Origin of the sequence: Sporosarcina sp. JAI121, from assembly GCF_013408665.1 — a bacterium.
GTDB lineage: Bacteria > Bacillota > Bacilli > Bacillales_A > Planococcaceae > Sporosarcina.
Map to the genome: position 1 here is coordinate 173,014 of NZ_JACCCL010000002.1, position 114,410 is coordinate 287,423.

Sequence of the window (114,410 nt, forward strand, 5' to 3'; positions counted from 1 at the left end):
TGTAGCATGAATCAGACGGAACTGCCAAAACGATCACTTGTATTTGATTTCAATGAGAAGGAATTTAAATCGCGCGATATGCTCGATCCCATCATCAATTTAACTTCTCCAATTGGTGGATTTTTGTTCCCTTGCTTCACGGACAACGCGGCAGATGTCAATCACATCTTGTATGCTGCCGGCAAAGCGAATAAGCCGGATTACCACTTCATCGAGAATGTGCTGGACGGCGAAGAGATTATGACTGCCGCGGATGATAAAGCCGTCTTTGAAGAAATCGTGAAAGAAATGGTTGGTAATGAGGTGAATACCAAAACACTTGCCAGTGTATATGATGAAATCAACAGTATGTTGGTTGTAGAAGAAGAGGAAGAAGGAGAAAGCCTTCCTATTTTGGATACTAAAGAAGTGGAGCGTGTGCTTAAGGCAAGTGGGGTGAAAGATGTGAGCGCGGAAAAAGTGGAAATGGCATTTCAGAAAGTAATCGATGACAAAACATATGAGATGAAGGCAAGTCATATCGTTCCAAGTTACACAACCAAGTCCATAAAGATTGAAACGAAAGTGGCAAATATTGCTATCAGCCCGCAAGACTTAAGGTATGTGAGGCAGGTCACTGTCAATGGAAAACGTTGCATATTGATTGAGGTGGAAGAAGATACGATGATTGAAGGGTTTACGCTACTTCCAGAAGAACTGTTGGAGTAGTTGTAACTATTGTAGGTGGACAATTTTGTATAATATAAAAAACGCAATGCGCTAATGGAATAACTTCCTTCCGAATCTATTCCATTAAAAAAACAACATGCAGAGGAAATCCTTTGCATGTTGTTTTTATTATCAATGCTTTACTTTTTAAGAGAATGCATCTTTCCTTTTTGATCCATGACTTCGATATGGGTTGCAGTGACGTGCATATCTTTGGCAAGGATATTCGAAAGTTTGCTAGTTTTCTGATCCAGCAGACTATATTTGAACAAACCTTTTTTATTAAAGTAGTACATCGTGGAGTGATCGAATGCTACGGATTTATTGTTTTGGTTGACTTTAATATGCTTCGGTGTGAACGCAACATCATCGAAAATGACCCGAGCTTCGAATCCGAATTCTACTTTCTTATCACTGCCATCCATAGCTGTGGAAATTAACACTAGCGGGTCATCTAACGGTATGTTTTCATCAAAAGTGTAATCGAAATAACGCACTTTGTTCTTTTCATTTGTGTAAAAGATTCGATCGTTCCAAATGTACATGTTTCGGAACGAAGAACCTGAAGGGTGGTTCATGAATTCAAAGTTTTGGCCATCTGTGTTTACTTTCATCAATCCATACGATGCTGGGAGTTCGCTCATTTCTCCGACAGAATGCCAGTAAGGGATATAAATATCTTCGTTATACACAATAAGCGGGAACCCGGTCAACATCAGGGTTTGAAAGTAATCTTCTTTCTTTATGTCTAAATTATTCAACAACTTATCTTTTTTACCCATTTTCAGATTTTCTTTAGTTAAATAATATCTAAAAAAATCTTTGTCACCAATCGTGTAAATAAAACCATTCTGTTCGACAGTTTTTCCTTTGTTGCTGACATATGAATGATATTTGCTTAATTTCATATTGTCATCCAATGCTCGAACAAGAAATGCCGAGAAGTGGGCACGGCTGACAGAATCTGACGGCATGTACTTTCCATTAGATCCGCCTGCAATCCGTTGCTTTGCAATGCCGTTAATGTCTTGATAAGCCCAATGAGCAGGCGAGACGTCAACAAAAGTAGCTTGCGTGTCCAATGGTAATTCAAATGAGCGGCGAAGAATCGCTGCCATTTGAGCGCGAGTTGTTGTTTCTCCTGGGCGCATAAAACCGTTGTCGCCGCGAAGAATTCCTTTTTCATGTACGGTTGCTAAAACTGCATAATAAGGTGATGTTTTGGCAACATCCTTAAATTGAACGGTCGTATTTACCGTCAAAGGGATATCCAATGCTTTGATGAGCATTTTAGCCGCTTGTGCTCTTGTGATGGGTTCATTTGGTTTGAATGTTCCGTCGGGATAGCCGCCGATGATGTGGTGGTTATACAAATAGTTAATTTCTTCATGTGCCCAGTGGTTTTTCACGTCGGGAAATTGGTTAACGGTAGCTTTTGCTTGAAAAGGCAGAGCTACAAATAGCAGGATTGCCATGGACAAAAATACTAGTTTGTTTTTCAAAATGTAAACCTCCTATGATCTTTCTTTATTCAAGTATACTATAAAGAGTTATTATTGGTATAATTCAGTGTGTGGAAAAGATCGTGATTTTTTGGCGCGCGGTCACCGATTCATCCTAGATAGCCTTGTAAGCCAAGAGTCCCGAAATGCAGTTATCTAAATTTACAAATAATTGTAATACACTAGGAGATTGTTATAATTAAGACAGAAAAGGTATGTAACTAGTCATTCTTTGGCTTGTTGTGACGCCTAAGTAGGAGCGCCTACATCCTTTCTGCAAATCTTAGAGAATAAGGATGATAAAAATGAGCAACAGAGAAAAGAAAACAGATGTTATCTTAATTGGTGCTGGAATAATGAGTGCGACTTTGGGAACGATGCTGAAAGAATTAGTGCCTGAATGGGACATAAAAGTGTTTGATAAGCTCGAAAATGCAGGGGAAGAAAGCTCTAACGAATGGAATAATGCAGGAACGGGGCATGCAGCACTGTGTGAGCTCAACTATACCAATGAAAAACAGGACGGATCCATAGATATTAGCAAAGCGATAAGTATTAATGAGCAGTTTCAGGTGTCCATGCAGTTTTGGTCGTATCTGGTAAATAGAAATCTGATACGTAATCCACAGGACTTTATCATGCAATTGCCCCATATGAGTATGGTACAAGGGGAACAAAATGTAACGTTTTTAAAGAAACGTTTTGAAGCGATGTCAAACAATCCTTTGTTCAAAGGGATGGAATTTTCCGATGACCCCGAAAAACTGTTGGAATGGATTCCGCTAATTATGCAGGGGCGTCCATCCGATGAAGCAATAGCGGCAACGAAAATCGACTCTGGTACAGATGTTAACTTTGGTGCGTTAACACGCATGTTATTTGATCATTTAAAAACTAAGAATGTCGAAATCAACTACAAACATAGCGTTGATAATATTACACGTGCGAACGATGGCTCATGGGAATTGAAAGTGAAGAATATCGATAGCGGTAATGTCGAACACCATACTGCAAAATTCGTCTTTATCGGAGGCGGTGGGGGAAGTCTGCATTTACTGCAAAAATCAGGTATTCCTGAAGGAAAACATATTGGAGGATTCCCGGTAAGCGGAATATTCATGGTGTGCAAAAATCCGGCCGTTGTTGCGCAGCATCATGCAAAAGTATACGGCAAAGCTAAGGTCGGAGCTCCTCCAATGTCTGTTCCGCATCTGGACACACGATTTATCGACGAAAAAAAATCATTATTATTTGGACCGTTTGCCGGCTTTTCACCAAAGTTCTTGAAAACAGGTTCAATGTTGGATTTAGTAACTTCCGTAAAACCGGATAATGTCCTAACTATGTTGGCGGCAGGCGCAAAAGAGATGTCATTGACAAAATACTTGATCCAACAAGTGATGTTATCGAAAGAACAGCGCATGGAAGAGTTACGGGAGTTCATCCCGAATGCTAAGAGCGAGGATTGGGATTTCGTAGTAGCTGGTCAACGTGTACAAGTTATCAAAGATACTGCTGAAGGCGGTAAAGGAACGCTTCAATTTGGTACCGAAGTCATTACTGCAGCTGATGGCTCGATTGCAGCGTTACTAGGCGCTTCTCCAGGCGCATCTACTGCCGTTCACGTTATGCTAGAAATACTTAATAAGTGCTTCCCGCAACATGCAAACGAATGGGAACAAAAAATCAAAGAAATGATTCCTTCTTATGGCGTGTCACTAATGGAAAATCCAGAGCTTCTGGACGAAATTCATACATCAACAGCAGAGACGCTTGGTCTAAGCGAAAGAGAGCTAGTCCATAATTAAGACCACACCATTACTTTAACGTTAAAAACATTATGAAAAAATAAAAAACACAGAAAATCCATTGACGGATTTTCTGTGTTTTTTGTCGTTCAAATAATTATCTTTAAGATCTTAAAGAAAAATAATAGTCGGAAACAGGTTCACGACGAAACATTCATGATTACTCAACCAATCACGTAGTTCGAAACTCATTGGTAATTTCAAGTAATAGTAATATATTATTTTATTATCATCCGTTTTTCTATTATAATATTCATAGGCATAACGTATGCTTAAGGACAGAAAAATAAAGGAGAATGAGTGAAATTCGAATCAATTGGAAGAAGCTACTTTTTCTTTTTGCTACTGTCTTCTTGGTGATTCAAATCATTGGCAGCTTCTTTTTCTATGAGTTGGCAGTCAAGCGGGGACCGAAGGAATACTTGCAGAATAATGCTGACTTGACAGTGTCGGACCAGGCAATGGACCTTTTTGTGAAGGGAGATTGGATTGACTGGGTGGCTACTCAAAAATTTGAACGCCTTACGTTAACATCGCGCGACGGACTGAAACTGTCCGGCTACTATTTGCCGGCATCCAAGCCGACAGAAAAATTGGTCATTTTAACACATGGCTATTTAGGCAATGCAAAGCAAATGGGGCTATTTGGACAGTATTATCATAATGATTTGGGTTACAACCTTTTCATGCCTGATGCACGAGGGCATGGAAAGAGCGGGGGTAATTATTACGGATTCGGCTGGCCAGATCGGCTCGATCTAATCGATTGGACAGAAGTTATGTTGAAGAAGCTTGGAACTGACACTGAAGTGGCCTACCATGGTCTATCGATGGGCGCAGCGACCGTCTTGATGGCTAGTGGTGAAGAAGGGCTTCCCCGTCAGGTCAAGGCCATTATAGCGGACAGCCCGTATGCGTCTGTCTATCAATTATTTGCGTATCAAATGAATCGGATGTTTCACCTGCCAGCACTTCCGTTGTTAGACAGTACTAGCGTGTTAACGAAAATCAGAGCCGGCTATTCATTCAAGGAAGCAAGTGCGTTGAAGGAAGTGGAGATGACGAATGTCCCAATTCTGTATATCCACGGGAAAGGCGATACGTTCGTTCCTACGGAAATGACCGAGGATTTGTATCGACATACATCTAGTGATGCAGAACTCTTTCTTGTCCCGAAGGCGAACCACGGTGAATCCTTTGCACTTGCCCAAGACAACTACAAAGAGAAAGTAGATTATTTTCTTGATCGTTATATAAAATAAAAAGGTACCCGGTTCTAAAACGATTTTGAATTGTTTTGGAGCAGGGTACCTTTTTTCGTTCTACTAGTTAACCGAAAACTTCCCATCCACCTCAACAGTTTCATAAATATTAATAAACGCGTCTTCATCATGCTTTCGGACAATGTTCTTAACATGAAGCGTTTCGTAACGTGTGACCACCATCATTAAAATGTCTTTCTTCTCTTGCGTATATCCACCGTACCCCTCTGTAATCGTAATGCCGCGATAGATGGATTCCAATAACTCATTGCGTATTAAATCGCCTTTTGTCGTGACAATCTGCATCGTCAATTTAACGTGATCCGTGAAGATTGTGTCGATCATTTTTCCTGTGATATAAATAGATAACAGGGTGTATAACGCGATTTCCCAGTCGAAGACAAACCCTGAAAGTAGCACAATTGCGCCATTCATCCCCGTGAGAAGAAGGCCGATACTAAATGAACTCGTACGCGAAACGATAATCGCAATAATATCCAAGCCGCCTGAAGTTCCTGAGTGTTTTAGGATAAGACCAACCCCTATACCACCAATCCCCCCGCCAAAAACCGTTGACAACAGGATATTATCTGTGACGGCAGCGACTGGTATCACGTATAAGAATGCCGAGAGTGACACGACGCAAACCATTGTGTTGATAGTGATCGTTTTTCCGAGTTTGTAGTAGCCTAGAATAATTAAAGGCAAGTTTAGGACTAGATTTAATAGACCGGTGTTAAATGGGGTGATTAACCCGAGTAAGATTGCGATGCCGCTAATTCCACTACTTAAAATTCCGAAAGGTACGAGAAAGCAGTTAAAAGCAAATGCAATAATGAGCGAACCTACAACGACAACTAAGTTTTTCATAAATAGTAATCTCCTTCCAGTGGTGGTGAATAAAAAAACTCGTCCCTAACAAAGGGACGAGTTTTTGCTCGCGATTCCACCCATATTCCGCAAGTTTCTAATTAAGAAACAAACGGCTCTCAGTCAACGTTTTACCATACGTTCTCCATGTAACGGTGGAAAACCGTCAAAGCCTACTAATTTTCAGCTTTGCATCTCGGAGATGATTTTCGGATAAGGGCTGTTCGTCGACTTTCACCAAGCGTCAACTCTCTAGAGAACAGGGTTCTTTACGTACTTTTTCTCGTTATTGACTTTAATTGTTAGATGTTAATTTAGCAGAGATAAATAGACGTGTCAATACGTGTTTACCTACCTTGCTATGAATTAATTACCTTTTTAAATAAAATCCTGCTTAAAAAGGTAGAAAGTATATGTTTTTTTGATCTTGAACAGTGTCTAGACTTCAGGCACCCGCACAATAAGTCGAATTTTGTTAATTAATCATACATACAACCCTGCTAGAAAAATTCCTAACGCCTCTTGATAGATTTCATCAAACTGGTCTAATGGAAGTGGATTTTTTCCTGAACCAAGTTCAACTGTGAATCCAGGTCTGCGCCATTCCTGAATAAACCAATCCTTATATCCAGCGTAGCTTTCAATTGTTTGAACAGGTTCGTATCCGCTGACCCTACTGAACTCGTTAACAAGAACTTCAGAGGCAGGGGGTTCAAGGTTCTCGTACCCCCAATAAATAACTTCTCCCTGTGTATGAAAAGCTAGTACTCTTGCAAAATCCCGTTTTCTTGTCAGGTCCGCAATCGCAATTGCTTCAGGTTCGGACAAAGGACTTTCACCTCCATAATCTCTGGGACCCGGATTCTTAGGATTACGGGCTCTTTCCAAATCCCAATTGGCAGGAAATTGATCATTCAGATCCACACCCCTTATATTGGCTTTCCACTCCGAGAAGTCCAAGCTACCATTATTCCATTCTACGACCTTGCTTCGCCATGGTTCTTTTGCAGGCGGACCATTTAACACCAAATTAACTCCGTCCGGGTTGACCATCGGAACAATGGATAATGTCGTTTGCTGGTAAAAAGGGAATGTGAAAAGACCGCGGATAGTATTTTGGTTCGTTACGGAAAGCAAATAATCATTTAAAAAGGTCAAAATGATAGGGGTAGTAATCCATTCATTCGCATGAAATGAACCATTATAGTGAACTCGTTTAGTTCCACTACCAACCACAATTTCTGGTATTTCTCGTCCTAAAACGGAATTTCCGATAGGAGGGGTTTGCAAAAATGGATAAACGGCTAGTAACCTTCTGATATCATTCATCATGATGTCGTAATCAAAATTTTGTTTCCCGTTTATAAGCCTCCAGGTAATCCTATGTGGAATTTTAATCATCTGTCCAACTTGCAAGCGGTTCGGTTCAAGATTAGGATTGACAAGAAGAAGTGTATACAAAGGAATATTTTGTCTTCGGGCAACCAACCATAAAGAATCTCCTGTTTGAATTTTATAATTGGAAGCAACAAATCCAGGAATTTGAATTTGCTGACCTACCGTAAGTATTTGCGGGTTGATGTTTCGATTGGAATCGATAATCAGTTGAAGAGGCATCTTGAATACCTGGCTGAAAAGCCAAAACGAATCTCCAGGTCTAACAAATACGTCCATGTCGTTCCTCCTATTAATTTAAAATACTCAGTAATTAGAGTATATGAAGTATTGAGGGGTTTATTAATGGACTCAAATGCAGTGCGAGGTACCTTTCCGTAACAAATGAAAATGGTGAAACAGGCATTGGGAGATGTTCCCTAATGCCTGTTTATGTGGATACGTATATTCTTTAAACCTTACTGATTTTCATAGGAAGTCATTTTATCCATATTACTCGCAATCAAAGCGATGATTGTGCTTGCCTCTTCTTTTGTGAAAATGAAGCTGCTTTCTTCTTTATGGAGCTCGTTGCCTTCTGACCGGAATCGCTTAACTCTTCGGAGAATGCCATCGCCAGTAGCACTGACTACGCCAAATTGGTGGGTTACTTCTATTTTGTCATCGATTTGGAAAGCGGTGATTTCGGGTGTTTCCCATTCGACCCTCATATCTTCAAACGAGTCCACATCTGCAATTTCACCCGTGTAAGGGTCTCTGTAATTGCCCGTTTCTAAAACGACCTCCTCGTCAAAGTCATCAGGATAATCATCGTTTATAAAATCATGGAAGATATCATGAACAGCGTCAATTACATCATCAGTGTCAGTAAGGATAATTCTTGTTGGTTGTTCGAATTCATAGTCAAAAGTTTCTACGTAAAACTCTATATTATGTGGATCGAAATGGAGCGTACAGAAGTAATCCCTTTCGTCGTCCTCCGTTTCGACAAAAAATTCGATACGTGGATGTTTGGCACTCTGGTCAATCGTCATATGACCAACTTGATCATATTGTTCGCAAATTGAATTCAGATGATCATGAAGCTCACTAGTTACTCTGTTAAACCATTCCATCGACATGCTGTAGCAGCCCCTTTAATTTTATTTCTCATTCAATCATATCTTTTCCTAATTCGTGTAATTTATTAATAAAAATTCAGGTTTCAGTACAGACCGCTAAAAAGTAGTGAAAACTGTAATTGCTTTTAACTGGTTAAATGACAATACCAACTGAGTGTTGTTTTATTTGCATAGACATCTTAGTATGACGAAAATGGCGGTTAACCATTGCGGCAAAGAGGCTCATCCGTACAATAGAGCATATAAAATAGGTGCCTGGTTCTAAAACAGTTTTGAATTGTTTTAGAACCTAGCACCTTATTTAATGTCCGTTTTATCAATCGCATTTCTTCATAATGAAACTCAGATGTCTTCCACTGTGTTTATCCTGCCGATAAGAGAAACCGTCCGGACTCATATATGTGCAGGTTTGATCAATCGTGATTTGCTCAGTCGGAATGCCTGCCAACTCACATTGCTTTTTCACAGTTTGCTGATTATCAATGTGATACTTACGGGTTTGATCATTGTAATACATAAAGTCATCCGCATAGCCAAGGTCTTTGAATTTTAAATAGACGTCTTCATCGACTTCAAACTTTTCTTGACTTAGCGCAGCACCAATTTGGACGTGGATATCACGCGGACTACAGTGTTCCACTTGTGTTAAATGCTTGAAAAGTTTCGATGTAATTTCTTTAACTGTGCCTTGCCATCCGGAATGGATTACGCCAATGAGGCCATTCACTTCATTGTAAAAAATCACAGGGACACAATCGGCAGTAAAGCTGCATAATAGCAGGTTCGGCTCATACGTATACAATGCGTCTGTATCGGCAATGGCGGTATCCATTCGTTCAGCGCCACGCCCTTTATCGTCAAGCGTTACCCTATGGAAATTGGCGCTATGTGTTTGATTGGAACAAACGAAGGTTTCAAGTCCGCAATGCAAGGAAGCAGCTAATTTCTTGCGATTCTCTACGACATTAGTAGGATTTTCACAGGCATGAATAGCCATGTTATTGCTTTCCGGTTCAGCTCCATCTTTCAAGGTCATTCCTGTTATGAATTTCTCATTGTTAACGTATATGTTTGTTTTCATTTCATCACCTTGTTTTACTATATCCTAGTGTATTACCGGTGTATAGGCGGGATAAGAGTGGTTTTTCCGGAGTGAGGCGGAGATATTTGAGGGATGAATACGGGAAGTGCCTGTCGCACATATGGTGGACAGGCACTGTTTTTAGCGCTTTCTTTTGTTTTTCTTACCATCCAAGTTTAGAAATTCACTTTCGCTGGCAAACTCAACATCGTTTTTCGGCTTTGTATCGTATTTAAGGGCATTCCGCTGTTTACCCTTATCTTTATTTCGATTTTTGTTTTCCTCTGACATACTATTCACCCTCCTTTTATAGAATGATTTCATCTTTTTTATTATGTCCAAGGATGGGAATATTATGTCGAATGAATTAGATTCCAAAATAGGCACACGCTTCATTGGCACACAATAAGGGAGAAAAAGGGGTTGTGACTGGAGCAAACATCAATAGAGTATACAGTTTTACTAGAACTTTAAAACTCGACAATGTTGCAGTTGTCCTTTTTCAAATTGGTTATGCCTCTCTAAGTTTTTGTACATTGCCAGACTGAATAACGGCACGTGGACGAACAGATTTATACCAGTGCCTGAATAGGATAAAAATTAGTAGCAGATCGATCGCATCACCGCCGTAATACATTAGCAGGGCACCCATTCTTGCCTGGTCTTCTGTAACGCCTTCCGGTGGGTATGCGTAGATGAATTTTGACAGGATTCCATGTCCTGCAAGGGCTAAGATGAAGACGACAGTTCTGTATGAAAAGCTTAAACGGTGGGAGACGGGGTCTATGTACAGTAAAGAAATCGTGAACAAATAGCCGGCTATGAAAACGTGGATGTGCACGACGACGTGGAGCAAAAGGTTTGCGTGCATAGCTGTATACAAAGCGGTTGTATAAAGGAGCCATAACCCACCAATGTTCAAGATTGAGGCAATGATAGGGTGAGTGAAGAAGCGAATCGGACGACTTTGTAACAGCCGGTTAAGCTTTCTTGCAGAGTGGACATTGAGTGTGCGGAACAGCAATGTCATGGGTGCAGCGAGTGCGACAAGAAGCGGAGCGAGCATGCCCAGAAGTAAGTGACCCACCATGTGTGTCGTGAAATCGGTATGAGATTGACGAGATAGTGGACCGACCACTGCGGCGGCTGCAAATAGCACACCTGTAACAAATGAAATTGTACGTATCCAAGGCCATTTACGAAGGCGCTTTTGCGGATTCGTTACTAAAACAGCTGCGATGTAAAATCCAATCGCTAGCAATGCCGGAATCCCAAAAAACAAATCGGTAAAGAGAAAGAAAGCATGATTGCCCGGTTCATGATGCATGGGAAAACACTCCTGTCCCATTACGGTGATCGCGTTTAGCTTGGATGATTAGGACAATGCCAACGATAATCATGATGGCTGCGGAAATATTCCATACAAGGTCATACGGTAAAATTGTTACATTGTATCGAATTTGGTGGATGCGCATGATCTTATGTTGGATTGTTCCGTCATAAAGTTGGAAAACCCCAGCACCAAGAAGTTTTCCTCCCCACCACATCTTATGCCACAGTGCATGACGCCGTCGGAGGTCGGCAACGAGGAATAGCCCACCGACGGTCGCAAACCAGCTAAATGCGTGAAATAGCCCATCAGAAACAAGACCGACCGCTACAGTCGATTTGTCGTAAAATTTATGCCAATGGAGCAGTTGGTGGAACAAGGTTTCGTCAAGAAAAGCAACAAATCCTAATCCGAACAGGATACCAGACCAAAGATTTCGGCGTGCAAACATTGCCCTATTCGTCAATTGCGCTTGCTTGTTCTGTATGGTATTCATATTCTTTACCTCCATCTGTACAAGTCAGTGTTTATCCAAGTATGGCCGCAAAGGGAGAATGGTAAACCGTAATGATAGTTGTTGGATGTCGGTTAGTAGATGAAGCAGGGAGATAAAGGGTAGGACGGTGTGTTGTAATCGACCATATATGCTTGCGCACCAATCAAAAAGCTTTGCTGACCGACCGTATATGTTGCGGCACCGATCAAAAAGCTTGGCTTACTAACCGTATATGTTGTCGAACTGACCATATAACCTGGATAGCCGCGGTAAGGGTTACATCTATCGTTGTAAAGTGTACTAGCTTTTTTATATAAACAGCAATCGCAGTAGTAATTAAATCTTTCATCTGAAAAAGCGTCCGCTAAAAAGGGACGCTTTATTTCTTCCCTCAAATAGCAGTCGAACTGATAGTTACATCGTTTAAATAGTACTAGTCATCATTAGAAGCCATTTGAAGCGTCGTACAGCGGATTTAGCTAAGTGTTATGGATTAATATTCCTTGGGGGGCGAAGGGCTATTAGAAGTGACGCTGTGAGGTCGGATTTCACGTATTAAGCTACAAGTACACATCTTTCTGGGGTGGGGACGTGTTGAATTTCTTCATCAGACATTCAACATGGAAGTTGTAATAGGTAAAAATATACTTTACTACACGGGGAACGATTACCGCTTCCGTCTGAAATAAGAAGAGGAAAGAGTGAAAAACACTTACCCTAAAACCTCCATTTTGAATGTATACATTATTAGTAACGTTGTGTACAAAAGTGTATACATTTGTACACAATAAAGTATACATGTTTACAAACTAGTACACATGCTTTACCTACAGTGGTATACGCTTATGTACACAAGTTTACAATCTAGTACACAATATTACAGTTGTGTGTTAAGTGCTTGATTAGGATTGACCTACCAACGAAATTCGGATAACATTTTAGTAGAAAGATATAGTATGGAAAGGATGATTCTTTTGACAGAAGCTCGCATTGCAGCAATTGACGTAGGAAACGATTCATTGAAAGCCATTTTTGGTAAGGTGGAAGCAGAACTTAATATACCAAACGTAATTGCACAAGATGTTGCAGATCGTCCGGTTATCGGTATTGAAGAATTAAATGAACAAAATCCTATGGATGGCATTCATATTCGTTTGCACTCCCCTACGTTAAAAGACAACAACGCTATTTATCGCGTTGGAAATCTTGCAACTAAAAGTGGTAGTTCGACTGAACTGGACCCGGGAAGCAACAAATCTGAAGAAGACCAAACCTTGGTGATGTTGTTCGCGGCATTAGCACTAGATGCAGCCCGTGATGAAAATAAGAGTAATTTTAAACGTAATAATAATGTAATCGAAGCTACGTATACACTAGGGACAGGACTTCCGCTAAGGGAAGTGAAAGAAGGGAAGGACGTTGGTTATCGTTCCCAATTGCTTGGCTCTGTTCACCAAGTGGAATTTTTAGTTACACCTAAATATCAAGGTATAAAAGTGAATATTAAATTTGATGAAGTGAAAATTTATCCGGAAGGCTTTGCTGCGTTTATCAATCTTGTGATGGATAATAACTTAAACATCATTAACAAGGAACTAATCGATAAACAAATCCTGATTCAAGATATCGGGGGATTATCTACGGATGTAGCGGTCATTAAAAACCGTAAAGTTGATGATGATAAAGCGCAAGGTTTCAATTTAGGCGTTTCAGAATCTCTGGATGCCATTCGGGAAGAGATTTATGCGAGACACGGTGTTGAGCTTGACAGCCGTTTGGATGTTGTGGAAATTATTACGAAGAAAAATGACCGTAATCACATCATGGTAAAAGGAAGCCGGACAAGCGTACATGACATTGTAGACCGGATTCTTCTGGATTTAGCGAAAAAACAATACCGTCATTTACGCAATATATGGCAAAGAAACTCTCAATCTGAGATTTGCTATTTCATCGGCGGAGGCTCTATTGTCCTTAAAGATTATCTTAAAGCCTTGAATAATAGCTTGGATGGTTACAACATCGATTTCTTTGAAGATGAAAAGGAAAGTGTATGGATGATGGCCAATGCATATTACAAATTAATTTCTGATTTTGCCAGAAAAAATCAAAAGGCGCAGCGAAAAGAAGATGAAAAGCTGGTTAAAACAAAATAGGGTGATATTTCATGAGTGAAACAGGATTGAAAAGGGGCCAGCCCATTACGTTTCGTCTTCCGTCTGATACATCTGATTACACATTAAGGCAGTTGCAGAAGTTGAAAGAAGTCGAAAAAAGAAACTTTTCCAGTAGAATTGCCGAATTCGTGATAGAAGGCGTCAATGATTCTCTATTGAAACATAGGGAAGCAATCACGGTTCCGCTGCCGAAAGGATTGACGAAAGCGCAACGTGATTGGTTGAAGCATGAACATTCCGAGGCATTATTGGGAAGTATCGTGTATCAGCTAATGGCTGATCCAATCCGAACAGCCTCGCTCTTTGCATCACTGAACAGCAATGCGATTAGTGTAGATGAAGCCTTATATCTGCAGGAAGAAACGGCTGCCACCGCAGAACCGGAAACAGAGAATCACTTGATAGACATCGATATGGATGATGGTTTGGATGACTTTGATTGGGAACAGATAAAAGAAACACAAAGCACTCCGGTCGAGGAAGAGGAAGAAGATCCGCTAGGTGACTTCCTTGCTCAAATGAATAAGTAGTAAACATTTTAGGCTATCTTTGCGGATAGCCTATTTTTAATGGATGAGATGAGTTATCTGAAAATACATGTTTTCTAAGTGAGATAGAAGGGAACGGACTTATAACCGAGATAACAGACTTGTAGTCAATATGAATGGAGGGCGGGTATGGAAAAAGTCATTTACATTGTTCGTCATTGCTCCGGAGAAGGACAGGCGCCGGATGCGGTATTGACTGCTGAAGGCATAGTGCAGGCGGGGCAACTTGCGGAGTTTTTTGATGGAATCGATGTCGATCGGATAATAACGAGCCCGTTTACACGTGCGCGTGAAACGGCCCGGCCAATAGCGAAAGTGAAGAATATTCATGTAGAGGTGGACAGCCGGCTCAAGGAGCGCGTGCTAAGTTCGAATGAATTCAAGGATTGGCTCATAAAGCTTGAGGACACTTTTTTTGATCTTCATCTGAAATACGAGGGTGGAGAGTCTTCACATGAGGCGATGTCACGGGTGTGTAATGTAATGGATGGATTGGGTGATGGTTCACGGACTGTGCTTGTGACGCACGGAAATTTAATGGCATTGTTGCTGAGGTGCTATGATGAACGGTTTGGATTTGATCAGTGGCAGTCACTGACGAATCCTGATGTCTATGTCATAAAGGTTATGGGTGAAAAATTGAATATGGAGCGGATATGGAATTCCGAAAAAACAAGCCATATGAATAAGAAGATAGTCTAGGGAATCGACCAACTTCTAGTTTTATGCAAACCTGACAACGAATTACGGGAAATAAACAACGCAACACATACGTCAAACAACACAACATTTTACATCAACTATGGTACACTGGCATCAAAGCTGAATATTTCAACAACCACTAGGGGAGCCTTTTTAAGGCTGAGACGTGCATGGATGCGCGGACCCTTGGAACCTGATCCGGATTATACCGGCGTAGGAAAGTGGGTGCGCCCTTTTATGATAATTCAAATGGCCAGCCGCTTTCTAACGTCACCGGGAAGCGGCTTTTTACTATCAAAAAGGGCGGGGAATAGAATGGTACACGTAGCGATGACGATTGCAGGATCAGATAGTGGCGGCGGGGCGGGAATTCAAGCGGACTTAAAGACATTCCAAGAACTTGGGGTGTTCGGAACTTCAGCATTGACGGCGGTGACGGCGCAAAATACGTTTGGGGTATCGGCGATACAGCCGATTGATGCAACTATTATTACAGCGCAAATACAGGCAGTTATGGATGACTTCGATGTCAAAGCGGTGAAGACAGGAATGTTGTTTTCAGCGGAGATTATCCAAGCGGTGGCGGATAAATTCCATTGGACCGAAATTCCGCTTATCATCGATCCGGTGATGATTGCGAAAGGAGGCGCTTCATTGCTGAAAGATGAAGCGGTTGAGGCGTTAAAGAACGTTCTCTTGCCTCTGGCGGCATTGGTGACCCCGAATATACCGGAGGCGGAAGTGCTTGCAGAAATGAAAATAAAAACCGATGCGGATATGGAAGAGGCGGCAAAACGTATGATAGCTTTGGGTGCCAAGGCTGTTCTTATTAAAGGGGGCCACCGTAAAGAAGCGCCCTATGCGCAAGATTTTTTCTTGGGAGCGGATGGGGAACGATTTTCGGTTCGTTCACCATGGATTGACACGAAAGATACACACGGAACGGGATGCACGTATTCTGCGGCGCTTACAGCGTTTTTGGCAAACGGGGAGACGGCAGCGAAGGCGGTTATTTCTGCAAAAGGTTTCATCCACGCGGCGATAGAAGATGGGCTTGAAATCGGCGGTGGGCACGGTCCTACGAATCACTGGGCATATGGGCGCCGTGCAAACAAAATGATGGAAGGGGTTGTTGTAAATGGATAAGCAGACAGTTAATCTATATTTCATTATGGGAACGAACACTACAGGAGGGAAGGATCCGCTTGCTGTACTTGAAAACGCGCTGAAAGGCGGTGTGACATGTTTCCAGTTACGTGAAAAAGGGCATGGTACTTTAACGGGTGATGACCTGAAAGCATTTGCGAATTCATGTAAGGAGTTGTGTGAACGATACAGTGTGCCGTTCATCGTCAATGATGATATTGACCTTGCGATTGAAATAGGTGCGGATGGTGTTCATATCGGGCAAGAAGATGGAAATATCTCAGAAGTGCGTGAAAAGGTCGGTCCAGACATGCTGATTGGTGTTTCGACTCATAATGTAACGGAAGCGATTGCGGCGGCTGATGCGGGAGCGGATTATATAGGTCTAGGTCCAGTTTACGAGACGCAGTCGAAAGATGATGCACAGCCCGTCATCGGTCTTGAAATGGTCAGTGAAGTCGCGGCATTGTTGCCGGGCTTACCAATTGTGGGCATCGGTGGTATTTCGGAACGTAAAGCGGGAGCGGTTATTAACGCAGGAGCTTCGGGGGTAGCGGTTATATCCGCGATTTCCGGCAATGAAAACTCCGAAGAGGCGGCAATCCGTATGAAAGGGGCAGTTCTTCTTTCGTTGACAGGTATAGAAATGTAATGTTTAGCTCCCTGCAAAATACACCACACTTCTGAGTAGGACGGAGGCGTGCGAATAATGAAGAAAAAGTTTGAAATACAAACCGTTTTGCATAAGCCGGATTTGATTTACTTCACATGGAATGATGTTGGAGGAACCTACAATGTTTATAAAGACGGAAATCATTTGTACGAAGGTACCGTTTCTGAATTCAGCGATGGTGATTTTAAGCGTGCGAAACTATATAATTATTCAATCGAGCGTGTTGAAAATGGAAGCGTTGTTGATGTGATTGCGCTGCAGACATCTGCATTCGCAGAAAAGAAAGATGTGGAAAGCCCACTACAGTCTTTGGTCACTACAACGATCGTTGCAAAAACACAGATTGCGTTATCTTGGGAAGAAATAAAAGACGTTGAAGAATATGATATCTATCGAAATGGAATATACATGAAGACAGTGAATGAGAACCGCTTCATTGATCGGGATTTTTCGTTAGATGAAATGAATGTATATACCATCGAATCCAAGCGTCCGCTTGTGAAATCGGAGGAGCGGTTTAATGTATTTCAGTCGGTTGTATCGAATGTTTTCGGATTGTTGAATCCGTCTTCTACAAAGGAAGAAGCAACGTACGAAAGATATTCGGTGACGAAAGTAATTGCCGGGGCAGTAAATCTGTTGATTCCCGTTCAAGAAAAAGACGGACTACCACATGTGGACAGATGGCAATTACGTTATATGACGTTTTTAAAGGATGATTGGATAAGGAATCCGAATCACTTGTCACGGAACCGCTTTTTCAAGGGGGACGACAGAGGGTTTGACCCGAATGGAGATAGCTATCGTACTCTTGTTGACATCGAACTTGCATATGATCTTGAACGCTCTCCTCTGACGTTTACAAAGGATGTAGGACCGTCACTTGCGTATAGCTCCTTGAAACGCTTCAGGGAGCAAGCAACGGCATCGCATGAAGGAATTACGCTGCAGCGAACAGATCATAAGGAAGGCGAATCAGGGTTTCATTTGACGCACTCAGTTGGTAATCCCCTCGCGGCGGCACCTAACATCGATTATGAAGTGCAGGCTGTCATGCGACGGGATGGTACGTTTGATATTTGCGGCTATCACGATCAAGCGCCTCATCATGAAATTTATCTGATGCGCGGGGCAGGGGACGATTGGAAACCTGTTCACTTGGCCGAGAATAAAGGACTCGCGTGGATGTCGGACGTAATTGCGTGGCAATATTGGCGAATCTCAAATCTAGAATAGTATATACGGACCCCCTTCTATTTTCGCGGAAGGGGGTCATTTTTTATATATAAATATGTATGACTTTCAAGTCTTTCAGAAACCGAAACTTGGACTAGCAATTGAAAAAAAGCTTAATATAGTGGGACTATTGTGATATGTTAGATAGTAGGTTTATCACAAAGGGGGAATTGGGATGAAGAAGTTTGGTATTATCACTTTGATGTTATCTATTATGCTTGTGATTGCAGCGTGCGGCACGGATAAAGGGGATGACACGAAGACTAGCTCAGGTTCAGATTCCGGGGACAGTGGAAAAGTGTATAAAGTAGGGATAGATACAACTTATCCGCCATTTGAATTTGAAGTGGATGGAAAATATACAGGAATCGATATTGATATTATAACGGCAATTGCGAAAAACCAAGGTTTTGAAATTGAGTTCGACGCGATGGACTTTGGTGGAATCATTCCAGCTATGCAAGCGGACCAGCTTGACATTGCAATTGCAGGAATGAGTATCACGGATGATCGAAAAAAAGTAGTAGATTTCTCGGATCCGTATTTTGACGCAGGACTTACATTGGTTGTCGCCACAAAAACAACTGATATTAAAGGTCTTGAGGACTTGAAAGGTAAAACAGTCGCTGTGAAAAATGGAACGACTGGAGCGCAATTTGCACTGGAACATGAAAGCGAATATGGTTTTGAACTAGTCCAGTTCGATGACAGTCCAGCGATGTTCCAAGAGGTTTCGAACGGTAATGCGGATGCATTGATTGAAGATTATCCTGTTATCGCCTATGCGATTTCCCAGAACAAACTTGACTTGCAACTAGTCGGGGAACGTCTGAATGGGGATCAGTACGGAATTGCAGTTCTTAAAGGAAAACAAGCTGATGTGCTGAAGCAGATTAACGACGGTCTGCAAGACCTTCGCGATAGCGGTGAATATGACAAGATTCTAGACAAATATCTTGCTGAATAAATAATTCTTACTATATATCTCGAAGTATTGAATACGGAGTATAAAATGAGCGCAGGCGGTAGGTATCCCTTAGCGCCGGAGCGGATTTGAAGGGTTTCTTTAATTCAATTTATATAATATAGCGTGTTCCTTGCGCTATATTTTTTTTATAAAGGAGATGTGTAAATGGAAACGATTATTGCTGTTTTACCGTATTTAATGCAAGGATTGAAAGTAACCTTATACATCTTTTTCTTTTCAATTATCTTTGGATTCTTGATTGGATTGGTAACGGCTCTAATGCGCTTGACGCATATTAAGCCTTTGAACTGGATTTCGAAGGCATTCGTCGATGTTATTCGAGGAACGCCATTCATTGTCCAGTTGTTCTTTATCTACTTTGGTTTGAACTCTCTAGAATTTATTTCGTTGGACAGGACGGTGGCAGGGATACTGACCGTGGCGGTAAATGCGGGTGCTTACTTCTCCGAAATTATCCGTGCGGGGATACAGTCAATCGATAAAGGACAGATGGAAGCAGCGCGGTCCCTCGGTCTTACGCAATCACAAACGATGCGCTCGATTGTTTTGCCACAGGCATTCAGAAGAATGTTGCCGACAATTACGAACCAGTCAATTATCAGTTTCAAAGATACCTCCCTCCTTTCCATTATAGGAATAGCAGATATCGTACAGAGAGGAAAGATTCAGGCAAGCGCTACTTTCATGCACTTTGAAATTTGGCTGACTGTTGGTATCATTTACTTTGTAATCATTTATCTACTATCGTTGCTTTCCAGCTTCATTGAAAGGAGGTTTGTCCTAAGATGACAATGATTCAGGTGAGGAATTTGAAGAAGTCATTCGGCGAACTTGAAGTGCTAAAAGATATCAATGTTGAAATTCAAGAGCGTGAAGTCGTTTGTGTCATCGGTCCCTCCGGTTCGGGGAAAAGTACGTTCCTGCGGTGTTTGAATCGCTTGGAAGATATTACAGATGGCCATGTTGTCATTAACGGCCAAGATATCACGGATTCGAAGCAGGATATCAATAAAATCAGGGAAAATGTCGGTATGGTGTTTCAACAATTCAATCTGTTTCCACATATGACTGTGTTGCAAAACGTCATGCTTGCGCCTATGAAGCTAGGTAAAGGTGATAAGAGTTCGATTGAAAAAAAAGCACTTGAACTTCTTGCAAAAGTAGGTTTGTCGGATAAAGCAAAAGTGTACCCAGGTGAACTTTCAGGTGGCCAGAAACAGCGAGTCGCAATTGCCAGGGCGTTGGCGATGGACCCGAAAATCATGCTGTTCGACGAACCGACGTCCGCGCTTGACCCGGAAGTGGTCGGTGACGTGCTAGCCGTTATGAAGCAGCTTGCACTGGAAGGGATGACGATGATTGTCGTGACGCATGAGATGGGGTTTGCGCGTGAAGTGGGCGACCGCGTTATCTTCATGGATGGCGGCTTTATCGTAGAAGAAAATGTCCCGGAAGAGTTGTTCGGAAACCCTAAAGAAGTGAGGACGCAAGCCTTTTTGAGTAAGGTGTTGTAAGTATGAAATGAATAGTGATTGGATGAACGGGGAAGCTTATTGTGCTTTCCTGTTTTTTTATTGTCCAAGCCGACTCGTTGACAATGAAAACTACACTTGTTATGATTATCTCGAATTCAAGATAAATAACGGTTGAACAATTTGGGAGGGAATGGATATGACGAAAAAGTCACTGGGCATTCATCATATAACTGCCATCGTCGGTCATCCACAGGAAAACGTTGACTTTTACGCGGGTGTTCTTGGCTTGCGTCTTGTGAAGAAGACCGTCAACTTCGATGATCCCGGGACATACCATCTTTACTTTGGGGATGGGAATGGTACACCGGGTACGATCATTACATTTTTCACCTGGGCAAATGCCCGTCAAGGGAAAATTGGCGATGGCCAAGTCTGTGTCACTTCTTATGTAGTGCCAACGGGTGCATTGGATTTCTGGGAAAAGCGTCTTGATAAATTCAAGATTGAGTATACGAAGACGAAACGTTTCGGTGAATTCAATTTATCCTTTGAGGATCCGCATGGCTTGAAAATCGAGATTGTCGAACGTGAAGATGGGGTACAGAATGAGTGGGTGGTTGGTGACGTGACAGCGGAAGTTGCCATTAAAGGGTTCGGCGGTGCAACATTGTTATCTGCCCAACCTGAAAAAACGGCTCATCTCCTTGAGCATGTCATGGGGCTTGAAAGGATCGGCGAAGAAGGCGGATATATCCGATTCCGCTCGACAGCTGATATCGGCAATATCGTCGACTTGAAAAAGACTACATCTGGCCGCGCACTGATGGGAGTCGGCACGGTCCACCATATCGCATGGCGTGCTGAAGATGATGCGGATCAGTTGGACTGGAAAGCGCATGTTGAAGCGAGCGGTTATGGCGTGACATCTGTGAAAGATAGAAACTATTTCAATGCAATCTATTTCCGGGAACATGGTGAGATTTTATTTGAAATTGCAACTGATCCTCCAGGTTTTGCGAATGATGAAACCGTTGAAACGATGGGTGAAAAACTTATGCTCCCAGCACAATATGAACAGCATCGTGAAAAGCTGGAAGCGACCTTGATACCTTTTGAAGTACGTGAAATTGATTAATAAAGGGGAGAGTGGCTATGAAACATATATATAAACCCGGAAAAGATGCATCGAAACCGGTGTTGCTCTTGCTTCACGGCACGGGAGGCACGGAACAGGATTTACTGGGGCTTGCCGATTTGATTGACCCTGATGCAGGAGTGTTAAGTGTTCGGGGGAATGTCCTTGAAAACGGCATGCCGCGTTTCTTCCGCAGATTGGCGGAAGGCGTGTTCGATGAGGAAGACTTGATTTTCCGAACGCAGGAATTGCACGCATTTCTTGATGATGCGGCAAAGGAAAATAATTTTGATAGGTTGAATGTCATTGCGATTGGCTATTCTAATGGGGCGAACATCGCAGCGAGCCTGCTGTTCCATTATGCCGATTCTTTGAAAGGCGCAATTCTTCATCACCCGATGGTTCCAAGGCGTGGAATCGATTTGCCTGACTTAACTGGGACTCAAGTGTTCATCACCGCAGGGGAAAATGATCCGATTTGTCCGGCGAAGGAATCGGAAGACTTGGATGAGCTGTTGTCGGGCGCAGGTGCAGTGACGGAAGTCCATTGGGAAATGAATGGCCATTCGCTGACCCGTACGGAAGTGGATGCAGCGGCAGAATGGTACAAAGCAACATTTGTGAGATGAAAAAAGAAGCGGGGATAAAAAATGGGCTTTTTAGACAGGTTATTCGGAAAAACAACTACAGAGGAGACGGTAAACATGACAAAAACAGCAATCGTATACTATAGTATGGGTGGTACAAACTACCAATTGGCACAATGGGCAGCAGAGGCGGCAAAAGAAGCAGGGTCTGAAGTGAAAGTGATTAAAGCGCCGGAAACAGCGCCACAAGCGGCAATCGATTCGAATCCTGTATGGAGAGCGCATGTTGAAGCGACAAAAGACGTTCCGGTAGCTACTCCGGAAGATCTTGCCTGGGCAGACGCAATCATCTTTAGCGTACCGACACGTTTCGGTAACATGCCTGGTCAAATGAAAAATTTCTTCGATACGACAGGCGGTTTGTGGGCACAGGGCAAGCTTGCCAATAAGGCGGTAAGCGCAATGTCGTCAGCACAAAATCCTCATGGCGGCCAAGAAGCGACAATCCTGTCTCTTTACACGACAATGTACCACTGGGGAGCAATTGTTGCGGCGCCTGGTTACACGGATGCAGTCGCATTTGCAGCTGGCGGAAACCCATATGGAACTAGCGTAACCGTCGGACAAGACGGGAAAATGGCGGATGACGAAGCGGCAATCAAAGCGGCAGTCCATCACCAAGCGAAACGTACGGTGCAAGTGGCAGAGGCATTGAAAAATTTGAACGCATAATACATGAAAGCCGACCTATGATGGGTCGGCTTTTTTGTGCTTAAGAGAGTCGTTGTTTTATGTCTGGGAGGGTGACCGACTATATAGCGTGTGGCACCGACCATATCTCGCCGCCGACCGACTATATAGCGAATGGTACCGACCGTATCTCGCCGCCGACCGACTATATAGCGTGTGTTACCGACCGTATCTCGTTGTCGACCGACCATAAAGCGTGTGGTACCGACCGTATCTCACCGCCGACCGACTATATAGCGTGCATTACAGACCGTATCTCAAGAAGCTCAACTCTATCCGGTATATTCTTGTATACAAATTTCACTGTTACAAGTAAGTCGATCGCAAGTGACAGGCCAGGTGAATCTTCAAGGAATCCTCATTATCGTTTAAGTCCAGTTGCAGTAAATGCTCGATTTTTCGTATGCGTTGGTACAGTGTATTGATGTGAATATGTAGTTTCTCGGCCGTTTTCGTAGCGGAACCTGGTACGAAAAAAGGGGAAGTGACAGCGACGCTTGCTATAGCAGCAGCTTCCATTGTCAATACAGTTGTTCTCGTGTTCGCTATACTTTTCGGTTCATATCTTATTGCATTGCTGCCTGAATCATTGACCGCCAGTTTCCAGTTTGTATTGCCAGCCATTTTTGGTGGAGTTATTGCCCAATTTGCCATTAAGAAACCTTTATGGGGCATTATTGGGCTGGCTTTTGGATTAATGGTTAATTTGGGTCCGGTGCCTGCTTCATTGAAAACGTTCCTTTGCATACTAGGTACAGTCGTTGGCTGTATACTACTTGAAAAGATGAAAAATAAAAAAACAGTCTAATAAATAGAAATGAACAACTGAAGTCAGTATGAGATAATAAATGTACCGAATCTATTGGGAAAATAAGGGGGAACTACGCAGATGAGTCAACACATACAAGAAGGAATCCAAACGAGACGTCAATTAATGGAACTGCTTGAAAGTCGAAAAGACGAAATGATAGCGATTCGCCGCCATTTACACGAGAATCCCGAACTGTCTTTCAAAGAAGAAAAAACCGCACAATATATCGCTGACTTTTATAAAGGAAAAGATGTAGAGGTTCAGACGAATGTCGGCAATGGATATGGGATTATCGTAGCAATTAAAGGAGACAAGCCGGGTAAGACAATTGGACTCCGTGCCGATTTTGACGCGTTGCCAATCCTTGAAGAGGCTGACGTGCCGTTCAAATCGAAAAATGAAGGTGTCATGCATGCGTGCGGTCACGACGGACATACCGCGTACATGTTAATTCTTGCAGACTGCCTTATTCAAATGAAATCATCAATTGCCGGTACGATTAAAATTATTCACCAACATGCGGAGGAAACACCGCCGGGCGGAGCGAAGAGTATCGTCGAGTCAGGTGTGCTTGATGATTTGGATTTAGTTTTCGGTACGCATCTATTTCCTTCACATCCTACGGGAACGGTCGGCTATCGCAGCGGTTTTGCGATGGCGGGAAGAACGTATTTCAAGCTAGTGATTCAAGGAAGCGGTGGCCACGGATCTTCTCCGCATCAGTCGAACGATCCAATCGTTGCGGGTGCCCATTTCGTAACAGCTATCCAGACCATCGTCAGCAGGCGGTTGAATCCATTTGAAATGGGTGTTGTTACAATCGGTTCATTTGATGGAAAAGGCTCGTTTAATGTCATCAAGGATAGTATTGAACTTGAAGGCGATGTGCGTTACATGAACGGGGAAACACAGGAATTGATTTCCCGGGAAATTCATCGTATTGTAAGTGGCATTGAACTGGAGTTTGACGTGAAGTGTGAGCTGACGTATACGGCTGATTATCCGCCACTTTACAATGATCCGACGGTGACGGCAGAGGTTGTCTCCATTCTTGGGAATTCGGACGATCCGGATATCAAGGAAGTAGTAGAATTTCCGGTGTTCTCGGGATCGGAAGATTTCTCGTATTACTTGGAAAAAGTACCTGGTGTTTTCTTTAATATCGGTTGTAAGCCGAAAGGGGTAGAAAGAGCATTCATGAATCATCATCCGAAGTTTGATATTGACGAAGATGCTCTTCTGGTCTCCGCGAAATCGGTTGCCGAAGTCGTTTGCAGCTATTACAATATCGATTAATGAAATAAAAGCCGACCTTTTGATAGGTCGGCTTTTTGTGTATTCATTTTGATATTCCTTGTCGCGGCCAGATGAAATATGTAATAGAAATTACAAAGTCGATGCCAAGGACGAGTGCCCATACCTTCAATGTAGCGGATAACACTTCCGTTCTTGTAGTATCACCGATGAAATAAATCATTGCGGTAAGGAAAGCGCCGCCGATGATAAAAGCGAGCAGATGTTGAAATGTACCTTTCATCGAGTGTCGAGCGTGTTCATAGCCAATTTTACGCACCGGTTTAATGCCCGTTTTTTGAACATAATAACGAAACCATTCATCAGCCCAGCGAATTATGCTTTTGCCGAACGTTATGGAGAAACCGAGGTATATGGCCGCAACGGCGTGGACTTGTGTCGCGGTTGCTCCATTGTACAGGTCGGTTGCCGTGACTAGAAGCAGAATAAGGTCGATAACAGGCGTTAGAGCCAAAAAGAAAAAACCAAGCTTTTCGCGTTTAAAAATATAGCGAGTGATAAGTCCGAGAGCAATGACAACCCAGAAACCAATTTCACACGCGACAATTGTCCAGGCAATGAAGTTCATAGAAACACCTCTTTTAATCGAGTTGAAATAAGTAGCTTTATCATATCACATTGATTATATGGCTAACTGTAGCTAGTTTATTACCGTCATGCGGCATGTTATCATCGCCATCCACAAAAAACGGAAAAGCCGATTATGCTTTTCCGTTCTCCGATCACTTATTCAAATAAGCCCACGCATATTGAGCGTATAGTTCCGCTCCCGTAGCCAGCGCGTCTTCGTCGATGTCAAAGTTGCCGTGGTGATGCGACCATTCCGTATCTTTTTCAGGATTACCACTGCCGACAAGTGCGAAACTGCCGGGCGCTTTGTCGAGGTAGAATGAGAAGTCTTCGGCGCCCATCGTTGGTTTTTCATCAAAAACAACATCTGGACCGAATGCTTCGGCTGCAACTTGTTGAACGAGTCTTGCACTTTCTTCATCGTTGACAACGGGCTGTGTGCCGCGGATATACTCAACTTCCGCGGTCGCACCGTACATGTCGGCGACGCTTTTCGCGTATTGTGAAATGCTTGTTTCGATATGATTTCGCGTATCTTGATTGAACGTGCGAACCGTTCCTTCAATCAAAGCATTCTCAGCGATGACGTTGAAACGTGTACCGACTTCCATTTTACCGACAGTGAGAACAGCTGCTTGTTGCGGGTCTATCGTCCGTGAAACGACAGTCTGGACATTCATAACGAACGAAGAGGCAACAAGTGCTGCATCGATGCAATCTTGTGGAATAGCACCGTGTCCGCCTTTTCCTGTGAACTGCACTTTGAAAATGTCCGCCGCCGCAAATGAAGGTCCTGGTGTACAAGAAACTTTATGCGTCGGCATCTGCGACCAGATGTGAATGCCGAAAACATTATCAACACCGTCCATAGCGCCTTGATCGACCATCGCTTTTGCACCTTGTGCAATCTCTTCCGCGGGTTGGAACAGCAGACGTACATTACCGGACAGTTCATCTTTCACATCTGACAATGCTTTTGCCGCGATGAGCAGCATCGAAGTATGTGCATCGTGACCACATGCGTGCATTTTGCCGTCTATTTTGGAAGCATAAGGTACATGCGTGTTTAATTGTTCAACAGAGAGAGCATCCATATCGCCACGCAATGCGACTGTTTCGCCGGAAAGCGCGCCTTGAATTTCAGCGATAACGCCGGTGGGCTCCGTTTTACGATAGGAAATGCCGAGATCATCCAAATAGGCACAGACGAATTCAGTAGTTTTCACTTCTTCAAACGACAGCTCCGGCTCGCTATGTAATTTACGTCGCAGCGCCGTCAGTTCGTCGCTATAGTTTGCGATAGCCGTTTTAATTTTTTGATTGATCATAACCTTTTAGCCTCCGTTAATCTTTTTACGGTTTCATAAATAATATCTGTGCCGTCCGCGAGATGACTTGCGTCCGACCATTCTTCAGGACAGTGGCTTAGCCCGTCTTTACTTGGGATGAATACCATTCCGCAGGCCGTGAAATCTGAAAAGACCATTGCATCATGGCCAGCTCCGCTATTGATTGAACAATAGGGGATTTCGAGTTTGTCACTCGCTTCTTTCAATAGAGATCGGATGTCTGCATCGAGTTCTTTTGGCGCGATATAAAGCTGCTGTTCTGTTGAGGTGTTAATGCCATGGCAATTTTGCTGCGCGATGAATGCCTCCAGCTTACGGACGACATTCAGTACATGCTCTTCCTTGCCGGAACGGATATCGACGGTGAAAACTACTTTGTCGGGGATAACGTTCGCTCCGTTCGGGAAGACGTTTAGTCGTCCTGTTGTAATGACTGTTCCTTCGCCTTCATCGGTTGCAAGTCGGGGGAGGGCGGCAATAATTTGCGATGCGGAAACTAGCGCGTCGGAGCGCCGATCCATTGGCGTAGTGCCGGCATGTCCAGCTTTTCCTTGTACGGTCACTTCCAACTGAGTCAGTCCAACGATCGTTTCAACTACACCTATTTGAATTCCTTTTTCTTCAAGAATCGGACCTTGTTCGATGTGCAGCTCAAGGAATGCTTTCATCGTTTTAGGATCTCGTTTTTTTCCGTTCGCCGGGTTGACCCAGATATCCGCCATCGCATCCACAGCTAAAATACCGTCTCTGTCGGCAAGCTTTTTGAAATCTTCTTCTGTCAATAACCCCATCATTCCTCGTGAGCCCATCAATCCGCCGCCAAAACGGGAGCCTTCTTCCTCAACGAGTGCAATGATTTCAAGCGGATAGGCAGGCTTCATATTGTTCTCTTTGAACAGCGCTGCGACTTCCAATCCGACGACAACACCTGCAGTACCGTCATAGGCTCCGCCATTCGGGACGGAATCGAAGTGGGACCCGACGATGACGGATGGAGCATCTGGCAATGTGCCTTCCAGCTTGCCGAAAATATTGCCAAAGCCATCTTCTGTTACTCTAAGGCCATAGTTCATCATTTTTTCCTTGATATAGTTGCGTGCTTGTAAATCTTCTTCGCTATACGTAAGCCGTGTCACACCTTTACCAGGAGTAGCAGTAAACCGGCTAAGCGATTCGATATGCTGCTCAATCCGTTGTTGATTGGCTGTCATACTCATTCCTCCTCGTGTAAGTAGTCTGAATAGTTTTGAATTGACTGGGTGACTGTCACCCAGTCAATTCAAATCCCTGTTTTATAAAAATGCGACGAAGAAGCCTGCGAGAATAACGGAAACAATTGTGACGCTTATAAATCCGCCGACTAGCATTGGCGGCAGCATATGACTGGTCAGCGCTTCTCTTTCTTTCTCGTCTTCTGTTAATGCGTTAATTACTTCATTGGTAATGATATAATCCGCGGGGAAACCGTATAGGGCAGTCAACGAAACAGCAAACGCCATTTCTTTACTGACTTTCAGGATCTTTCCGATGATGAATGAGAAGATATACATCCCAATGACGCCGAGCACGATGCACCCGATAAGTGGATACAGAATTTCAACCATCATGGATGGTGTGGCTGCTTTCAGGCCATCAAAAACGAAGAGCATGAGAACAAGTAAAGACAATCCAAAACCGTTTGCTTTTTGTAAAATCTGACGTTCTAAAAATCCGACGCTTGCCCCGATGATTCCGAATAGGAGACACAAGACATATGGGCTGACCGTGACGATTGGCGCCAGCGCGGTGGAAGTGAAATAGGCTAGTAACCCGACAAGCGCGAGTCGGAAGAATTTAAAGTAATCTGTATTGTATTTGGCAGGTAGCTTCTTGAACATTTTAAGTTCTTCCTCTGGTTTCTCGGTCGCTGAACTTCCTGTGTCTACAACAGCCAATTCACCTTTCCGATACATTCCGAGTAGTCTCTTTCCTTCTTTTTTCAAGACAATTGACGTAAGAGGGTACCCGGCGAAACCTTGCATGACATAAATGACGATCGCGAAAACGGATAATGTAACAAGTCCCGCATTCGCCGCACCTTCAGACATGATCAAAGCGGATACAATTCCGCCGACAAGAGGCGGGATAGCTACGATGACTGTGTCGAGTCCGAATAAGAGCGTTCCCACTCCGAACAGCACCACGACAATACCCAAAATACCAGCGAGTGATATTAAAATGGTTTTCCACTGCTGCTTCAGTTGCTGGACAGAAAGCAGTGTACCCATATTTGTGATTAGTAAGTAAATCATCATCGATGCGACAACAGGCGGGATACCCGCTATTGAAACGATGTCTTTCGGGAAGAACGTCCAATAACCGATTAAGAAAAGGACGGCTGAAACGAAAACTGATGGAATCCATGCTTTGGTTCGAACAGATATAGCATCCCCGATATATAAAACAGCAACGACAATTGCTAAAGCTAACATTTGTGGCACAGTATTCGCCCCTTTCAGATAATGAAGAATTTTAATAACGATAACATGAAAGTTTGTGAATTAAAAGCCTATTTTGTATATTACCAATAATATACTAGAAACAAATATGAGGAATACGCTTTCATGGAAAACGTTGAGAAATATAGATATTTTAAGGACGATGACTCTTTTAAAGGGATTATAAACTATTATAGAAATAACAAAAACCGCTTAAATGCAGTCATTCTCTTTCTGCATTAAAGCGGTTAGTCTTGTTCCTGGGAGAACTTATTTTGTTAACAATGAATTATCGATTTTATATTTTGCTTTTGCTTTTTCCAGCCACTCAGCATACTGTTCTTGTAATTTTTGGTCTGTTAATAGCTGTTTGATCTCTTCTTTATGATCTTCCAACTTAACTTCGGTTTTCCCTTCTTCTTGGAAGGTTTCTTTGTTTTCATCGAAATATGTTTTGATTTCCTTATCTGTTATCTCTTTACCTGGCTCAAGTGCTTTTTGAATCGATAAAAACTCCACGATGTTTTCTTTAAATTGTTTTTCAGTCATACCGTTCTGTTTCAGTGCAGCTTTGAAGGCTTCCTCTCCGCCGCCGCTTTCGATGTATTTCGTAAGTTCTGCTTCAACTTCTTTATCAGAAACTGTAACATTTTCTTTTTTCAATTCAAGTTCAATGACTTTTTTGTCAATCATTGAAGCGAGTGCCTCTTGTCCGGAAGCTTGTACAAGGACCTCGTATAATTCATCTTTCGTTATTTTTTCATCACCGACAGTCGCTACAGTTTCATCTGTTGCCTTTTTTTCTTTTGAGCAGCCCGTTGCTACTACGAGAATAATTGCAAGTAGACCGACTGCTACTAATGGAAATGACCTTTTTTTACTCATTTTTAACTCCCCCAATAGTTGATGTAAATTCATCCTACAGGGTAAATATGAACAAACTATTACGGGAAATAAAAAAGCTGCTATGTAAAATGCATAGCAGCTGGAAAAATAGTCAATTTTCAAGTTGTCTTGGGAACATTAGCGTAAACTTTGTGCCTTTCCCTTTTTCACTCGTCACGTCGATTGTACCGTTATGCATCGTGACAAGGCTTTTCACAATCGACAAGCCAAGACCGAATTCGCCGTATGGATTCGTCGTCCGTGACACAATCGCTTTATAGAATCGACCCCATATCCTCTCAATATCATCCGGGTCAATTCCGATCCCGGTATCTTCGATTTCGATAACACAGTTATTGTCATTTGTATATCCTCGCAGATAAATCCTGCCGTTTTCGGTGAACTGGATACTATTTTTCGTAATGTTGATCAAAATCTGAGTGAGCCTGTCATAATCTGCGAACACCAACACGTCGGGGTCTGCGGCTACAACAATCTCGTTATGACGTTCTACGGCGACGCCTTCAAGCTGATCCTTAATAATTTCCAGTAATTCAATGAGTTGAATATCCTGTTTAATCAATGTCACCTGATTGGAACGGATTTTTTCGTAATCCAGGTTTTCATTAACAAGACGTATTAGCCGCATTGTTTCATTAGTTGCAAGTTGCAGTCCCTTTACTTTTTCAGATTCCGGAATCATATTGTTTTTCAAGCCTTCAATGATGCCGCGGATTGTTGTGAGAGGTGTCCGTAATTCATGCGAAACATCTGCCATGAACTGACGACGCCTGTTTTCAAGGTTTTCGATTTCCTCCATAGAAGTATCCAACTTTTCAACCATGCCGTTAAAATCTCCTGCAAGTTCGCCGATTTCGTCAAAATCCGACGAGGGAATACGCACCGAATAATCCCCTTGTGCAACGGCGGAGGTTGCCAATTGAAGCCGTTTGATTCTCCTTACGTGGAAAGTCGATAAAATCCAGCTAAGAAGAAGTGAAATCGCAAGTGCGATAAATGTTGTGACGATTAAATAAGCATTCATTTGAGATATTACTTCCCGTGAGCCTTTGATAGGGGAGGTCAACAGAATACCGCCGATGAATTGCTGGTTGTGGATATAGGGAAGAAGGACAAATGTGACCGCCTCGTTGAAGCGGTTGAAATCCTGCTTCACGCTGATTGTTTCGCCGTTTTTAATATTGTGCCATTCTTTTTCGCTTAACTCGATGAGTGGTGTATTAATGCCTGTCGAGTAAATGATGGCCGACTTTTCATCGAATAAGCTGTATTGGATATCGCGTCCGTTCAGTACATGTCCGTATGATTGCAGAATCTTGTTCGAATTTCGCTGATCTTTTTGAATGTCGCGTAAAATAGTTTCACCATATGTCGCGAGTTCATCGGTTTTATTGTCATAGACAAATTGCTCAACGTAATGGGAAAACAGCAAACTTAGTAATAAAAAAGCGATGACGATCACACTGAAGTGACTCACGACTTGCTGATATAAATATTTGATTTTCATTTTTCATCACCGGCTGTTTCGTCGAACCGGTAACCGACGCCCCAGACTGTGTGGAAAAAAGGGTGATCCTCTGTTGCCACTTTCGTCCGCAGTCGCTTGATGTGCACGTCGACAGTTCGGTCATCACCGTAAAAGTCGTACCCCCACACATTGTCCAGCAGTTGTTCTCGTGAGAAAACTTGTTTGGGATGCTGTGCAAAATGATAGAGCAGTTCGAATTCTTTCGGTGTAAGGTTTTGTATTCGCACGCCATCACGGAACACTTCACGTGTGTTTGGATTGATAGTGAAATGTGAAGTTTCAACGACGCCATCTTCCGGGGGCTTGTCTTTAAGCGTTGAATATCTGCGTGTCACAGCTTTAATGCGTGCCATAAGTGCCAGAGGGCTGAACGGTTTCGTAACATAATCGTCCGCACCCATTTCAAGTCCGAGCACCTGGTCTGATTCACCGTCTTTTGCGGTCAGCATAATAATGGGTGTCGCGACGTTCAGTTCGCGCAGTTTACGGCAAATCGCAATCCCGTCCATTCCCGGCAGCATCCAGTCGATGATAAGACAATCCCAGCCGGCCTGTTTCGCAAGTTCGAAGCCTTCCAGCCCATTCTTTATAAATGATCCATCGATTTCCTCTTTCGAGAAAAACAGCTCAATCATTGAAGAGACGCTCTCATTGTCTTCAATCACCAAAATCTTCACCGTCATGCACCTCCTCTTGTACCGTTGTTATCTTTAACGTAAATCGAAAATAGAAATTTAGCAATTGCAAACACCTCTCCTGCGGGAATGAAGGAGAGGTGTTTGCGCATATATTTTAATTTGCCGTGGATACATTGCTCGTAAGTGTGACCTCGATTGTCTTCTTTTCTGCACCGCGATAGACGGTAAATGTTGCTTTGTCACCGACAGATAGGTTGGAATATAAGTACTTTCGTAGTTCTGTCGAGTTTTTAATGTCGGTGCCATTAATCGCAGTTATGACATCTTCTACATCGAGACCAGATTTTCCTGCTGCAGATTCAGAATCAATATTCGCAATTACCACGCCCCCTTTAATATTTTCCGGAAGACCTTTCAAATAAGTCCGTGGCACTTGTTCAAGATCTGCGAGTCCGATGCCGATATACGGGCGTTCTACTTGTCCGTTCAACGTCATTTCTTCGATAAGTGGGATAACCTCGTTACTCGGAATAGCAAAGCCGATCCCCTCAATACCACTTTCGGAAATTTTCAAGCTGTTGATGCCGATGACTTGACCTGTCGCATTGAGGAGTGCGCCGCCGCTGTTGCCCGGGTTAATGGCAGCGTCCGTTTGAATAACGTTCATTGCCCATTCGCCGGCAGACGTTTTCACATTGATGGAGCGATCGACCGCACTGACAATCCCTTGTGTTACTGTACCGGAGAAGTCGAGCCCGAGCGGATTGCCGATTGCGATGACTTCATCTCCAGCACGCAGTTTGTCGGAGTCGCCGAATTCAAGGGAGGTTTTTGCATACTTCGCATCGATTGTCAGAACTGCTAGGTCGCTAAGCGCATCTTTTCCGATTAGCGTAGCAGTCGTTGTTTCACCGCCTTCAAGGGAAACTTCAAGTTTTTCTGCTCCTTCAATGACATGGTTATTTGTAACGATAAAAGCTTTGTCGCCATCGATTTTATAAATGACCCCCGACCCTGAACCGCTCTGGGTGTTCCCGATTTGTTGTAAATAAGGATTTTGCGCATTTTGGTAATTAACAACACCGACAATCGCACCGGATGATTGTTCTACCATATCGGATAGTGATACTATACCTTTCGCGGCAGTTTGCTCTACGTTATAGGAAGCTGTTTCCGCAGTGACGGGCGTCGTTTCTTGAGGGGAACCGGTCTGCAGTATATCCGTATTCATCACGACTCCAAGCGTCAATGCCGAACCGATTACACCTGCTCCAAGTGTCGATAAAAACCGTTTAACCGGTTTATTTCTTTTCTCTGTCTCCATATTAGTTCCTCCTGTTTCATTTGATTACTCCAATCATAGAAGGTAAATATGAACAAACTATTACGAGAGGGTTAACAATCGATTAATAAAAACTATCAGACTAATTAGTTGAAATAATTGGGATAGTCTGACAGAATGGGGAGACAAGCTTCTTTGTAAGCGCATACAACGATTTGTTGCTGGCAAAGCGCATACGGTGGGGGCTTGCTGCGTATAGTGTCATTGTGTGGAAAATTCAACTCACTGGGGGAATGGAAAAATGGTACAAGCGGTGGAAAATCAGATTTATGCATTTCCGAACACTAAAGGTGCGAAAGTAAACTTTAAGGAACGCTACGATAACTTCATCGGCGGAAAATGGACTGCGCCGGTTAAAGGGGAATACTTTGATAACGTGACGCCGGTGACTGGGAAGGTATTCACAGAAGTGGCACGTTCGACTGCAGAGGATGTTGAGCTTGCGCTTGATGCGGCACATGCTGCAAAAGATGCTTGGGGTAAGACGTCTGTTACGGTACGTGCAAATACGTTGCTGAAAATCGCTGACCGCATCGAGCAGAACTTAGAGTTGCTGGCTATTGCTGAAACATGGGATAACGGTAAAGCGGTTCGTGAAACATTAAATGCGGATCTACCGCTTGCAATCGACCATTTCCGCTATTTCGCCAGTGCAATCCGTGCGCAAGAAGGCGGGGTCAGTCAGATTGATAACGATACAGTTGCCTATCATTTCCATGAGCCGATTGGTGTTGTTGGACAGATCATTCCGTGGAACTTCCCGATTCTAATGGCGGTATGGAAGCTCGCGCCAGCACTTGCTGCAGGAAACTGTGTCGTGCTGAAGCCCGCCGAACAGACGCCTACATCGATTCTCGTACTCGTAGAACTGATTGAAGATCTATTGCCGCCAGGTGTTCTGAATGTCGTGAACGGTTTTGGTTTGGAAGCAGGAAAGCCGCTTGCATCGAGCCCTCGCATTGGGAAAATTGCATTCACGGGCGAAACGACAACAGGCCGTCTGATTATGCAGTACGCTTCACAAAACGCAATCCCCGTAACACTTGAATTGGGCGGTAAATCACCGAATATCTTCTTTGAGGATATTATGGAGGAAGATGACTCGTTCTTGGACAAAGCGGTGGAAGGCTTCGTCATGTTTGCACTAAACCAAGGTGAAGTATGTACATGTCCTTCGCGTGCATTGATTCAGGAATCGATTTACGATAAATTTATCGACCGTGCAATTGAGCGTGTCAAAGCGATTAAAACCGGTAATCCGCTTGATCCGACTGTCATGATGGGTGCGCAGGCATCTACTGAGCAGTTGGAGAAAATCCTTTCCTATCTTGATATCGGTAAACAGGAAGGTGCGGAATGTCTGGTCGGCGGGGAGCAGAACAAATTGGAAGGAGAGTTGGAAGGCGGCTACTACGTCAAACCGACTGTCTTTAAGGGCAACAATAAAATGCGGATTTTCCAAGAAGAAATTTTTGGGCCGGTTCTTTCGGTTACAACATTCAAAACGAAAGAGGAAGCACTTGAAATTGCGAATGATACGCTATACGGCTTAGGGGCAGGTGTATGGACGCGCGATATGAATACAGCATACCGCTTCGGTCGCGGCATCCAAGCGGGCCGTGTCTGGACAAATTGTTACCATGCATATCCGGCTCATGCTGCATTCGGCGGTTACAAAGCGTCCGGTGTCGGTCGTGAAAACCACTTAATGATGCTAAGCCACTACCAACAAACGAAAAATATGCTCGTCAGCTACAGCGAAACGAAACAAGGCTTCTTTTAAAGAGTAAGGAGGAAGTGCGGATGACTCAACGCGTATTAGCAACCGACGCTGCACTTGAACTCATTGCATTTTTGAAGAAAAAACACGGGCCGCTCATGTTTCATCAGTCGGGCGGTTGCTGTGACGGCTCATCGCCGATGTGTTATCCGGATGGGGAACTGATCATAGGCGATCAAGACGTCCTCCTCGGTCATATTGGCGAATCGCCGTTCTATATGCACAAAAACCAGTTTGAGTACTGGAAGCATACACAGCTGATCATTGACGTCGTCAATGGACGAGGCGGGATGTTTTCACTCGAGGGCGTCGAAGGTAAACGCTTTTTGACAAGGTCACGTGCGTTTACGGCCGAAGAAAATAAGGAACTGCAAGTTTAACGTAACATCCAAAAAGGGGGCCCCGAAATAAGCGGGGTCCCCTTTTCGGCGCCGTTCAAATGAATCGTTGACGCTCTTCCGGCGACGGAAGCATACATGCAACGTCTTTTTTACCGAACCATTTATAACGATTTGCCGCAACGTAATCATAAACGCCGTTACGGATCTTACCCGGCACGAGTATGAATAGAAATAACAAATGCCATAATCCGTCCAGTTTCTTCGCGATACGGAGAGCTGCAGATGATTTCGTGAATACTTTATCATTTTCAATTAAAACCAGACTATCGACTTCGTCAGGGATGGCATATTGTTTCCGTAGTTCTGCCCCTTTTTCGCTCTGCAATGAAGTGAAAAGGAAATGGGCGGCCGGATCGCGTTTTATAATGAATTGAACGCTTGAATCACAGAAATTACAATCGCCGTCAAATAAGATAACCCTTTTCATAAAATAACCTCCTGGCATACCTATCTTTACTAGTATATCCTTTTAACAGATTTGCAAAACGTGAAAGACGTGATTATTTACGAAAGACAGAAATTTCTGTGTAATTATAGAATGAAGTTAATGAATAGCCGTTAAACATTTAAAAGTTTTCCATCGCATTTGGCCGCGGTTAAAATTGTGAGGAGGATGATAAAAATGGAACGTTTATCAATTGAATCATCTGAAATGGAATTAAGGAATAACAAAGACTTTATCGCTAAGTTGAAAATGATCGGCGAAGGTGGACCGATTTATGAACAGTATGAGGAATACAAGAAAAAGTGGGAAGACTCCCGTGTTTTCGATGATGAAGAAAATATGCCGGGTGAATACCAATAAATGATCCCCCTGTGAATAAAGGGCACTGAAAAAATTTGTTTTAAACTCTGTAAGTGATTCTGAATTTAAAAAGGCGACATTTTGTTCGGTTTTGAACAAAATGTCGCCTTTTTTAAGTAGCCTGCGTAAGTAAGAGCTTTTTCTGATTGCCGAGCAGGGAAATGAAAGACTGGAAATAATTTCACGTCTATTTAAGGGCTTGGGAAGGGCTTGGAAGTTCAGTAGGACAGTTTCTACCATTATTCATTAACGCCCGCAGAGTCTATCGCCCGTTTGTCCTCTGACTTTTCACATCTAATAGAAGGAGGAGGTGAGAATATGATGCAACAAGGTAATTGGCATGGCAACCAAATGCAGCATGGTCATCATCAAATGCACCATTGCAATCAAGCGCAACCGGTAGTGTGCCCGCCGCAATATCGCTGCCACGATCAATTTGTGCCGCGTGAAGTTCCATTTATCCATCCGATCGTCAATGTGAATCGGGTGCATACTGTTGAAATTCCACGTCACTATTTCACAGAAACAACAGAAAATGTGATGGGGCAAACACTTCCCGCACAACCTGGATTCGGCCCTGGATACGGCCCTGGTCCTGGGTTTGGTCCTGGATTCGGTCCTGGATGTGGCCCCGGATTCGGCGGTAAAAGACGTCGGTGTCGGAGATAAGCGGGGATTATGGTAGAATAGAGCTACCATAATGTGTACTGAAGGTGAATGTGTTGAGAGCTTTTAAATTTGTCATTCCGATCATGCTACTTGTCGGGGGATTCGGCTGGATGAAGTTGACGAAAGACTTCCAGGAAGTACCTGAGTTATCGCGTCTGTTTATTATAATTGGTGCGATGATTGTAAGTGGGATTATATCGTACTTTCTGTTCCCGAAAAATGAAGATGAAAGATAGTGAAAACAGATCGATAGCGAATATGCTGTCGGTCTTTTTACTTACCCCGATTATAATAAATGAGTTAACTATTATAAATATAGTGTTGACACATAATGTGTTATCTATTAATCTGTTAAAGATAACATAAACGCTAGGGGTGTATCATATGACAACAGCAATAGTGAAGACTAGAACTAAAAGCGCAATGAGTCCGTTGACGCTTGTATACAGTGGCATGTTTGCAGCACTCATGATGATCGGGGCTAATATTACAGCATTTGCCCCATTTCTGGTCGTAGGTGGTGTTCCGATTACATTACAGACATTTTTCGCCATTCTTGCCGGACTTATTCTTGGCAGCCGCAGAGGCGCATTGGCAATGACGGTCTACATGTTCATCGGGCTTGCGGGGGCGCCTGTGTTTGCGAGATTCGGCGGCGGTTTTGGATCGATTCTCAGCCCGACATTCGGATTTATCGTTTCTTTCATATTTGTAGCATTCATTGCCGGAAAAATCGTTGAAAAGAACGGCAAGTTACATGGTTACATTATCGCAGCACTCGTCGGAATGTCTGTGAATTATCTAGTTGGTACGAACTGGATGTATTATGCATATAAATTCTGGGCTGCAGCGCCGGATGCTTTCACATACAAAGTGGCATGGCTGTGGATGATGCCGCCGCTACCGAAAGATATTATCCTTTCAGTGCTTGCTGGCATTTTTGGACACCGTATGTACAAAGTGTTGAAAGTGAGACGATAACATGACAAACTATGCTGATTTAGCTGAACGTGTACTCAAAGGACATGCCCTGATGGATGAGGAAGCCCTGTCGATATTGGAAAGTCCGGATGAGGACCTGCTGCCGCTCTTGCACGCGGCTTATCTAATTCGGAAACATTATTATGGGAATAAAGTGAAACTCAATATGATAATCAATACTAAATCTGGACTATGCCCGGAAAACTGCGGGTATTGTGCACAGTCAATTATTTCAAAAGCGCCAATTGAAAAGTATTCCATGATGAAAAAAGAAGAAATTGTAGCGGGTGCGGCAAGGGCAGCCGAATTGAATGCGGGAACGTACTGTATCGTGGCAAGCGGGAGAGGTCCTGTGAACCGTGAACTCGAAATTGTTATCGATTCTGTGAAGGAAATCAAGTCGAAGCATGAGCATATGACCGTTTGTGCATGTCTTGGCCTCTTGAAACCGGACCAGGCGTCCCGATTGAAAGACGCCGGCGTCGACCGTTACAATCACAACATAAATACGTCGGCAACCCATCATGAAAGTATCACGACATCTCATACATATGAGGACCGCGTAAACACGGTCGACCTTGTGAAGCAGTCGGGTATTTCACCGTGTTCGGGAGTTATCATCGGTATGCGTGAAACGAAACAAGATGTCGTCTCAATGGCACGCAGTTTGTATGCAATGGATGCAGATTCGATTCCGGTGAACTTTTTACATGCCGTGGATGGGACGCCCCTTGGCGGTACAGATGAGTTAACACCGCTGTATTGTTTGAAAGTATTGTGCTTGTTCAGATTCATTAACCCCACAAAGGAGATCAGGATTTCTGGCGGACGTGAAGTGAATTTGCGAAGTCTTCAACCGTTGGGGTTATACCCGGCAAACTCAATTTTTATTGGGGATTATTTGACGACAACCGGTCAGGAAAGTGATAGAGACTATCAAACGCTAAAGGATATGGGATTCGAAATTGATTTGGAACCTTTAGCGAAAGAGCCTGCCACAGTGTAAATGAAAAAATGGACTTCCCAATTTTAACGGGAAGTCCATTTTTCATTCGGACGAATCGAACGGTTGAAGAATATTCCGTTTGCCTTTTGTGTGGAAAACAAGGACTTTATCTGTCGGGTCATACTTTTTACCGTAAAATGCTTCATCCTTATATGTGTGTATTTCATCGTATGTCTGTGTCATTGCATTATAGATTTCTTCTTCACCCGAATCTGTCGGTGACCAGTATAGGATTTCAAGAACTGTGTTTTCGCCCGTTGCAAGAGAACGGCGATTATAACCGATGCGCTGTGCATGAGTGAAGTCTTCGCGAGAGTAAAACTTAAGCCTTTTCGCAGTATCCGTATCTTCGTAATCAATCGGTTCCACTTCAAGGAGAATCGGCTTGTTTTTGGATTTTAACATTGTCAATAATTTACCGCCAAGCCCCATTCCGCGCGATTGTGTAGAGACAAATAAGTAGTCGACGAATATAAACTTTTCGAACTCGACATACATTAGTACATGATGCGGTCCTTCGTCTTTTTTATACACGCTTTTCTTGTCCGTCAGTAATGCATCCATATGTTCCTTTGACTTCATCTCTTCAACGGGGAAATATTCATTCAACTTCTCATACCAATTCAAAATATGTTGCCTCCAATGGTTTATTTACCCGGGGAGTTTTTTGTTTTGGATTGTGGGGCCGAGGAAAAAAGAAGGGCAGGAAAAAATCCTCTCTATTACCTATGCCCGGATCTGTAAATGGATAAACCTCGTTTAATTTCAAATATGAAAATGAAACTATTTCCCTGATCGGAGCGTATACTTACTATCAGCAAAAAATCATTATCATGGAAAAGGGTGTAGTTATGATTAACTTACTTATATTCTCGATTATTACGGGTGTCGTGTTCAGTTTACTGATTGTGCCGTTTATCCCTGGCCGTCAAACGAAACGGAGTGCGGACGAAGCGAAAGCCTCGGTTTCTTTCAATAGAGGAGCTGCAATTGCTGCGATAGCTATTGTGGCTGCAATCTTGGTGTTCGGGTTCTATTATTTGACGAACATGGACCGCAACTGGACATCACTCTGGAGTGCGCTCCTGATTGTCACTTTTCTCGGGGCGTTGTCTGCGGGCGGTAAGGATCGCCAAGTGAAAATTGTTTTGTTTTTAGGTGCTCTTGTTTTTGGTGTTTATATACTGAGTGCGCCACTGTTCAATGCAGATAAGAAATACAAAGCGGTTGAAATGGAACAGCAAGTCGAAATCCAGGCTTTTGATGAAACGAAAACGCCCGCAAGCGTGCCGCCTAAATTTGCGCGAAATAAAATGAAGAAGGCATTCGGGCAAGTGCCGAACACAAGTTATTATGAACTGGGCAGTTTGCAGATCCAGAAAGTCGACGGCAAATTCGTCTATATTGCGCCTGTTGAGTTTTCGGGCTTCTTCAAATGGTTGAATGCGGATACGACGCCTGGTTATTTCACGATGAGTGCGACCGATTCAGCAGACAATCCGAAATTCATCAAAGCTGAAATGTCATATACACCATCTTCATTCTTCCATAAACAAGTGGAACGTCATATACGAATGAAAATGCCGAACCTGATTTTTTACGGGGAAGCTCAGCTAGAAATCGATGATGATGGAAAACCATATTATATCCGCTCATTCGGAGAGTTTATCACTGCGCGTAATGGTTTTGACGTAAAAGGGATTGTTACGGTTGATCCGGCGAGTGGCGATGTGAAGAAGTATGCGCTTAAGGATATACCGGAGTTCATCGATGGGGCGGTTTCACCTGAAGCAGTCAGTTTGCAGAATAGTTATTTCGGAAATTATATCCACGGGTTCTGGAATTCAATCGTAGGAAAGAAAGACGTCAAGCTGCCGTCCGATGAAGGTACGGAAGCGAATGTCAGCCCGATCTTCGATGAAAATGGGCATATGTTTTATTTCACGGATTTCACAAGTCCGAAAGAAGGCGTCGATTCGATGCTTGGCTATGCGTTGACTGATGGAAAAACAGGCAAAGCGACATATTACACGGGAAATCTTGAAGAGTCGTATATGGATTCACAAGGAACGCTTCAGATTATTGAAAAGAAATTCATCGAAAAGAAATGGACCGGGGAAATGCCGGTTTTGTATAATTTTTACGGGGAAGCAAGTTGGTTGACACCGGTGCTCGATTCAAACGGATTCCTGCAAAACTACTTCATCGTATCGGCAGCGAACCCGGAAATATCGGTCTACGGTAACTCTCCGAACGAGGCGTTGAAATTATATAAGACGGCGCTTCAACGCGGAAGTAGCAGCGTAGACGGCAGTTCCGGCGCTGAAGAAGCGAAGGCGGCGGTGACAGTCATACGTGTCTTCAAAGAGCGCGTAGGTGACTTTACACTTATCTCGTTTTTAGCGGATGACGGCCGGAATTTCATCGTTTCCTCTGAAACGGTACCGCTTGCCATCTATATCCAAGAGGGCGACAAACTTGCCGTGACATATTTGGAAACAGGTGAGTTATTCCTGCCTGTGAAAGAGTTGACGAATGTCAGTATGGAATAAAATAAAAGAAAATGGAGTGCAAGGCGAATTCGCCCTGTGCTCCATTTTCGTGTAGTGGGGTTAAAAGGTATTGCACAAGGTCGATACTGGTCGGGTGTGGTGCGTATCGATTGCAGAACATGCGGAATGTCCTGTACAATCAAGTCAAAGATAGTCAAAGTCAACGGTTAATCTCCCCGTATGAAAGAGGTGAGGACTTGCGAAATATTTCTGACATTATAGAAGGATATTTGAAGGCGATAATCGAAGAGGGACAGAGCGGCACGATTGAAATAAAACGCAATGAAGTTGCTGAGAAGTTCCAGTGTGTTCCTTCTCAGATCAACTATGTCATTAAGACCCGTTTTACGGCGGAGCGTGGCTATGCAGTTGAATCGAAACGCGGCGGTGGCGGTTACATCCGCATCTTCCGTGTCCAGGCAAATTCACGTAAAGAATTGATTGAACATATTTTGGAAGGTATTGAATCGGGAGCCTCCTATACAATGGCCGTGGATGTAGTTTACAGGCTCATTGAAGAAGAAGTGATATCGGAGCGCGAATCAAGACTCATTCTTGCAGCTGTCGATCGAACGACAATCCATCAGCCGCTTCCAGAACGCGATATAATTCGTGCACGTATTTTACAAGCGATGCTCCTGACGCTCATTTATGAGCAGCTCGATTAATCGCCAATCCAACTGATTTGAGGTGACTTTCAGTGATATGTGAAAATTGTAAAGAAAGGCCGGCATCCGTCAGCATTACCCAGGAAAGCGTTGTCGGTTCGGTGGAGCGCCATTTGTGCGAGAAGTGTGCCTTCCACTCACAGACATTCCTTTTCGACCCGAATCAGGAACCATTGTCCATCCAGCAGTTCCTGTCGCATTGGTTCAGCGGCTCGGATCCATTCCAGACACAGCAGCCGTCGCGCGGGGAAGTGCTAAAGGGACCCGAGTGTCCGTCTTGCGGGTTGACGTTTCCAAAGTTTCTTGATATCGGGAAGTTCGGCTGCGCGAAGTGTTATGACACATTCCGGAGCAGATTGCCGCATGTATTCGGGAAACTCCATAACGGCCATGCAAACCATGTAGGGAAAGTGCCGGTTTCATTCAATGAATTATATGCCGTCAAAAGGAAAATTGAAGAGATTCGGGAAAAAATGAAAGAAGCCGTGGAAGCGGAGCGCTTTGAAGAGGCCGCAGCTTTGCGTGATGAAGCGAATACACTAAAGCAACACCTTGCCCATGGAGGTGAAGAAAACGATGTCGATTGAAAAATTCATGCGTAATGCAGTGACAGCCTGGATGACGGCTCATGGAGACAACTCCGACATCGTCATGTCGACACGAATCCGGCTTGCCCGAAACTTGACGGGCTACCATTTTCCAATCGCGATCACCGAAGAGGAAGCGATGGCGGTTGACAGGGCGGTTACGGGCGTTCTGCTTGATTCTGCAGAAAGCGGGTATTCCTACACAAAGATGTCTGATCTTCCGGCGCTTGAACGCCAAGTACTCGTTGAAAAACATCTGATCAGTCCCCAGCTTGCTATGCCCGATCGGCACGGCGCGGTCCTTCTGTCGAAAGACGAGACGATAAGCGTCATGGTGAACGAAGAAGATCATATTCGTATCCAGTGCATCTGTCCGGGACTTCAGCTTGAAGACGCCTACAAAAAGGCAGACCGCGTCGATGATTATCTTGAAAAGGAATTACCGTATGCGTTCGATGAGGACTTCGGTTATTTGACAAGCTGTCCGTCGAATACGGGAACCGGCATGCGGGCGTCGGTCATGATGCATTTGCCTGCGCTAACCATGACAAAGCAGATTGACCGAATTATTCCGGCGATTTCGCGGCTCGGAATGATTGTCCGTGGAAGTTATGGAGAAGGCAGCGAGGCGCCCGGGAACGTTTATCAAGTATCTAATCAGACGACGCTTGGTAAAACGGAACAGGAAATACTGACGGATCTTGGAAATATTGCATCCCGGCTTATTGCACATGAACGCAAATCACGTGAATTGTTACTTGCGAAGTCAAGGATTGTACTTGAAAACAGGCTCTTCCGTTCACTGGGCACAATCAGCTATGCCCGTCTACTGCCCTCGGGGGAAGCTGCTCGATGTCTTTCGGATGTCAGACTCGGCATCGATTTGGATATCATACGGGATGTCGATATGTCGATTTTGAACGAATTGATGATTTTTATGCAGCCGGGTTTTCTGCAGCAATATGCAAGTACGGAATTATCTCAGGAAGAACGGGATATATTCAGGGCGAAGCTGTTCCGGGAACGGCTAATTGTAGAAAAAGAATTGCCGCCAGCTGAAAATAATCAAGAAGAATGAGCAAGTTTTTTGCACTTCCCCTTTCGTTTAGGTATAGTTAGGTCAAAGATAGTCAAAGTCAATTTGTTCGATAGAGGAGTTCCTGCGTATCGAGTTGAATACGATTAATCAAGGTGATTTTTCTTTCATCTTTCACTATTAGGAATTCTAGTGAGTAATATACGAGTTTTTAGGGAACAGATTGTATATATATAGATAGAAGGAGAGGACTGAATATGATGTTTAATCGATTTACACAGCGAGCACAGAAAGTATTGCAACTTGCCCAAGAAGAGGCAATCCGGATGAAACATGAATCCATCGGCACGGAACACATTTTGCTGGGACTTATCCGTGAAGGCGGAGGCATTGCCGCGAAAGCGCTTGAAGCGATAGGTGTCAGCTTTGAAACAATCGTACAAGGCGTGGAAAAACTTGTAGGCGCTGGAACAAAGGATGTCGGTCCAATCGTTCATTACACGCCTAGAGCTAAAAAAGTCATTGAGCTATCCGTGGATGAATCACGCAAGCTTGGCCATTCCTACATCGGGACAGAGCATATTCTGCTCGCTCTTATCCGCGAAGGGGAAGGCGTCGCGGCGCGTGTCTTGAATAACTCCGGTGTCAGTCTTAATAAAGCACGGCAACAAGTGCTTCAGCTTCTTGGAAGCAATGATAGTTCAGCGGCGGGGCAAGGGGTATCGAATTCCGCTGCAACACCGACCTTGGATAGCCTGGCACGCGATTTGACTGAAGTGGCGCGTGAAGGGCAGCTTGATCCGGTTATCGGACGCAGCAAGGAAATCACACGCGTTATCGAAGTGTTGGCGCGCCGTACGAAAAACAACCCCGTACTTATCGGGGAACCAGGCGTTGGTAAGACCGCAATCGCAGAAGGTCTCGCGCAGCAAGTCGTCAACAATGAGGTTCCGGAAATCCTGCGTGATAAACGCGTAATGACGCTTGATATGGGAACAGTCGTCGCAGGTACGAAATACCGCGGTGAATTCGAAGATCGCATGAAAAAAGTGATGGAAGAGATTCGCCAAGCGGGTAATATCATCCTGTTCATCGATGAACTGCATACACTAATCGGAGCAGGCGGAGCTGAAGGGGCAATCGATGCATCCAATATCCTGAAGCCGTCGCTAGCACGCGGTGAATTGCAATGTATCGGTGCAACGACACTTGACGAGTACCGCAAATACATTGAAAAAGACGCTGCACTTGAACGACGTTTCCAACCGATTCAAGTCGACGAGCCGACTGTCGATGAAACAGTCCAGATCCTTTACGGTCTGCGTGATCGCTATGAAGCGCATCACCGTGTGAAAATCACTGATGCATCAATCGAAGCGGCTGCGAAAATGTCGGATCGATATATTTCCGACAGATTCCTTCCGGATAAAGCGATTGACCTAATTGACGAAGCCGGCTCGAAAGTACGCCTTCGTTCTTATACAACGCCGCCGAATCTGAAGGAGCTTGAATCGAAACTGGAGGCAATCCGTTCTGAGAAGAATGCGGCTGTCCAAAGTCAAGAATTCGAAAAAGCAGCATCGTTCAGGGATAAAGAACAGAAGATGAAAGAAGAACTCGAAACGACGAAAACGGATTGGAAAGAAAAGCAAGGCCAAAAAGAGACCGAAGTGACGGTCGAAGACATCGCGGAAGTCGTTGCGATGTGGACTGGAATTCCAGTTTCTAAGATCGCTGAAGCGGAGTCTGCAAAACTGCTTAATATGGAAGAGATGCTGCACCAACGCGTCATCGGACAAAGTGAAGCTGTAACGGCCATTTCCCGGGCGATACGCCGTGCGCGCGCAGGATTGAAAGATCCGAAACGTCCGATCGGCTCATTCATTTTCCTAGGTCCTACGGGTATCGGGAAAACGGAATTGGCAAGAGCACTTGCAGAAGTCATGTTCGGGGACGAAGATGCGATGATCCGCGTTGATATGTCCGAGTACATGGAAAAACATTCGACGTCACGTCTCGTCGGTTCACCGCCAGGGTATGTCGGGTATGAAGAAGGCGGACAGCTTACAGAGAAAGTACGCCGAAAACCTTATTCCGTCGTCCTGTTGGATGAAATTGAAAAAGCCCATCCGGATGTTTTCAATATTCTCCTGCAAGTTTTGGAAGATGGAAGATTGACGGATTCCAAAGGGCGATTAGTGGACTTCCGCAATACGGTTGTCATCATGACATCCAACGTGGGTGCGCAAGAATTGAGGAAGAACCGTTATGTCGGTTTCAACTTGGGTGATGCAGGGCGTGATTACGAAGGCATGAAATCAGCGATGCTTGAAGAGTTGAAGAAAGCGTTCCGTCCGGAGTTCCTGAACCGCGTCGATGAAATGATCGTTTTCCATTCACTTGAAAAAGAGCATATGCGTGAAATCGTCTCCCTCATGTCGAATGAATTGACAAAACGCCTAGGAGAACAAGATATTGAACTTGCTTTGACGGATGAAGCGAAGATGAAAATCGTAGAAGTGGGCTATGACCCTGATTACGGTGCCCGTCCGCTTCGTCGTGCAATACAGAAACACGTCGAAGACCGGCTGTCCGAAGAACTTTTGAAAGGGACGGCTCTAGTGGGCGGTAAAGTGCTTGTCGATGTTGAAGATGGCGAATTTGTTGTCAAGACAGGTAAAGATGCAGAAAAAAAGGATTTCGCTGAAAAAGCGGAGGCAATAGAAAAATAAAGAGTGAACTGGATAGTCCATCTGCCGATTGCTTTTTTCGGGGGAGGTGGACTGTCCTTTTCGTGTTTGGAGGATTTTATGGCAAAAAGAAAGTCGAAATTCATGTGTAAATCATGTGGTTATGAGTCGCCGAAATGGATGGGGCGCTGTCCGGGCTGCGGGGAATGGAACACGATGGAAGAGGAAGTTGAAATAGCCGTTCAAAAAGGTCCTCGAGGTGCCTTTCAGCATACTGAAGGTATTCGGCAGAAGGCTTTGCCGATCAGTTCAATCGAAATGGTGCAGGAACAAAGGATCGGCACGGACTTGGATGAGTTCAACCGCGTTCTGGGCGGCGGGATTGTCCCTGGATCGCTCATTCTGATTGGCGGGGATCCGGGTATCGGAAAGTCGACACTCCTTCTTCAGGTGTCTTCATTGCTTGCGAATAGGGGGCAGCGTGTCCTTTACATCTCCGGTGAAGAATCGATCCGCCAGACGAAACTTCGTGCGGAACGGCTTGGCGTAAAGTCGGATGAACTTTACATCTATGCGGAAACGGATCTTGGGTTAATACATGAAACGATCGCCGATGTGAAACCGACGTTTGTCATCGTTGACTCCATCCAGACAGTTCATCATCCTGAAGTGGCGTCAGCACCGGGAAGCGTGTCTCAAGTGCGCGAGTGTACAGCGCAGCTGATGCGTATAGCCAAGACGCAGAATATCGCTATTTTCCTTGTAGGTCACGTGACGAAAGACGGACAGATCGCAGGACCGCGGCTGCTTGAGCATATGGTGGACACTGTTCTGTACTTTGAAGGGGAGCGTCATCATACGTACCGGATTCTGCGCAGCGTGAAAAACAGATTCGGCTCTACGAATGAAATCGCCATTTTTGAAATGTTGCAATCCGGTTTGAAGGAAGTGCTTAATCCATCCGAACTGTTCCTTAGGGAAAGGTCACAAGGTGGGGCGGGCTCGACGGTTGTCGCATCGATGGAAGGGACACGTCCGATTCTCGTTGAAATTCAGGCGCTGGTCACTCCGTCGAGTTTCAACTATCCGAAACGAATGGCGACCGGACTCGACCAAAACCGTGTTTCCTTATTAATGGCTGTACTTGAGAAACGGATGGGTATGCTATTGCAAGCCCAGGATGCTTACATTAAAGTTGCTGGCGGCGTGAAGTTGGATGAGCCGGCGATAGATCTTGCCGTGCTTATGAGCATCGTCTCTAGCTACCGTGACTTAGCGGCGGGATTGTCCGATTGTTTCATCGGTGAAGTTGGATTAACGGGTGAAGTCCGAAGGGTTTCCCGAATCGAACAGCGCGTGACGGAAGCGGCGAAGCTAGGGTTTGAACGTGCCATCGTTCCCGCTTCGAATCTGGGCGGCTGGGATTATCCGAAAGGTATCCGGGTGGTCGGTGTCGAAACGGTCAGCGATGCTTTGAAACTTGCTTTTACAGAATAAATGCAAGGCAGGACTGCCGCTTCGGCAGCCCCTGTCGTTTCACAACTGCAATGAGTCGAAAACAGGGAACTTTCACCTACGGTCGGGAGTCCTGAGTCAATAGAAGGAAATTTCTCGCTTCTCTATGCTTATCTGGGTGCTGTGAAGGGGAAACATGTATAATTAGTAAATAAAGGAGGTGGTTCATATGTTGAAAAAGGTGGTTCAAGTTTCATTCCTGCTAATTGGAGGAACACTGGGTGTTATATTTTTACCGCATTTATTCACATTATTTTCTTTTACTTCGACCCCGTGGATTGATAATCCGTACGTATCCGCAATTCTTGGAGCAGCGATTATTTATTTGCTCAGCCTTTTCCTGACAGAACCGATCGTCAATTTTATTAAATGGATGGAAGAGCGTTTGTTGAAAGCACCGATTTTTGATTTGTTATTTGGTACAATCGGTCTCATAGTCGGTTTGAGTGTTGCATTCCTTGTCAGTTTCGGTTTGGGAAGTATTCAGATACCGATCATCACATCTGTACTTCCGATTCTTTTATCCATCATTCTTGGATACCTGGGCTTTCAAGTCGGGTTTAAGAAACGCGAGGAATTCTTCCATGCGTTGCAGTCCACGAAAAATAGCGGATCCAAAAAGAAAGACGTGGAGGATATAAACGCACAAGCAAAAGGTAAGCTTTACAAAGTCTTGGACACTAGTGTGATTATAGACGGCCGGATCGCCGATATTTCTGAAACCGGTTTTCTTGAAGGTGTGCTTGTCGTACCGCAGTTCGTATTGACGGAATTGCAGCATATCGCGGATTCGTCGGATACATTGAAGCGAACGAAAGGCAGACGCGGGCTTGATGTCCTGAAGCGTATGCAGACCGACGATGGACCGAATATCATGATTACAGACGAAGATTTCAGCGGTGTCCCGGAAGTCGATATGAAGCTTGTGCATCTCGCGAAAAGTATGGGCGGACTCGTCGTGACAAATGATTTCAACTTGAACAAAGTCGCGGATCTGCATGGCGTCTCCGTGCTTAATATCAACGATCTTGCCAACGCAGTGAAACCGGTTGTCATTCCGGGTGAAGACATGTATGTCGTCATTGTGAAAGATGGTAAAGAGCATAACCAAGGCGTCGCCTATTTGGATGATGGAACGATGATTGTCGTAGAAGACGGAAAGTTCCACATCGGCAATGCCATAGATGTCATCGTGACGAGCGTGTTACAGACTTCGGCGGGTAGGATGATTTTTGCGAAACTCAAAAATGGGAAGGCCGCAAAGGCAAATTGAGCAGCATGCAACCATAGAAAGAAGAGGATGGAAATCGTGAATTATACAGTCATGATGCCGGCGGCTGGAAGCGGTCAGCGAATGGGTGCCGGATATAATAAACTATTTTTGGAGTTGGATGACAAACCGATTCTTATCCATACGCTCGAGGTATTTGAAGGAGATCCGTCATGCGATGGAATTATCCTGGCGATAAAACCGGATGAACGCGCAAAGATACAATCATTGCTTGAACGGTTTACAATTAAGAAAGTGAAAGCTTTGGTGAATGGCGGAGAAGAACGGCAAGGCAGTGTAGCAGCGTGTATACGAGCGCATGATGCGGGCGGTATTGTCCTCGTTCATGATGCTGCCAGACCGTTCATCCGTAGGTCGGTCATCGCTGAACTTGTGGAAGTGGCTGACGGACATGGGGCGGCGATTGCCGGCGTGAGGGCGAAGGATACGATGAAATATGCGCAGGCTGGCGTTGTCGAAGGGACAGTGGACCGTGAGAAGCTGTGGATCATCCAGACGCCGCAAGCGTTCCAATACGATTTGTTGCGACAAGCATCTGACCAAGCGCAAGCTGAAGATTTTCTGGGTACGGATGAATCGATGCTCGTCGAACGTCTTGGGGAGCCGGTACGTATTGTAGAAAGTTCTTATGATAATGTGAAGATGACAACACAAGAAGACCTCGTTTTCGGGGAAGCTTTATTGAAAAGAAGGTAGGAGGTTTTTTGATGATACGGATAGGACAAGGTTTTGATGTGCATAAATTTGAGACAGGACGCCCGCTTATTATCGGTGGCGTGTCGATTCCGCATGATAGGGGGCTGACAGGTCATTCAGATGCGGATGTGCTCTTACATACAATTACAGATGCAGCACTCGGAGCAATCGGTGAAGGGGATATCGGAAGACATTTCCCGGATACGGACGCGGAGTTCAAAGATGCCGATTCGGCAGTTCTGTTGGAAAAGATTTGGGCGCTAGTAGAAGAAAAAGGCTATAAACTTGGGAATATCGACTGCACAATCATCGCCCAAAAGCCGAAAATGGCACCGTATATTGAAGTGATCCGCAAGCGTGTCGCAGAATTGCTGAAGGCGGATGTGTCGCAAGTGAATATCAAAGCGACAACGACAGAACAATTAGGCTTCACAGGACGCGAAGAAGGAATCGCTTCCATGGCGACTATTTTACTCGTTAAGTCGTAACGGCTTTTAAACGGTTCTGGCAAGTGGTAAAATAACACACAGTAATGAAATCAGATCGGAGAGATATTCCTATGACAACAGAAGTACGCGTACGTTATGCGCCAAGTCCAACCGGCCATCTACATATCGGCGGGGCTCGGACGGCACTTTTCAATTATCTTTTTGCACGTCATCACGGTGGGAAATTCATCGTGCGGATCGAGGATACGGACATTGAACGAAATATCGAAGCGGGGGAACTTTCCCAACTTGATAACTTGAAATGGCTTGGCATCGATTACGATGAATCAGTTGATATCGGTGGTCCATACGGTCCATATCGCCAAATGGAGCGTCTAGACCTTTATACGAAATACGGTCAGGAAATATTGGAAAACGGACACGCCTACAAATGCTTCTGTACATCGGAAGAATTGGAAGCGGAGCGCGAAACGCAGAAAGCTGCAGGAATCGCAGCGCCAATGTATGGCGGTAAATGTCGCAATTTGAGCGCGGAAGAAGTCGCGGGAAAAGAAGCGGCGGGACTACCGCATACAATCCGTATGCGTGTGCCGGAAAACGTTACATATAAAGTGGAAGATCTTGTCCGCGGTACAGTATCGTTCGAATCGAAAGACGTCGGCGACTGGGTTCTAGTGAAAGCGAACGGCATACCGACTTATAACTTTGCGGTTGTCATTGATGATCATTTCATGAAAATCTCCCATGTTTTCCGTGGAGAGGAACATTTGACGAATACACCGAAACAACTGATGGTGTTTGACGTGTTCGGTTGGCAGTATCCGCAATTTGGGCATATGACACTTATTGTTAACGAAGAGCGGAAAAAGTTGTCGAAACGAGATGAGTCGATTATTCAATTCATTTCACAATATAAAGATCTCGGGTATTTACCTGATGCGATGTTCAACTTCTTCGCACTGCTCGGCTGGTCGCCAGTCGGGGAAGAGGAAATTTTCACGCACGAAGAATTGATTAAGATGTTCGACGAAAGCCGCCTGTCCAAATCTCCATCCATGTTCGATAAACAAAAATTGACATGGATGAACAATCAATACGTGAAAAAGATGAGCCTTGAAGAAGTGGTTGATTTCACATTGCCACACCTTCAAGAAGCAGGTCTCCTCAATAAAGAGATGACTGACTCGGAAGCTGCATGGGCACACGATTTAATCGCCCTTTACCAAGACCAACTCAGTTTTGGAGCGGAAATTGTTGAATTATCCGCCCAGTTTTTCGATCATGAGATTGAATATGATGAAGAATCCCAAGCTGTACTTGCTGGGGAGCAAGTGCCTGAAGTGATGGCTTCATTCAAAGAGAAGCTGGAAGCACTTGAAACGTTCGATGCACCGTCCATCAAAGATGCGATCAAAGCAGTCCAGAAGGAAACGGGCCATAAAGGAAAGAACTTGTTCATGCCGATTCGTGTCGTGACGACCGGACAGACGCATGGCCCTGAATTGCAAGCAGCCATTGCATTGATCGGCAAAGAAAAGTCAGTCGCACGAGTCGCGAAATACGCAAAACAATAACATTGACTTTCAATTATTGGAATGTAAAATGAAAAGTAATAGTTTTGGTAAAACATATTAAAGAACAGATTATATACGTTGAACAAATGAGTACAGCGCAGGCGCCTTATAAGGGGCAGCCGAAGCCATAAGACTGGCGGCGAAGCTGCTTGGCTTATGGCGGGAGGTATCCCCTAGCGCCGCAGCGGGTTCAATGGGATTCTTTATCTCAACATATATAGAATGATATCTAGTAAATGTAAATCGTCGAGAAGGATAAGTACACGTTGCAAGCTCTACAGAGAGGATCATCATCGGCTGTAAATGATCCGTGCCCCTGTGACGTGGAAATGCCCCTTTGAGTGCCGTGCCGAAAGTAAGTAGGCCGGACGCATCGCCAGCGTTATGGGCGTTAAGCGGGAAGGTCAGCGCCTTCCAAGCGGAGTGGAACCGCGCATTCTATGCGTCTCTGTCATTTATTTGACGGGGACGTATTTTTTTATTGGAAAAGCGGAAGTGGCCGCTGTATATAGACATAAGTAAAAAAGGGGAGTGAATGAGTTGTTCCGTAGAATGAAAGAAGACGTTCAATGCATATTTGAGCAGGACCCGGCGGCACGTAATGTTTTTGAAGTTGTCCTAACTTATTCCGGCTTACACGCGTTATGGTCCCATCGAATTGCACATGCTTTGTATAAAAAGAAACTGTTATTCCTGGCTCGTCTCGTCTCGCAGATTAGCCGGTTTTTTACAGGAATTGAAATTCATCCGGGCGCAAAAATCGGGCGTAGATTTTTCATAGATCATGGGATGGGTGTTGTCATTGGGGAAACATGTGAAATAGGCAACGACGTCACGATTTACCAAGGCGTGACCCTAGGTGGTACGGGTAAAGAAAGCGGGAAGCGGCATCCGACACTCCATGACAATGTACTTGTTGCATCAGGTGCGAAAGTGCTAGGTTCCATCACAATCGGTGAGGGCAGTAAAGTCGGAGCAGGTTCAGTCGTGCTGAAAGACGTCCCGCCCGAGTCGACGGTCGTTGGTATTCCGGGGAAAGTCGTCATTGCGAACGGTGTACGTGTGAAGAGTAAGCATGATCACCGCGATATGCCGGACCCGGTGGCGGATAGATGCCAGATGCTTGAAAACGAGATTGGCTACTTAAAGAACAGGCTCGAACAATTAGAGGATTCAAAAGTGAAGGAAGGGGATTTATTATGACAATTCAAATTTACAACACGCTGACACGCATGAAAGAGCCTTTCGTCCCGATGGAAGAGGGCAAAGTGAAGATGTATGTCTGCGGTCCGACTGTTTATAATTATATCCACATAGGTAATGCACGTCCTGTTATCGTTTTTGATACAGTTCGGCGCTATCTTGAGTATCGCGGCTATGACGTGACATATGTTTCGAATTTCACGGATGTGGACGACAAAATAATTAAAGCGGCTAATGAGCTTGGGGAAGAAGTCGGCGAACTGACGGACCGCTTCATCAATGCTTATTTCGAAGACGTCTCCGCCCTCGGCTGCGGCAAGGCGGATGTTCATCCGCGTGTGACGGATCATATTGAAGACATCGTTAAATTCGTTGAAGTATTGATTGATAAAGGATTCGCTTATGAATCACAAGGGGATGTTTATTACCGTACCCAGAAATTCGATGGCTACGGTAAACTGTCCCACCAATCGACGGATGAACTGAAGGTTGGCGCGCGTATAGAGGAAGGTAACAAGAAAGAAAATCCGCTCGACTTCGCTTTATGGAAAGCAGCCAAAATGGGTGAGATTTCTTGGGGGAGTCCATGGGGATTAGGCCGTCCGGGTTGGCATATCGAATGCTCGGTCATGGCAAGGGAGCACCTTGGCGATACAATCGATATTCATGCAGGCGGTCAAGATTTAACATTTCCGCATCATGAAAACGAAATCGCTCAATCCGAAGCGATGACAGGCAAGCAGTTTGCGCGCTATTGGATGCACAACGGTTACATTAATATCGATAACGAAAAGATGTCCAAATCGCTCGGTAACTTCGTTCTTGTCAATGATATCCGCAAACAGGTCGATCCGAAAGTGCTTCGCTTCTTCATGTTATCCGTGCATTACAGACACCCTGTCAACTTCTCTGAGAATCTAGTTGTCAGCGCACAGAACGGACTTGAACGGATCCGTACGGCTTATAACAATTTAAAGCATCGGCTTGAGGCGTCTGCAGACCTTGGTGATCAGAAAGATATCTGGAATTATAAAGTGGATGAAATCAAGAATGCATTTGAGTTGGCAATGGACGACGACTTCAATACAGCTAACGCAATTGCAGCGATATTCGAATTATCGAAGCTAGCAAATGTTTATTTATTGGAGAAAAACACGCAATCTGACGTACTTAACCATTTCATTGAGACATTCGATGGGCTGATGAAGGTTCTTGGAGTGCCGCTTGATGATGAAACCTCTTTATTGGATGAAGACATCGATGCGTTAATCGAAGAACGTCTGGAAGCCCGCCGCAACCGTGATTTCGGCCGGTCTGATGAAATTCGCGATCAACTGAAAGAACAGGGGATCCTTTTGGAAGACACGGCACAAGGCACTCGCTGGAAAAGAGGGTGACGAACGTGTATAACTTGCGCGATATAGATGTTAAACAAATAAAGGCCCTTGCCCTTGCCTACATGGGAGATGCAGTTTACGAACAAGCGATTCGGGAGCATCTTCTGCGTTCGGGGCGTGTTAAGCCAAATGTACTGCACAGGGAAGCGACGCATTATGTATCGGCAAAGTCACAGGCCGCCACGCTGAAAATGATGCAGGAAACAGGATTTTTGACGAAGGAAGAGGAGGCGGTCATGAGACGCGGCCGCAATGCGAAATCCGGGTCAGTCCCTAAAAACACCGATGTCGTAACGTATAATTACAGTTCAGGATTTGAAGCGGTCATCGGTTATTTACATTTACTGGGTAGAACAGAGCGAGTGCAAGAAATTATCGGTGAATCAATCCGGTTCATCGAAATGCCGAAGGAGGAGGGGTCACTATGACTGAACGTGAAATTGAAGTTGAATCTGAATTGATCGGCGGGAAAAATCCAATCGTCGAAGCGTTGCGATCGGGCAGAGAATTGAATAAGATATGGGTCGCGGAAGGGCTCAACATGAAAAGTATCGGGGAAATCCTGTCGCTGGCAAAAAAAGCGGGGATAATTGTGCAGGCGGTGCCGAAACAAAAATTGGATGGCTTGCTTGACGTTAATCATCAAGGAATCATCGCGTCGGTTGCTGCATATGAATACGCGGAACTTGAAGACCTATTCACGGTCGCGACTGAGCGTGGAGAAGATCCGTTCTTTCTTATTCTCGATGAACTCGAAGATCCGCACAATCTAGGGTCGATTCTGCGGACGGCGGATGCAACGGGTGTCCACGGGGTTATCATTCCAAAGCGCCGCGCTGTCGGATTGACGGGCGTCGTGGCTAAATCATCCACGGGAGCAATCGAACATATCCCCGTCGTGCGCGTGAATAATCTTTCTCAAACGGTCGAGGAACTGAAAAAACGAGGTGTTTGGATAGCGGGAACCGACGCTGCTAAATCAGTGGATTATAGACTGATGGACGCGACGTTACCGCTGGCCGTCATTATCGGGAGCGAAGGGAAAGGGATGTCGCGTATTTTGAGAGAGAAATGCGATTTCCTTTATCATTTGCCGATGATCGGCCATGTTACGTCTCTAAATGCTTCCGTCGCCGCTTCCATACTCATGTACGAAGTGCTGGGCAAGAGGCAACCGCTTAAGTCAAACAGATGAAAACAGATATACTCCTAGTTGATGGCTATAATATCATCGGCGCGTGGGAGGAACTGGGCGGAATGAAGCGGAAAAAGCTGGCGGATGCACGTGACCGGCTGATTGAACGGATGGCGGAATATAAGGCACATACCGGATGGCGCGTCATTGTCGTATTCGATGCGCATCTTGCGCCGGGTGTTGAAAAGAAGAAGCTGAATTATAATGTTGAAATCATCTATACGAGAAAAAATGAAACTGCCGACGAAAGGATCGAAAAGCTTGTCTCTGAATTGGGAGGGAGGCGCGTGCAAATCCATGTGGCCACCTCGGATTTTACGGAGCAATGGGTCATTTTTGCACAAGGGGCACTCCGGAAGTCGGCTAGGGAACTCGAACTTGAAATGAAAAAAATCGATCAACTGATATCATCAAAAGTGAAGACTATCCAAGGGCAGCAGCCGCTTTCCAAGATACCTTTAACTGACGAAGTTGCAGAAATATTTGAAAAATGGCGACGTGGAATGAAATGAACGGTTGACGTAAAATTTTCCATTACGGTATACTAGTTATATATATAGTAGTGATAACGGACCGGGGTGATCCAGATGGTGGAGCGGACATACGTTGAAGGCAGCATATCGGATTTCACCGGGTTATCCGACGGGGAAATCATAGCTATCATACATGAAGGAAACACAGATGCGCTAAATTTCCTGATTAGGAAATACCAATCGTTCGTCAGGTTGAAAGCGCGTTCATACTTTCTTATCGGCGGAGACCGGGAAGATATTATCCAAGAGGGTATGATCGGCCTTTATAAAGCGATACGCGATTTTAAAGAGGACAGGTTAAGTTCATTCAAGGCATTTGCGGAACTATGCATCACGCGGCAAATCATCACGGCTATTAAAACTGCAACCAGGCAGAAGCATATACCGCTGAATACATCGGTCTCTTTGGATAAACCGGTATTCGACGAAGAATCGGATCGGACATTACTCGATGTAATCGCGGGACCTGTCCTGGATGATCCTGAGGGTCTCATTATCCATAAGGAAGACTTCGTCCAGATGGAAGATGAAATGAATAAAGTATTGAGCAGCCTTGAAAAGCAGGTGCTTGCGCTATACTTGGACGGGCAGTCCTACCAGGAAATTTCCGAAGAGTTGAACAGGCAGGTTAAATCAGTAGACAATGCATTGCAGCGGATTAAACGGAAACTTGAGCGTTATATGCAAGTCGACGCGGTACGTTGATCGTTAATTTCCATCGTATTGACATCATGAATGTTAGATGGTACTCTTTAGCAAGACTATGAGAAGATGTTCAGAAATTCCGGGGACTACAAGTTGAAGTGTCATTTAGCTAGCATCTCCGCTCCCTGCGTATACAAACATACGCCGCCTCGTCACTTTTCGGACAAGAACAATGATTCGTAAAGGGTGAGGGAATGTCTAAGAAAATTAATTTAAGTTGCGATAAATGCGGGTCACGAAACTATTCGGTACCGGCACGTAACGACAAGCCAACGGAACGTTTGTCGCTTAAAAAGTTTTGCAGCCATTGCAATGCACATACATTGCACAAACAGACGGCATGAAACGGTTAGTCTGAAAGCAAGATCATACTTATATTCGGAGGGTTACGGTATAATGAGCAAGTTAAGTGGTTTTTTCAAAAACGTTGTCTCGGAAATGAGAAAAGTCAGCTGGCCGAAACGTAAAGAATTGACGCGCTACACAATCGTAGTTCTTTCAACAGTCCTTTTCATGGCGATATATTTCGGGCTCATTGACCTTGGCATTTCGCGGATAATGGAATGGTATGTTGCGTTATAATAAAGAAACATGAATAATTCCTTGGAAAATATCCCGTCCGACAGATTGAACGGGTTTTTTCAATTGTCTATGAAAAAGGAGGGACGGACGTACAGTCCTCGTCACTATGGATATGGAGAAAAATTGGTATGTCGTTCATACGTACTCCGGTTATGAAAACAAGGTGAAAGCCAACCTGGAAAAACGTGTTGAAACAATGGGTATGTCGGACAAAATATTCCGTGTTGTCATCCCGGAAGAAGAAGAAACGGATTTCAAAGATGGTAAAAAACGCGTTGTCCTCAAAAAAACTTTCCCTGGTTATGTTCTTGTGGAAATCATCATGACGGACGATTCCTGGTATGTTGTAAGAAATACTCCAGGAGTTACAGGCTTCATCGGCTCATCGGGCGGCGGCGCAAAGCCAACACCGTTATTGCCTGAAGAAGTTGAATTCATCTTGAAACAGATGGGCGTGAAAGAAGGCAAGATCGAGATAGACTTTACGCTTGGTGAAATGGTGGAAGTACTTGAAGGGCCATTTGCTAACTTCCAAGGTAAAGTGGAAGAAATCGATGAAGACAAAGGTAAGGTGAAAGTTTCTGTTGATATGTTCGGTCGGGAGACTAAAATGGAACTCGACTTCGAACAAGTACAGAAATTATAATTGTTTACCACTTGCACATAATGCAAAATAGTGGTATCATTTCAAAGGTCAGACTATAAATGATTGGTCTGGACGAACTATCAAATTCTACCGGCGAGAGCCGGCAGGCACATATGAGTGGGAGGGGCAACCCTATTACCACATCACGGACTTAAGGAGGTGTGTCTCGTGGCTAAAAAAGTCATTAAGGTTGTTAAATTGCAAATTCCTGCTGGAAAAGCGAATCCGGCTCCACCAGTTGGACCGGCGCTAGGACAAGCAGGTGTGAACATCATGGGATTCTGTAAAGAATTCAATGCGCGTACAGCGGATCAAGCAGGTCTAATCATTCCTGTTGAAATTTCTGTATTCGAAGACCGTTCATTCACTTTTATTACAAAAACTCCACCGGCAGCAGTATTGCTGAAGGTTGCAGCTAATCTTCAAAAAGGTTCAGGTGAGCCGAATAAAAAGAAAGTTGCTACTGTGAAACGTGATAAAGTTCGCGAAATTGCAGAACAAAAGATGGAAGATTTAAACGCAGCATCAGTTGAAGCAGCGATGGCAATGGTTGAAGGTACTGCTCGCAGTATGGGAATCTCAATCGAAGATTGATTTTATAAAGCAATAGTTGTTTGTAGTGGGGGTTGCGCTAGTTCTCCGGAGCACGCAACCCTTATTCGTGGGAGGTTTAACCCGTTAAAACCACAATCGAGGAGGAAATTCTAAATGGCTAAAAGAGGTAAAAAGTTTACAGAAGCAGCAAAACTAGTTGAACATATGAAAGCATACGACGTGAAAGAAGCGATCGAGCTTGCGAAAAAAACTAGCACAGTCAACTTTGACGCAACGGTTGAAGTCGCATTCCGTCTTGGAATCGATACGCGCAAAAACGACCAACAAATCCGTGGAGCGGTAGTGCTTCCTAACGGTACTGGTAAAACTCAACGTGTTCTCGTTTTCGCAAAAGGCGAAAAACTTAAAGAAGCTGAAGCTGCAGGCGCTGACTTTGCAGGGGATGCAGAATATATCACTAAGATCCAACAAGGTTGGTTCGACTTTGACGTTATCGTTGCAACACCGGACATGATGGGTGAAGTAGGGAAAATTGGTCGTGTTCTTGGACCAAAAGGACTTATGCCTAACCCGAAAACTGGTACAGTAACATTTGACGTAGCGAAAGCTGTAGCAGAAATCAAGGCGGGTAAAGTTGAATACCGTGCGGACAAAGCTGGTATTATCCACGCTCCAATCGGAAAAGTTTCATTCGACGACGCTAAACTTGAAGAAAACTTGAATACTGTTTTTGAAACAGTTCAAAAAGCGAAACCGGCTTCTGCAAAAGGAACATACATGAAGTCAGTTAACATTACGACTACAATGGGTCCTTCTGTAAAAATCGATCCTTCAAGCGTAACAATCAGATAATAAATAATGTTGACAAACGGATAGTCTTCTGATAAGATGACTATTGTTGTGAATATAATCATTTGTACCGTAGACAGCAGGAGCGGCATGCCGCTTAAAAATTCCTGCCGAGGACAAGACGCTCTTTTTCTATTAAAAAGATGACGACTTTTCAGCCCTCAGTCTGCTTACGTAGATTGAGGGCTTTTCATACTGGTATAAGTGACCCAAACTTTTTAGGAGGTGTCCAAATGAGCACAGTATTAGAAGCTAAACAAGCAGTGGTTGGAGAAATTACTGATAAGTTGAAATCAGCAGCTTCTGTTGTTGTTGTCGATTACCGCGGTCTGAACGTAGGTCAGGTTACGGAACTTCGTAAACAACTTCGTGATGCAGGTATTGACTTCAAGGTTTATAAAAACTCGATGTCACGCCGTGCTGCTGAAGCTGCAGGACTTGAAGGGTTGAGCGATCACCTAACGGGCCCTAACGCAATCGCATTTTCAAACGATGACGTAGTTGCTCCTGCAAAAATCCTTAACGATTTTGCAAAGAAAAACGAAAAGCTTGAAATTAAAGCTGGCGTAATCGAAGGTGTGGTTGCATCAGAAACGGACATTAAAGCATTGGCGGAACTTCCGTCACGCGAAGGTCTACTTTCTATGCTACTCAGCGTACTACAAGCTCCAATGCGCAACTTCGCACTTGCAACAAAAGCGGTTGCAGAACAAAAAGAAGAACAAGGCGCTTAATAAAGTGGCCTGAAATACAACTTGCGGGTTAAGCCCGACAAAAACAACTATTAGGAGGAAAATATAATGACTAAAGAAAACATTCTTGAAGCGATCAAAGAAATGACAGTACTTGAACTAAACGACCTTGTAAAAGCAATCGAAGAAGAATTTGGCGTAACTGCTGCAGCACCTGTTGCAATGATGGGCGCTGGCGCTGGAGAAGCAGCTGCAGAGCAAACTGAATTCGACGTAATTCTTGCTTCTGCTGGAGATCAAAAAATCAAAGTTATCAAAGCTGTTCGCGAAATCACTGGTCTTGGCTTGAAAGAAGCAAAAGCACTTGTTGATGAAGCTCCAAAAGCAATCAAAGAAGGCGCTTCTAAAGAAGAAGCAGAAGAAATGAAAGCGAAACTTGAAGAAGTTGGCGCTGGAATCGAAATCAAGTAATTTTTAATACTGAAGAAAAGCTCGTCGGTTTTGACGGGCTTTTCTTCGTTTTTTTATCTGCGCCTGTTTAAGTATAGATGGTGTACGTCATCTATATTTTTTGCGTTAGAAGTATTTATACGAGGGGGAAGACTGGCGTGTCTGAACATTACTACTCGGAAAATCCGAAAGTGAAAAGTGATCCGAAAGAGTGGTCTGCGAAATTACGCGAAAAAACACTGCGCTTTAAAACGGACGCCGGAGTATTCAGCAAAGGTGAAGTGGACTTTGGATCACAACTCTTGGCTGAGGCGTTTATCATTCCGGAATCGGAAGGTTTCGTTCTCGATGTAGGCTGTGGGTATGGACCGATCGGTTTGTCGATTGCCGCATCTTTTCCGGAACGGATTGTTCACATGGTGGATGTGAACGAACGTGCACTCGCTCTTGCTGCGCATAATGCGAAACAAAACGGCATTACAAATGTAGAGATTTATTCAAGTGATGCATTATCGGGTATCACGGCAGATGGGTTTGCCGCAATTTTAACGAATCCGCCGATCCGTGCAGGAAAAGAGACGGTATTCAAGTTTTATGAAGGGGCTTTCTCGAAGCTCAAAGTTGGTGGTCAGTTATGGATCGTCATTCAGAAGAAACAAGGTGCGCCTTCCACAATCGACTTTTTGACGAAGCTTTTCGGCGACGTTGAGACGATTGTCAAAAAGAAGGGTTATTATATTTTGAAAGTCGAAAAACATTGACTTGACAATATCGATATGCTAAAGTAGTAAAATGCATAAATTATTATAGTGCGGTCGTATGCCCTTTTGCATGAAAAATGGAAATGTAAGGCATACTGACGATGTATAAAAGATGGTCAAACCGAAAATGAGCTCTTGCCGGAACTCGTTTTCTTTTTGTTTTTTCGATATCATACACTATATTGGTGATTTCGCAAAGAACTAATATTGTTTTATAAGGGGTGAAAGAGTTGACAGGTCATTTAGTACAGTATGGTCAACACCGTCAGCGGAGAAGTTTCGCACGGATCAGCGAAGTGCTCGATCTGCCGAATCTGATTGAAATCCAGACGGCATCTTATGAGTGGTTCATGGAAGAAGGAATGATGGATATGTTCCGCGATATTTCCCCGATTCAAGACTTTACGGGAAATCTTTCGTTGGAATTCATCGATTACGCTCTTGGAGAGCCTAAATATCCTGTCGAAGAATCAAAAGAGCGTGATGTAACATTTGCGGCGCCGCTTCGTGTGAAAGTACGTCTCCACAATAAAGAGACGGAAGAAGTAAAAGAGCAAGATGTTTTCATGGGCGATTTCCCACTCATGACTGAGAATGGTACGTTCGTTATTAATGGCGCGGAGAGGGTAATTGTCTCTCAGCTAGTTCGTTCCCCGAGTGTCTATTACAACGACAAGACGGACAAGAACGGTAAACGTGGTTTCGGTGCAACCGTTATTCCAAACCGCGGTGCTTGGCTGGAATATGAAACAGATGCAAAAGATGTAGTTCATGTCCGGATTGACCGGACACGTAAATTGCCGATTACTGTACTCCTCCGTGCGCTCGGATTCTCATCTGACCAGGAGATCATTGACTTGATCGGTGACAATGAATATCTACGCAACTCGTTAGAGAAGGACAACACGGAAAACTCCGAAAAAGCTTTGCTTGAAATCTACGAACGTCTGCGTCCTGGTGAACCACCAACACTCGATAGCGCGAAGAACCTGTTATTCTCCCGTTTCTTCGATGCGAAGAGATATGACTTGGCAAATGTTGGACGCTACAAGATGAATAAGAAGCTTCATGTACAAAATCGCTTGTTTAATCAGACGCTTGCAGAAACGCTTGTCGACCCTGAAACCGGCGAAATTTTACTGGAGAAAGATCAACTCATAGATCGCCGTGCATTGGATCGCCTTCTTCCGCATTTGGAAAAAGGAATCGGTTTTGAAGAGATCTCCCATGCAAGCGGGGTTCTTGACGAAAAAATAACAATTCAAACCATCAAAATTTATTCTCCGAAAAGCGAAGAGAAACAAGTGATCAACGTAATATCAAACGCTTATGTCGATGATTCTATCAAGCACGTAACGCCGGCAGATATTGTTGCTTCCATCAGTTACTTCTTCAATCTTCTTCACGGAGTAGGTAATACGGATGATATCGATCATCTCGGTAACCGTCGTTTGCGCTCTGTTGGTGAACTTCTTCAAAATCAGTTCCGTATCGGGTTATCTCGCATGGAACGTGTCGTTAAAGAACGTATGTCCATTAATGACACTCAATCGATCGTGCCGCAGCAGCTGATCAATATCCGCCCGGTCATTGCATCGATTAAAGAATTCTTCGGAAGCTCCCAGCTATCGCAGTTCATGGATCAGACGAATCCGCTTGCAGAGTTAACACATAAACGCAGGCTGTCTGCACTTGGACCCGGTGGATTAACAAGGGAACGCGCGGGCATGGAAGTACGTGACGTCCACTACTCCCATTACGGACGCATGTGTCCGATTGAAACGCCGGAGGGACCGAACATCGGGCTGATCAACTCACTCTCGACATTCGCGAAAGTGAATAAGTTCGGATTCATCGAGACACCATACCGCAAAGTCGATCCAACTACTGGCCGGGTCACCGCCAAAATTGATTACCTGACTGCAGATATAGAAGATAACTACGTCGTAGCACAAGCAAATGCAATCCTTGCAGAAGATGGTTCTTTCGTTAATGAAGGAGTCGTTGGTCGTTTCCAAGGGGATAACACTGTATTTAAACGCGAACAGATCGACTATATGGATGTTTCGCCTAAGCAGGTAGTTTCTGCAGCGACGGCATGTATCCCTTTCCTTGAGAATGATGACTCGAACCGTGCCCTTATGGGAGCGAACATGCAACGTCAAGCTGTCCCGCTTCTCAATCCGGAAGCCCCTTTCGTAGGAACTGGTATGGAACACATATCAGCACGCGATTCAGGTGCGGCTGTCCTTGCGAAGTTTGATGGAATTGTAGAGCATGTAGAAGCAAGTGAAATCCGCGTTCGTCGCATTGAAACTGTGGATGGAAAAGAAGTGAAAGGTGATCTTACGATTTATCGCCTGGAAAACTTCATTCGTTCCAACCAGGGGACATGTTACAACCAGCGTCCTATTACTAGCGTTGGAGACCGCGTGAAGCCGCTTGATATTCTTGCAGATGGTCCTTCCATGGAACAAGGGGAACTTGCTCTTGGTCGTAATGTTCTAATGGCATTCATGACATGGGATGGCTACAACTATGAGGATGCAATTATCATGAGTGAACGCCTTGTAAAAGATGATGTCTACACTTCGGTCCATATTGAAGAATACGAATCTGAAGCAAGGGATACGAAACTCGGACCTGAAGAGATCACGCGCGACATTCCGAACGTTGGGGAAGATGCGCTTCGTAACTTGGACGACCGTGGAATCATCCGTATCGGAGCGGAAGTTCGTGATGGTGATATCCTTGTCGGAAAAGTGACTCCGAAAGGTGTAACTGAACTGACTGCCGAAGAAAGACTTTTGCATGCGATCTTTGGTGAAAAAGCACGTGAAGTCCGCGATACATCTCTCAAAGTGCCACATGGTGCAGGGGGAATCGTTCTTGACGTGAAAGTGTTCAACCGCGAAGATGGCGACGAATTACCGCCGGGCGTCAACCAATTGGTCCGTGCGTACATCGTTCAGAAGCGGAAAATTTCCGTTGGGGATAAAATGGCTGGACGTCACGGGAACAAAGGGGTTATTTCCCGCATCTTGCCAGAAGCGGATATGCCTTATTTACCGGACGGCACGCCAATCGACCTTATGCTTAACCCGCTCGGTGTACCATCACGTATGAATATCGGACAGGTTCTTGAAATGCACCTTGGCATGGCTTCTCGTACCCTTGGTCTTCATATGGCGTCCCCTGTATTTGACGGGGCGAATGAACAGGATGTTTGGGAGACGATGGAAGAGGCCGGAATGGATCGCGACGGAAAAACAATTTTGTATGACGGTCGTTCAGGGGAAGCTTTCGACAACCGTGTATCCGTTGGTGTCATGTATATGATCAAACTGGCCCACATGGTCGATGACAAGCTACATGCCCGTTCAACTGGACCGTACTCACTCGTCACTCAGCAACCACTAGGCGGTAAAGCCCAGTTTGGTGGCCAGCGTTTCGGAGAGATGGAAGTATGGGCACTTGAAGCATACGGTGCAGCTTATACACTTCAAGAGATACTCACTGTGAAGTCGGATGACGTAGTAGGACGCGTGAAAACGTATGAAGCTATCGTCAAAGGAGAAAGTGTTCCGCAACCGGGCGTCCCTGAATCCTTTAAAGTTCTAATAAAAGAACTTCAGAGCCTTGGTTTGGACGTGAAGATGCTATCGCTTGATCTTGAAGAAATCGAGTTACGAGATCTTGATGAAGATGATGATATGCAACCGACAGACGCTTTGAATCTTATAAAAGAAAATCAGCCTGTTTGACTTGCCTAGTGAAAGAGATATCTAATTTCAGGGGGAATTACACGTTTTCCCCCTTTTCATTTCAATATAATGTGTGCGCTTGCTCGGAAAAGCCAATTGCAGCGATAAGACTAAAGGGAGGTAGGCTCCTTGATAGATGTAAACAATTTTGAGTATATGAAGATCGGCCTTGCATCACCAGATAAGATCCGTTCGTGGTCATATGGTGAAGTTAAAAAGCCGGAAACAATTAACTACCGTACATTGAAACCCGAAAAGGACGGCCTGTTCTGTGAACGTATTTTCGGACCTACGAAAGATTGGGAATGTCATTGCGGGAAGTATAAACGCGTTCGTTATAAAGGTGTCGTTTGTGATCGTTGCGGAGTTGAAGTTACACGTCAAAAAGTCCGTCGTGAACGTATGGGGCATATTGAGCTAGCAGCTCCAGTGACTCATATTTGGTACTTCAAAGGAATTCCAAGCCGCATGGGGCTCATACTGGATATGACACCGCGTGCTTTGGAAGAAATCATTTACTTCGCGTCTTATGTAGTGACTGATCCAGCGGATACGCCACTTGAACGGAAGCAATTGCTTTCCGAGAGGGAGTACCGCATCTACCGTGAAAAGTACGGTTCTAAGTTCCAGGCACTCATGGGCGCCGAAGCGATTGAACGTCTTCTGTCTGCAATCGATCTTGAAAAAGAGATGGAATTTTTGAAAGAAGAGTTGAAAACGGTTCAAGGCCAACGTCGCACACGTGCAATCAGACGTCTTGAAGTCGTAGAGGCATTCCGGAACTCGGGCAACAAACCTTCTTGGATGGTCCTAGAAGTATTGCCGGTAATACCGCCGGAACTTCGTCCGATGGTACAACTTGATGGCGGACGTTTTGCGACATCCGACTTGAATGACTTGTATCGTAGGGTTATCAACCGGAACAATCGATTGAAACGCCTATTGGATCTTGGAGCACCTGGTATCATCGTTCAGAACGAGAAGCGTATGCTGCAAGAAGCAGTCGATGCACTTATCGATAATGGTCGTCGCGGCCGTCCAGTTACAGGACCGGGTAACCGCCCATTGAAATCCCTTTCTCATATGCTTAAAGGGAAGCAAGGTCGTTTCCGTCAAAACCTACTTGGAAAACGGGTGGACTATTCTGGTCGTTCCGTAATCGTAGTAGGACCTAACCTGAAAATGTATCAGTGCGGTCTGCCGAAAGAAATGGCAATCGAACTGTTTAAACCGTTTGTTATGAAGGAACTGGTTGAACGTGGTCTTGCACACAATATCAAGAGCGCTAAACGTAAGATTGAGCGCCTTCATTCAGAAGTATGGGACGTACTTGAGGAAGTCATCAAGGAGCATCCGGTCTTATTGAACCGTGCCCCGACTCTTCACCGTCTTGGAATACAAGCGTTCGAGCCGATTCTTGTAGAAGGCCGTGCAATCACTCTTCATCCGCTCGTATGTACAGCTTACAATGCTGACTTCGATGGTGACCAGATGGCTGTTCACGTTCCGCTATCCGCAGAAGCACAAGCGGAAGCACGCCTACTCATGTTGGCCGCGCAAAACATATTGAACCCGAAAGATGGAAAACCGGTCGTTACTCCGTCCCAAGATATGGTTTTAGGAAACTATTACCTTACTTTGGAACGTAAAGGTGCGTCAGGTGAAGGAACTGCTTTCCGCGATGCGGATGAAGCACTAATCGCTTATCATAACGGTCATGTGCATCTCCATTCACGGATTGCTATTCAGGCACGTTCTTTGAACAATCCTACTTTCACGGAAGAACAAAATGGCAAACTTTTATTGACGACAGTCGGAAAAGTGATTTTTAACGAAATTCTGCCTAAATCATTCCCATATATTAACGAGCCGACGGATTTCAACTTACAAATTGAAACGCCGGATAAGTATTTCGTTGATGGGACTGTAAACATAAAAGAACACCTTGTTGAAATGGAACTTATCGAACCATTCAAGAAGAAAATCCTTGGAAATATCATCGCGGAAATCTTCAAACGTTTCCATATTACAGAAACGTCCAAAATGCTTGACCGCATGAAAAATCTTGGATTCAAATATTCTACTCGTGCGGGGATTACAATCGGTATATCCGATATTGTCGTCTTGCCGAACAAAGATGATATCTTGAACGAAGCGCAAGGAAAAGTGGACAAAGTGTTGCAACAGTTCCGTCGTGGACTCATTACAGAGGAAGAGCGATACGATCGCGTCATCTCTTATTGGAGCCATGCAAAGGATGTAATCCAAGACAAACTGATGGATTCACTTGACCACTCAAACCCGATTTACATGATGAGTGACTCGGGCGCGCGGGGTAACGCATCCAACTTCACTCAGCTGGCTGGTATGCGTGGTCTGATGGCCAACCCGGCCGGACGAATCATTGAACTTCCAATCAAGTCGTCATTCCGTGAAGGTCTGACGGTGCTAGAGTACTTCATCTCGACACATGGTGCCCGTAAAGGACTTGCCGATACGGCCCTTAAGACGGCTGACTCAGGTTACTTGACACGTCGACTAGTCGACGTTGCACAAGACGTCATCGTCCGTGAAGATGATTGTGGTACAGATCGCGGATTGGACATCGGTGCACTTATGGATGGAACGGAAGTCATCGAAGGTCTAGATGAACGTATCGAAGGCCGTCACACGAAGAAAACGATTTATCATCCTGAAACAGGTGCTTTGATTCTCAAAAGGGATGGCTTGATTACTGCTGATGCAGCCCGTGCCATTTTAGATGCGGGAATCGAAGAAATTACAATCCGTTCTGCCTTCACATGCAATACGAAACACGGAGTTTGTAAGTTATGTTACGGTATCAACTTGGCAACAGGTGAAAAAGTTGAGGTTGGTGAAGCGGTGGGTATCATCGCAGCACAATCCATCGGTGAACCGGGTACACAGCTTACAATGCGTACATTCCATACAGGTGGGGTTGCAGGGGATGACATTACACAAGGTCTTCCACGTATCCAGGAAATTTTCGAATCCCGTAATCCTAAAGGGGTCGCGGTCATTTCGGAAATCAAAGGTGATATCATCGAAATTGATGAAATCCGTGAAGGACAGAAAGAAATCACGATTCAAGGCGAAGTGGAAACGCGTAAATACCTTACACCATACAATGCCCGACTTAAAGTTGATGTCGGTGATAAAATTGACCGGGGTGACGTCATAACGGAAGGTTCGATCGATCCGAAAGAACTGATCGTTGTAAAAGACGTAGTTACCGTTCAAGTCTATCTCTTGAAAGAGGTTCAAAAAGTTTACCGCATGCAGGGTGTTGAAATTGGCGATAAGCACGTTGAAGTAATGGTACGCCAAATGCTTCGGAAAGTGCGTATCATCGAAGCGGGGGACACGGATCTATTACCGGGTTCACTACTCGACATCCACCAATTTTCAGATGCGAATGCAGAAGTGCTTAAAGTCAATAAAATTCCGGCGACTTGCCGTCCTGTCATTCTCGGTATCACAAAAGCTTCACTTGAAACGGAATCCTTCTTATCGGCAGCTTCATTCCAAGAGACAACGCGTGTCTTGACGGATGCAGCCATCAAAGGGAAAACCGACGAGTTACTCGGCTTGAAAGAGAACGTTATTATCGGAAAACTCGTCCCGGCTGGAACAGGGATGCAACGTTACCGTCATATCGTTATGGAACAAGACACAGGGAAAAGTTCAACCAAGAAAGTTACGGCTGAATAAAACAAAGTGAAAATGGGGGAACAGGAAAGCACTTCCCCCAACTTTCCTTTTATGTGTTGACAGTTTCCGTAACAGGTGATAAAATACAAAAGGTTGATAGTTGATGTCTGTACTTTGGAGGATATGGAAATGTCTTATGAAAAAGTTGAGCAGGCAAAGAAAACGATCATCGGTACAAAGCAGGCAGTGAAAGCAATCCGTGCAGGGATAGTGATAGAAATTATTATTGCGCAGGATGCAGAAGAACGGATTATTGCTCCAGTGATGGAGGAAGCCGCACTTCATGACATTCAAGTGACGCATGTCGATTCGAGGGAGAAACTCGGAAATGCATGTGGCATTCAAGTCGGTGCAGCTGTGGTTGCGATTACTGATTAATAGTTTTTGTGCAAAAAAGCACAAAGACTTTGTTTTTACCCCAAAAATGAACCACCTGGATGTGTGGTCTTACAAAAGAAGTTTGAAAGGAGGAAAAACCGATGCCTACAATTAATCAATTGGTCCGTAAACCACGTAAAACTAAAGTGACAGGATCTAAATCTCCAGCACTCGGAAAAAGCTATAACAGCTTCAAAAAGTCAATGACAAACGTAAACTCACCACAAAAAAGAGGTGTTTGTACGCGTGTTGGCACGATGACACCGAAAAAGCCAAACTCGGCTCTACGTAAATATGCACGTGTACGCTTGACTAACTCATTGGAAGTCAATGCATACATCCCTGGTGAAGGCCACAACCTTCAAGAGCACAGTGTAGTTCTTCTTCGCGGCGGACGCGTAAAAGACTTACCAGGTGTTCGTTACCACATCGTTCGCGGTGCGCTCGATACAGCTGGTGTTACTGGCCGTATGCAAAGCCGTTCTATGTACGGTGCTAAAAAACCTAAAGCAAAGAAAAATTAATTCAAAAAGTTATTTAAGCAAAACCTGCTTAAAAAATTATGATTGAGGGTTATTTAAGCGGAAAACGCTTGAAAACCTTGAAAGGAGGAAAACAACATGCCACGTAAAGGCCCTGTTGCAAAACGTGACGTACTTCCGGATCCGATATACAATTCGAAGCTCGTTTCACGACTTATCAATAAAATGATGATTGATGGTAAAAAAGGTACATCACAGAAAATCCTCTATGGTGCGTTCGAGCTTGTGAAAGAACGTTCTGGCAAGGATCCACTTGAAGTATTCGAAGCGGCACTAACTAACGTAATGCCAGTTCTTGAGGTTAAAGCACGCCGTGTAGGTGGAGCAAACTATCAAGTACCAGTTGAAGTACGCCCTGATCGTCGTACGACTCTTGGACTTCGTTACATCGTTAACTACTCACGCACACGCGGAGAGAAAACAATGGAAGAACGTCTTGCGAATGAAATCCTTGATGCTTCCAACAACACTGGTGCTTCTGTGAAACGCCGTGAAGAAATGCACAAAATGGCTGATGCTAACAAAGCATTCGCTCACTATCGCTGGTAAGATTCGGCGAATCATTGACACTCTAATCCGAGACGGAAGGAGATCTATAATATGGCTAGAAAATTCTCCTTAGAGAATACACGTAACATCGGAATCATGGCTCACATTGACGCCGGTAAGACGACGACGACTGAGCGGATCCTTTATTACACTGGTAAAATCCACAAAATCGGGGAAACGCACGAAGGTGCATCCCAAATGGACTGGATGGAGCAAGAACAAGAACGCGGAATCACAATCACATCAGCTGCAACAACTGCTGAGTGGAAAAACCACCGCGTAAACATCATTGATACTCCAGGTCACGTAGACTTCACTGTTGAAGTTGAACGTTCCCTTCGTGTTCTTGATGGAGCTGTAACGGTACTTGACGCTCAATCGGGCGTTGAACCACAAACAGAAACGGTTTGGCGTCAAGCGACAAACTATGGCGTTCCACGTCTAGTATTTGTCAACAAGATGGACAAAACGGGTGCAGATTTCCTATATTCAGTAGGTACACTTCGTGAACGTCTTGGAGCGAACGCGCACCCGATTCAATTGCCGATTGGTGCAGAAGACACATTCTCTGCAATCATCGACCTAGTTGAAATGAATGCAGTATACTACGGCGACGATTCAGGTTTGACTGCTGAAGTTAAAGAAATTCCGGAAGAATATCGTGCGCAAGCCGAAGAATACCGGGAAAAATTGATTGAAGCGGTTGCTGAATTCGATGAAGATCTTATGAACAAATTCTTGGATGAAGAAGAAATTACAATCGCAGAAATCAAAACAGCAATTCGTAACGCGACATTGGCTGTTGAATTCTACCCGGTTGTATGTGGAACTGCTTTCAAGAACAAAGGTGTTCAACTCGTTCTAGATGCTGTAATTGATTACCTTCCATCACCAATCGATATCCCACCTATGAAAGGGACAAATCCTGATACTGACGAAGAAATTGAGCGTCACGCAGACGACAGCGCGCCGTTCTCGGCACTAGCTTTCAAAGTTATGACGGATCCTTATGTAGGTAAACTGACATTCTTCCGTGTGTATTCTGGTGTTCTTCAATCAGGCTCATACGTACAGAACTCTTCTAAAGGGAAGCGTGAACGCGTAGGACGTATTCTACAAATGCATGCGAACTCACGTGAAGAGATCTCTGAAGTACATTCAGGGGAAATTGCTGCTGCAGTCGGACTTAAAGATACAGGAACTGGCGATACACTTTGTGAAGCTAGCGCGCCTGTAATCCTTGAGTCAATGGACTTCCCAGAACCGGTAATTTCACTTTCTGTTGAACCGAAAACAAAAGCCGACCAAGATAAAATGGGTATGGCTCTTGCGAAGCTTCAAGAGGAAGACCCGACATTCCGTGCACATACAGACCAAGAAACAGGAGAAGTAATCATCGCAGGTATGGGTGAATTGCATCTTGACGTTCTTGTAGACCGTATGCGCCGCGAATTCAACGTTGATGCTAACGTCGGAGCTCCGCAAGTATCTTACCGTGAAACATTCCGTTCTTCAGCGGAAGTTGAAGGTAAGTTCGTGCGTCAATCTGGTGGACGTGGACAGTTCGGTCACGTTTGGATCGAATTCTCTCCTAATGAAGAAGGAAAAGGATTCGAATTCGTTAACAACATCGTTGGGGGATCCGTTCCACGTGAATATATCCCAGCGGTAGAAGCTGGTATCCGTGATTCACTTGATAATGGTGTAGTTGCAGGATATCCTTTGATCGACATCAAAGCCCGTCTTTTCGATGGTTCTTATCACGATGTAGACTCCAACGAAATGGCGTTCAAAATTGCTGCTTCTATGGCACTTAAAAACGCAGTTTCAAAAGTCAACCCGGTTCTTCTTGAGCCGATGATGAAAGTTGAAGTCATTATTCCTGAAGAGTATATGGGTGACATCATGGGCGATATTACTTCTCGACGCGGCCGCGTTGAAGGTATGGACGCACGCGGAAACGCACAAGTTGTCCGTTCTATGGTTCCTCTTGCTCAAATGTTCGGATATGCAACAGCATTGCGTTCTAACACACAAGGACGCGGAGTCTTCTCAATGTCATTCGATCACTATGAAGAAGTGCCGAAATCAGTTGCTGAAGAAATCATCAAGAAAAACAAAGGCGAATAATTTCATTCAATCTTGTTTCTAAGTTAAATTAAGTAATAGATGTAGGAATTCGGAGGGGGCCCCCTCTGATACCTATAGCTATAAAAAACAAAAAAACTTTTATATTCCGAGGAGGATTTCCACAATGGGAAAAGAAAAATTTGATCGCTCCAAGCAGCATGCTAACGTAGGAACAATCGGTCACGTCGACCATGGTAAAACAACACTAACTGCAGCAATTGCAACAGTTCTTGCAAAAAGATCAGGTGGAGTAGCACGTTCTTACGCGGACGTTGACAACGCACCTGAAGAAAAAGAGCGCGGTATCACAATCAATACTTCACACGTTGAATATGAAACTGCAACTCGTCACTATGCACACGTTGACTGCCCAGGTCACGCCGACTACGTTAAAAACATGATCACTGGTGCAGCACAAATGGATGGCGGGATCCTAGTTGTTTCTGCAGCTGACGGCCCTATGCCACAAACACGTGAGCACATCCTTCTTTCACGTCAAGTTGGTGTTCCTTACCTAGTTGTCTTCATGAACAAATGTGACATGGTTGATGACGAAGAACTTCTTGAGCTAGTAGAAATGGAAATTCGTGACCTTCTTTCTGAATACGACTTCCCTGGCGATGACATTCCTGTTATCAAAGGATCTGCTCTTAAAGCACTTGAAGGCGAAGAAGAGTGGGAAGATAAAATCGTTGAGCTTATGGCTGCAGTTGACGAGTATATCCCAACACCACCACGCGACACTGAAAAACCATTCATGATGCCTGTTGAGGACGTATTCTCAATTACAGGACGTGGAACAGTTGCTACTGGACGCGTTGAGCGTGGAGTAGTTAAAATCGGTGACGTTGTTGACATCATCGGTATCGTTGAAGAACCAAAAGCTACAACTGTTACAGGTGTAGAAATGTTCCGTAAACTTCTTGATTATGCAGAAGCTGGCGACAACATCGGTGCACTACTTCGTGGTGTATCACGTGATGATATCCAACGTGGGCAAGTTCTTGCGAAACCAGGAACTATTATTCCACACACGAAATTCACTTCTGAAGTATATGTTCTTTCAAAAGAAGAGGGTGGACGTCACACTCCATTCTTCTCTAACTACCGTCCACAGTTCTACTTCCGTACAACTGACGTGACTGGAGTTATCGAACTTCCAGAAGGCGTAGAAATGGTTATGCCTGGCGACAACGTTGAAATGACAATCGAATTGATTGCTCCAATCGCTCTTGAAGAAGGTACGAAATTCTCTATCCGTGAGGGTGGACGTACTGTAGGCGCTGGCGTTGTAGCTACAATCATTAAATAATTCTTCACCTTTTAAATCCCGCCCATTGTGGCGGGATTTTTTCGCGATTACATTTATAATTTGAATAGAAACCAGTATCTATAAAATTCCATTGACAGATGGAAAACCCTCTGATATCTTAATAACTATGCTTTACCACTTTAGCCGACTAAAGGAATAAAACATAGGAGGAATACAAATGAATGCCGTTATCATTGCTGTAGTTGTCATGCTTGTTTTAAGCTTATTACGGGTTAACGTTGTGTTAGCTCTTGTTGCAGGCGCCATTGTTGGAGGGTTTACAGGCGGTCTGTCGATTGACGAAACGATTACATCGTTTACAGAGGGATTAGGTGCTGGTGCTACAATCGCACTAAGTTATGCCTTACTAGGAGGATTTGCTGTTGCAATTTCAAAGACGGGCATACCTCAACTTCTTGTAGCTGCGATGTTACGTATTGTGAAAAAGGAAGGGCAAGCGGATCGTACCGCTCTTGGAAAAGTGCTGATTGTATTAATTCTTTTGGTAATGGCGTTATTCTCGCAAAACCTCATACCTATTCATATTGCATTCATACCTTTATTAGTACCACCGATTTTACATGTCCTGAATCTGTTGAAAGTGGATCGCCGATTAATCGCATCTGTGTTGACTTTCGGTTTGACGGCTCCATATATTTTACTTCCTTATGGATACGGATTCATTTTCCATGAAATTCTTGCCACGCAAATGCAAACAGCTGGTCTAGCGATTGATATGGCAGATATACCGAAAGCGATGGCCCTTCCTGTTCTTGGTCTGGTAGTTGGCCTTCTCATTGCAATCTTCTTTTCCTACCGGAAGCCAAGGGAGTACGAGGACGAGCAAGTTGAAGTCACTGAAGAGGTAGTGACGGTGAAAACGCGCAATATCATTTTCACGGTTTTGGCCCTGATTGGCACACTTGTCGTGCAAATACCGACACAGTCAATGATTGCAGGTGCAGTGACTGGGATTGCAATTCTGTATATTACCGGTGCACTTAGATGGAAAGATGCAGACGGGCTTATCAATGAAGGCATGCGCATGATGGCATTCGTCGGATTTGTTATGATAGCAGCAAATGGATTTGCTTCAGTTCTTCAAGAGACCGGACATGTAGTGACTCTAGTTGAATATGTGAGTTCCGCTTTAGGGGATAACAAAGGCTTGGCTGCCTTCGTCATGCTGCTCGTCGGCCTGATTGTCACGATGGGGATCGGCTCATCATTTGCCACAATCCCGATTATTGCATCAATCTTCGTACCGCTTAGTATTGCGTTCGGTTTCAGTCCGTTGGCAATTATCGCCCTCGTGGGGACTGCGGCCGCTCTAGGGGACGCTGGGTCGCCTGCATCGGACTCCACACTCGGACCAACCGCTGGACTTAACGTTGATGGTCAACATAATCATATATGGGATACATGCGTACCAACGTTCATTCACTACAACATTCCGTTGTTGCTATTTGGTTGGATAACAGTAATGCTTTTTAATTAAGTGAAGAATTGTTCGGACTATTACTCTTAGTGTTGCAATAAGTGAAGAAAAGAATTATAATAATAAAGTTGAGAAAAAGAATTCCGCCAAAACACTTGCGTAATTCTTTTTCTTTATGTATAATGTTGAATGTTGGTCTTTGACTGCGATGAAGCGAGAGGTTGCCGACACACCAGGCCGCTTTGCCATGGCATGTGTGTGGGAAATTTTCGCGGAGAATGTCTATAACAAAATAGGCGCAAGGGAGGGAAAATAATGGCAAAACAAAAGATTCGTATTCGTTTAAAAGCATATGATCACAGAATTCTTGATCAATCGGCTGAAAAAATTGTAGAAACAGCAAAACGTTCGGGTGCTAGTGTATCGGGTCCGATTCCACTACCGACTGAAAGATCTGTTTACACGATTCTTCGTGCGGTACATAAATACAAGGACTCGCGCGAACAGTTCGAAATGCGTACTCACAAACGTCTGATCGATATCGTCAACCCGACACCACAAACTGTCGATGCATTGATGAAACTCGACTTACCATCCGGCGTAGACATCGAAATCAAACTTTAATCGATACTAAATAAAACACACATTAATTCAGGAGGTGGACCAAATGACCAAAGGAATCTTGGGAAGAAAACTCGGTATGACGCAAATCTTTGCTGAAAACGGAGATCTTATCCCGGTAACTGTGATTGAGGCTGGACAAAACGTTGTTCTTCAAAAGAAGACAAAAGAAACGGACGGCTACGAATCAATCCAAATCGGATTTGAAGATAAACGCGAAAAGCTTGCTAACAAACCTGAAAAAGGCCATGTTGCAAAAGCTGAAACTGCACCTAAGCGCTTCATTCGCGAATTCCGCGAATTAGACGTTAGTGGCTACGAAGTTGGTCAGGAAGTCAAAGTCGATACTTTCGCTGAAGGCGATATCGTCGACATTACAGGAACATCAAAAGGTAAAGGGTTCCAAGGTGTTATCAAGCGTCACGGATATTCACGCGGACCTATGAGCCACGGATCACGTCATCACCGCGCACCAGGTTCAATCGGATCTGTTGACGCACAACGTGTATTCAAAGGTAAAAAAATGCCGGGCCGTATGGGTGGCAAAACAGTAACAGTTCAAAACCTTGAAATTGTACGAGTTGATGCAGAGCGCAACTTGATACTAGTAAAAGGTAACGTTCCAGGATCACGCAAATCACTTCTACAAGTGCGCAGCGCAATCAAAGGGAACTGACCACTAAAGGAAGGAGGAAACAGGAATGCCTAAAGTATCCGTATTAAATCAGGCAGGAACTTCTGTCGGAGACATCGAACTGAACGAAGCAATCTTTGGTATCGAGCCGAACGAAGCTGTCTTATTCGAAGCATTGGTCCAACAGCGCGCTTCATTGCGTCATGGTAACCACAAAGTAAAAACTCGCGCGGAAGTAGCTGGTGGCGGACGTAAACCGTGGCGCCAAAAAGGTACAGGTCGTGCCCGTCAAGGTTCAATCCGATCACCACAATGGCGTGGAGGCGGTATCGTATTCGGTCCAGCTCCAAGAAGCTATAGCTACAAATTACCGAAGAAAGTCCGCAGATTGGCTCTTCTTTCAGCTCTTTCCACTAAAGTGCGTGAAGAAGAAGTAATCGTTCTTGAAGGACTAACATTCGATGCACCAAAAACAAAAGAATTCATCAAAGTGCTTGCTGATCTTTCAATCAGCAAAAAAGCATTGATCGTAACTGCAGACCTAGATGAAACTGTGGCATTGTCCGCACGTAACATCCCTGGAATCAGTGTTGTAACAGCGTCAGGTATCAATGTTCTTGATCTTATCGGTCACGACAAACTTGTTATGACAAAAGCAGCAGTCCAAAAAATAGAGGAGGTGCTTGGTTAATGGAAGCACGTGATATTCTAAAACGTCCGGTCATTACCGAGCGTACTTCTGAACAAATGGAATTCAAAAAGTACACTTTCGAAGTTGACACGCGCGCTAATAAAACACATATTAAGCAAGCAATCGAAGAAGTCTTCGGTGTTCAAGTTGATAAAGTGAACGTACAGAACTACAAAGGCAAACTTAAGCGTATGGGTAAGCATGCTGGTTATACGAACAGACGCCGCAAAGCGATTGTTACATTAACTGCTGACTCAAAAGATATCGAACTTTTCGAAGTGTAATATAGTCATTTAATCATATGAAGGAGGGAACACTAATGGCGATTAAGAAATACAAACCTACCTCCAACGGACGCCGTAACATGACTTCATCCGATTTTGCTGAAATCACTACTGACAAACCGGAAAAATCATTGCTTGCGCCGCTTAAGCGGAAAGGCGGCCGTAACAACACAGGTAGGATCACTGTTCGTCACCATGGTGGAGGCCACAAGCGCCAATACCGCGTCATCGATTTCCAACGTCGGAAAGATGGCATACCAGGACGCGTTGCTACGATCGAATACGATCCAAACCGTTCAGCTAACATTGCTCTAATCAATTACGCAGATGGAGAGAAACGTTACATCCTCGCTCCAAAAGGTCTAGTAGTTGGAGCAACTATCATGTCAGGCCCGGAATCGGACATCAAAGTGGGTAACTCACTTCCACTTGAAAACATTCCAATGGGTACTACAATCCACAACATCGAAATGAAACCGGGTAAAGGCGGACAACTAGTACGTTCAGCAGGTACATCTGCACAACTACTAGGCCGTGAAGATAAGTATGTTATCGTACGTCTTCAATCTGGGGAAGTTCGCATGATTCTTGCAACGTGCCGCGCGACAATTGGTCAAGTCGGTAACGAACAGCATGAACTTATCAACATCGGTAAAGCAGGACGTTCACGTTGGATGGGTAAACGCCCAACAGTTCGTGGTTCTGTCATGAACCCTAACGATCACCCACACGGTGGTGGTGAAGGTAAAACTGGTATCGGTATGAAATCACCAGTCACTCCTTGGGGTAAACCGACACTTGGTTATAAAACACGTAAGAAAAACAATAAATCCGACAAACTTATTGTTCGTCGCCGCAAGAAATAATTTGGATGCACTGCGGTTCAACGATTGGACCGTAGTACAAACACGGAGGGAGGTTCCGACATGGGCCGCAGCTTGAAAAAAGGACCATTTGTAGACGATCATCTTATGAAGAAGGTCGAAGCACAGAAAGGTTCCGAGAAAAAACAGGTTATTAAAACTTGGTCACGCCGTTCAACAATCTTCCCGACATTCATCGGAATGACAATTGCTGTATATGACGGACGCAAACACGTACCTGTATATGTGACTGAAGATATGGTAGGTCATAAACTAGGTGAATTTGCACCAACGCGCACATACAAAGGTCATGGCGCTGACGATAAGAAAACAAGACGTTAATTGAGAGGAGGTTATTCTGATGCAACAAGCAAAAGCTACTGCCCGCACAGTCCGTATTGCTCCTCGCAAAGTCCGTATGGTCGTTGATCTTATCCGGGGCAAGAAAATCGGTGAAGCTGTCGCGATTCTACGCCTGACGCCGAAAGCGGCATCTCCGGTTGTAGAAAAAGTTTTGAACTCAGCGATTGCAAATGCTGAACATAACTACGAAATGGATGTCGAAAACCTTATTGTAAGCGAAGTATTCGTTGACGAAGGTCCGACTATGAAACGTTTCCGACCACGCGCACAAGGACGTGCAAGTGCGATTAATAAGCGTACGAGCCACATCACTTTAGTGGTATCTGAAAAGAAGGAGGGATAATCCGTGGGTCAAAAAGTACATCCTAACGGTTTACGGGTCGGTATCATCCGTGACTGGGAGTCTAAATGGTACGCAGAAAAAGACTATGCGACTCTCTTGCACGAAGATTTGAAAATCCGTGAATTCATCGAAAAACGTCTTTTAGAAGCTTCTGTTTCTAAAGTAGAAATTGAGCGTGCTGCAAAGCGTGTTAACATCAGTATCCACACTGCTAAGCCAGGAATGGTTATCGGTAAAGGCGGTACTGAGGTTGAAGCTCTTCGTAAACAACTGAACGATATCACAGGTAAACGCGTTCACATCAACATCATCGAAATCAAACGTGCGGACCTAGACGCTAAACTGGTTGCAGAGTCAATTGCTCGTCAACTAGAAACACGCGTATCTTACCGCCGTGCACAAAAACAAGCGATTCAACGTACGATTCGCTCTGGCGCTAAAGGAATTAAAACACAAGTTTCCGGACGTCTTGGCGGAGCTGACATCGCTCGATCGGAACATTACAGTGAAGGTACTGTCCCTCTCCATACATTACGTGCAGACATTGATTATGCACACGCTGAAGCAGATACAACATTCGGTAAGCTTGGCGTTAAAGTATGGATTTACCGTGGAGAAGTCCTTCCAGTGAAGAAGAAGAACTCTGAGGAAGGAGGCAACTAATTATGTTAATGCCTAAACGAGTTAAATATCGTCGAGTATTCCGTGGTAAAATGCGCGGTACTACTAAAGGCGGAGCAACAGTACAATTCGGCGAATACGGTATACAAGCGCTTGATTCGGCATGGATTACAAGCCGTCAAATCGAAGCAGCACGTATTTCAATGACACGTTACATGAAACGTGGCGGTAAAGTATGGATCAACATCTTCCCGCACAAACCATATACGAAGAAGCCTCTTGAAGTCCGGATGGGTTCCGGTAAAGGTGCTGTAGAAGGCTGGGTAGCAGTTGTTAAACCTGGCAGAGTTATGTTCGAAATAGCAGGTGTGTCAGAAGAAGTTGCACGTGAAGCTCTTCGCCTCGCATCTCACAAACTTCCTATCAAAACTAAGTTTGTAAAACGTGAAGAAATTGGTGGTGAATCTAATGAAAGCTAATGAAATCCGTGATCTGACAACTGCAGAGATTGAGCAAAAAGTGAAATCACTGAAAGAAGAGCTTTTCAACCTTCGCTTCCAACTTGCGACAGGTCAATTAGAAAACACTGCACGCATCCGAGAAGTTCGTAAATCGATTGCGCGCATGAAAACTGTAATACGTCAAAGAGAAATCAGTGCGAATAACTGATGAAGGAGGTTGCAGCCATGACTGAGGAGCGTAACCAGCGCAAAGTATATACAGGCCGCGTTGTATCCGACAAAATGGATAAAACAGTTACTGTAATGATCGAAACACAAAAGAAACATACTAAATACGGCAAACGTGTTAAGTATTCGAAGAAATTCAAGGCCCACGATGAACTGAACGAAGCGAAAATCGGTGATGTTGTTCGTATTATGGAAACTCGTCCATTGTCAGCAACAAAACGTTTCCGCCTACTTGAAGTAGTCGAAAAAGCGGTCATCATCTAATAACGTTCGGATATATAAATCCGGGAGGAGGTAGCCTCAATGATCCAACAGGAAAGTCGTATGAAAGTCGCCGACAACTCAGGCGCTCGTGAAGTACTTACAATTAAGGTTTTAGGCGGTTCAGGCCGTAAGGTGGCAAACATCGGTGATGTAGTCGTAGTTACGGTGAAAAAAGCAACACCAGGTGGCGTTGTTAAAAAAGGTGAAGTCGTCAAAGCTGTTATCGTCCGCACGAAAAGCGGAGTGCGTCGTAAAGACGGTACTTATATTACATTTGATGAAAATGCTTGTGTTATCATCCGTGACGACAAGAGCCCACGTGGAACTCGTATTTTCGGACCGGTTGCTCGCGAACTTCGTGACAGCAACTTCATGAAAATCATTTCACTCGCTCCTGAAGTTCTTTAATCACATGATAGTACCAATCAAGGAGGTGCGACAGAATGAACGTTAAAAAAGGCGATAAAGTTATGGTCATCACAGGTAAAGATAAAGGTAAAACTGGTGTGATCCTAGTAGCTTTCCCTAAAAAGGATCGTGTGCTTGTTGAAGGTGTCAACATCGTCAAGAAACATACGAAACCTAACCAGGAAAATCCTCAAGGTGGAATCGTGAGCCAAGAGGCAGCTATCCATGTATCAAACGTCATGTTAATCGATCCTAAAACAGGCGAGCCGACTCGCGTAGGTTACAAGATCGAAGATGGCAAAAAAGTTCGTGTTGCTAAAAAATCCGGGGAATTACTGGACAAATAAGTAACGGATGAAAGGAGGTCCAACAGATGAGCCGTTTAAAAGAAAAGTTTAAAAACGAAGTCACACCTGCTCTTATGAGCAAGTTTGAATATACATCAGTTATGCAAGTCCCTAAAGTGGACAAAATCGTCATTAACATGGGTGTTGGTGATGCTGTTCAAAACACGAAAGCACTAGATGCGGCAGTGGAAGATCTAACAATCATTTCCGGTCAAAAGCCGGTCATCACAAAAGCGAAGAAGTCAATCGCAGGATTCCGTCTCCGTGAAGGTATGCCTATCGGGACGAAAGTTACATTACGCGGTGAGCGCATGTATGAATTCCTTGACAAACTGATTTCAATTTCCCTTCCTCGTGTACGTGACTTCCGTGGTGTTTCTAAGAAAGCATTCGACGGTCGCGGTAACTATACACTTGGTGTGAAAGAACAACTTATTTTCCCTGAAATCGACTATGATAAAGTTTCTAAAATACGCGGTATGGATATCGTCATCGTTACGACTGCTAACTCGGACGAAGAAGCACATGAGTTATTGACGCAGTTCGGCATGCCGTTCCAGAAGTAAATAAGAGGGAGGCGAAAACGTGGCTAAAAAATCAATGATCGCTAAACAACAACGAACACCGAAACACAAAGTTCAAGCGTACACACGATGTGAGCGTTGTGGTCGTCCGCATTCTGTATACCGGAAATTCAAGCTTTGCCGTATTTGTTTCCGCGAACTAGCGTATAAGGGACAAATTCCTGGCGTCAAAAAAGCCAGCTGGTAAACCCCTAAATTTGGGAAGGAGGTAAATGTAATGACAATGAGTGATCCGATCGCAGATATGCTTACACGCATCCGTAACGCCAATATGGTTCGTCACGAGAAGCTTGAAGTACCTGCTTCAAACATGAAAAAAGAAATTGCAGAAATCTTGAAACGTGAAGGTTTCGTACGCGATGTTGAATATGTAGAAGATAACAAACAAGGTATCATCCGCATTTTCCTTAAATATGGTCAAAATAACGAGCGTGTCATCACTGGTCTTAAACGTATTTCAAAACCTGGTCTTCGTGTTTATGCAAAAACAAACGATGTACCTAAAGTTTTGAACGGCCTTGGTATCGCCCTCGTTTCCACATCAAATGGCGTTCTTACTGACAAGGAAGCACGCGCTAAACAAGTAGGCGGAGAAGTAGTAGCTTACGTCTGGTAATTCGTAACAATTGAATGGAGGTGCAATTGAATGTCCCGTATTGGCAAAAAGCCGATTCAGGTACCTGAAAACGTGACGGTTACCATCGCAGAAGGTAACTTCATCACTGTTAAAGGTCCTAAAGGCGAACTTACAAACACATTTAACACGGATATTAAAATCGAGCAGGAAGACAATGTGATCACTTTGATCCGTCCTTCTGAATCCAAAGAACACCGTTCTATTCACGGAACGACGCGTTCACTACTCGACAATATGGTAATTGGCGTTTCACAAGGTTTTGAACGTAAACTTGAGCTAGTCGGTGTTGGTTACCGTGCTTCCCTTCAAGGTCCAAAACTTGTATTGAACATTGGTTATTCTCACCCGGTTGAATTCACACCGGAAGAAGGAATCGAAGTTGAAGTTCCATCTAACACAAAGATCACTGTCCGCGGTATCAACAAAGAACGCGTAGGTGCTCTTGCATCGAACATCAGACAAGTACGTCCACCAGAGCCGTATAAAGGCAAAGGGATTCGCTACGAAGGCGAAGTTGTCCGTCGTAAAGAAGGTAAAACAGGTAAATAATGCCGCTTAAGGCATCCGGAAGGAGTGATCACGATGATTACGAAAAAAGATAAAAATGCTACTCGTAAGAAGCGTCATGTACGTGTACGTAATAAAATCAGCGGGACTGCAGCTCGTCCACGCCTAAACGTTTTCCGTTCAAACAAGCATATCTATGCTCAATTGATTGATGACGTAAATGCGGTCACGATTGTAAGTGCTTCTTCAATGGACAAAGATTTCGGATCTGAATCCAAAGCAGACACTGCAGCAGCAGTAAAAGTCGGCGAGATGATTGCAAAGAAAGCTGTTGAAAAGGACGTTAAAGCGGTAGTATTTGACCGCGGCGGTTACCTATTCCACGGCCGTGTGAAAGCTCTTGCGGACTCAGCTCGTGAAAACGGTCTGGAATTTTAATTAAGAAGGAGGGACACATTTCATGCGTCGTAATGATCAGAATAAAAGTGAATTCGAAGAACGCGTAGTTACGATTAACCGCGTAGCGAAAGTTGTGAAGGGCGGACGTCGTTTCCGTTTCACTGCTCTCGTCGTTGTCGGAGATAAAAATGGCCGCGTCGGTTTCGGTACCGGTAAAGCACAAGAAGTTCCGGATGCGATCCGTAAAGCCATCGAAGATGCAAAGAAGAATTTGATCGTTGTACCAATGGTCAAAGGAACAACTCCGCACGAAGTACTTGGACATTTTGGTGCAGGAAAAATCCTCATCAAACCAGCAGCACCAGGTACTGGAGTTATCGCCGGCGGACCTGTCCGTGCGGTACTTGAACTTGCAGGCATCACGGATATCCTTTCAAAATCACTTGGTTCAAGCACACCAATCAACATGGTCCGTGCAACAATCGAAGGATTAACGAATTTGAAACGCGCTGAAGAAGTAGCTAAATTGCGCGGTAAATCCGTGAAAGAACTGTATAGTTAAGGGGGGAAATACAATGGCGAATAAACTTGAAATCACCCTTACAAAAAGCGTTATCGGCTCGAAGCCAACACAACGTAAAACAGTCGAAGCGCTTGGACTACGTAAAATAAATCAAACGGTCGAACATCAGGATAATGTCGCAATCCGCGGCATGATCAATAGAGTTGGCCATCTAGTTACAGTTAAGGAACTATAATTTTCGATTTTTTGAATAAGGAGGTGCCAATGAGATGAAATTACACACTATGAAACCTGCCGAAGGTTCTCGTACAAAACGTAAACGTATTGGACGCGGAATCGGATCTGGTTTTGGTAAAACTTCTGGTAGAGGTCACGGTGGACAAAACTCCCGTTCGGGTGGTGGCGTTCGTCTAGGATTTGAAGGTGGTCAAATTCCACTTTTCCAACGTCTTCCTAAACGTGGTTTTACTAACATCAACCGTAAGGATTACGCAATTGTAAACCTTGATACACTTAATCGTTTCGACGAAGGTACTGAAGTAACGCCTGAGCTACTAATTGAATCAGGCATCGTGAGCAACGCTAAATCAGGTATTAAGATTCTGGGTAACGGAATTCTTGAGAAAAAGATCACTGTCAAAGCTCACAAATTCTCTGCTTCTGCTAAGGAAGCAATCGAGAAAGCGGGCGGACAGACCGAGGTGGTTTAATGTTTCAGACGATCGCCAGTTTTATGCGTGTGAAAGACATACGGTCTAAAATCTTTTACACTCTGCTTGTACTAATCGTTTTCCGACTTGGAACATTCATTCCGGTCCCGAACGTTGATGCGACTGCTTTACAGCAAACTGATAATAATCTTATTGGCTTACTGAACGTATTTGGCGGTGGCGCCCTTGCGAACTTCTCCATCCTTGCAATGGGAATCATGCCTTATATTACTGCATCCATCATTGTGCAATTATTGCAGATGGATGTCGTACCGAAATTTGCTGAATGGGCGAAACAAGGGGACGTCGGAAGACGCAAACTTGCACAGTTCACGAGGTATTTCACAATAATCCTAGCCTTTATCCAAGCAATCGCCATGTCTTTCGGTTTCAACCGGATGTACGGCGGTACACTGATACAAGACGAAGGTGTTTCGACATATGTGGTCATCGCGATCGTATTGACGGCAGGAACTGCATTTCTTTTATGGCTCGGCGAACAGATTACGGCAAAAGGTGTAGGGAATGGTATTTCCATCATCATCTTCGCCGGTATCGTAGCGGCGATCCCGAATGCAGTCAACCAACTTTACGCAACTCAGATCCAAGGAGCGGGCGACGCATTGTTCATTAAACTTGCGCTCATGGCCCTACTGCTCGTTTTGATCATTGCGATTACAGTTTTGGTCATATACTTCCAGGAAGCATTACGGAAGATACCAATCCAGTATGCGAAACGTGTCACAGGACGTAGTCAAACGGCTGCAGGCCAACAGACACACTTACCATTGAAACTTAATGCTGCGGGGGTTATCCCGGTAATCTTTGCTTCTGCATTTTTTATTACACCACAATCAATAGCGACCTTCTTTGGCACTAACAGTGTAACGACCACAATTACAAACGTTTTCGATTATACGAAACCGGTTGGAATGGTCTTTTATCTGATACTGATCATTGCATTCACATACTTCTACGCGTTCATCCAGGTGAATCCCGAGAACATTGCGGATAATTTGAAAAAGCAAGGCGCTTATATCCCGGGCATCCGTCCAGGTATGAATACACAAAATTACCTAACGAGCACTTTGTATAGACTGACATTCGTTGGTGCGATTTTTCTCGCCACCGTTGCGGTCATGCCGATATTCTTCATCAATTTCGCAAACCTTCCACAGTCTGCGCAAATTGGAGGAACAAGTTTAATCATCGTTGTCGGGGTTGCACTTGAAACGATGAAACAACTTGAATCACAACTCGTGAAAAGGCATTACAAAGGTTTCATGAAGTAATACTCGCGAAGGTTCATCACTTCGTGATTTGAATATGAATGGGAGTGCAATACGTATGAATATCGTATTAATGGGTCTGCCAGGGGCCGGTAAAGGTACACAGGCAGACAGAATTGTCGAAAAGTACGGAACCCCTCATATTTCTACAGGCGATATGTTCCGTGCTGCTATTCAAGAAGGCACGGAACTTGGAGTCAAAGCGAAATCGTTCATGGATCAGGGGGCACTTGTCCCTGATGAAGTGACAATCGGAATTGTTCGTGAAAGATTAAGCAAATCCGATTGCGATAATGGATTCCTCCTCGATGGTTTCCCTCGTACTGTTCCACAAGCTGAAGCACTTGATCGGCTTTTGGCGGACATGGGACGGAAAATTGAGCATGTCATCAATATCCAGGTCGAGAAGGAAGAACTTATCGCGAGGCTGACAGGCCGCCGCATCTGTAAAGTTTGCGGAACATCGTATCATTTGCTTTTCAACCCTCCACAGGTTGAAGGTGTATGTGATAAGGATGGCGGAGAACTTTATCAGCGAGCCGATGACAATCCGGAAACTGTCACGAACCGTCTGGAAGTAAATATGAACCAAACGGCACCACTCTTGGCGTTTTACGATTCCAAAGAGGTGTTGGTGAATATCGATGGGCAACAAGACATCAAAGACGTTTTCAAGGACCTGGACGCTGTACTTTTAGAGAGCGTACAGTAATCCTTTTCGTACTAAGATAATATACGCAGAAATTGGGTAGTATAGTATTGATGACGGAAAGAACGTTTCAACGGGTTGCAAAAGCATATGATGCCCGGTATAACAACTAGTTGGATTTTAGCAGATGCATTTTATCGCTTAGGCGAGTATAATGGATTTCGTGAAAAGAACTGTATAATGCAACTGGGAACTCATCCACGGCATTCTGGACAGTCGTGTCCATTTCGACGCGATTTTCCATAAGAAGAAGTCGAGGACGGACTTAAGGGAAACGGAATGTGACTGACCTCTTTCGAACATCACTCTTGCAATCCGGACATATGTTGAAGGAAGCTTTAAAGGCGACTGATGCCGCTCGATGGTGAGAACCTTTATTGGATATAGAAGGGAGACAGGATTGATGGCGAAAGATGATGTAATTGAAGTTGAAGGAACCGTACTCGAAACGTTGCCGAATGCGATGTTCAAAGTAGAGCTGGAAAACGGCCATACGATTCTTGCGCATGTATCTGGCAAAATCCGTATGCACTTTATCCGCATCCTGCCTGGCGACAAAGTGACAATGGAACTCTCGCCTTATGATTTAACACGTGGTCGAATCACATACCGTTTCAAATAGACTTTTGTACTCCGGAATACTGAAGGAGGTTGGGTAAGATGAAAGTAAGGCCATCTGTAAAACCGATCTGCGAAAAATGTAAAATTATTCGCAGACGCGGCCGAGTAATGGTAATCTGTGAAAATCCTAAACATAAACAAAGACAAGGCTAATTCTGAAGGAGGTGCACAATATATATGGCACGTATTGCTGGAGTAGACGTTCCGCGCGATAAGCGCGTTGTCATTTCATTAACTTACATTTTCGGAATCGGAAAAACAACTGCTCAGAAAGTATTGGCAGCAGCTGGAGTATCTGAAGACGCGCGCGTTCGTGATCTTACTGACGCTGAGCTTGATAAAATCCGTGAACAAATGGACAATCTTAAAGTTGAAGGTGATCTTCGACGTGAAACTTCCCTAAACATCAAACGTTTGATGGAAATCGGTAGCTTCCGTGGAATCCGTCATCGTCGTGGCTTGCCTGTTCGTGGTCAAAACACGAAAAACAATGCCCGTACTCGTAAAGGTCCTAAACGGACAGTAGCGAACAAGAAAAAATAATAGGTAAAGGAGGTATCTTCTTAACATGGCACGTAAACAACAAACTCGTAAACGTCGTGTAAAAAAGAATATTGAATCCGGGATTGCACATATCCGTTCGACGTTCAATAATACAATTGTTACAATCACTGATATGCAAGGGAACGCACTATCTTGGTCAAGTGCAGGTGCACTAGGCTTCAAAGGATCCCGTAAATCAACGCCATTCGCTGCACAGATGGCTGCGGAAGCAGCAGCAAAAACATCTATGGAGCACGGTCTGAAAACGTTGGAAGTAACTGTTAAAGGTCCAGGAGCTGGACGTGAAGCAGCTATTCGTTCACTACAGGCTGCAGGTCTTGAAGTTACTGCAATCAGAGATGTTACACCGGTTCCACATAACGGATGCCGCCCGCCAAAACGCCGTCGTGTATAATGGCTTTTACTCCATTTGATTGAGAAACACAATTTTTGTCAACAATGATTGTGCGATTGCAATTTGCCGTCTATGAAAATCGATTTCAATATGGAACGGCCTATACATCTGACGTTTTGAAGGAGGGTAAATGAATGATCGAGATTGAGAAACCAAAGATTGAAACAGTTATGATTGGCGAAGACATCAAGTTCGGTAAATTTATCATCGAACCGCTTGAGCGTGGATACGGTAACACATTAGGGAATTCCCTGCGCCGCATCCTACTATCCTCACTGCCGGGGGCTGCTGTTACATCTATTCAGATTGATGGCGTGCTTCATGAGTTCTCAACAATTGAAGGTGTCGTCGAAGACGTCGCATCAGTTATTTTGAACGTGAAGAAACTGGCTCTCAAAATCTATTCAGATGAAGAGAAAGTGATTGAGATAGACGTGAAAGGCGAAGGAGTCGTCACAGCTGCGGACATTACACATGATAGTGACGTAGAAGTGTTGAATCCGGAACTTCCTATCGCGACTCTTGGTAAAAACGGACACTTGCGCATGCGTATGTATGCAGTACGTGGACGGGGTTATGCACCTTCTGATCAAAACAAACGTGAGGATCTCGCAATTGGCGTTATTCCAATCGACTCTATTTACACTCCAGTTTCACGCGTTAACTTCCAGGTGGAGAACACTCGGGTTGGTCAAATGGCGAACTACGATAAGTTGACACTTGATGTTTGGACAGATGGCAGCATCGGTCCAAAAGAAGCTGTTTCACTCGGGGCGAAAATCCTGACGGAGCATCTGAATATATTTGTCGGTATGACAGATGAAGCACAAACTGCAGAAATCATGGTAGAAAAAGAGGAAGATCAGAAAGAAAAAGTGCTCGAGATGACGATTGAGGAACTTGACCTTTCAGTTAGATCTTACAACTGCCTAAAACGTGCAGGCATCAATACAGTTCTTGAACTTGCTACCAAGTCAGAGGATGAAATGATGAAAGTACGGAATCTTGGACGTAAATCACTTGAAGAAGTGAAAGCGAAATTGGACGAGCTTAACCTAGAGTTACGCATGGAAGATTGAGCGAATTTATAGATTGAAGGAGGGAAACTTCTATGGGATACAGAAAACTTGGACGTACAAGTTCACAACGTAAAGCGATGCTTCGCGATCTAGCGACAGACCTTATCGTACATGAACGTATTCAAACGACAGAAGCTCGTGCGAAAGAATTGCGTTCAGTCGTTGAGAAAATGATTACCCTTGGAAAACGTGGAGACTTGCATGCACGTCGTCAAGTTGCACAATTCATCCGTCGTGAACTTGTTACAATGACAGATGATGAAGGCAATGAGACAGAAATCTTCGCAATCCAAAAACTTTTTGATAATGTTGCTCCACGTTACGCAGAGCGTCAAGGTGGATATACACGTATTATGAAAATGGGACCTCGTCGCGGCGACGGAGCACCTGTCGTTGTAATCGAACTCGTTTAATTTTTTCTACGGGCGTTCAAACGCCTGCTGGATAAAATAAATTCTTCAAAGGGTGTGTCTGGTATGCCCAGAGCCGCACCCTTTTTTTCAAAATTTATACGACACATTTAAAAGCTGAGTGTTACGATCGACGGTCATGCCGTCCGGTCTAGCTCTACGCACCTCATCCGCGGTACCGGATTGAGCACCTGGCACCAGTCATAGATATGAGCGCATTTCTTCGGATGAGGTGCGCGCTTTTTTTTATCCAAAAATAATTGTCTAAATTGTTCAGTAGGATTTCCAGTCAATCAATAGGGATTCTTTGTACTATACATAATGTGAATGTAGCCGGGGGTGGTAGGCGATGAGGGAAATTCTATCGATGGATAATGTGTCCTATTCTTACCGTGATGAGGACGAGAAAGAACCGAAGAAAGCGGTCGATGGTGTGTCGTTTACGGTACGGGAAGATGAATGGATAGCGATTGTCGGTCATAATGGGTCGGGAAAGTCGACGCTGGCGAAATTGATGATTGGACTTTTGTTCCCGGATGAAGGGGACGTAAATTTGTTCATTGAAAAGATGACCGAAGACAATATGTGGGAGATTCGATCGCAGATGGGCTTCGTTTTTCAAAACCCTGACAATCAGTTTGTCGGTTCTACAGTCCAAGATGATGTTGCATTTGCATTGGAGAATAACGGTGTCCCTTTTGAAGAAATGGTGACCCGGGTCCGTGAAGCACTTGCTCAGGTGAATATGGGCGATTTCCTTGATCATGAGCCGCACCATCTTTCAGGCGGGCAGAAGCAACGCGTGGCAATAGCAGGAGCACTCGCTTTACATCCGAGGCTTCTTATTATGGACGAGGCGACATCGATGCTTGATCCGCAGGGACGCAACGAAGTGATTCGCCTGGTTGAAGAATTAAAGCGCAAAACTGGACTCACAGTCATTTCCATTACACACGACTTGGAAGAGGCACTGCTGGCAGATCGCATTATTGTCATGAATAAGGGTAAGGTATTGACGGTTGGCAGTCCGGATCAGATATTTGCCCGCGGGAAAGAGCTTGAAGAAATAGGCTTGGACCTGCCATTCGCTTTGAGAGTATCCGGTTTGTTGCGGGAACTTGGAATGGATCTTGACGGGGAGCATATGACGGAAGAAGAGTTGGTGAATGAATTATGGACATCTCACTTCAGCAAGTAGGATATTTATACGGGAAAGACACTCCTTTTGAAAAACGGGCGTTGCGAGATGTGGATGCAACAATCCCTTCCGGCTCTTATTCAGCGATTATCGGGCATACCGGGTCGGGTAAATCGACACTTCTTATGCACTTGAATGGATTGTTGAAACCTTCGGAAGGGGTAGTGAAAATCGGGGGGACGACGATTACTGCAGGAACGAAAGCAAAAGGTCTGAAAGATGTCCGAAGGCATGTAGGAATCGTTTTTCAGTTTCCGGAACATCAGCTTTTTGAGGAAACGGTTGAAAAAGATATCATGTTCGGGCCGATGAATTTCGGGGTGCCTGAAGAAGAAGCAAGAAAACGGGCGCATGAATTGATAAAATTGCTTGGTTTGCCGGCAGAAGTCGCACAGCAGTCCCCATTCGATCTATCCGGGGGACAGATGCGTCGGGTTGCGATTGCAGGAGTCTTGGCATTTAAACCATCCGTGCTGGTGCTGGACGAGCCTACCGCAGGGCTTGATCCACGGGGACGACATGAAATTATGGAGCTGTTCAAACGACTTCATGTAGAAGAACAGCTGACGACAATCCTTGTTACTCATAGCATGGAAGACGCTGCACGTTATGCTGATCATATTATTGTTATGCATAATGGAAGTTCGGTCATGTCCGGACCACCTGAAAAGGTGTTCGGGGATGATGAGAGGCTGTCTTCCTACCGACTCGGTTTACCACGTTCTGTGAAATTCCAGCGTGACATAGAGAAGTTGATCGGACGCTCCTTGAGTGGTCTGGCTTTGACAGAAGAACAGCTGGCAAAGGCGATAGCATCCGCCGCTGCGGAAGCAGGTGGTCGGTAATGCTGGAAAAAATGATTTTTGGTCGCTATATCCCGGGCAATTCATTTGTTCACAAGCTTGATCCGCGTGCGAAATTGTCGTTTGTCTTCTTTTTCATAATCGGTGTATTCTTGGCGAATAATACAGTGACCTATGCAGTTTTGCTTGGCTTTACGCTTATTGTCATTTTCAGCTCGAGGATCCGACTATATTTTCTTCTCAATGGATTGAAGCCGATTCTTTTCCTAATTGTCTTCACATTGCTCATGCATATCTTTTTTACGAAAGAGGGAGCGCTGCTCGTTGATTGGAAGTTCATCAAGATTTATGAAGAAGGGCTACGACAAGGAATCTTCATATCAATCCGTTTTCTTGTGCTTGTGATGTTGACGTCGATACTGACGCTGACAACTTCGCCAATATCAATCACGGATGGGATGGAGGATTTGCTCGGTCCGTTCAAGCGGTTCAAATTGCCGGTACATGAGCTGGCGTTGATGATGTCAATTTCTTTGCGTTTTATCCCAACATTGATGGATGAGACAGATAAGATACTGAAAGCGCAACTGGCAAGGGGATCGGACATCAGTACTGGCTCAGTCAAACAACGGATTCGCGCGGTCATTCCTTTGCTCGTTCCTCTCTTTGTGAGTGCGTTCAAGCGGGCGGAAGACCTGGCAGTCGCCATGGAGGTCCGTGGATACCGTGGAGGCGCTGGGAGGACGAGATACAGGCAGCTGAGGTGGCACTGGCGTGATACGATGATTCAGGCATTGCTCGCTGTCCTCATTGTCGTCCTCTTCCTGTTGAGGGGATAGGGGGTGATATGTATGCAGCGTATCAAAGCGGTAGTTACATATGACGGCACTCTTTTTTCAGGGTATCAGATACAGCCGGGTATGCGGACAGTGCAATTGGAAATTGATAAAGCCTTGGTGAAAATGCATAAGGATAAGGAAATCTTCTCCGTGGCAAGCGGTAGGACCGATTCCGGCGTCCACGCAACCGGGCAAGTCATTCATTTCGATACACCGCTGACATTGCCGATGGAGCGGTGGAAGCTGGCATTGAACGTCCTGCTGCCTACGGATATCCGAATCGTGAATGTTGAAGACGTCGGGGAAGACTTTCATGCCCGTTATTCTGCGACAGGCAAGACGTACGAGTACAAGTGGTCTTATAGTGAAGTGCATAGTCCGTTTGAGCGTAACTTCTCCGTTCATCTAGGCAGATCCGCCCCTGATATTGAAGCGATGAGAGAAGCGGCGGAACATTTAATCGGGACCCATGATTTCACAAGTTTCTGTTCATCCAAAACCGCTACGACAAATAAAGTCAGAACGGTGAGACAGCTGGCAATTGAAAAACAAGGTGATTATCTCGTCATGACGATTGAAGGAAACGGCTTTTTATATAATATGGTCCGTAGTATTGCAGGTATGCTTCTTGTGGTGGGGAACGGCTGGAAAACTCCGGGGGAGGTCAAGCAAATACTCGAATCCCGCAGTCGGAAAGCGAACGTCAAAACCGCGCCGGCACACGGTTTGTATTTGAAAAAAGTGAGCTATGGAGACTAAGGCAACTTTTCCTAGTGTTTATAGAAAAACCGCTTGACTTATTGTGGAATTCGGTATAAGATGAGTAATGGTATTTCTAATAACCCCACAAATAAGCCCCGGAAGGTATACTTGTGTTTAGGGATAGAGAAAACGGAACTAATAGAGATTCATTTAGGAGGATAAAAACATGCGTACAACATTCATGGCTAAAGGTCACGAAGTAGAGCGTAAATGGCTCGTTGTCGACGCTGAAGGACAGACGCTTGGTCGTCTTGCTTCTGAAGTTGCATCACTTTTGCGCGGCAAACATAAACCTACGTTCACACCACACGTTGATACAGGTGATCACGTAATCATCATCAACGCTGAGAAAATTCATCTTACAGGTAACAAATTGAAAGACAAGATTTACTACCGTCACTCAGGTTACACGGGCAGCATGAAACAACGTACGGCGCTTGAAATGCGTACGAACTACCCTACAAAAATGCTTGAACTTGCAATTAAAGGAATGCTTCCAAAAGGTCCTTTAGGCCGTCAAACATACAGAAAACTTAACGTTTATGCTGGACCGGATCACCCGCACGAAGCACAAAAACCAGAAGTATTCGAACTTCGCGGTTAATTAAGAGGAGGAAACAACCTTGGCACAAGTACAATATCTCGGCACTGGCCGTCGTAAAAGCTCAGTAGCTCGTGTACGTCTCGTTCCTGGAGAAGGCAATATTGTCATCAACAAACGTGATGTAGAAGACTACGTACCATTCGCGACACTTCGCGAAATCATCAAACAACCACTCGTTGCTACAGAAACTCTTGGTAGCTACGATATCCATGTAAACGTCGATGGCGGTGGATACACTGGACAAGCAGGAGCAATCCGTCACGGAGTTGCACGTGCTCTACTTCAAGTAGACCCTGACTTCCGTCCAGTGCTTAAATCAGCAGGACTTCTTACACGTGATGCAAGAATGAAAGAACGTAAAAAACCAGGTCTTAAAGGCGCACGTCGTGCACCACAGTTCTCAAAACGTTAATTTTCATTTTCGAAAAGCCCTTTTCCATTCGTGGAAAAGGGCTTTTCTGTGTTAAAGTATAGACATAGAAAAACTAAGGGGGATTCGGCATGAAAGAAATTACAACAACTGAAGTGCAGGAACTGTTAGGGAATGGTAAGCAGCTTAATCTTATCGATGTGCGTGAAGCGGATGAGGTTGCGGAAGGAATCATCCCAGGAGCGATTCACATCCCTTTAGGGGACGTACCGGTGCGTATGAACGAGCTTGATGAGTCGAAGCCGTATATACTCATTTGTCGTTCCGGCGGCCGTAGCGGACGCGCAGCGGAGTTCCTCGGTGATGAAGGCTATGACGTGACGAACATGGTAGGCGGCATGTTGGCATGGGAAGGCGCAACTGAATAATTATTGTTGGAGAGGGACCTTTCGGGGTTCCTTTTTTTATTTGTTGGATGTTATTCCGTCTCGTTGTAGTGTTGCTTACTTCAGGTGAAATGTTGTTTCTACTTTTAAAAAGCGTAATCTAACTGCGAGAAAACATTGCAAACATGAGGAAAACATTGGTTCGTTCCAACAATGCCTCTCCGCCTTTTTTCTCTTCGTCAAGTGGGACATATCCGCCGCCGATTCTGCGTATAGTGAAGGAAAAAGGCGGTGTCCGTATGAAACGGTGGCTTGTAGTCTGTTTACTTTTTGTGTGTTCCCTCGGAATTATCATGTACGGCGTCAAAGCTTCATCAGATCGGAATTTTTTCATGCCGGCGGAGCTTGGTGGTGTGAAAATCCTTATCGACCCGGGACACGGAGGGTTGGACGGAGGGGCTTCGTTCAACGAGGTTGTAGAACGTGATATCACGCTTAATATTTCACATGAACTGAAGAATCGTCTTGAAAAAAAAGGTGCGACGGTCATCATGACGCGGATGAAAGATGGAGATGCGCTGGCTGAACATGCACCTGAGGAACAATTCGGAACTATACGGCAACGCAAATTGGCGGATTTGAAGTTAAGGGAAAATATCGCCATCAAAGAAAAGCCTGATATGTTCATCAGCGTTCATGTCAATTCAATACCACAGGAAAAATGGCGCGGTTCCCAAGTGTTCTATCACCCTGGAGGGGACCCCAATGGCGAGTTTTTGGCAAAATCGATTCAAGAATCTTTCAAAACAAATTTGAAAAACACGGATAGGGTGGCAATGGCGATTAAAGGCGTCTATTTGCTGAAAAAGGTACCGACTCCCGCGGTTCTCGTTGAAACAGGTTTCATTTCAAACAATGAGGAACGTGCCCTTTTGACGGATTCTTCTTATCAGAAAAAAGTTGCTGATGCAATTATGGATGGGATCATCGATTTTCATACGACGGAAGAAAAATGAGCTGTTTGCAAACCTTGAAAACAACTCACTATGGTATACTTGGAGGCGAATGAATAAACCTCCAAGGGGTGTTTGCATTGATGAATGAAGAAACAGTAAGCGAATTGTTGGGACAGTTGAAAGACCCGTTTTTACATAAAACACTTGCGGAGACAAGTGGAATAATAGGGGTGACGATTAAACCTGAGAAAAAACATGTGAGTGTGAAACTGGCCATTGCTAAAATTAATACAGCTGAACAGATGGCGCTTCAAACCCAAGTTGTCGATGCCTTAAAAGGAGCGGGAGCCGATTCTGTCGGAATCCGTTTCGAAGAATTGTCTGCGGAGGTGCTTGAACAGTTTCGCGGAAAAGTGACGGAATCGGAAGCACAAGACCTTTTGTCACCGCTGAACGACGTTGAATTCATTTCAATTGCATCCGGAAAAGGGGGCGTCGGTAAATCGACTGTTTCGGTTAACCTTGCTGTAGCGCTTGCTCGTCTTGGTAAAAAAGTCGGTTTAATCGATGCGGATATTTATGGATTCAGCGTGCCGGACATGATGGGGGTAACGGAGCTGCCGGTCGTACGCGGTAACCGAATCGTACCTGTTGAGCGTCTTGGCGTAAAAGTCATTTCGATGGGCTTTTTTGTTGAAGATAACGCACCTGTTGTATGGCGCGGTCCGATGCTTGGAAAAGCGCTTGACCAATTCTTCCGTGACGTTGAATGGGGAGACCTTGATTACCTATTCCTTGACTTGCCGCCTGGAACCGGTGATGTTGCACTCGACATCCATCAGATGATACCGACATCCAAAGAAATTGTTGTTACGACTCCGCATCCGACAGCTGCATTTGTAGCGGCACGTGCCGGTGCGATGGCACTTCAAACAGACCATGAACTGCTGGGTGTTATTGAAAATATGGCATGGTTCGAATCGGAAACTTCAGGTAAACGCGAATTCGTATTCGGCCAAGGCGGCGGTGTGAAACTGGCTGAAGAACTACGGACAGAGTTGCTTGGGCAAATTCCACTTGGCCAGCCAGATTGGGATGAAGATGATTTTGCGCCTTCTGTCTACGCGGAGGATCATCCAATCGGTCAAATCTACATGGATATTGCAAGAAGTATCAGTGAAAAAACAACTAAATGATGGAATAGTGAAGCGGAGAAGGCTATTTGCCTCCTCCGCCACTTTTACTTTCTTCCTTCTTTGCGCCCCCTCCTTCACCACCACCACTACCACCGCTTTCCCCTTCTTTCGGTTCACCCGCTTTAAGGATAAGTTCCTGCCATTTCGTTTGTAGTAATGGGCTGTTTATTGTCTCTTCCACAACTTTTTCAAGATGTTTTTTCATATTCGCCGATTGTGTGACAGTTTCCATTTGTTTTAACATGTCGGGCTGAGAGAAAAACTCTTCCAATTGTTTTTGGAACGATGAATCATCCATAAGTTGTTTCATGATATCTTGCTGCTGTTCCTTCATACTTTTTGCAACACTTTCAGTGAATTTTGGATCATCGAACGTTTTCTTCCAGAAATCTTCTCCTTTTTTGGAGAAAAGGGTGTCTTCAATGGATTTCTTTACTTCAGGCTGTTCTAGGATAAGCAGCTCCTTGAATTCCGGATCCGAAAACATTTGCCGCACCGCTTTTTTTCCATCCTCCGTCTGAAGCGCATCAGTCATCATCTTTTTCATCTCGTCGTACGTCGGGGCTGCCTGCTGCATACCGCAACCAGTAAGCAGAAAGGCTGAAAACAGTAACAGGACAATTCTTTTTTTCATGGAAATCAAATTCCCTTCCACAAGCATTTTCATTTATTGTTCACAATACGACCAGGAATATGCATTAATCGTTTAATGAAATAGATTTTTCGTTAAAACGTTGTTACACTATTGGAAGCATAAAAAACGGAGGATCAATATCGTGACAATACGAAATTGGATAAAATTCTTTTTCACAGCATTACTAATTGGAGGATTCGTTACGGCGGTTGTAGGATTAATCGTCCGCTGGGAGTTCTTTTCTCAATATTTATCGAACGGTGAATACGGACAGTTCATAGGCGTGTTTCTATGGATGATATTTCTTGGATTCACAATGAGTGTCGTCGCACAAATGGGCTTTTTTGCTTATTTGACGGTCCATCAATTCGGCGTGAATATCTTTAAGACGCTTACTTTATGGAATTGGGTGCAACTTTTGATCATCGCCATTGTTCTATTTGATCTTATCTTCTTCAGATTCCAATTGACTTCTGGTGAAACGGGACGCACATTGTTATATCTTGGTTTATTAGCGACTCTGGTCGGTGTTTCCGCCGTAACCGCCTATTTCAAAGCGAAATGGACTAAGAAACATACTTTAATTTCAGCGCTGTTCTTCATGATTGTCATTACGACACTTGAATGGTTGCCGGCATTGATGGTACGTTCAGGCAATATCGACACATGGGTGACAATTTTGTTATTCCCGCTTCTCGCTGTGAATGCCTATCAAATTTTGGCGCTTCCGAAGTTCAATAAACAATCCGATGAGGATAAAGTAAAGTTGGAGGAACGTAGAAAGGCTCGCAGAAAATCAGCGAATGTTTCCAAAGCGAAATAGAAAACAGCATCGAATACCATTAAACGGGTATTCGGTGCTGTTTTTTGAATGAAGGGAATTATATAGTTTGACAGGTAAGTCATTCAGGAATTTTTTTAATATTGGCCTTCGTACCAAATAACATAGCTTCTACTGATATGAACGTTCGGGACTCATTTAACTTTTTCAATTCAGCGAGTGCAATATGATCTCCACGGTGGTGGGGAATAGAGAGGATTTCCCCTTTAGTAACGGGCGGGAGAGTGCCGCCTTTCCAGACTGTAGAAGAGCCAAGTGCATTAATTTCCGCTTCCCAGAGCATACTATGCAAAGCGCGAGGGAAAATCTCGTCAACCGTGCGGAACCAAAGAGGTTTAAATCCAAAAGTTTTTTCAAATTGTTCAAGTTGCTTCATGAATAAAGATATATTTTGATCATATGCCATTCCTTCACTACCTAGAAGTCCAACTGGAATATTCTTCTCTTTGATGAGTTCCACTGTTTCGGGAAAGCGTTCAGCCCATTTTGTATCCACAAAAATGAGCGGATACGGTTTGCTTAATTCCTGAATCCATTGTTCCACTTCGGTATCCCCGAATGAAATATTAACGGTCAGTGCCGAGCCGCTCGCACCACGTACAATTACAGCAGGCTCCTCCGTCACACGAAACACTGAGACAAGTGACATCTGTTTAGGCAAAGAGGGAAGGATCAAGAAAAGCGCACAGCAAATAACGACGGTAATAAAGTACTTGTTTCGCATATGTTGTCCCCTTTTTACACAATCTACTGTACTTTATGAAATAAAGTTGACCAATATGCAAAACATGTGATACTATATAAAAGTTGCTTGCCGAGACAAATTAAATATATTTAAAAAAGGTCTTGAAAAAGATTTTTCTTTTGTTATAATGGAGTTTGTCGTGAAGAGCAATTACAAATGAATAACTTTTATTCCGCAGTAGCTCAGTGGTAGAGCAATCGGCTGTTAACCGATCGGTCGTAGGTTCGAGTCCTACCTGCGGAGCCATAATGCTTCCATAGCTCAGTAGGTAGAGTGCTTCCATGGTAAGGAAGAGGTCGTCGGTTCGATCCCGGCTGGAAGCTCCAGAGACAGTTAATGAGGCCCCTTGGTCAAGCGGTTAAGACACCGCCCTTTCACGGCGGTATCACGGGTTCGAATCCCGTAGGGGTCATTAAAACTTTTTCAATGCGAAGTGTTAAAAAAGTTTACCTTGAAGTTTAAGGTGTTTGAATTAGTTCTATATTATTCAATATGGTGGGGTAGCGAAGTGGCTAAACGCGGCGGACTGTAAATCCGCTCCTTCGGGTTCGGCAGTTCGAATCTGCCCCCCACCACCAGTATTTTTTCAACGCAAAGCGTTGAAAATAATATTCCTTAATACCAATGTATAGCGTTGAAAAAAGCATTCCTTAAAAAATCGATACGATAAGTATTCCTTATGAAAAGCTAAAGTCAAAAACATTCCTATTATTGGGGTATAGCCAAGCGGTAAGGCAACGGACTTTGACTCCGTTATTCGTTGGTTCGAATCCAGCTACCCCAGCCATTTTTTGCTTTACCAAACCATGTGAATAACAAATAGTTTTATTAACCCTTTTTGCGGAAGCGAGAAGGGTTTTTTTCTGTCTTCAATCAAGCGCAATATAGCTCATATTTGGTTATTTATTGTACACTATATATGCAAGTATGACTTATTTAATCGTAACCTCTATATAAGCCGATGCGTATTAGAAGGAAATCTATACTTCAACATTTATACATAAAATGTTCTATAGAAGAGAAGTGATTGTATGCAGGAAGATACTAAAATGATAGATGATTTAATCCGTCTTGATAGCGGTCATAGTCCAGAAAAAGTGCTGAAGGATATCGCTTATGCGCTGGGCCAGTCAGCTATCGTAGCCATCACGGATCGGACGGGGAAAATAGTGTATGTCAACAAACTGTTTACAAAAATAGCTCAGTACAGCATGGATGAGCTTGTTGGAGCCGACCATCGTATTATAAATTCGGGTTATCATCCACCGAGTTTTTTCAAGGATATGTGGCGGACGATAGGCCGTGGTGGAAAATGGCGGGGGGAAGTTTGTAATAAAGCGAAAGATGGCACTTATTATTGGGTGGATACAACAATCGTTCCATTTTTGAATGAAAAAGGGAGACCGTATCAATACATTTCGATTCGTTATGATATCACTGCAAGCAAAGAGTCCGAACGGATGATTCGGGACCTGGCTTATAATGATCAATTGACAAAATTGCCGAATCGGACCTCTTTCCGTAAAGTTTTGCATGAAGAAATAGCGCAGGCGGAAAAGAAAGGTGCAAAACTTGCTTTTGTTTATCTCAATATTGATCGGCTTCGTTATGTGAATGATTCGCTTGGACATGAAGCGGGCGACTATATTTTATCTGTCGTTTCAAAAAGGCTGAAGCGGGTTCTGTCAGAAAAACATGTTATCGGAAGGCTTTCGGGCGATGAATTCGGAATTATTTTAAAAGGTATCCGAAAGGCTGAAGATGCAGAACGATTGACGCAAGAAATTCAACAATTTCTAAAGGAGCCGATTGCAGTGATGGGGCAGTCTCAGACACTCTCGCTGAGTTGTGGTATCGCCCTTTATCCCGAACATGCGAAAAAACCTTCCGAGTTGACGATGAAGGCGGAAAAAGCGCTTTCCGTTGCCAAGGAGCATGGGGGCGGTGGATACGAAGTGTATCAGCACGGCACGGCCTCCAAGACATTGGAGCGGATTTTGATGGAGAATGAGCTACGGAAAAGCGTCCATCTCGGGGAGTTCCATCTTGATTACCAGCCCAAGATGAACTTTAAGACGGGAAAATTGGCGGGCGTGGAAGCGCTGGTTCGCTGGAATCATCCCGACCTTGGTCGGATTCCGCCAGATAAATTCATTCCGGTGGCGGAAGAAACCAAGCTTATCGCTCCGCTAGGAGAATGGGTTTTGCGCGAGGCTTGCACGCAGGCAAGGAAATGGCAGGATAGCGGGTATGGGCCGTTCCGGGTCGCCGTCAACATGTCAGCTATCCAATTGGAAGAGCCGACAATCCTGGATACGATTAAAAATATTCTTGATGAAACAGGCGTTACAACGGATTTGATTGAAATAGAATTGACTGAAAGTGCATTTGCAGACAGGGAAGGAATGCAGGAGAAGATTTGTGAAATAAGAGCGCTTGGTATTATGGTTTCCATTGATGATTTCGGAACGGGTTACAGTACGTTCAGCTATATCAAAGAACTGCAGGCGGATACAGTTAAAATCGACATGTCTTTTGTACGGGATATCCATCTGAATGAAGACAGCCGGGCAATCGTCAAAGCGATAGTGATGTTGGCGGATACGGTAGGTCTGAACGTCATCGCTGAAGGCGTGGAGTACGAAGAGCAAGTCGAAATACTGAAGGAATTGGGTTGCCGTGAAGGTCAAGGGTATTATTATAGTAAACCGATGTCCTCGAATGATTTCGAAAAATTCATGGGAAAATGAAGAATGACGAATAAATATTCAGAAACTTGTCGAGTTGAGCCAAGCCCTCTCTTAGACTTACAATGGAAACATAGAGAAGGGGAGGTAGTTTCGTATGGAGCAACTAAAAATTTCAATTATTGGCGTGCCGCTCGACTTTGGGCAAAGTCGCCGTGGGGTGGATATGGGACCGAGCGCGATTCGCTATGCAGGCGCAGTAGGAAGAATGGAATCAATCGGCCACCAGGTAACGGACGAAGGAGATATTCAGGTCAGTGTTGTTGAACAAAAAAAACATAGCGAAGCAAATTTGAAGAATTTGGATGAAGTCGTCCAAGCGACTGCCGATCTTGCTAAAAAAGTGGCTGACGTTGTAGAAGCAGGGAGATTTCCGCTTGTTTTAGGAGGGGATCATAGTATTGCAATCGGAACGCTAGCGGGTCTCTCTGAAAAGTATAAAAACCTAGGTGTCATTTGGTACGATGCGCATACAGATTTCAATACCGCTGAAATATCGCCATCCGGTAATATTCACGGGATGCCACTTGCTGTCAGTGTCGGCCTCGGTCACGAAAGCCTTGTCGATATACATAACGAAGGACGGAAGGTCAAACCTGAAAATATTGTAGTCATCGGTGCGCGCTCCGTCGATCCGGAAGAGCGGAAATTGGTCATGGAACAAGGCATTAAAGTGTTCACAATGCATGAAATTGACCGGTTTGGCATGACAGCGGTCATGGAAGAGGCTATCGCTTACTTGCGTTCAAGGGAAGTTGACGGTGTTCATTTATCTTTGGATCTCGATGGGCTCGATCCGCTATACACGCCGGGAGTAGGAACGCCGGTGCATGGTGGGATCAGTTACCGGGAAAGTCACTTGGCAATGGAAATGCTGGAGGACTCGAGAATGATAACTTCCGCTGAATTCGTTGAAGTGAATCCAATTCTGGATGAAAAAAATAAAACAGCGGATGTCGCAGTAGGGTTAATGGGCTCACTGTTCGGTGAAAAACTACTTTAATCACATTTTGAAAGCCTGTCCTCGTAACTTGGAGGCCACCGAGAAATTTACGTTGTAAACTCTGTAAGTAAATCTGAATTTAAAAAGGCGGCATTTCGTTTGATTCTGAACGAAACGTCGCCTTTCCTACTTTATAATCTTCTCTCTGATTCCCCTAAAAGAATCCTAATTCATTATTTCCAATAAAAACCAGCAGGGGTATCACCAAGTGCCAAAGCATGTATTATGGGATATCCATATTCCTTTCCTAAGTGATGGACTTTTAAGTGAACCTTGAAATTAGGAAAGGATTTTCCGACTTTTACAATTTACAATTTAATGGGGAAATGATTAGCAATCTCTGGTAAAATAAAATTAATGAAAAAAATGAAACCTGTCGACACCTTCAAACGTATAGAAGGGACAGCCGCATAGAGCGGAGGGTGAAATACTGTGGATGATGTGATCAATAAACGAATTAACGAAGTCCTGAAAGGCGATCAGAATGCATTTGAAGAAATAGTGACCTTATTTCAGCATCGCCTATATCAAGTGTGCTACAGAATGCTCGGAAATGCACAAGAATCAGAGGATATCGCACAGGAAGCATTTGTCCGTGCCTATATAAATATCCATACGTTTGATCAAAAGCGGAAGTTTTCAACTTGGCTTTTTCGAATTGCGACAAATTTATGCATCGACCGCATCCGGAAAAAGAAACCGGACTATTATTTGGATGCAAATGTGCCGGGTACAGATGGTTTGAACATGTACTCGCAAATTGCTGCATCCGGTGAACTGCCGGAAGAAGAAGTTGAAAGAATGGAAATGCAGGAACGCATCCATTATGAAATTGGCAGGCTTCCAGAAAAATATCGTTCCGTCATCATTCTACGGTATATCGAGGAATTGCCGTTGCAGGAAATCGGTGACATTTTAGAATTACCTCTCGGGACCGTAAAGACCCGTGTCCATAGGGGACGGGAAGCTCTTCGGAAACAGATTGGTAATATGTAGGAGGGAAGTAGCATGAATACGTGTCCGGAACAAATCGTTCACTTAATGCACGCGTATTTAGACGGTGATATAAGCCGGGATGAAGAGAGGGAATTGAAAGCACATTTGGAAAGTTGCCCGGAATGCAAGGAAATCATGAATGGGTTAACCGAGTCCATTGCATTTATAGGAAGTGCAACACCGATAAAAGCGCCGGAGAACTTTGTCGATAGTGTGATGACACGTCTTCCAAAAGAGAAATCCCAAGCGAATGCTCAGCGATGGCTCCGCAGGCATCCGCTATTTGCGGCTGCCGCCATGTTTTTAATCTTAATGAGTGCATCGCTTTTTTCCAGCTACGGGAATGACCAGCAATTTTCAGTGACGAAACAACCGAATTTGATTGTTGAAGGTCAAACCGTACTGGTCCCGGCAGGAGAGACGATTAAGGGGGACATTGTCGTTAAAAACGGCACGCTCCGAATCGATGGGGAAGTGGACGGCGATGTTACAGTCATCAGGGGTTCCAAGTATATGGCCTCTACAGCAATCGTGACAGGCACAAGCGAGGAAATCGACGAAGTATTCGATTGGCTGTGGTACAAAATGAAACAGACGGTGAAAGACATCTTTCCGTCTTCAAATGATGACAAGTTGGACGAATAGTAAACAAGGCGACCGGTACCGACCACTTCGAGCGGTCGCGGTCGCCTTTTCATTTTTCAAGAAAGGACAGCACAATGCTGTTATGCTATACTGTACGCATAAGAAACTGTTTATGAAGGTAGGCGAAGCACATGCCCATATGGCAAGATTTAATTGATTTCAGTCCAGTCGCCGCACTTATTAATATCGTGGATGTGCTTCTCGTCTGGTTTGTTTTTTATAAACTGATTACAATCATAAAAGGAACGAAAGCAGTTCAACTGTTAAAAGGAATATTTGTGATTGTCATCGTTCGGATTCTGACAGACATCTTTGGTCTAGACACGCTTAGGTTCCTGATGGATCAAGTGTTGCCATTCGGATTTCTGGCAATCATTATCATCTTTCAGCCGGAACTCAGACGTGCACTCGAACAACTGGGGAGAGGGCGTCTATTTGCTCGGACCAATATGCAGGAAGAGGAAGAACGGGAACGGCTCATTGATGCAATCATGAAGTCGGTCAGTTATATGGCGAAACGACGAATTGGTGCACTGATTTCCATTGAAAGAGAAACTGGGCTGAGTGAATACATTGAAACAGGTACTCATATGGATTCAACAATTACATCGGAGCTACTCATCAACGTATTCATCCCAAACACGCCGCTTCATGATGGTGCGGTCATTATCCAACGTAACCGCATTGCAGCTGCGGGCTGTTATTTGCCACTGTCTGAAAGTCCCTTCATCTCCAAGGAACTGGGTACCCGGCATCGGGCCGCTCTTGGAATCAGTGAAGTGACGGATGCGGTGACGATTATCGTGTCGGAAGAAACCGGGGCAGTGAGTATTACCGCAAATGGGGACATCGATCGGAATCTTGACATGCAGGAATTTGAGGCAAGGTTAAGAAGGGTCTGGTTCGGTTCAGCGACTGATAGAAAGGATTCTTCCATCTGGAATTGGAGGGGGAGAAAAAATGGATAAGTTTATGGATAGCCCATGGTTTCTTCGTTCCACAGCCTTACTTCTAGCCCTCATCCTTTTCTTCTCCGTGCAGGCGGAGGAAAAGTCCAACGGCAAAGCTGTCGGTGATGCGATGGATATCATTCGTGACATCCCGGTGCAGGTGTATTACGACAATGAGAACTTGGTCGTGACTGGAGTTCCGGAAACGGTCAATATGACAATCGAGGGGCCGGCAAACATCGTCCAGACGACGAAATTGGTGAAAGACTTTACATTGCGGGTGGACTTATCAAGTTTGCCGATGGGCAAGCATTCCGTGCGGATCCAACATGAAAATATTTCTGACAAGCTGGAAGTACGGCTTGATCCCGCGACAATTAACGTAGTTATTGAGGAGAAGATAACACAGTCATTCCGAGTTGACCCCGAATTGAATGAGCGGTTGCTTGCTGATGGCTTCTTCTTAGAAAAAATAGATGTGGTTCCGGCTACAATCGAAGTGACAGGCGCAAAAAGTGTCATTGAATCAATCAGTTTCGTAAAGGCCTCGGTGACAGGGGAAAAAGAGCTCAACAAATCATTTGAACAACAGACAAGGGTACGTGTACTGGACAGGGATTTGACGAAGCTGAACGTGACGATTGTCCCTGAACAAGTGAACGTCAAAGTTGAGATTGCTGAATATAATAAAGAAGTGCCTGTCGTTCTTAACATCCACGGCGCTCCCGCCGAGGGAATCACCGTTGAGTCCGTTGCAGCTGATGAAAAAACGATCAGGTTATTCGGTCCGCGTAAAGTAGTAGATCAGTTCAAGGAATTTAAGGTCGATGTAGATATGTCCGACGTGAAGAAGCCTGGAACGATGGAAGTGGAATTGAAAAAGCCCAAGGGAGTTTCAGCGATGTCTCTGAATAAAATCAAAGTGAAGGTGGCTGCGACAACAACGGATTCCGATTTAGAAGTGTTCGCTCCGGATGAATCGGATAATCCGGAAAGTCCGGATACTTCAGAGAAACCGGCTGAAACCGTAAAAGTTGTAACGAAAGAATTTAAAAATGTCCCCATTACTGTCAGAGGCCTTGATGAAAAATTCAAGAGTTCATTCCGCAAACCGGTTAACGGTTTTGTGGTACTGACCGTCACGGCAGAACAAAAAGTAATCGATACATTGAACAACTCAGATTTCACCGTCTACATCGACGCATCCGAAACGGTGGATGCAGGGGAACAGGTCCTCCCCGTCATAGTGGAAGGACCACCTGATGTACAATGGGAAATTTCCGATAAAGAAGTAACGATGCAAATTGAACTTGCCTGATATTCGACTGAATGGACAGGATTGAAAAGGAGAATGAAAATGATGAAGTATTTCGGGACAGATGGTGTCCGTGGTATTGCAAATGAGGAATTGACACCGGAACTCGCATTTAGATTAGGTAGAATCGGAGGCCATGTGCTGACGAAAGGGACGGAAGGCAAGTCGCAAGTGCTTGTAGGCAGGGATACGCGTATCTCTGGCCATATGCTTGAAAATGCCTTGATAGCGGGTCTTTTATCCACCGGAGTTGAAGTGATGACGCTTGGAATCATCAGCACCCCTGGCGTCGCTTACTTGACGCGTGTCATGAACGCCCAGGCCGGCGTGATGATTTCGGCTTCACATAATCCTGTCGAAGACAATGGCATCAAGTTCTTTGGAGCGGATGGCTATAAACTGACGGATGAGCAAGAAGAGGAAATCGAGCAGCTGTTAAACGAGCAGGAAGACACGTTGCCACGCCCGACTGGAGCATCAGTCGGTTCTATTACTGAGTACTTTGAAGGCGGCCATAAATATATCCAATACTTAAAACAGACAGTCGATGAGGAATTCACGGGCATTCATGTTGTGCTCGATTGCGCACACGGCGCGACATCGACACTTGCGACACATTTGTTTGCTGACCTTGACGCGGATCTAACGACAATGGGAGCTTCGCCGAATGGCTTGAATATCAATGACTGCGTCGGATCCACTCACCCTGAAGAATTGGGTAAACTGGTTGTTGAAAAGGGTGCCCATATCGGATTGGCATTTGATGGCGATGGGGATCGTCTTATCGCTGTCGACGAACATGGGGAAGTAGTTGATGGTGACCAGATTATGTTCATCATCGCCCGTCATCTGCACGAGGAAGGCCGCTTGAAATCAGGAACGATTGTCTCAACGATAATGAGTAATCTAGGTTTTTATAAGGCACTTTCAGAATACGGTATGAAGAGCGTCCAGACAGCTGTCGGTGATCGATATGTAGTTGAAGAGATGAGAAGAGGAAATTATAATCTTGGCGGCGAACAATCCGGCCATATTATTTTCCACGACTACAACACGACAGGTGATGGACTCCTCACAGGGCTTCAGCTTGTAAATATTATGAAAATCACTGGTCGTAAGCTGTCTGAGCTTGCGGCGGAAATGAGAATTTATCCACAAAAACTGGTCAATGTTCGTGTGACGGATAAAAATGCAGTGACGGATAATACACGCGTTGCCGAAGTAATAGCAGATGTAGAAAAGGAATTGGCTGGAAATGGTCGTGTCCTTGTCCGTCCATCGGGCACTGAGCCGCTTGTCCGCGTCATGGTGGAAGCACCGAACGAAGAAGATTGCGTGCGCCTTGTCAATCGGATTGTCGCTGTCGTGCAAGAAGAGATGGGAACTGATTAATATACTGAAACATTGACCGAAGATGCCATTGCTGGCGGTATCTTCGGTCTTTCTTTTTGCCTGCAAATAAAAAATATCCGCAAGATAGTGGAAAAGACACTAACTTGGGATACCTTTATGAACCGCCATAATTATGAAGCTATCAACCAAAACGACCATTGATATAATCATCGGTGCGTTCGTCTGTCGGTGTACTGAACAATGTGGAGGTTCGGTCGCATTCAACGATTTCACCATTTAAGAAAAACGCAGTACGATCGGAGATACGTGAAGCTTGTTGCATGTTGTGCGTGACGATGGCAATTGTGACGTCGTTTTTAATACTGCGAATCAGTTCTTCGACTTTATGTGTAGAGACAGGGTCAAGTGCTGACGTCGGTTCATCCATTAGAATCACTTCCGGGTCGACTGCAAGACAGCGTGCAATACACAGCCGCTGTTGCTGTCCGCCAGAAAGCCCATATGCGCTTTTGTGGAGGCGGTCTTTCACTTCATCCCACAGAGCTGCTTTCCGTAAGCTGTCTTCTACAATTATGTCGAGTATCGCTTTGTTGCGGACGCCATGTATTTTCGGGCCGAATGCAACGTTTTCATAAATTGACTTTGGAAAAGGATTTGGCTTTTGGAAGACCATGCCGACTTTTGAACGAAGCAGTTCAACAGGCATCGACTTCCCTAGAATGTTGTTTCCCATGAAAGTGACGTTGCCGGAAATGGTGACACCGCCTACCGTTTCAACCATACGGTTCAATGTTTTTAAATAAGTTGATTTCCCGCAGCCGGAAGGGCCGATGATGGCTGTTACTTCTTTTTCATTAATGGAAAGGTCAATGTTTTTAAGGGCATGTGCCGTACCGTACCAAAGATTTAGACCGTTCGTTTCGTAAACAGGTTTTTGCCAGTTTTCATTTTTCATCACGCGAAATTGAGTCTCTTTGTCATTTCGAACGAGTGTAGTTGTCATAATAATCCTCCTATCAATTTTTAAGCTTTTTTTCTGAACGATTTCTGAAATAGATGGCGAATGCATTCATCGTGACGAGCATGATGAGCAGAACAATAATACCTGCCGAGGCTGCATCCGCAAATGCAGGCTGCGGGCGTTTTGCCCAGTCGTAAATTTGCATCGGGAGAGCGGTAAAAGTGCTGAGTGGTCCGGTCGGAAGGAATTGAACGATAACCGGAATACCCAGGACGATCAACGGTGCTGTTTCACCGATGGCACGGGAAAATGATAGAATGCTTCCTGTCAAAATAGACCCGATTGCTGAAGGCAAGATCACATGTAGAATCGTTTGCCATTTTGTCGCCCCCATGCCGTATGATGCTTCCCTGAGTGCATCGGGGACTGAACGAATCGCTTCTTGTGAGGCGACGATGATGATGGGCAATATAAGAAGACTCATCGTTAGTCCAGCGGCGAGAATACTGTTGCCGAGTGACATTGCACGGACGAACACTGTAAGTCCGAGAAGACCAAAGACAACAGATGGAACGCCGGCAAGGTTACTGATATTCATTTCGATAAAAGCCGTCCATTTATTTTTTGGTGCATATTCTTCAAGGTAAATGGCAGAGCAGAGGCCGATGAACATGGACACCGGGATAACGACGGCCATGAGAGCCAACGTACCTACAAGCGCTGCTTTCAAACCGGCTTTTTCAGGAAAACGTGAGCCGAAGTTTGTGAAAAATGATAGGTTCAAACGATCGACGCCGTCTGCGCCAATTCCGTAAAAGAGGAAAGCGATAACAGCTACCAAAATCGCTGCGGCAGAGCCAAACAGCCATTTCATCGCAGAATCCTTTGCAATTCGTCTGCTAATTTTTGCTTGGAGGTTGTGATCCATCTTAATATTCCTCCCTGAATTTCGTCTTAATGTATAAAGCGGCCCGGTTCATAAGGAACGTGAATAGGAATAGCATGAAGCCGACAGCATAAATCGAGTAGTAAATTGTTGTACCGTACCCTGCGTCGCCTGTTGCGACTTGGACGATATACGAAGTCATCGTCTGAATGGAACCGGTCAAATCCAAGTTGAAAGCTGGCGTTGAACCGGCGGCGAGTGAAACAATCATCGTTTCTCCAATGGCTCGTGATGTTGCAAGAATAATGGAGGCGGCAATTCCAGATGTTGCTGCAGGGACGACGACTCTGATAGCTGTTTCAAACTTTGTTGAACCAAGTGCATATGAGCCGTCACGGAATGAAGCGGGAACAGACGATAACGCATCTTCCGATAGAGAAACAATCATCGGCAAAATCATAATGCCGACAACAATTCCAGCACTCAGTGCGTTGAATAATTTCAATTGAGGAATGATTGTCTGTAATAAAGGTGTGACAAACGTCAAAGCGAAAAATCCGTATACAATGGTTGGAATACCGGCAAGCAACTCAATAATCGGCTTGACGATTTTTTTTACTTTTGGTGATGCATATTCACTTAAGAAAATCGCGCAGGCAAGTCCGGCTGGTACGCCGATCAGAATTGCAATCAGTGCAATTTTTAATGTGCCGATAAGAAGGGGAAGCACGCCAAATGATGGATCCGCATTAGAGAACGGTGCCCATTCTGTACCGAACACAAAGTCCGAAATGTTGATATGCGTGAAAAAAGTAAATGTCTCTTTCAGCAATGTATAGACAATGCCGAATGTGGCAAGCACAGTCAGGCTCGTGACAGCGAGTAAGAGATACGGAACGAGTTTTCCGAACCGCTCCTTCTTTTTCGCAGCGGCGATAATGTCGCGTGTGCGTGCTTTTTCACTTGGTTGTATCGAAGACAAAAGATGGACCTCCTTATAGGTAGTGTTGTGTAGGTGCGGTGGTGCGTTGTTAAGTTAGGCGAAAACGTTGGATAGTTATCAGGTTGATAGATAATGGCTGCCTAATGAAAAGGCAGCCTGGATATTCATGAAACGATTATTTTACTTCACGGCTTTCAATTGCTCGCGTGCAGCGTCGTAGTCAGCAGCAGGAAGTCGTACATAGCCGACCGCATCCGCCATGTCAGCCGAATTGTCGATTACATATTCCATGAAGTTACGCACTTCTTCTTTTTCTTTTAGTGCCGCATTACTGACGTAAACGTACAGCGGGCGTGAGAACGGTGTGTATTCGCCGGACTCTATTGTTTCAGCATTCGGTTGAACACCATCAATCAATACTGCATTCAGAGCGTCTTTGTTTGATTCATAATACGCAAAACCGAAAAACCCGATTGCGTTTTTGTCGCCTTTAATGCCTGTTACAAGGACGTTGTCATCTTCTGAAAGTGTTGCGGATTTAACAAGATCAGCATCTTCTAATACAACTTCATTAAAGTAGTCGTATGTTCCAGAATCCGTGCCTGGTGAATAGAAAACGATCTCTTCGTCAGGCCAGCTTGGATTGATATCGGACCATTTTTTCGTTGTTCCGTCTTCCGTCCACATTTTCGTAAGGTCTTCAACCGTTAGTGAGTCGACCCAGTCATTCTCTTTATTTACTACGATTGTCAAGCCATCATTTGCAATTTTAAGTTCTGTATAGTCAACGCCTGCTTCTTCAAGCTTTGCTTTTTCTTCATCTTTAATTGGACGGGATGCATTTGAAAAGTCTGTTGAACCGGCGATGAATTTCTCGAAACCGCCGCCTGTACCTGAGACACCTACAGAGACTTTAACGTCTTTTTCGGCTTGTGCATATTCTTCGACAATCGCTTCCATGATTGGTGCAACTGTAGACGATCCATCGCCTGCCACATTACCGCTCAATCCTTCACTCGTTTTAGCTGAAGTATTGCCATCCGCTCCACCGCAAGCAGCAAGGAAAATCGAGCATGCAAGTCCGAGTGTTGCAAGTATCTTCGTATTTTTCATCTGTTGTTATCCCCCTAAAGTGTTTTTGACTACAATCCATATGATAAAGGGGAATTGTTGAGGGCATATGAAGGAATCGTTAAGGTTTTGTAAATGGGTTTGAGGGATATGGTCGGTCCGTGGGGGGTATATGATCGGTGTACAAGCCTAAACGGTCGCTCTTCTCTTGAAAAAGAAAAAAGGCATGCCCGATGGATAATCAGGGCAGCCCGGTATAATGGTTTACAGTTCATTCAAAAATATAATGTAATGCCTTCACAGCCTGGTCGACGGATTCGACGGTGGCGTGTGCTTTGCGTGACAGTTCTTTCAGCGCGTGGTGATGCTCTTCCTTGCGAATGAGGATGAGCGGTTTGCCGAATGCGACGGCGGCACTCGCGTCCATCGCGGTGTTCCACTGCTTATACTTTTCTCCGAATAAGGCGATGACAAGATCGGCGTTCTTCATTAGAATCTCCGTGCGTAAATTATTGAAGCTCGATGCTGCGGCGTCTTTAAAAATCGCATCCGGCTGTTTTCCAAGAATTTCTTCTCCTATATTGTCCGAACGATCATGATCTTCCATAGGGCCCACGAAATCGATCGGTAAATTGAGCGCCGCTACTTTCAGCTTCACTTCCTCGCGCCATGAACTGTGAATCTCTCCTGCAAGGTAAACGGTTAATCTCATACTGTATCCCTCCTAATCATTACCTATTATTGTAGCATTCATTTCCAATATGTTGCTCGTTGATGACCGAAAGTTTAGAATATAGCTATAGAGATAGGGGGAATTGGGATGACAACACTTTGGCATAACGGTTTGATGTATACAATGGAGCAAGAAGGCGGTCAAGTCGAAGCACTTCTTACGGAAAACGGCAAGATTATTGCAATCGGAACGTATGAGGAGTTAAAAGAACAAGCAGCTAAAGAAATCAATTTAGAAGGTTCCGTTCTGTACCCGGGGTTCATCGACAGTCATATGCATATGATCGGGCATGGTGAAAAATTGCTTAGTCTTGACTTGTCGAATGCATCTTCCGCCGATGAAATGATGGACATGCTATTAGCGGCTTATCCTGATTTGAAGCCGGATGAGTGGTTCATTGGGGAAGGTTGGAATGAAAACAATTTTACCGATAAAAAAATCCTTACGCGACAAGAACTCGATAAGGTGACGGCATCACCTATGATTCTAAAGCGGACATGCAGGCATGCAGCTCTCGCGAATTCAAAAGCGCTGGAGCTTGCCGGTATTTCGAAAAGTACACCAGATCCTCAAGACGGTGTCATTATGCGCGACGCTGACGGTGAACCGACGGGCTACTTGAAAGAAGGTGCACAGGAGATGGTGCTGGCCCTTATTCCAAAACCGACGGAACAAACGTTGACGCGGGCCTTGCGAAAATCAGTCGAAAATCTGCTTTCACTCGGACTCACGGGGGCGGTGACGGATGATCTCGGCTATTACGGCGACTACACGAATCCGCTTCAGGCATTTAAAAACGTCATCGGTGAACAGAAAAAGTTTCGCGCACATCTGTTGCGACGGTCGACTGTTTTCAAACAACTGATAGAAGAGAAGGCCAC

Annotated in this window: 129 protein-coding genes, 5 tRNA genes, 1 riboswitch and 3 other annotated features (2 of these 138 only partly in view); of the genes, 108 read left to right on the forward strand and 26 right to left on the reverse strand. The window is 44.5% G+C overall.

Translation table 11 applies throughout. The features are described 5' to 3' along the window. Positions 1-708: the 3' portion of a DUF4317 domain-containing protein gene (locus tag HDC33_RS12360; protein WP_179392889.1), read on the forward strand. It extends 480 nt beyond the left edge of the window; the window shows 708 of its 1,188 coding nt (coding positions 481-1,188); its start codon lies off the left edge, out of view; the stop codon is at positions 706-708. A gap of 140 nt (positions 709-848) precedes the next feature. Here HDC33_RS12360 and HDC33_RS12365 read toward each other — a convergent pair whose 3' ends face one another. After that, positions 849-2,210 carry an S-layer homology domain-containing protein gene (locus HDC33_RS12365; protein ID WP_179392890.1) on the reverse strand — a complete coding sequence of 454 codons (1,362 nt, stop codon included), beginning with the start codon at positions 2,208-2,210 and terminating at the stop codon, positions 849-851. A 305-nt stretch (positions 2,211-2,515) separates the two neighbouring features. Here HDC33_RS12365 and HDC33_RS12370 point away from each other — a divergent pair, with 305 nt between their 5' ends. Both HDC33_RS12370 and HDC33_RS12375 read left to right on the forward strand, forming a co-directional pair. Further along, a complete protein-coding gene (locus tag HDC33_RS12370) occupies positions 2,516-4,018 on the forward strand; it encodes a malate:quinone oxidoreductase (protein WP_179392891.1) in 1,503 nt (500 codons plus the stop codon). A gap of 296 nt (positions 4,019-4,314) precedes the next feature. Continuing rightward, a complete protein-coding gene (locus tag HDC33_RS12375) occupies positions 4,315-5,280 on the forward strand; it encodes an alpha/beta hydrolase (RefSeq protein WP_179392892.1) in 966 nt (321 codons plus the stop codon). A 63-nt stretch (positions 5,281-5,343) separates the two neighbouring features. Here the strand turns inward: HDC33_RS12375 and HDC33_RS12380 are convergent, their stop codons facing one another. The 7 genes from HDC33_RS12380 to HDC33_RS12410 form a co-directional block, all read right to left on the reverse strand. Further along, entirely contained in the window at positions 5,344-6,150 is an 807-nt protein-coding gene (locus HDC33_RS12380; RefSeq protein WP_179392893.1) for a YitT family protein, read from the reverse strand. A gap of 49 nt (positions 6,151-6,199) precedes the next feature. Next, positions 6,200-6,449: a binding site (T-box leader), on the reverse strand. 184 nt (positions 6,450-6,633) lie between these two features. Next, positions 6,634-7,824 carry a M14 family metallopeptidase gene (locus HDC33_RS12385; protein WP_179392894.1) on the reverse strand — a complete coding sequence of 397 codons (1,191 nt, stop codon included), beginning with the start codon at positions 7,822-7,824 and terminating at the stop codon, positions 6,634-6,636. A 179-nt stretch (positions 7,825-8,003) separates the two neighbouring features. Beyond that, positions 8,004-8,666, reverse strand: a complete 663-nt coding sequence (locus HDC33_RS12390; protein WP_179392895.1) for a hypothetical protein — start codon at positions 8,664-8,666, stop codon at positions 8,004-8,006. A gap of 316 nt (positions 8,667-8,982) precedes the next feature. Further along, positions 8,983-9,747 carry a peptidoglycan editing factor PgeF gene (pgeF, locus tag HDC33_RS12395; protein ID WP_179392896.1) on the reverse strand — a complete coding sequence of 255 codons (765 nt, stop codon included), beginning with the start codon at positions 9,745-9,747 and terminating at the stop codon, positions 8,983-8,985. A 141-nt stretch (positions 9,748-9,888) separates the two neighbouring features. Then, positions 9,889-10,038 (reverse strand): hypothetical protein, encoded by a 150-nt coding sequence (locus HDC33_RS12400; protein WP_179392897.1) that lies wholly within the window; start codon positions 10,036-10,038, stop codon positions 9,889-9,891. Positions 10,039-10,258: 220 nt separating this feature from the next. Next, a complete protein-coding gene (locus HDC33_RS12405) occupies positions 10,259-11,074 on the reverse strand; it encodes a cytochrome c oxidase assembly protein (RefSeq protein WP_179392898.1) in 816 nt (271 codons plus the stop codon). Then, positions 11,064-11,573, reverse strand: a complete 510-nt coding sequence (locus HDC33_RS12410) for a DUF2243 domain-containing protein (protein WP_255457407.1) — start codon at positions 11,571-11,573, stop codon at positions 11,064-11,066. Before HDC33_RS12410 ends, HDC33_RS12405 begins: the two co-directional genes overlap by 11 nt. A gap of 974 nt (positions 11,574-12,547) precedes the next feature. Between HDC33_RS12410 and HDC33_RS12415 the strand changes: the two genes are divergently transcribed. The 12 genes from HDC33_RS12415 (at position 12,548) to wrbA (ending at position 22,972) form a co-directional block, all read left to right on the forward strand. Further along, the gene (locus HDC33_RS12415; RefSeq protein WP_179393143.1) at positions 12,548-13,729 is read left to right on the forward strand and encodes a ParM/StbA family protein; all 1,182 of its coding nucleotides are present in this window, start codon (positions 12,548-12,550) and stop codon (positions 13,727-13,729) included. Positions 13,730-13,740: 11 nt separating this feature from the next. Then, positions 13,741-14,280, forward strand: a complete 540-nt coding sequence (locus tag HDC33_RS12420) for a hypothetical protein (protein ID WP_179392900.1) — start codon at positions 13,741-13,743, stop codon at positions 14,278-14,280. Positions 14,281-14,427: 147 nt separating this feature from the next. Beyond that, a complete protein-coding gene (locus HDC33_RS12425; protein ID WP_179392901.1) occupies positions 14,428-15,000 on the forward strand; it encodes a histidine phosphatase family protein in 573 nt (190 codons plus the stop codon). A gap of 131 nt (positions 15,001-15,131) precedes the next feature. Beyond that, positions 15,132-15,237: riboswitch (TPP riboswitch) on the forward strand. 78 nt (positions 15,238-15,315) lie between these two features. Beyond that, complete coding sequence (gene thiD, locus HDC33_RS12430; RefSeq protein ID WP_179393144.1) at positions 15,316-16,146, forward strand: bifunctional hydroxymethylpyrimidine kinase/phosphomethylpyrimidine kinase; 831 nt, start codon at positions 15,316-15,318, stop codon at positions 16,144-16,146. Further along, the gene (gene thiE, locus HDC33_RS12435) at positions 16,139-16,798 is read left to right on the forward strand and encodes a thiamine phosphate synthase (protein ID WP_179392902.1); all 660 of its coding nucleotides are present in this window, start codon (positions 16,139-16,141) and stop codon (positions 16,796-16,798) included. Before thiD ends, thiE begins: the two co-directional genes overlap by 8 nt. A 57-nt stretch (positions 16,799-16,855) precedes the next feature. Continuing rightward, positions 16,856-18,055, forward strand: coding sequence for a DUF3238 domain-containing protein (locus tag HDC33_RS12440; protein WP_179392903.1), 1,200 nt, complete (start codon positions 16,856-16,858; stop codon positions 18,053-18,055). Positions 18,056-18,230: 175 nt separating this feature from the next. Beyond that, positions 18,231-19,022 carry a transporter substrate-binding domain-containing protein gene (locus HDC33_RS12445; protein WP_179392904.1) on the forward strand — a complete coding sequence of 264 codons (792 nt, stop codon included), beginning with the start codon at positions 18,231-18,233 and terminating at the stop codon, positions 19,020-19,022. Positions 19,023-19,187: 165 nt separating this feature from the next. Next, complete coding sequence (locus HDC33_RS12450) at positions 19,188-19,832, forward strand: amino acid ABC transporter permease (protein ID WP_179392905.1); 645 nt, start codon at positions 19,188-19,190, stop codon at positions 19,830-19,832. Next, on the forward strand, positions 19,829-20,557 hold the full coding sequence (locus tag HDC33_RS12455; RefSeq protein WP_304625755.1) for an amino acid ABC transporter ATP-binding protein: 729 nt from the start codon (positions 19,829-19,831) through the stop codon (positions 20,555-20,557). Before HDC33_RS12450 ends, HDC33_RS12455 begins: the two co-directional genes overlap by 4 nt. A 157-nt stretch (positions 20,558-20,714) precedes the next feature. Continuing rightward, positions 20,715-21,653 carry a ring-cleaving dioxygenase gene (locus HDC33_RS12460; RefSeq protein ID WP_179392906.1) on the forward strand — a complete coding sequence of 313 codons (939 nt, stop codon included), beginning with the start codon at positions 20,715-20,717 and terminating at the stop codon, positions 21,651-21,653. A 17-nt stretch (positions 21,654-21,670) separates the two neighbouring features. Beyond that, positions 21,671-22,282, forward strand: coding sequence for an alpha/beta hydrolase (locus HDC33_RS12465; RefSeq protein WP_179392907.1), 612 nt, complete (start codon positions 21,671-21,673; stop codon positions 22,280-22,282). A 21-nt stretch (positions 22,283-22,303) separates the two neighbouring features. Continuing rightward, entirely contained in the window at positions 22,304-22,972 is a 669-nt protein-coding gene (wrbA, locus tag HDC33_RS12470; protein ID WP_179392908.1) for an NAD(P)H:quinone oxidoreductase, read from the forward strand. Between the two features lie 324 nt (positions 22,973-23,296). Here the strand turns inward: wrbA and HDC33_RS16655 are convergent, their stop codons facing one another. Beyond that, positions 23,297-23,509 (reverse strand): helix-turn-helix domain-containing protein, encoded by a 213-nt coding sequence (locus tag HDC33_RS16655; RefSeq protein WP_255457425.1) that lies wholly within the window; start codon positions 23,507-23,509, stop codon positions 23,297-23,299. Here HDC33_RS16655 and HDC33_RS16660 point away from each other — a divergent pair. Continuing rightward, positions 23,475-23,798 (forward strand): hypothetical protein, encoded by a 324-nt coding sequence (locus tag HDC33_RS16660; protein WP_255457434.1) that lies wholly within the window; start codon positions 23,475-23,477, stop codon positions 23,796-23,798. The two genes, HDC33_RS16655 and HDC33_RS16660, sit on opposite strands and share 35 nt — an antisense overlap. Positions 23,799-23,879: 81 nt before the next feature. Next, positions 23,880-25,097 carry a M20 family metallopeptidase gene (locus tag HDC33_RS12480; protein ID WP_179392910.1) on the forward strand — a complete coding sequence of 406 codons (1,218 nt, stop codon included), beginning with the start codon at positions 23,880-23,882 and terminating at the stop codon, positions 25,095-25,097. A 43-nt stretch (positions 25,098-25,140) separates the two neighbouring features. Here the strand turns inward: HDC33_RS12480 and HDC33_RS12485 are convergent, their stop codons facing one another. The 8 genes from HDC33_RS12485 to HDC33_RS12520 all read right to left on the reverse strand — a co-directional run bounded on the left by HDC33_RS12485 (position 25,141) and on the right by HDC33_RS12520 (position 33,907). Continuing rightward, positions 25,141-25,683, reverse strand: a complete 543-nt coding sequence (locus HDC33_RS12485) for a hypothetical protein (RefSeq protein ID WP_179392911.1) — start codon at positions 25,681-25,683, stop codon at positions 25,141-25,143. Positions 25,684-25,837: 154 nt separating this feature from the next. After that, positions 25,838-27,013 carry an amidohydrolase gene (locus HDC33_RS12490; RefSeq protein WP_179392912.1) on the reverse strand — a complete coding sequence of 392 codons (1,176 nt, stop codon included), beginning with the start codon at positions 27,011-27,013 and terminating at the stop codon, positions 25,838-25,840. Continuing rightward, a complete protein-coding gene (locus HDC33_RS12495; RefSeq protein WP_179392913.1) occupies positions 27,010-28,245 on the reverse strand; it encodes a Zn-dependent hydrolase in 1,236 nt (411 codons plus the stop codon). Before HDC33_RS12495 ends, HDC33_RS12490 begins: the two co-directional genes overlap by 4 nt. Before the next feature lie 81 nt (positions 28,246-28,326). Further along, positions 28,327-29,514, reverse strand: coding sequence for a hypothetical protein (locus HDC33_RS12500; protein WP_179392914.1), 1,188 nt, complete (start codon positions 29,512-29,514; stop codon positions 28,327-28,329). 267 nt (positions 29,515-29,781) lie between these two features. Then, entirely contained in the window at positions 29,782-30,396 is a 615-nt protein-coding gene (locus HDC33_RS12505) for a SurA N-terminal domain-containing protein (RefSeq protein WP_179392915.1), read from the reverse strand. 112 nt (positions 30,397-30,508) lie between these two features. Continuing rightward, a complete protein-coding gene (locus HDC33_RS12510; RefSeq protein ID WP_179392916.1) occupies positions 30,509-31,924 on the reverse strand; it encodes a sensor histidine kinase in 1,416 nt (471 codons plus the stop codon). Further along, positions 31,921-32,622 (reverse strand): winged helix-turn-helix domain-containing protein, encoded by a 702-nt coding sequence (locus tag HDC33_RS12515; RefSeq protein ID WP_179392917.1) that lies wholly within the window; start codon positions 32,620-32,622, stop codon positions 31,921-31,923. The genes HDC33_RS12510 and HDC33_RS12515 overlap by 4 nt, the downstream gene beginning before the upstream one ends. Before the next feature lie 115 nt (positions 32,623-32,737). Next, positions 32,738-33,907: a S1C family serine protease gene (locus HDC33_RS12520; protein WP_179392918.1), complete on the reverse strand. Its 1,170-nt coding sequence runs from the start codon at positions 33,905-33,907 to the stop codon at positions 32,738-32,740. A 259-nt stretch (positions 33,908-34,166) separates the two neighbouring features. On the opposite strand from HDC33_RS12520, the gene adh reads away from it, so the two are divergent. Beyond that, positions 34,167-35,708, forward strand: a complete 1,542-nt coding sequence (adh, locus tag HDC33_RS12525; protein ID WP_179392919.1) for an aldehyde dehydrogenase — start codon at positions 34,167-34,169, stop codon at positions 35,706-35,708. A 20-nt stretch (positions 35,709-35,728) separates the two neighbouring features. Next, positions 35,729-36,085, forward strand: coding sequence for a DUF779 domain-containing protein (locus HDC33_RS12530; protein WP_179392920.1), 357 nt, complete (start codon positions 35,729-35,731; stop codon positions 36,083-36,085). Positions 36,086-36,140: 55 nt separating this feature from the next. On the opposite strand, the gene HDC33_RS12535 is transcribed toward HDC33_RS12530, so the two are convergent. After that, positions 36,141-36,533, reverse strand: coding sequence for a thiol-disulfide oxidoreductase DCC family protein (locus HDC33_RS12535; protein WP_179392921.1), 393 nt, complete (start codon positions 36,531-36,533; stop codon positions 36,141-36,143). Between the two features lie 195 nt (positions 36,534-36,728). Here HDC33_RS12535 and HDC33_RS12540 point away from each other — a divergent pair, with 195 nt between their 5' ends. The 5 genes from HDC33_RS12540 to bioB all read left to right on the forward strand — a co-directional run bounded on the left by HDC33_RS12540 (position 36,729) and on the right by bioB (position 39,567). Then, positions 36,729-36,911, forward strand: coding sequence for a hypothetical protein (locus tag HDC33_RS12540; RefSeq protein WP_179392922.1), 183 nt, complete (start codon positions 36,729-36,731; stop codon positions 36,909-36,911). Positions 36,912-37,229: 318 nt separating this feature from the next. After that, positions 37,230-37,580 carry a hypothetical protein gene (locus tag HDC33_RS12545; RefSeq protein ID WP_179392923.1) on the forward strand — a complete coding sequence of 117 codons (351 nt, stop codon included), beginning with the start codon at positions 37,230-37,232 and terminating at the stop codon, positions 37,578-37,580. Positions 37,581-37,633: 53 nt separating this feature from the next. Next, a complete protein-coding gene (locus HDC33_RS12550; protein WP_255457408.1) occupies positions 37,634-37,816 on the forward strand; it encodes a histidine kinase in 183 nt (60 codons plus the stop codon). 148 nt (positions 37,817-37,964) lie between these two features. After that, on the forward strand, positions 37,965-38,561 hold the full coding sequence (locus HDC33_RS12555) for a biotin transporter BioY (protein ID WP_179392924.1): 597 nt from the start codon (positions 37,965-37,967) through the stop codon (positions 38,559-38,561). Between the two features lies 1 nt (position 38,562). Continuing rightward, a complete protein-coding gene (bioB, locus tag HDC33_RS12560; RefSeq protein WP_179392925.1) occupies positions 38,563-39,567 on the forward strand; it encodes a biotin synthase BioB in 1,005 nt (334 codons plus the stop codon). Between the two features lie 42 nt (positions 39,568-39,609). Here the strand turns inward: bioB and HDC33_RS12565 are convergent, their stop codons facing one another. Further along, the gene (locus tag HDC33_RS12565; RefSeq protein WP_179392926.1) at positions 39,610-40,194 is read right to left on the reverse strand and encodes a GNAT family N-acetyltransferase; all 585 of its coding nucleotides are present in this window, start codon (positions 40,192-40,194) and stop codon (positions 39,610-39,612) included. A 224-nt stretch (positions 40,195-40,418) separates the two neighbouring features. On the opposite strand from HDC33_RS12565, the gene HDC33_RS12570 reads away from it, so the two are divergent. The 70 genes from HDC33_RS12570 to HDC33_RS12915 all read left to right on the forward strand — a co-directional run bounded on the left by HDC33_RS12570 (position 40,419) and on the right by HDC33_RS12915 (position 97,706). Further along, positions 40,419-42,119 carry a hypothetical protein gene (locus HDC33_RS12570; RefSeq protein WP_179392927.1) on the forward strand — a complete coding sequence of 567 codons (1,701 nt, stop codon included), beginning with the start codon at positions 40,419-40,421 and terminating at the stop codon, positions 42,117-42,119. Positions 42,120-42,316: 197 nt separating this feature from the next. Continuing rightward, positions 42,317-42,787: a CtsR family transcriptional regulator gene (locus HDC33_RS12575; RefSeq protein WP_179392928.1), complete on the forward strand. Its 471-nt coding sequence runs from the start codon at positions 42,317-42,319 to the stop codon at positions 42,785-42,787. A 32-nt stretch (positions 42,788-42,819) separates the two neighbouring features. Next, on the forward strand, positions 42,820-43,374 hold the full coding sequence (locus HDC33_RS16855) for a UvrB/UvrC motif-containing protein (RefSeq protein WP_179392929.1): 555 nt from the start codon (positions 42,820-42,822) through the stop codon (positions 43,372-43,374). Then, positions 43,364-44,452, forward strand: a complete 1,089-nt coding sequence (gene mcsB, locus HDC33_RS12585) for a protein-arginine kinase McsB (protein ID WP_179392930.1) — start codon at positions 43,364-43,366, stop codon at positions 44,450-44,452. Before HDC33_RS16855 ends, mcsB begins: the two co-directional genes overlap by 11 nt. Before the next feature lie 215 nt (positions 44,453-44,667). Beyond that, the gene (locus tag HDC33_RS12590; RefSeq protein ID WP_218843268.1) at positions 44,668-47,142 is read left to right on the forward strand and encodes an ATP-dependent Clp protease ATP-binding subunit; all 2,475 of its coding nucleotides are present in this window, start codon (positions 44,668-44,670) and stop codon (positions 47,140-47,142) included. A gap of 78 nt (positions 47,143-47,220) precedes the next feature. After that, positions 47,221-48,597, forward strand: a complete 1,377-nt coding sequence (gene radA, locus HDC33_RS12595; protein ID WP_179392931.1) for a DNA repair protein RadA — start codon at positions 47,221-47,223, stop codon at positions 48,595-48,597. 187 nt (positions 48,598-48,784) lie between these two features. Further along, the gene (locus HDC33_RS12600; protein ID WP_179392932.1) at positions 48,785-49,888 is read left to right on the forward strand and encodes a PIN/TRAM domain-containing protein; all 1,104 of its coding nucleotides are present in this window, start codon (positions 48,785-48,787) and stop codon (positions 49,886-49,888) included. A 36-nt stretch (positions 49,889-49,924) separates the two neighbouring features. Beyond that, positions 49,925-50,602 carry a 2-C-methyl-D-erythritol 4-phosphate cytidylyltransferase gene (gene ispD / locus HDC33_RS12605; protein ID WP_179392933.1) on the forward strand — a complete coding sequence of 226 codons (678 nt, stop codon included), beginning with the start codon at positions 49,925-49,927 and terminating at the stop codon, positions 50,600-50,602. A gap of 11 nt (positions 50,603-50,613) precedes the next feature. After that, entirely contained in the window at positions 50,614-51,090 is a 477-nt protein-coding gene (gene ispF, locus HDC33_RS12610) for a 2-C-methyl-D-erythritol 2,4-cyclodiphosphate synthase (RefSeq protein WP_179392934.1), read from the forward strand. A 71-nt stretch (positions 51,091-51,161) separates the two neighbouring features. Further along, positions 51,162-52,625: a glutamate--tRNA ligase gene (gene gltX / locus HDC33_RS12615; RefSeq protein ID WP_179392935.1), complete on the forward strand. Its 1,464-nt coding sequence runs from the start codon at positions 51,162-51,164 to the stop codon at positions 52,623-52,625. Between the two features lie 237 nt (positions 52,626-52,862). Beyond that, positions 52,863-53,078 (forward strand) — a binding site (T-box leader). An 87-nt stretch (positions 53,079-53,165) separates the two neighbouring features. Then, the gene (cysE, locus tag HDC33_RS12620) at positions 53,166-53,828 is read left to right on the forward strand and encodes a serine O-acetyltransferase (protein ID WP_179392936.1); all 663 of its coding nucleotides are present in this window, start codon (positions 53,166-53,168) and stop codon (positions 53,826-53,828) included. Next, on the forward strand, positions 53,825-55,225 hold the full coding sequence (cysS, locus tag HDC33_RS12625) for a cysteine--tRNA ligase (RefSeq protein ID WP_179392937.1): 1,401 nt from the start codon (positions 53,825-53,827) through the stop codon (positions 55,223-55,225). Before cysE ends, cysS begins: the two co-directional genes overlap by 4 nt. A 62-nt stretch (positions 55,226-55,287) precedes the next feature. Continuing rightward, on the forward strand, positions 55,288-55,653 hold the full coding sequence (locus tag HDC33_RS12630) for a Mini-ribonuclease 3 (RefSeq protein ID WP_179393148.1): 366 nt from the start codon (positions 55,288-55,290) through the stop codon (positions 55,651-55,653). Continuing rightward, on the forward strand, positions 55,650-56,420 hold the full coding sequence (rlmB, locus tag HDC33_RS12635) for a 23S rRNA (guanosine(2251)-2'-O)-methyltransferase RlmB (protein WP_179392938.1): 771 nt from the start codon (positions 55,650-55,652) through the stop codon (positions 56,418-56,420). The genes HDC33_RS12630 and rlmB overlap by 4 nt, the downstream gene beginning before the upstream one ends. Beyond that, complete coding sequence (locus HDC33_RS12640) at positions 56,417-56,932, forward strand: NYN domain-containing protein (RefSeq protein WP_179392939.1); 516 nt, start codon at positions 56,417-56,419, stop codon at positions 56,930-56,932. Before rlmB ends, HDC33_RS12640 begins: the two co-directional genes overlap by 4 nt. 75 nt (positions 56,933-57,007) lie before the next feature. Further along, entirely contained in the window at positions 57,008-57,658 is a 651-nt protein-coding gene (gene sigH, locus HDC33_RS12645) for an RNA polymerase sporulation sigma factor SigH (protein WP_179392940.1), read from the forward strand. Positions 57,659-57,852: 194 nt separating this feature from the next. Next, on the forward strand, positions 57,853-58,002 hold the full coding sequence (gene rpmG, locus HDC33_RS12650) for a 50S ribosomal protein L33 (RefSeq protein WP_179392941.1): 150 nt from the start codon (positions 57,853-57,855) through the stop codon (positions 58,000-58,002). Between the two features lie 52 nt (positions 58,003-58,054). Further along, entirely contained in the window at positions 58,055-58,240 is a 186-nt protein-coding gene (gene secE / locus HDC33_RS12655) for a preprotein translocase subunit SecE (RefSeq protein ID WP_179392942.1), read from the forward strand. Positions 58,241-58,352: 112 nt separating this feature from the next. Beyond that, positions 58,353-58,886, forward strand: a complete 534-nt coding sequence (gene nusG, locus HDC33_RS12660; RefSeq protein ID WP_179392943.1) for a transcription termination/antitermination protein NusG — start codon at positions 58,353-58,355, stop codon at positions 58,884-58,886. Between the two features lie 168 nt (positions 58,887-59,054). Beyond that, a complete protein-coding gene (rplK, locus tag HDC33_RS12665; protein ID WP_179392944.1) occupies positions 59,055-59,480 on the forward strand; it encodes a 50S ribosomal protein L11 in 426 nt (141 codons plus the stop codon). A 114-nt stretch (positions 59,481-59,594) separates the two neighbouring features. Beyond that, positions 59,595-60,293 carry a 50S ribosomal protein L1 gene (rplA, locus tag HDC33_RS12670; RefSeq protein WP_179392945.1) on the forward strand — a complete coding sequence of 233 codons (699 nt, stop codon included), beginning with the start codon at positions 59,595-59,597 and terminating at the stop codon, positions 60,291-60,293. A gap of 49 nt (positions 60,294-60,342) precedes the next feature. Then, positions 60,343-60,492, forward strand: a sequence feature (ribosomal protein L10 leader region). Between the two features lie 31 nt (positions 60,493-60,523). Further along, positions 60,524-61,024, forward strand: coding sequence for a 50S ribosomal protein L10 (gene rplJ, locus HDC33_RS12675; RefSeq protein WP_179392946.1), 501 nt, complete (start codon positions 60,524-60,526; stop codon positions 61,022-61,024). Between the two features lie 66 nt (positions 61,025-61,090). Further along, complete coding sequence (rplL, locus tag HDC33_RS12680) at positions 61,091-61,453, forward strand: 50S ribosomal protein L7/L12 (protein WP_179392947.1); 363 nt, start codon at positions 61,091-61,093, stop codon at positions 61,451-61,453. A gap of 137 nt (positions 61,454-61,590) precedes the next feature. Continuing rightward, positions 61,591-62,193, forward strand: coding sequence for a class I SAM-dependent methyltransferase (locus HDC33_RS12685; protein ID WP_179392948.1), 603 nt, complete (start codon positions 61,591-61,593; stop codon positions 62,191-62,193). Positions 62,194-62,423: 230 nt separating this feature from the next. Further along, the gene (gene rpoB, locus HDC33_RS12690; RefSeq protein ID WP_179392949.1) at positions 62,424-65,957 is read left to right on the forward strand and encodes a DNA-directed RNA polymerase subunit beta; all 3,534 of its coding nucleotides are present in this window, start codon (positions 62,424-62,426) and stop codon (positions 65,955-65,957) included. A gap of 129 nt (positions 65,958-66,086) precedes the next feature. Further along, a complete protein-coding gene (rpoC, locus tag HDC33_RS12695; protein ID WP_179392950.1) occupies positions 66,087-69,689 on the forward strand; it encodes a DNA-directed RNA polymerase subunit beta' in 3,603 nt (1,200 codons plus the stop codon). A gap of 129 nt (positions 69,690-69,818) precedes the next feature. After that, positions 69,819-70,067 carry a ribosomal L7Ae/L30e/S12e/Gadd45 family protein gene (locus HDC33_RS12700; protein WP_179392951.1) on the forward strand — a complete coding sequence of 83 codons (249 nt, stop codon included), beginning with the start codon at positions 69,819-69,821 and terminating at the stop codon, positions 70,065-70,067. Positions 70,068-70,168: 101 nt separating this feature from the next. Continuing rightward, on the forward strand, positions 70,169-70,591 hold the full coding sequence (rpsL, locus tag HDC33_RS12705; protein ID WP_179392952.1) for a 30S ribosomal protein S12: 423 nt from the start codon (positions 70,169-70,171) through the stop codon (positions 70,589-70,591). A 96-nt stretch (positions 70,592-70,687) separates the two neighbouring features. Beyond that, on the forward strand, positions 70,688-71,158 hold the full coding sequence (gene rpsG / locus HDC33_RS12710) for a 30S ribosomal protein S7 (RefSeq protein WP_179392953.1): 471 nt from the start codon (positions 70,688-70,690) through the stop codon (positions 71,156-71,158). Between the two features lie 51 nt (positions 71,159-71,209). Continuing rightward, a complete protein-coding gene (gene fusA / locus HDC33_RS12715; protein ID WP_179392954.1) occupies positions 71,210-73,288 on the forward strand; it encodes an elongation factor G in 2,079 nt (692 codons plus the stop codon). Positions 73,289-73,412: 124 nt separating this feature from the next. After that, positions 73,413-74,600 carry an elongation factor Tu gene (gene tuf / locus HDC33_RS12720; RefSeq protein ID WP_179392955.1) on the forward strand — a complete coding sequence of 396 codons (1,188 nt, stop codon included), beginning with the start codon at positions 73,413-73,415 and terminating at the stop codon, positions 74,598-74,600. A 178-nt stretch (positions 74,601-74,778) separates the two neighbouring features. Next, on the forward strand, positions 74,779-76,098 hold the full coding sequence (locus HDC33_RS12725; RefSeq protein WP_179392956.1) for a Na+/H+ antiporter family protein: 1,320 nt from the start codon (positions 74,779-74,781) through the stop codon (positions 76,096-76,098). A gap of 255 nt (positions 76,099-76,353) precedes the next feature. Continuing rightward, the gene (rpsJ, locus tag HDC33_RS12730) at positions 76,354-76,662 is read left to right on the forward strand and encodes a 30S ribosomal protein S10 (protein WP_042478628.1); all 309 of its coding nucleotides are present in this window, start codon (positions 76,354-76,356) and stop codon (positions 76,660-76,662) included. Positions 76,663-76,705: 43 nt separating this feature from the next. Then, a complete protein-coding gene (gene rplC, locus HDC33_RS12735; RefSeq protein WP_179392957.1) occupies positions 76,706-77,335 on the forward strand; it encodes a 50S ribosomal protein L3 in 630 nt (209 codons plus the stop codon). 25 nt (positions 77,336-77,360) lie between these two features. Beyond that, positions 77,361-77,984, forward strand: a complete 624-nt coding sequence (gene rplD, locus HDC33_RS12740) for a 50S ribosomal protein L4 (protein ID WP_179392958.1) — start codon at positions 77,361-77,363, stop codon at positions 77,982-77,984. Continuing rightward, positions 77,984-78,268, forward strand: coding sequence for a 50S ribosomal protein L23 (rplW, locus tag HDC33_RS12745; protein ID WP_179392959.1), 285 nt, complete (start codon positions 77,984-77,986; stop codon positions 78,266-78,268). The genes rplD and rplW overlap by 1 nt, the downstream gene beginning before the upstream one ends. Positions 78,269-78,303: 35 nt before the next feature. Next, positions 78,304-79,134 (forward strand): 50S ribosomal protein L2, encoded by an 831-nt coding sequence (gene rplB, locus HDC33_RS12750; RefSeq protein WP_179392960.1) that lies wholly within the window; start codon positions 78,304-78,306, stop codon positions 79,132-79,134. A gap of 60 nt (positions 79,135-79,194) precedes the next feature. Further along, entirely contained in the window at positions 79,195-79,473 is a 279-nt protein-coding gene (gene rpsS, locus HDC33_RS12755; protein WP_179392961.1) for a 30S ribosomal protein S19, read from the forward strand. Between the two features lie 19 nt (positions 79,474-79,492). Beyond that, positions 79,493-79,837 (forward strand): 50S ribosomal protein L22, encoded by a 345-nt coding sequence (gene rplV / locus HDC33_RS12760; RefSeq protein ID WP_179392962.1) that lies wholly within the window; start codon positions 79,493-79,495, stop codon positions 79,835-79,837. Positions 79,838-79,840: 3 nt separating this feature from the next. Then, complete coding sequence (rpsC, locus tag HDC33_RS12765; RefSeq protein ID WP_179392963.1) at positions 79,841-80,500, forward strand: 30S ribosomal protein S3; 660 nt, start codon at positions 79,841-79,843, stop codon at positions 80,498-80,500. A gap of 2 nt (positions 80,501-80,502) precedes the next feature. After that, positions 80,503-80,937: a 50S ribosomal protein L16 gene (gene rplP / locus HDC33_RS12770; protein WP_179392964.1), complete on the forward strand. Its 435-nt coding sequence runs from the start codon at positions 80,503-80,505 to the stop codon at positions 80,935-80,937. Beyond that, positions 80,927-81,127: a 50S ribosomal protein L29 gene (gene rpmC / locus HDC33_RS12775; RefSeq protein WP_025783856.1), complete on the forward strand. Its 201-nt coding sequence runs from the start codon at positions 80,927-80,929 to the stop codon at positions 81,125-81,127. The genes rplP and rpmC overlap by 11 nt, the downstream gene beginning before the upstream one ends. A gap of 17 nt (positions 81,128-81,144) precedes the next feature. Next, on the forward strand, positions 81,145-81,411 hold the full coding sequence (gene rpsQ, locus HDC33_RS12780; RefSeq protein WP_179392965.1) for a 30S ribosomal protein S17: 267 nt from the start codon (positions 81,145-81,147) through the stop codon (positions 81,409-81,411). Positions 81,412-81,450: 39 nt separating this feature from the next. Further along, positions 81,451-81,819: a 50S ribosomal protein L14 gene (gene rplN / locus HDC33_RS12785; protein ID WP_179392966.1), complete on the forward strand. Its 369-nt coding sequence runs from the start codon at positions 81,451-81,453 to the stop codon at positions 81,817-81,819. A gap of 35 nt (positions 81,820-81,854) precedes the next feature. Then, complete coding sequence (rplX, locus tag HDC33_RS12790) at positions 81,855-82,166, forward strand: 50S ribosomal protein L24 (RefSeq protein ID WP_179392967.1); 312 nt, start codon at positions 81,855-81,857, stop codon at positions 82,164-82,166. 26 nt (positions 82,167-82,192) lie between these two features. Continuing rightward, positions 82,193-82,732 (forward strand): 50S ribosomal protein L5, encoded by a 540-nt coding sequence (gene rplE, locus HDC33_RS12795; protein WP_179392968.1) that lies wholly within the window; start codon positions 82,193-82,195, stop codon positions 82,730-82,732. Between the two features lie 19 nt (positions 82,733-82,751). Further along, a complete protein-coding gene (rpsN, locus tag HDC33_RS12800) occupies positions 82,752-82,937 on the forward strand; it encodes a 30S ribosomal protein S14 (RefSeq protein WP_179392969.1) in 186 nt (61 codons plus the stop codon). Positions 82,938-82,967: 30 nt separating this feature from the next. Next, positions 82,968-83,366: a 30S ribosomal protein S8 gene (gene rpsH, locus HDC33_RS12805; RefSeq protein WP_179392970.1), complete on the forward strand. Its 399-nt coding sequence runs from the start codon at positions 82,968-82,970 to the stop codon at positions 83,364-83,366. A gap of 30 nt (positions 83,367-83,396) precedes the next feature. Continuing rightward, a complete protein-coding gene (gene rplF, locus HDC33_RS12810; protein WP_179392971.1) occupies positions 83,397-83,936 on the forward strand; it encodes a 50S ribosomal protein L6 in 540 nt (179 codons plus the stop codon). Positions 83,937-83,969: 33 nt separating this feature from the next. Beyond that, positions 83,970-84,332 carry a 50S ribosomal protein L18 gene (rplR, locus tag HDC33_RS12815; protein WP_179392972.1) on the forward strand — a complete coding sequence of 121 codons (363 nt, stop codon included), beginning with the start codon at positions 83,970-83,972 and terminating at the stop codon, positions 84,330-84,332. A gap of 22 nt (positions 84,333-84,354) precedes the next feature. Further along, positions 84,355-84,855 carry a 30S ribosomal protein S5 gene (rpsE, locus tag HDC33_RS12820; protein ID WP_179392973.1) on the forward strand — a complete coding sequence of 167 codons (501 nt, stop codon included), beginning with the start codon at positions 84,355-84,357 and terminating at the stop codon, positions 84,853-84,855. A gap of 13 nt (positions 84,856-84,868) precedes the next feature. Continuing rightward, positions 84,869-85,051, forward strand: coding sequence for a 50S ribosomal protein L30 (gene rpmD, locus HDC33_RS12825; protein ID WP_179392974.1), 183 nt, complete (start codon positions 84,869-84,871; stop codon positions 85,049-85,051). 34 nt (positions 85,052-85,085) lie between these two features. Then, positions 85,086-85,526 carry a 50S ribosomal protein L15 gene (gene rplO, locus HDC33_RS12830; protein ID WP_179392975.1) on the forward strand — a complete coding sequence of 147 codons (441 nt, stop codon included), beginning with the start codon at positions 85,086-85,088 and terminating at the stop codon, positions 85,524-85,526. Beyond that, entirely contained in the window at positions 85,526-86,818 is a 1,293-nt protein-coding gene (secY, locus tag HDC33_RS12835; RefSeq protein ID WP_179392976.1) for a preprotein translocase subunit SecY, read from the forward strand. Before rplO ends, secY begins: the two co-directional genes overlap by 1 nt. Positions 86,819-86,873: 55 nt before the next feature. Continuing rightward, on the forward strand, positions 86,874-87,527 hold the full coding sequence (locus tag HDC33_RS12840; protein ID WP_179392977.1) for an adenylate kinase: 654 nt from the start codon (positions 86,874-86,876) through the stop codon (positions 87,525-87,527). A gap of 400 nt (positions 87,528-87,927) precedes the next feature. Then, positions 87,928-88,146, forward strand: a complete 219-nt coding sequence (gene infA, locus HDC33_RS12845; protein ID WP_067204804.1) for a translation initiation factor IF-1 — start codon at positions 87,928-87,930, stop codon at positions 88,144-88,146. A gap of 38 nt (positions 88,147-88,184) precedes the next feature. Then, complete coding sequence (rpmJ, locus tag HDC33_RS12850; protein ID WP_084212378.1) at positions 88,185-88,298, forward strand: 50S ribosomal protein L36; 114 nt, start codon at positions 88,185-88,187, stop codon at positions 88,296-88,298. Positions 88,299-88,322: 24 nt separating this feature from the next. Beyond that, positions 88,323-88,688, forward strand: a complete 366-nt coding sequence (gene rpsM / locus HDC33_RS12855) for a 30S ribosomal protein S13 (RefSeq protein WP_179392978.1) — start codon at positions 88,323-88,325, stop codon at positions 88,686-88,688. A 25-nt stretch (positions 88,689-88,713) separates the two neighbouring features. Then, on the forward strand, positions 88,714-89,103 hold the full coding sequence (rpsK, locus tag HDC33_RS12860) for a 30S ribosomal protein S11 (protein WP_179392979.1): 390 nt from the start codon (positions 88,714-88,716) through the stop codon (positions 89,101-89,103). Positions 89,104-89,237: 134 nt separating this feature from the next. Further along, positions 89,238-90,182 (forward strand): DNA-directed RNA polymerase subunit alpha, encoded by a 945-nt coding sequence (locus HDC33_RS12865; protein ID WP_179392980.1) that lies wholly within the window; start codon positions 89,238-89,240, stop codon positions 90,180-90,182. A gap of 32 nt (positions 90,183-90,214) precedes the next feature. Next, positions 90,215-90,595, forward strand: coding sequence for a 50S ribosomal protein L17 (gene rplQ / locus HDC33_RS12870; RefSeq protein WP_179392981.1), 381 nt, complete (start codon positions 90,215-90,217; stop codon positions 90,593-90,595). A gap of 346 nt (positions 90,596-90,941) precedes the next feature. After that, complete coding sequence (locus tag HDC33_RS12875) at positions 90,942-91,790, forward strand: energy-coupling factor ABC transporter ATP-binding protein (protein WP_179392982.1); 849 nt, start codon at positions 90,942-90,944, stop codon at positions 91,788-91,790. Further along, positions 91,766-92,635: an energy-coupling factor ABC transporter ATP-binding protein gene (locus HDC33_RS12880; protein WP_179392983.1), complete on the forward strand. Its 870-nt coding sequence runs from the start codon at positions 91,766-91,768 to the stop codon at positions 92,633-92,635. The genes HDC33_RS12875 and HDC33_RS12880 overlap by 25 nt, the downstream gene beginning before the upstream one ends. Further along, a complete protein-coding gene (locus HDC33_RS12885; protein ID WP_179392984.1) occupies positions 92,635-93,432 on the forward strand; it encodes an energy-coupling factor transporter transmembrane component T family protein in 798 nt (265 codons plus the stop codon). Before HDC33_RS12880 ends, HDC33_RS12885 begins: the two co-directional genes overlap by 1 nt. 12 nt (positions 93,433-93,444) lie before the next feature. After that, positions 93,445-94,191 carry a tRNA pseudouridine(38-40) synthase TruA gene (gene truA, locus HDC33_RS12890; protein ID WP_179392985.1) on the forward strand — a complete coding sequence of 249 codons (747 nt, stop codon included), beginning with the start codon at positions 93,445-93,447 and terminating at the stop codon, positions 94,189-94,191. Between the two features lie 169 nt (positions 94,192-94,360). Further along, positions 94,361-94,798, forward strand: a complete 438-nt coding sequence (rplM, locus tag HDC33_RS12895) for a 50S ribosomal protein L13 (protein ID WP_179392986.1) — start codon at positions 94,361-94,363, stop codon at positions 94,796-94,798. 19 nt (positions 94,799-94,817) lie between these two features. Beyond that, entirely contained in the window at positions 94,818-95,210 is a 393-nt protein-coding gene (rpsI, locus tag HDC33_RS12900; protein ID WP_179392987.1) for a 30S ribosomal protein S9, read from the forward strand. Between the two features lie 89 nt (positions 95,211-95,299). Next, complete coding sequence (locus tag HDC33_RS12905; RefSeq protein ID WP_179392988.1) at positions 95,300-95,596, forward strand: rhodanese-like domain-containing protein; 297 nt, start codon at positions 95,300-95,302, stop codon at positions 95,594-95,596. Positions 95,597-95,853: 257 nt separating this feature from the next. Continuing rightward, a complete protein-coding gene (locus HDC33_RS12910; RefSeq protein WP_179392989.1) occupies positions 95,854-96,570 on the forward strand; it encodes an N-acetylmuramoyl-L-alanine amidase in 717 nt (238 codons plus the stop codon). 80 nt (positions 96,571-96,650) lie between these two features. Further along, positions 96,651-97,706, forward strand: a complete 1,056-nt coding sequence (locus HDC33_RS12915) for an Mrp/NBP35 family ATP-binding protein (RefSeq protein ID WP_370457476.1) — start codon at positions 96,651-96,653, stop codon at positions 97,704-97,706. Between the two features lie 22 nt (positions 97,707-97,728). Here the strand turns inward: HDC33_RS12915 and gerD are convergent, their stop codons facing one another. After that, positions 97,729-98,340 (reverse strand): spore germination lipoprotein GerD, encoded by a 612-nt coding sequence (gene gerD / locus HDC33_RS12920; RefSeq protein WP_179392991.1) that lies wholly within the window; start codon positions 98,338-98,340, stop codon positions 97,729-97,731. A gap of 142 nt (positions 98,341-98,482) precedes the next feature. On the opposite strand from gerD, the gene HDC33_RS12925 reads away from it, so the two are divergent. After that, the gene (locus tag HDC33_RS12925) at positions 98,483-99,163 is read left to right on the forward strand and encodes a KinB-signaling pathway activation protein (protein ID WP_179392992.1); all 681 of its coding nucleotides are present in this window, start codon (positions 98,483-98,485) and stop codon (positions 99,161-99,163) included. Between the two features lie 79 nt (positions 99,164-99,242). On the opposite strand, the gene HDC33_RS12930 is transcribed toward HDC33_RS12925, so the two are convergent. Next, complete coding sequence (locus HDC33_RS12930) at positions 99,243-99,905, reverse strand: polysaccharide deacetylase family protein (protein ID WP_179392993.1); 663 nt, start codon at positions 99,903-99,905, stop codon at positions 99,243-99,245. A gap of 192 nt (positions 99,906-100,097) precedes the next feature. On the opposite strand from HDC33_RS12930, the gene HDC33_RS12935 reads away from it, so the two are divergent. From HDC33_RS12935 to glmM, 12 genes are all read left to right on the forward strand, one after another. After that, positions 100,098-100,172: transfer RNA gene (locus tag HDC33_RS12935), tRNA-Asn, on the forward strand. Positions 100,173-100,176: 4 nt separating this feature from the next. After that, positions 100,177-100,252, forward strand: a tRNA-Thr gene (locus HDC33_RS12940). Between the two features lie 14 nt (positions 100,253-100,266). Further along, positions 100,267-100,338, forward strand: a tRNA-Glu gene (locus tag HDC33_RS12945). 82 nt (positions 100,339-100,420) lie between these two features. Then, positions 100,421-100,504: transfer RNA gene (locus tag HDC33_RS12950), tRNA-Tyr, on the forward strand. Between the two features lie 134 nt (positions 100,505-100,638). After that, positions 100,639-100,713: transfer RNA gene (locus tag HDC33_RS12955), tRNA-Gln, on the forward strand. Positions 100,714-100,975: 262 nt separating this feature from the next. Beyond that, positions 100,976-102,676 (forward strand): bifunctional diguanylate cyclase/phosphodiesterase, encoded by a 1,701-nt coding sequence (locus HDC33_RS12960; protein WP_179392994.1) that lies wholly within the window; start codon positions 100,976-100,978, stop codon positions 102,674-102,676. Positions 102,677-102,770: 94 nt separating this feature from the next. After that, positions 102,771-103,676, forward strand: a complete 906-nt coding sequence (gene rocF, locus HDC33_RS12965; protein ID WP_179392995.1) for an arginase — start codon at positions 102,771-102,773, stop codon at positions 103,674-103,676. Between the two features lie 432 nt (positions 103,677-104,108). Next, a complete protein-coding gene (gene sigW, locus HDC33_RS12970) occupies positions 104,109-104,672 on the forward strand; it encodes an RNA polymerase sigma factor SigW (protein WP_179392996.1) in 564 nt (187 codons plus the stop codon). A gap of 12 nt (positions 104,673-104,684) precedes the next feature. Next, positions 104,685-105,317, forward strand: coding sequence for an anti-sigma factor family protein (locus HDC33_RS12975; RefSeq protein ID WP_179392997.1), 633 nt, complete (start codon positions 104,685-104,687; stop codon positions 105,315-105,317). A gap of 131 nt (positions 105,318-105,448) precedes the next feature. Next, the gene (gene cdaA / locus HDC33_RS12980; protein ID WP_179392998.1) at positions 105,449-106,285 is read left to right on the forward strand and encodes a diadenylate cyclase CdaA; all 837 of its coding nucleotides are present in this window, start codon (positions 105,449-105,451) and stop codon (positions 106,283-106,285) included. Then, positions 106,278-107,585 carry a CdaR family protein gene (locus HDC33_RS12985; protein ID WP_179392999.1) on the forward strand — a complete coding sequence of 436 codons (1,308 nt, stop codon included), beginning with the start codon at positions 106,278-106,280 and terminating at the stop codon, positions 107,583-107,585. The genes cdaA and HDC33_RS12985 overlap by 8 nt, the downstream gene beginning before the upstream one ends. A 39-nt stretch (positions 107,586-107,624) precedes the next feature. Further along, positions 107,625-108,974, forward strand: a complete 1,350-nt coding sequence (gene glmM / locus HDC33_RS12990; RefSeq protein ID WP_179393000.1) for a phosphoglucosamine mutase — start codon at positions 107,625-107,627, stop codon at positions 108,972-108,974. Positions 108,975-109,116: 142 nt separating this feature from the next. Here glmM and pstB read toward each other — a convergent pair whose 3' ends face one another. From pstB to HDC33_RS13015, 5 genes are all read right to left on the reverse strand, one after another. After that, complete coding sequence (gene pstB, locus HDC33_RS12995) at positions 109,117-109,890, reverse strand: phosphate ABC transporter ATP-binding protein PstB (RefSeq protein WP_255457429.1); 774 nt, start codon at positions 109,888-109,890, stop codon at positions 109,117-109,119. A 61-nt stretch (positions 109,891-109,951) separates the two neighbouring features. Next, the gene (gene pstA, locus HDC33_RS13000; protein ID WP_179393002.1) at positions 109,952-110,824 is read right to left on the reverse strand and encodes a phosphate ABC transporter permease PstA; all 873 of its coding nucleotides are present in this window, start codon (positions 110,822-110,824) and stop codon (positions 109,952-109,954) included. 1 nt (position 110,825) lies between these two features. Beyond that, entirely contained in the window at positions 110,826-111,764 is a 939-nt protein-coding gene (gene pstC / locus HDC33_RS13005; protein ID WP_179393003.1) for a phosphate ABC transporter permease subunit PstC, read from the reverse strand. Between the two features lie 141 nt (positions 111,765-111,905). Beyond that, entirely contained in the window at positions 111,906-112,838 is a 933-nt protein-coding gene (locus tag HDC33_RS13010; RefSeq protein ID WP_179393004.1) for a PstS family phosphate ABC transporter substrate-binding protein, read from the reverse strand. A 229-nt stretch (positions 112,839-113,067) separates the two neighbouring features. Beyond that, the gene (locus tag HDC33_RS13015; RefSeq protein WP_179393005.1) at positions 113,068-113,508 is read right to left on the reverse strand and encodes a YtoQ family protein; all 441 of its coding nucleotides are present in this window, start codon (positions 113,506-113,508) and stop codon (positions 113,068-113,070) included. A gap of 108 nt (positions 113,509-113,616) precedes the next feature. On the opposite strand from HDC33_RS13015, the gene HDC33_RS13020 reads away from it, so the two are divergent. After that, positions 113,617-114,410: the start of an amidohydrolase gene (locus tag HDC33_RS13020; protein ID WP_179393006.1), read on the forward strand. Its footprint extends 802 nt past the window's final position; the window shows 794 of its 1,596 coding nt (coding positions 1-794); the start codon lies at positions 113,617-113,619; its stop codon lies beyond the right edge, outside the window.

Excerpts from the sequence above, each read along its gene's own strand:
- HDC33_RS12370 (WP_179392891.1), top strand. The coding sequence starts at position 2,516 with ATGAGCAACAGAGAAAAGAAAACAGATGTTATCTTAATTGGTGCTGGA.
- HDC33_RS12375 (WP_179392892.1), top strand. The coding sequence starts at position 4,315 with ATGAGTGAAATTCGAATCAATTGGAAGAAGCTACTTTTTCTTTTTGCT.
- HDC33_RS12380 (WP_179392893.1), bottom strand. The coding sequence starts at position 6,150 with ATGAAAAACTTAGTTGTCGTTGTAGGTTCGCTCATTATTGCATTTGCT.
- HDC33_RS12385 (WP_179392894.1), bottom strand. The coding sequence starts at position 7,824 with ATGGACGTATTTGTTAGACCTGGAGATTCGTTTTGGCTTTTCAGCCAG.
- HDC33_RS12390 (WP_179392895.1), bottom strand. The coding sequence starts at position 8,666 with ATGTCGATGGAATGGTTTAACAGAGTAACTAGTGAGCTTCATGATCAT.
- pgeF (WP_179392896.1), bottom strand. The coding sequence starts at position 9,747 with ATGAAAACAAACATATACGTTAACAATGAGAAATTCATAACAGGAATG.
- HDC33_RS12400 (WP_179392897.1), bottom strand. The coding sequence starts at position 10,038 with ATGTCAGAGGAAAACAAAAATCGAAATAAAGATAAGGGTAAACAGCGG.
- HDC33_RS12405 (WP_179392898.1), bottom strand. The coding sequence starts at position 11,074 with ATGCATCATGAACCGGGCAATCATGCTTTCTTTCTCTTTACCGATTTG.
- HDC33_RS12410 (WP_255457407.1), bottom strand. The coding sequence starts at position 11,573 with ATGAATACCATACAGAACAAGCAAGCGCAATTGACGAATAGGGCAATG.
- HDC33_RS12420 (WP_179392900.1), top strand. The coding sequence starts at position 13,741 with ATGAGTGAAACAGGATTGAAAAGGGGCCAGCCCATTACGTTTCGTCTT.
- HDC33_RS12425 (WP_179392901.1), top strand. The coding sequence starts at position 14,428 with ATGGAAAAAGTCATTTACATTGTTCGTCATTGCTCCGGAGAAGGACAG.
- thiD (WP_179393144.1), top strand. The coding sequence starts at position 15,316 with ATGGTACACGTAGCGATGACGATTGCAGGATCAGATAGTGGCGGCGGG.
- thiE (WP_179392902.1), top strand. The coding sequence starts at position 16,139 with ATGGATAAGCAGACAGTTAATCTATATTTCATTATGGGAACGAACACT.
- HDC33_RS12440 (WP_179392903.1), top strand. The coding sequence starts at position 16,856 with ATGAAGAAAAAGTTTGAAATACAAACCGTTTTGCATAAGCCGGATTTG.
- HDC33_RS12445 (WP_179392904.1), top strand. The coding sequence starts at position 18,231 with ATGAAGAAGTTTGGTATTATCACTTTGATGTTATCTATTATGCTTGTG.
- HDC33_RS12450 (WP_179392905.1), top strand. The coding sequence starts at position 19,188 with ATGGAAACGATTATTGCTGTTTTACCGTATTTAATGCAAGGATTGAAA.
- HDC33_RS12455 (WP_304625755.1), top strand. The coding sequence starts at position 19,829 with ATGACAATGATTCAGGTGAGGAATTTGAAGAAGTCATTCGGCGAACTT.
- HDC33_RS12460 (WP_179392906.1), top strand. The coding sequence starts at position 20,715 with ATGACGAAAAAGTCACTGGGCATTCATCATATAACTGCCATCGTCGGT.
- HDC33_RS12465 (WP_179392907.1), top strand. The coding sequence starts at position 21,671 with ATGAAACATATATATAAACCCGGAAAAGATGCATCGAAACCGGTGTTG.
- wrbA (WP_179392908.1), top strand. The coding sequence starts at position 22,304 with ATGGGCTTTTTAGACAGGTTATTCGGAAAAACAACTACAGAGGAGACG.
- HDC33_RS16655 (WP_255457425.1), bottom strand. The coding sequence starts at position 23,509 with ATGGAAGCTGCTGCTATAGCAAGCGTCGCTGTCACTTCCCCTTTTTTC.
- HDC33_RS12480 (WP_179392910.1), top strand. The coding sequence starts at position 23,880 with ATGAGTCAACACATACAAGAAGGAATCCAAACGAGACGTCAATTAATG.
- HDC33_RS12485 (WP_179392911.1), bottom strand. The coding sequence starts at position 25,683 with ATGAACTTCATTGCCTGGACAATTGTCGCGTGTGAAATTGGTTTCTGG.
- HDC33_RS12490 (WP_179392912.1), bottom strand. The coding sequence starts at position 27,013 with ATGATCAATCAAAAAATTAAAACGGCTATCGCAAACTATAGCGACGAA.
- HDC33_RS12495 (WP_179392913.1), bottom strand. The coding sequence starts at position 28,245 with ATGACAGCCAATCAACAACGGATTGAGCAGCATATCGAATCGCTTAGC.
- HDC33_RS12505 (WP_179392915.1), bottom strand. The coding sequence starts at position 30,396 with ATGAGTAAAAAAAGGTCATTTCCATTAGTAGCAGTCGGTCTACTTGCA.
- HDC33_RS12510 (WP_179392916.1), bottom strand. The coding sequence starts at position 31,924 with ATGAAAATCAAATATTTATATCAGCAAGTCGTGAGTCACTTCAGTGTG.
- HDC33_RS12520 (WP_179392918.1), bottom strand. The coding sequence starts at position 33,907 with ATGGAGACAGAGAAAAGAAATAAACCGGTTAAACGGTTTTTATCGACA.
- adh (WP_179392919.1), top strand. The coding sequence starts at position 34,167 with ATGGTACAAGCGGTGGAAAATCAGATTTATGCATTTCCGAACACTAAA.
- HDC33_RS12530 (WP_179392920.1), top strand. The coding sequence starts at position 35,729 with ATGACTCAACGCGTATTAGCAACCGACGCTGCACTTGAACTCATTGCA.
- HDC33_RS12535 (WP_179392921.1), bottom strand. The coding sequence starts at position 36,533 with ATGAAAAGGGTTATCTTATTTGACGGCGATTGTAATTTCTGTGATTCA.
- HDC33_RS12540 (WP_179392922.1), top strand. The coding sequence starts at position 36,729 with ATGGAACGTTTATCAATTGAATCATCTGAAATGGAATTAAGGAATAAC.
- HDC33_RS12545 (WP_179392923.1), top strand. The coding sequence starts at position 37,230 with ATGATGCAACAAGGTAATTGGCATGGCAACCAAATGCAGCATGGTCAT.
- HDC33_RS12555 (WP_179392924.1), top strand. The coding sequence starts at position 37,965 with ATGACAACAGCAATAGTGAAGACTAGAACTAAAAGCGCAATGAGTCCG.
- bioB (WP_179392925.1), top strand. The coding sequence starts at position 38,563 with ATGACAAACTATGCTGATTTAGCTGAACGTGTACTCAAAGGACATGCC.
- HDC33_RS12570 (WP_179392927.1), top strand. The coding sequence starts at position 40,419 with ATGATTAACTTACTTATATTCTCGATTATTACGGGTGTCGTGTTCAGT.
- mcsB (WP_179392930.1), top strand. The coding sequence starts at position 43,364 with ATGTCGATTGAAAAATTCATGCGTAATGCAGTGACAGCCTGGATGACG.
- HDC33_RS12590 (WP_218843268.1), top strand. The coding sequence starts at position 44,668 with ATGATGTTTAATCGATTTACACAGCGAGCACAGAAAGTATTGCAACTT.
- radA (WP_179392931.1), top strand. The coding sequence starts at position 47,221 with ATGGCAAAAAGAAAGTCGAAATTCATGTGTAAATCATGTGGTTATGAG.
- HDC33_RS12600 (WP_179392932.1), top strand. The coding sequence starts at position 48,785 with ATGTTGAAAAAGGTGGTTCAAGTTTCATTCCTGCTAATTGGAGGAACA.
- ispF (WP_179392934.1), top strand. The coding sequence starts at position 50,614 with ATGATACGGATAGGACAAGGTTTTGATGTGCATAAATTTGAGACAGGA.
- gltX (WP_179392935.1), top strand. The coding sequence starts at position 51,162 with ATGACAACAGAAGTACGCGTACGTTATGCGCCAAGTCCAACCGGCCAT.
- cysS (WP_179392937.1), top strand. The coding sequence starts at position 53,825 with ATGACAATTCAAATTTACAACACGCTGACACGCATGAAAGAGCCTTTC.
- HDC33_RS12630 (WP_179393148.1), top strand. The coding sequence starts at position 55,288 with ATGGGAGATGCAGTTTACGAACAAGCGATTCGGGAGCATCTTCTGCGT.
- rlmB (WP_179392938.1), top strand. The coding sequence starts at position 55,650 with ATGACTGAACGTGAAATTGAAGTTGAATCTGAATTGATCGGCGGGAAA.
- HDC33_RS12640 (WP_179392939.1), top strand. The coding sequence starts at position 56,417 with ATGAAAACAGATATACTCCTAGTTGATGGCTATAATATCATCGGCGCG.
- sigH (WP_179392940.1), top strand. The coding sequence starts at position 57,008 with ATGGTGGAGCGGACATACGTTGAAGGCAGCATATCGGATTTCACCGGG.
- rpmG (WP_179392941.1), top strand. The coding sequence starts at position 57,853 with ATGTCTAAGAAAATTAATTTAAGTTGCGATAAATGCGGGTCACGAAAC.
- secE (WP_179392942.1), top strand. The coding sequence starts at position 58,055 with ATGAGCAAGTTAAGTGGTTTTTTCAAAAACGTTGTCTCGGAAATGAGA.
- nusG (WP_179392943.1), top strand. The coding sequence starts at position 58,353 with ATGGAGAAAAATTGGTATGTCGTTCATACGTACTCCGGTTATGAAAAC.
- rplA (WP_179392945.1), top strand. The coding sequence starts at position 59,595 with ATGGCTAAAAGAGGTAAAAAGTTTACAGAAGCAGCAAAACTAGTTGAA.
- rplJ (WP_179392946.1), top strand. The coding sequence starts at position 60,524 with ATGAGCACAGTATTAGAAGCTAAACAAGCAGTGGTTGGAGAAATTACT.
- rplL (WP_179392947.1), top strand. The coding sequence starts at position 61,091 with ATGACTAAAGAAAACATTCTTGAAGCGATCAAAGAAATGACAGTACTT.
- HDC33_RS12700 (WP_179392951.1), top strand. The coding sequence starts at position 69,819 with ATGTCTTATGAAAAAGTTGAGCAGGCAAAGAAAACGATCATCGGTACA.
- rpsL (WP_179392952.1), top strand. The coding sequence starts at position 70,169 with ATGCCTACAATTAATCAATTGGTCCGTAAACCACGTAAAACTAAAGTG.
- rpsG (WP_179392953.1), top strand. The coding sequence starts at position 70,688 with ATGCCACGTAAAGGCCCTGTTGCAAAACGTGACGTACTTCCGGATCCG.
- fusA (WP_179392954.1), top strand. The coding sequence starts at position 71,210 with ATGGCTAGAAAATTCTCCTTAGAGAATACACGTAACATCGGAATCATG.
- tuf (WP_179392955.1), top strand. The coding sequence starts at position 73,413 with ATGGGAAAAGAAAAATTTGATCGCTCCAAGCAGCATGCTAACGTAGGA.
- HDC33_RS12725 (WP_179392956.1), top strand. The coding sequence starts at position 74,779 with ATGAATGCCGTTATCATTGCTGTAGTTGTCATGCTTGTTTTAAGCTTA.
- rpsJ (WP_042478628.1), top strand. The coding sequence starts at position 76,354 with ATGGCAAAACAAAAGATTCGTATTCGTTTAAAAGCATATGATCACAGA.
- rplC (WP_179392957.1), top strand. The coding sequence starts at position 76,706 with ATGACCAAAGGAATCTTGGGAAGAAAACTCGGTATGACGCAAATCTTT.
- rplD (WP_179392958.1), top strand. The coding sequence starts at position 77,361 with ATGCCTAAAGTATCCGTATTAAATCAGGCAGGAACTTCTGTCGGAGAC.
- rplW (WP_179392959.1), top strand. The coding sequence starts at position 77,984 with ATGGAAGCACGTGATATTCTAAAACGTCCGGTCATTACCGAGCGTACT.
- rplB (WP_179392960.1), top strand. The coding sequence starts at position 78,304 with ATGGCGATTAAGAAATACAAACCTACCTCCAACGGACGCCGTAACATG.
- rpsS (WP_179392961.1), top strand. The coding sequence starts at position 79,195 with ATGGGCCGCAGCTTGAAAAAAGGACCATTTGTAGACGATCATCTTATG.
- rplV (WP_179392962.1), top strand. The coding sequence starts at position 79,493 with ATGCAACAAGCAAAAGCTACTGCCCGCACAGTCCGTATTGCTCCTCGC.
- rplP (WP_179392964.1), top strand. The coding sequence starts at position 80,503 with ATGTTAATGCCTAAACGAGTTAAATATCGTCGAGTATTCCGTGGTAAA.
- rpmC (WP_025783856.1), top strand. The coding sequence starts at position 80,927 with ATGAAAGCTAATGAAATCCGTGATCTGACAACTGCAGAGATTGAGCAA.
- rpsQ (WP_179392965.1), top strand. The coding sequence starts at position 81,145 with ATGACTGAGGAGCGTAACCAGCGCAAAGTATATACAGGCCGCGTTGTA.
- rplN (WP_179392966.1), top strand. The coding sequence starts at position 81,451 with ATGATCCAACAGGAAAGTCGTATGAAAGTCGCCGACAACTCAGGCGCT.
- rplX (WP_179392967.1), top strand. The coding sequence starts at position 81,855 with ATGAACGTTAAAAAAGGCGATAAAGTTATGGTCATCACAGGTAAAGAT.
- rplE (WP_179392968.1), top strand. The coding sequence starts at position 82,193 with ATGAGCCGTTTAAAAGAAAAGTTTAAAAACGAAGTCACACCTGCTCTT.
- rpsH (WP_179392970.1), top strand. The coding sequence starts at position 82,968 with ATGACAATGAGTGATCCGATCGCAGATATGCTTACACGCATCCGTAAC.
- rplF (WP_179392971.1), top strand. The coding sequence starts at position 83,397 with ATGTCCCGTATTGGCAAAAAGCCGATTCAGGTACCTGAAAACGTGACG.
- rplR (WP_179392972.1), top strand. The coding sequence starts at position 83,970 with ATGATTACGAAAAAAGATAAAAATGCTACTCGTAAGAAGCGTCATGTA.
- rpsE (WP_179392973.1), top strand. The coding sequence starts at position 84,355 with ATGCGTCGTAATGATCAGAATAAAAGTGAATTCGAAGAACGCGTAGTT.
- rpmD (WP_179392974.1), top strand. The coding sequence starts at position 84,869 with ATGGCGAATAAACTTGAAATCACCCTTACAAAAAGCGTTATCGGCTCG.
- rplO (WP_179392975.1), top strand. The coding sequence starts at position 85,086 with ATGAAATTACACACTATGAAACCTGCCGAAGGTTCTCGTACAAAACGT.
- secY (WP_179392976.1), top strand. The coding sequence starts at position 85,526 with ATGTTTCAGACGATCGCCAGTTTTATGCGTGTGAAAGACATACGGTCT.
- HDC33_RS12840 (WP_179392977.1), top strand. The coding sequence starts at position 86,874 with ATGAATATCGTATTAATGGGTCTGCCAGGGGCCGGTAAAGGTACACAG.
- infA (WP_067204804.1), top strand. The coding sequence starts at position 87,928 with ATGGCGAAAGATGATGTAATTGAAGTTGAAGGAACCGTACTCGAAACG.
- rpmJ (WP_084212378.1), top strand. The coding sequence starts at position 88,185 with ATGAAAGTAAGGCCATCTGTAAAACCGATCTGCGAAAAATGTAAAATT.
- rpsM (WP_179392978.1), top strand. The coding sequence starts at position 88,323 with ATGGCACGTATTGCTGGAGTAGACGTTCCGCGCGATAAGCGCGTTGTC.
- rpsK (WP_179392979.1), top strand. The coding sequence starts at position 88,714 with ATGGCACGTAAACAACAAACTCGTAAACGTCGTGTAAAAAAGAATATT.
- HDC33_RS12865 (WP_179392980.1), top strand. The coding sequence starts at position 89,238 with ATGATCGAGATTGAGAAACCAAAGATTGAAACAGTTATGATTGGCGAA.
- rplQ (WP_179392981.1), top strand. The coding sequence starts at position 90,215 with ATGGGATACAGAAAACTTGGACGTACAAGTTCACAACGTAAAGCGATG.
- HDC33_RS12875 (WP_179392982.1), top strand. The coding sequence starts at position 90,942 with ATGAGGGAAATTCTATCGATGGATAATGTGTCCTATTCTTACCGTGAT.
- HDC33_RS12880 (WP_179392983.1), top strand. The coding sequence starts at position 91,766 with ATGGACATCTCACTTCAGCAAGTAGGATATTTATACGGGAAAGACACT.
- HDC33_RS12885 (WP_179392984.1), top strand. The coding sequence starts at position 92,635 with ATGCTGGAAAAAATGATTTTTGGTCGCTATATCCCGGGCAATTCATTT.
- truA (WP_179392985.1), top strand. The coding sequence starts at position 93,445 with ATGCAGCGTATCAAAGCGGTAGTTACATATGACGGCACTCTTTTTTCA.
- rplM (WP_179392986.1), top strand. The coding sequence starts at position 94,361 with ATGCGTACAACATTCATGGCTAAAGGTCACGAAGTAGAGCGTAAATGG.
- HDC33_RS12905 (WP_179392988.1), top strand. The coding sequence starts at position 95,300 with ATGAAAGAAATTACAACAACTGAAGTGCAGGAACTGTTAGGGAATGGT.
- HDC33_RS12910 (WP_179392989.1), top strand. The coding sequence starts at position 95,854 with ATGAAACGGTGGCTTGTAGTCTGTTTACTTTTTGTGTGTTCCCTCGGA.
- HDC33_RS12915 (WP_370457476.1), top strand. The coding sequence starts at position 96,651 with ATGAATGAAGAAACAGTAAGCGAATTGTTGGGACAGTTGAAAGACCCG.
- gerD (WP_179392991.1), bottom strand. The coding sequence starts at position 98,340 with ATGAAAAAAAGAATTGTCCTGTTACTGTTTTCAGCCTTTCTGCTTACT.
- HDC33_RS12930 (WP_179392993.1), bottom strand. The coding sequence starts at position 99,905 with ATGCGAAACAAGTACTTTATTACCGTCGTTATTTGCTGTGCGCTTTTC.
- HDC33_RS12960 (WP_179392994.1), top strand. The coding sequence starts at position 100,976 with ATGATAGATGATTTAATCCGTCTTGATAGCGGTCATAGTCCAGAAAAA.
- rocF (WP_179392995.1), top strand. The coding sequence starts at position 102,771 with ATGGAGCAACTAAAAATTTCAATTATTGGCGTGCCGCTCGACTTTGGG.
- HDC33_RS12975 (WP_179392997.1), top strand. The coding sequence starts at position 104,685 with ATGAATACGTGTCCGGAACAAATCGTTCACTTAATGCACGCGTATTTA.
- cdaA (WP_179392998.1), top strand. The coding sequence starts at position 105,449 with ATGCCCATATGGCAAGATTTAATTGATTTCAGTCCAGTCGCCGCACTT.
- HDC33_RS12985 (WP_179392999.1), top strand. The coding sequence starts at position 106,278 with ATGGATAAGTTTATGGATAGCCCATGGTTTCTTCGTTCCACAGCCTTA.
- glmM (WP_179393000.1), top strand. The coding sequence starts at position 107,625 with ATGATGAAGTATTTCGGGACAGATGGTGTCCGTGGTATTGCAAATGAG.
- pstB (WP_255457429.1), bottom strand. The coding sequence starts at position 109,890 with ATGAAAAATGAAAACTGGCAAAAACCTGTTTACGAAACGAACGGTCTA.
- pstA (WP_179393002.1), bottom strand. The coding sequence starts at position 110,824 with ATGGATCACAACCTCCAAGCAAAAATTAGCAGACGAATTGCAAAGGAT.
- HDC33_RS13010 (WP_179393004.1), bottom strand. The coding sequence starts at position 112,838 with ATGAAAAATACGAAGATACTTGCAACACTCGGACTTGCATGCTCGATT.
- HDC33_RS13015 (WP_179393005.1), bottom strand. The coding sequence starts at position 113,508 with ATGAGATTAACCGTTTACCTTGCAGGAGAGATTCACAGTTCATGGCGC.